This is a genomic window from Paraburkholderia silvatlantica, from assembly GCF_003096715.1.
GTDB classification, from domain to species: domain Bacteria; phylum Pseudomonadota; class Gammaproteobacteria; order Burkholderiales; family Burkholderiaceae; genus Paraburkholderia; species Paraburkholderia silvatlantica.
Genome location: NZ_QEOL01000025.1, coordinates 1 through 113,522, shown reverse-complemented (window position 1 = coordinate 113,522; position 113,522 = coordinate 1). Strand labels below are relative to the sequence as shown.

Below are 113,522 nucleotides of genomic sequence, written 5' to 3'. Positions count from 1 at the left end.
GCCGATGAAACCCACGGTGATGACGACCGGCCCCGGTGTGATCATCGCAACGGCAACCGCGTCGACGAACTGTTTGTCGTTGAGCCAGTGGTGCCCGGTCACGACGCCGCCGTACAGAAACGGCACGATGGCGAGGCCCGAGCCGAACACGAATGCACCCGCCTTCGTGAAGAAGAGACCAATCTGGCCGAGCAGTGGAAGATCCAGTCCGCTGAAGACGCCCGCGTGCGCGGGCGCCTGCGTCACGACCAATGCGTTGAGCCCGCCATGAGTGAGCCACCGGGGCGGCGAGCGGCGCAGCCAGTTGACCACGCCACCCGCGATGAAAAGCCACGCTATTTCGGACTCCGTGGCAATCGTCACGACCGCGAGGGTGAGAAAGACGGCCCAAAGCAGCCGGTCCGTTCCGAGCGTCTTCGTCGTCAGCTTGTACGCGCTCATCGCAATGATGCCGACCACGGCAGCCCCGACGCCGTAGAAGACCGCCTGCATCCACGATAGACCGCCGAAATGCGCGTAGGCCCAGCCCAGCGCGACGACCATGAGGAACGATGGCAGCACGAAGGCGAGTCCTGCGACCGTCGCGCCCAGAAGACGGTAGTGCACGAAGCCGAGATAGATGCCAAGCTGCGCGGCAAGCGGGCCGGGCATCATCTGCGCCAGCGCCAGACCTTCGCGGTAGTCCGCTTCCGTAATCCAGCCGCGCCGCTCGACCAGATCGCGGCGCATGTAGCCGACAAGCGCAACCGGTCCGCCGAACCCGACTGTGCCGAGCTTCAGCATGTAAAGCGCCATCTGGCCAAGCGTGTAGCCGGGCCCGTGCGCGGCTGTTGTGCTCATGGGAGCATCCCCGTAGCACGGCTTCTTTCGCTGGCAGAGAAGTGCGCGTACATCGCATCGAGCACCGGGCTCATGCCGCCGAGCAATTGGTCGTCGTCGTCCGCACGTTCGCGGGTGCCTGCCATGATCGCTTCGAACCCGATGGCTTCCGGCACGCTCGCGCCGCCTACGTCGAGCGCGTGAACCATTGCGCCGAGCCGCAGAAGCGCCGGATCGCTGTCCAGACCGAAGCTTGCCAGCAGCACCTCGAACGTGACGCGCTCGCCGACATGAGTAAAGGCGGCACCGTCGAAATCGAAGCCGAGTGCGTTGGCCGGGCAGGCGTCGGGCGACGTCAACCATATAAAGCTCGCGTCGCGGTCAATGAACCGGCGGATCAGCCACGCACTTGCCACACGGTCAACCCACAGGCGCCTGCGGGTCGCCCAAATCCGCCCTTGATAGTCATCGACGGACAGCGATCGGATTGCGCGGTTTGCCGCGTGCGGCTCGCCAGGCGAGAGCACCGTGTCCACGTGCGCCACAAAATCCTGCCAGGCCGCCTCAGCGCGCGTGGCCGCCTCGCCCGGGAAGAAGTCGACGGCGACGATGGTCTCGTAATCCTTGCGCAGGCGCCTCAATACCTTCGTGACTTCGGCGGCGGACTGACCGGAAACCGTTTTGCGGGCATCGGCGAGCGTGCGGATGAGGCTGTCGTATTCGTCGGCGCGATCGAATAGCGCGCAAAATTCGGCCTCCTGCGACGCGTCCAGGCTGGGCGCGCGCAGCAGGTGCGCGGTACCGCCGCTTTCGCCAATGGCGGCCGAAAGCTCGCGCAGCACGCTCTCGCGCTCTTCCGAGTACGGCAACAGGTAGATGCCGTCGCGCAGAACGGCGCAGCCCCGCGCCTTGAGTGCGCGCCAGAAGCGCATGCGCGCCGTCGCGTTCTCGGTGGGGAGCGTCAAAACAAGCAGTGACCAGCTCAGCAGTATGTTCATGTAGATGATGCTACTTTTATGTAGCGAAATCTACAAGTTAACTTTGGGCGCCTGGCAGACGTCGGTCGGAGCGGGGCACCGGGGCACCACCATCGCTAAGTCGCGACGCGAGGTATTTTTACCGTGAAGACAGTTCCGTTCTCGTCGGCTTCGGATCAGGCATGCGCCTCCGAATCCAGATTCGTCCGCTTACGACCTCGAAGCCGTAATCAGGATCCAGCGAGTGCCTGCCGCCCCGTCTCCAGATATACGCTCATCTCCGCTTCCGGCACCATGCCCCCGCCCGTTGCCCAGATGACGTGCGTCGCATCGGACATGACTTCATCGTCGAGACGCATGCGCGCGCGATAACCTTGCTGCTCCCTCGACACCCGCGCGAAACCCGGTGCCCCGGCAAGCGCCGACGGCTCCAGCCGGATGTCCTGCGTTTGCGCCATCAGCGCGAGCATCGCATAGAGTTCGTTGTCCTCGACGGTGTAGTAGCCATCGATCATCCTTTGCATCGCACGGCCGACAAAACCGGAAGGGCGTCCGACCGCGAGACCATCGGCAGCCGTCACGTTGTCGATGCCGAAGTCCTGCACGGCAAGCTGTTCGTGCAAGCCGGTCAGCACGCCCATCAACATGCACGGCGAATGAGTCGGTTCCGCAAAAACACAATGCACAGCATCGCCGAACGCGAGCTTCAAGCCGAACGCGACGCCCCCGGGCCCGCCGCCCACGCCACACGGCAGATACACGAAGAGCGGATGCGCCGCATCCACGCGCACATTCGCGGCTTCGAGCTGACGCTTCAGGCGCTCACCCGCGACCGCGTAGCCGAGGAAGAGCGTCGTCGAATTTTCGTCGTCAACGAAGTGACACATCGGATCGTTACCGGCAAGACGCCGGCCGCTTTCAATCGCTTCGCCGTAATCGCCCGCGTACTCTACGACCGTCACGCCGTGCGCGCGCAGGCGATCCTTCTTCCATTGGCGCGCGTCGGCGGACATATGCACGGTCGTCGTGAAGCCGAGCGTTGCGCTCGCGATGCCGATCGACATGCCGAGATTGCCGGTCGATCCCACTGCGATGCTGTGCTCGCGAAAGAGCGCGCGGCATGCTTCGCTGGCGAGCACGCGGTAATCGTCGCCCTCCTTGAGCAGGCCATGACGCATTGCGAGTTGCTCCGCATGAAAAAGCACTTCGTAGATGCCGCCGCGCGCCTTGATCGAACCGGAAATCGGCAGATGACTGTCCTGTTTGAGCAGCAATCTCCGCGGTGTTTCGACCTCGTAACGCTGGCTCAACGCCTGCGCGAACGCGGGCACATCCGTCAAGGGCGATTCGATGATGCCGCCTGCCTCGCGCACATCGGCAAAGCAATCCGCGAGAAGCGGCGCGAATCGTTGCAGGCGCTGGCTCGCATCGGCGATATGCGCCGCATCGAGCGCAATGTCGCGGCGGGCTTCGGCCAACGGCGCGACGGCGGGGTTGAACCACTCGACAGGCTCGAGCGCCATGAGCGGACGCAGGAGCGGGTAGTCGCGAAGCCACACGTCGAGCGGCTTGCCGTAAATCGAATCGATCATGTTCAGGTCAGACAGCAGAAGCAGAGATGTTCGGAGATGACACGGCATCGAGCACAGGCGGGTGCGTCACGAGGGATTTCAGGTCGACATCCGATGCGCGCAGCCTCGCGGCATCGGGGATCGGACGTCGCGTTTCGTCGGACGACTCAAAGAACGTCTCGAACGCGCGCGCTGCATCGAGCAGCGCGAGATCGCCACGGAACGCACCGATCATCTGCAAGCCGAATGGCATGCCGCGATGATCGACGCCGCACGGCAGCGATAACGCCGGATTCGTCGCGAGCGTCACGACGTACGTGAGCGACAGCCAGCGATAGTAGTTTTCCAGCGCGACGCCGTTGACCGATTTCAGATACGGCTGCGTCCACGGGAACGGCGAAACGGGCGTCGTCGGCGAGAGAATCACGTCGTAGCGGTGAAACAGCGTCTGGAAACGGCGGAACAAACGCGTCTGGTCGGCATGGGCACGCACGCAATCCGCGAGACCCAAGCCGATACCCATCTCGTAGTTCGCACGAGGATTCGGCCCGAGCAAATCCGGATCGGTCTCGTAGGCCTTTTGCAGGCCCGCGACGAAGGCCTCCGCGCGCAATACGTCGAAGCAGCGATGCGCGCCGTCGAAGTCCACTTCGACCGGTTCGCAAACGGCTACCTCGTGGCGCAGAAAGTCGATCTTGCGGCGGAACACGGCGCGGATGTCGTCATCGACTTCGCAGACGCCGAAATCCTCCGTGTAGCCGACGCGCAGTTTCGACAGTTGCGTGGGCGCGCGGCCCGCCATCGTCGGATTCATCGCGAACGGATAGCCGAGCGGATCGCTGCCCGACTGCCCGGCCGTCGCCGCAAGTTGCAGCCAGGTGTCCTCCACGTTGCGGCCCATCGGCCCCACCACCGCAATCGGAGTCCAGCCGAGCGGCTTGCGGTCGCTCGGCACGAGTCCCGGCGAGGTGCGCAAACCGACCACACCACATTTGGCCGCGGGAATACGCAGCGAGCCGCCGGTGTCGGACCCGCTGGCGAGCGGCACCATGTCGAGCGCTAGCGCGGCAGCCGAGCCGCCCGACGAGCCACCCGCATTCAGGCGCGGATCGAACGGATTGCCCGTCGCGCCCCACACGGGATTGAAACTGTTCGCGCCCGCGCCCATTTCCGGCACATTGGTCTTGCCGACGACGATCGCACCCGCCGCGCGCAGTCGACGCACCAGCGTGTTGTCGTGCGCCGGTACGTTCGCGCGATAGAGCGGCGAGCCATACGTGGTCAGAATGCCTTCGGTCTCTTCGAGGTCCTTGATGCCGATAGGCAAGCCGTGCAACGCGCCGACGGCATCGCCGCGTGCGAGCGCGGCATCGGCGGCACGGGCTTCGATACGCGCGCGTTCGAAGCTCGTCGCCGTGATGGCGTTGACATACGGATTGAAGGTTTCGATTCGCTCGATACAGGCATCGAGCAATTCGACGGCGGAAATTTCACGCGTCTGCAAGAGCGCGCGCAGCGCGACGGCACTATGACGGGTGAGTTCGCGACGATCGTTCATCGGGCCATCCTTTCAGCGGTAGTACGAGAGTGCGCTCAATGTAGACGACGAGAAAAGCGGCCGCTAGTGACGATTATCGAAACGTGAATTCACTTTTGATCAACGCGTGCGCGGCGAAAGTTCGTGGCTCATACGTTCGATGAACGACTGCAGAAGCGGCGGCAGCGCACGCCGCGCCAGCGTCTGGATCTCAATGGTGCGTTCGCTCGCCGTGAGCTCCGGCACGGGCAACGCAACGAGTTCGCCGGACGCGAGATGCGGGCGCGCAAAGAGCTCGCCGCCGAACGTGACGGCATCGCTGGCCAGTGTGAAGCCGAGCAGCGTTTCGAGCGTCGCGCTGCTGAGCACGCTCTTGCACGCGACGCCTTCGCGGCTGCAATAGATATCGATCAGCTTGTGTAGCGTCGAATGAACGCCCGGCAGCGCCAGCGGATATGCCAGCAATTCACGGAACGACACCTGCCCGGACTGCGCGAGAGGATGAGACGAGGCGACGATCGCGAAGATGGGCGATGGCGCGGAAAACGCCACCTGAATATCCTTCTCGGGCCCGAAGCTGAACGTGAGGCCGATGTCACATTCGGCTTCGCGCACGCGCTGCGTGACGTTGGCGGCCGTATCGACGACGACGTCGAACGATGCGGGCGCAACCGTTCGTCGAAAGTCCGCCATCGCGCGCGGCAGGAACGTGGCTGCGAATCCCTCCGTGCACGCGATACGGATCGTGCGCTCGGCCTCGCCGCGAAGCTCATCGATTTCCAGCGAAATCTGTTCGGCGTCGAGTTGCGAGCGGCGCGCATACGCGGCAAGCATTTCGCCCGCTTTGCTCGGCACCATGCCGCGCGATTGCCGCACGAAAAGCGGCGTGCCAAGCTCGCTCTCGAGCCGCGCAATCTGGCGGCTCACGGCGGATGGCACGACGTTCAGGCGATTGGCGGCATCGGCAACGGAGCCGGTGTTGACGACTTCGAGGAAGTAACGGACGGCAGCTTCCTGAAGAATGCGGGCGCTCATGATGGATCGGTGGAAACGGAGTGTTCCATCATAGCGCCTGTTCGGCCGGTGACGCGGTCAAACCTCGCCGGCAGCGCCCAGGCGCGCGTCGGCTTCGGGCGACAGACGGATCGACAGACTAGTGAGGAGAGCGAACGCCGTCGCCGCGATCAGGAAGCCGAACACGGCGTTGTAGTTGCCCGTCACCGACACCAGCAGACCGATGATTGCGGGCGCAACGAATCCCGCGACCTGCCCGCCGAAGTTCACCATGCCCGCGCCCGTGCCGATGAGCTTTTGCGGCAGGAATCTTGCCGGCAGCGCAAAGACGCCTGCAAAGACGAATGACTTGAAGAAATAAACGATCGACTGACAGGCAATCACGCCCGCCACCGTTTCGGCCGTGTACATCTCGTAGAGGAAAAAGCCGGAGATCGCACAGCACGCGGCCATCAGCCATTTCTCACGGCCATCGAACCAGCGCGTAAGAATCCAGCCGCCGAGCGCCGTCGAGATGCTCGCCGCCACGAACGGCAGCGGCGTGAGCATGCCGACTGCCTTGAGATCGAGATGTCGCTCGGTCAGGAGATACGCGGGCATCCACGCATCGAGTCCTTTGTTGACGACGCCCATGCCGAACCAGGTCAGCAGAATCTTCCACATGAGCGGCATCTTGAGGAGCGCGCGCGTTGCCGCGCCGTCGATGCGCGCGGACCGGCCAGCCGCATCGCGGTTCTGGTGCGTGTCCTTTACCGCGAACAGATAAAAGAGTGCGAACGCGAGACCGGCGCAGCCTGCAACGACAAACGCATGTCGCCAGCCGAGATACAGGATGAGGGGCGCAATGGCCAGCGGCGCGATGAAACTGCCGACATAGTTCGACGACATCAGGAATGCGGACATCTTCGGGCGATCGGCGCGCGCACACGACTCTGTCACGCCCTTGACCGCCGCGCCGGGATAACCGCCCTCGCCGAGACCGAAAATAAAGCGGATTGCGATCAGCGAGGCGAGCGACCACGCGAGACCGGTCATCAGCGTGAACACGGACCAGAACGCCACCGAGACCACAATGACCTTCTTGCTGCCCCAGCGGTCGGCGATCCAGCCACCGGGAATCTGCATGGCGGCATAGCTGATATAGAACGTGCTCATGACGACGCCGAGTGCGGCCGAACCGACATGGAACTCCTTGCCGATGGCGACGAGCGAGAGCGCGATCGCCGAGCGATCGATGTACGAGATGCAATAGCCGAGATAAAGCAGTGTGAATACCGCGAGGCTGGCGCGTCTGCTTTTATTGGGGTCGATCATGCTGGGCACTTGCCGATAGAGAAGAGACCGGGCCCGCGTCGGCCATGCCGAGCGCTCCCACCGCGACTAGTCAAATCGATCGTAAGCAGCCACAAATGGGTCGACAAGTGACATATTCCGATGCCTGCGTTCGCGAAAACTCATCTGAGAAGCGCGGCTACGGAGCATATCGACGCGCCTGCGGCGGTCGCCAGCGATGACTTTTCGCGCTACGGCTCGACGTCGATTCGCATAACGCCGACATTGCGGGTGGGAGGCTGACCTGGCGATTCGACGGCCAGACGTGCGCCATTTCTCGTCACATCTTGCACCGTTACTGGACGCATTCGTCCAGCTTGCACGGCGATGCGCAAAGCTGGTGCATTAACAACGATTGCGCCGCTGTTCGACAATCCGGCTCGATATCGCGCCTCGCCCCGACCGATCGGCTTCCCAGACGATATTCGTCCGTTTCGCTAGTTCGTTGGCACGCATAATGCTTTATAGCGGAGCATTGTTGAACAATTTATTTAATATTGTTGAACAATAAATCTTCTGCCCAACACAGACGAGCGAGACCGCTATGCAAGCCTATCTTGATCTGAAATCCGTCCTGTCCTGTCTGCCGCGCATTTCGAAGTGCGCCGCCGTGCTCGCGCTGTGCGGCACGGCCCACGCGTTCGCCGCGAGCGCGCTGCCGACCGTGACGGCCGGCAAGCTGACCATCGGCGCGGATCTGACGTATCCGCCCTACGACTACATGGAGGGCGCGGCGCCCGCTGGTTTCGATCCCGCCTTCATGACGAAGCTCGCCGGGCATCTCAAGCTCCAGCCGGGCTTCGTCGATACGCGCTTCGCCAACTTGATCCTCGGCGTCAACGCGAGCCGCTTCGATGTGATCGCGTCCGCGTTGTACGTGACGCCGGAACGCGCCAGACAGATCGACTTCGTCCCGTACCTGAAGACCGGCGGCTCGCTGCTCGCCCTGAGCCACTCCGGCTTCGCGCCGAAAAAGCCCGAAGACCTGTGCGGCAAACGCGTGAGTTCCATCAAGGGAGCATCGTGGATTCCGAAACTCAACGATGTGTCGAAGCAAGACTGTATCCCCGCCGGCCGCGGCGCGATCGACGTGCGCGAGTTCGAGACCTCGCCGGAAGCGGCTCAGGCCGTGCTGGCGCACGCGGTCGACGCGCAGTTCGAAGACTCGGCGGTCGCCCAGATGACCGTCAACAAACTCGCCGGACGCGTGACGATCACGTCGACCACCCAGCTCTATCCCGTGGTGATCGGTCTTGGCGTGAAGAAGGGCAATGATGCGCTGCTCGGGCAATTGAAGAGCGCGTTCGCATCGATGAAACAGGCGGGCGAATACCAGGCGCTCCTGAAGCAATACAACGTCGGCGAGCCAACCGACGACGACATCGCCCGTGCGCTCGGCGCGGCATCGAACTAACGGCACGTATGGCATGCAGCATGAGGCTGGGCAGGCGCCCATGCCCTCGTGACTGCGCTTCGCGAGAGAGCGCACATGGTATTCGACTGGCACTACACGGCTTCGTTATTGTTCGACGCCGCCTTCTGGAAAGCGGCATGGCTGGTGATCGAACTGAGCGCGGCCACCTGGCTGATCGGCATTGTCGCGGGCTTTGCCCTCGCGCTCGGCAAACAGTCCACGCTCATGCCGCTGCGCGTGGCATGCAGTGGCTATATCTGGCTGTTTCGCAGTCTGCCGCTGTTGGTCCTGCTGATCTTCGTCTATAACCTGCCGCAGGTGCTGCCCTGGACCGGCGGCCTGTTGTCCGATCCGTTCTGGGCCGGTCTCCTCGCGCTCTCGATCAGCGAAGCCGCCTACATCGCGGAGATTCATCGCGGCGGCCTGCTCTCGCTCCACAGGGGTCAGCTCGAGGCAGGCAGGGCGCTGGGGATCCGCTTCGTCGGACTGCAACGGCTGATCGTACTGCCGCAGGCGTTTCGCGTCGCGCTGCCCGCGCTCATCAACGAGTACATTACGATCGTCAAGCTGACGTCGCTGGTATCCGTCATTTCGCTGGCAGAGATCCTGCTGGTCGGTGAGCGTCTGTACACGCAAAACTTCAAGGTGCTTGAAACGATGCTGGCCGTGTCGTTCTACTATGTGCTGATCGTCACCGTGTTCGGCCATGGATTGAAGATGCTGGAGAAGCACCTCGATGTTACGCGGCGCACGGGCGCGACGCTCGACGTTGTGCCAGCACAAGCCTCGCGCGCCGAGCCCGCGGCGAAGCAGGACCGCGCGGCGCGGGGCGGCAGCGCGGCGCGCGCACTGGAAGCCATCGGCATCCGCAAACGCTATGGCAAGCACGAAGTGCTCAAGGGCATCGATCTGACGGTGCGCGCGGGAGAAGTCGTGTCGATCATCGGCCCGTCAGGCTCGGGCAAGACGTCGCTCATCCGCACGCTGAACGGCCTCGAAACGCTCGACGACGGTGAAGTGCGCCTGCATGCCAAGGCGTTCCTGTGGCCGCCGCACGCGAAGCATGGCAAGGTGCCGCATGCCCAGTACATGCGCGGGATTCTCGATATCGGCATGGTGTTTCAGAGCTTCAATCTGTTTCCGCACCAGACCGTGCTTCAGAATGTGACGCTCGCGCCGCGCTATCACGGGCGTCAGAACGGCGCGTCGCTCGACGAGGCGGGCATGCGTCTGCTGGCGAAGGTGGGCATGGCCGCGCATGCGCACAAGTATCCGCATCAATTGTCGGGTGGTCAGCAGCAGCGCGTGGCGATCGCGCGGGCACTGGCGATGCAGCCTTCGATCGTCCTGTTCGACGAACCAACCTCGGCGCTCGATCCGGAACTGGTCAGCGAAGTGCTCAAGGTCATCGAAGAACTCGCGCGCGAAGGCATGACCATGATTATCGTCACCCATGAAATCAACTTTGCGTTCCGCATTTCCGACCGCATCGTGTTCATGGAATCGGGCAAGATCGTCAACGATGCGCCGCCGCACGAACTGGCGATGCTCGACAAGACTTCGTGAATCGCCGGCTTCCTCAAAGACGTTCACCTTGCATGAAAGTCCATATGCCAAATGCTACCCCGGCTGCAACCGCCCCCGCCGACCAGGAGTCCGCGCAATCGGTCACCGACCGCATCCTGTCGACGATCCGCGACGAGATCATCGAGGGCAAATTGCCACCCGGCACCGCGCTCGTCGAGAGCGAACTCACGCAGGCGCACGACGTTTCGCGCAATACGCTGCGTGAGGCGCTGCGGCTCTTGTGCCGCGAAGGGCTTGCGGTGCACTACCGGCATCGCGGCGTGATCGTGCGCACCTTGACGCGCCACGACGTGCGCGACATCTACCGGGTGCGGCGCACGCTCGAACTCCAGGCCCTGATGCGCGAGGCCCCGATCGAGGAAGAAGAAATCGCGACGATGCACGACGCGGTCGTGCGTGCGCAGGCGGCGGCAGAGGCCGGCGACTGGCGCAGCGTCGGCACCTATAGCTTGCTGTTTCACCGCCGCATCGTGCAGTTGCTCGCCAGCGCGCTGTTCGACGCGTTCTTCACGACGATACTCGCGCAACTGCGTCTGGTGTTCGCGTCGGCCCCCGACGAGCGGCGCTTCCAGCGCCCCTGGATCGAAAAGGACCAGCAGATTCTGGAACTGATCGCGAGCGGCCGCATGACGGAAGCCCGCGCCGCGCTCGCGGATTACCTGACGCAATCGGAGCACGCGCTGCTCGATTACCTTTGACTCGCGGATGCGTGGCGGCGTTGCCGAGCGCCATGCCTTCATTCATCGACCTGTTCACCCGCTAACTTGCAAACGGGCGAGGGCGCTTGACGAGCGCATCCCGTTCGCGCACTCAATAAGGAATATTAACCATGTTGAATTACCCTGCCGCCTATCAATCCACGAAGGGTTCCGCGCTCGATCCCGACCGCGCGTTCTATCGGCGCATCGCCTCGGAGCACGAGACGCGCACGCTGGTCGAATCGATCGTGGTGCCCATCCGCTCGGGGCAGGCATGGACGGTTCCGGCCGGTCACGTGTTCCGGATCGTCACGATCGAAGGTCCGCAAGTCGCCGACCTGAACATGTGGAACCTGCACAACCCGCGCGAGCGCATGTGGGCCTCGCGCACGCGCCAGTTGCAGCAGGCGCACGTCAGCACTTTCGATCGCCTGTGGTCGACGCTGCCATTCCTGCGCCCGATGGTGACGATCACCGACGACAGTCTCGCCGACTACGGCGTCGACGAGCACGGTGGCCGCGTTCACGATCTGCTCGGCACGCGCTGCGACCCGTACGTGAACCGCATGCTGACTGGGGAGGATTTTCATTTCCACTGCCACTCGAACCTGACGCGGGCAATCGCGCCCTATGGCTTGACCGAATACGACGTGCAGGACGTGCTGAACGTGTTCCAGTGCACCGGGCTGAATCTCGAAGACAAGTACTTCATGAAAGCCTGCCCGGCGAAGAAGGGCGATTACCTCGAATTTTTCGCGGAAATCGACCTGCTGTGCGCGCTCTCGACCTGCCCGGGCGGCGATCTGTCGCTGCCGATGTGGGGGCCGGACGCGCGCGATCCGCTGGAGGTATGCCGTCCGCTGGGCATCGAGATCTACCGGCTCGCACCGCAGATGCTGGAGGGATGGACGCCGCCCGCGGTTGCCGCGTACAACGGACAGCACGGCATGACATTGTCCCAGCCGCAATGGAAGTGTGGCTGCTGACCACGCATGACTCGCCGCCGGCCGGGCGCCTTGCCCCAGGGTCATTAGCGTCGCGAGGCTGAATGCATTCCTTCGCCGGCCTGTATATTCGTTCATGAAATCCTGTCTGCGCACACGGTCAATGTCAGCCGGCGTGATTCGCAGACAGGGTGCTACGCGGGTTCGGGTGCGCGGCGACCCCACGCCAGGCGCGTACCGGAAGATATCCGCCGCGAGGCGAAGCGCGCCCACAACGAAGATCAGCAAGCCGAGCGTTTGACGCAGTGTGCTATCGCGGCAACCAGATACCGATGGCCAGGCTCACATCGGCGGGACCACGCCATCTTTTTCGACCACGATCACATGGCCGTCGTAACGGTCATTCGCCTCCGGCGTCGCGACGACGAATACCGCCTTGCCAGCCGTCAGATCAGCACGGGTCGCGGGAATCAGCGTCACGACCGGAACGTTGGCCGGCACGGTGACGACGTTATTCCCTCCCTTGTAAGACAGTTTGAGGTCCCGTCCGCTGGTACCCTGCACGACGCTGTCGACATTGGCATTCGTCATTGTGCTGTTGGTACCGAAGTCCCATGCGTAATGCCCTTCGCCCATACCGCGCGCGGCATCCGGGAAGACCAGCACTTCCCTCGCCGTCAGCTTGCCGTCCGCCCCGGTCATTGCCGCGGTGCCGACGTAGGAGCCGGGCTTGATGTCGGCCAACTGGATGGGCTTGACGGCATTGACGCTCACCGAGTTCTTGACCTCTATGGTGACCGTGTCGCCGCTATGACGGTGCACCTTCAGCATATCGCCGGACACGGACACGATCTCGCCACGAATGCGCTCGGGCTTGCCGGCCGGGGATTGCGCGACGGCGGCACCGGCAAAAGCCAGCGTAACCAGGGAAACAGCAAGTTTGAATCGAAGGGCCATGAATGCTCCGTATGGTGTGTTGTGTCAAAAGACTCTGTCGTTAGCGGTATTGGCGGCATTGGCGGCTCAGGAGCCACCGAACCAGTTGTATCCCTGGTTTTCCCAGTAACCGCCGGGAAATTCATTCGTCACCGTGATGGCGACAATATGCTTCGCGTTCTTGTAGCCGAGCTTCGTCGGCATGCGCAGCTTCATCGGGAAACCGTACTTCGGAGGCAGCACGTCGCCGTCGTAGGTCAGCGTGAGCTGCGTCTGCGGATGCAGCGCGGTCGGCATGTCGATGCTGGTCCAGTAGTTGTCCGCACAATGCAGCGCAACATATTTCGCCCGCATATCGGCGCCGGCGCGCGCGAGGAAATCGGAGAAGCGCACGCCGCCCCATCTTCCGATCGCACTCCAGCCTTCGATGCAGATATGCCGGGTAATCTGGTCCTGCTGGGGGAGCGAGCGCAACTCGTCGAGCGTCCAGTTGCGTTTGCCGCCAACCAGCCCGCCAATTTCGAGACGGTAGGTTCGCGCATCGACGTCCGGCACCTGGTCGATGTCGTAGAACGCATTGAACGGGAACGGGCGCGCGATCATCGACTCCGGATAGGTCGGCGCCAGTTTGCGTGGATCGAATAGCAGTGCCTGGGCGTCGTCGTTGAACGCCGACATCTTGCGCAGCATGGCGTCGACCGACTTGTCGCTGGTCAGATCGCATCCCGACAGCAACACCAGACCGCCGAGCGTGAGAATGCGCTTGCCGAGCAGACGCCGCGCCGGCGATTTGAGTTCCCGGTGCGCGTCCTGAATGATCGACGCCGCGTCCGGACGGTACGTCGGGTCGGGTTTTCGCACGGGTTGACGGGAGCGCATGGTTATCGGCCTCGGATCATGGCGAGCAGGGAGCGCGGCACCAGCGCGACCATGGCCAGATGAACGGCGAGGAAAGCGACGATGACAGCCATCGCGACGAAGTGGACGACGCGCGCGTTGTCGAATCCGCCCATCGCACCGGCAAGCACAGGGAATTGCACCGGTTTCCAGATCGCCAGTCCCGACAGCACGAGCAACACGAGATCGGCAAGCGCGAGGAGATAGGCAGACTTCTGCACCGCGTTGTACTGGCTGAGATCTTCGTGACCGAGCTTGCCCTGAAGGGCTGCGAGCATGTCGCGCGCAATGGCGCACACGCCGACAGGCAGCAGCGTGTTGCGCAGCCGGCCCGTGACGAGGCCCATCCCGAGATAGACGATAACGTTCGCCACGAGCACCCACATGAGTGCAAAGTGCCAGAGCAGCGCGCCACCGAGCCAGCCGCCGAGCGTGATCGACGCAGGAAAGCGGATCGCGCGGAAGACCGGCGACGCGTCGTAGACCTGCCAGCCACTCAGACACATGGCAATAACAGTCGCGGCGTTGATCCAGTGAAAGATCCGAACCCAGCCAGGATGGATTGTGGTGTGACTCAAAGCGGCCTCAACTGAGGGAAGTTTTACAATACCTGGCCGGTCGATTGCCCTGCAGGCGGTTCCTCGCGGTTCATGCCCTGCCATGGGCCGGCGTGACAGTTAGAATCGCAGCCCAAGGCGCGCGGCGGTATCGGTCAAATGTCCGATCCTCGCGCTACGCCGCCTGCTGCAATAACGGACGACTTGCATGGATGCAGCGCAGAAGGAACACGGAAACGCCCCCGCCAGGCACGCATTGGTGCCGGCTTACGACGCGGTGAAGGCGCTGGCCTTTGTCGGTGATCTCAGCATGGGGCAGCCGACCGACCATTCACTGCGAACGGCCTGGCTTGCCGCGCAACTGGCCCGCGCAGCCGGCGAACGCGACATGAGTGTCGCGACGGCGGTGGAAGCTGCGTTGCTGCGCTGGTCGGGCTGCACGGCCAATGCACCTGGATTCTCCGACGCACTGGGCGACGACGTGGCCGCGCGCGCAGCCATGCTGGCGCAACGCAAAGACTGGGCGAAATCGCTCGATCCGCTCGGCGTACGAGACGCGTTGATCCCGCTCGCGCAGATTCACTGCGAGGTGTCTGGCGAAGTCGCGCGCATACTGCGGCTGTCTGCCGAAACCGAAGCCGCGCTACGCCATATTTTCGAAACATGGGACGGCAACGGCCTTCCCGACGGACTCTCAGGCACGTCGGTGCCGCGCGCTGTCCTCATGGTGGCGCTGGCCAGCGACCTTGAAATCTTCAGCCGCGTCTATGGCCTGCCTCGCGCCCTCGCGCTGATCGAGGAGCAGTCCGGTATGCGTTATCCGCGCGAACTCGCCCTGCTGGTCACAGATCGCGCCACTGACTGGCTCGACAGGCTTGCGCTGCTCGAACCCGCCACGCTGGCCGACGCAATCGTCACGCCTCACATGCAGGAGACGACGTCCGTCGAACTCATCGCCGATGTGATTGACCTGAAACTGCCGTGGATGACGGGTCATTCGCGGGCAGTCGCATCGGCTGCCGCCGCATGCCTGGCCCGGCTGGGCGGCGATGACCCGGCCCTGGCCCAGGTGTACCAGGCGGGACTGATTCATGGAATCGGACGGGCTGCGGTGCCCAACGCGATCTGGAATTCACCCGGGCGTTTAAGCGCGGCGGAATGGGAGAAAGTGAGGCTCGTGCCGTACTGGACGGCTCGCGCCGGCAAGCAGACCGGCACACTTGCGCAGGCGGCGGAGCTGGCATCTCACGCCTACGAGCGCTCCGACGGGAGCGGCTACTTCCGCGGCGCTGGTGAAGGCGCGCTGTCGCTCAACGCCCGTGTACTCAGTGCGGCAGTCGCGTGGGTCGCGCTGGGACAAAAGCGGCCATGGCGCGATGCGCTAACCGCTACAGAAGCCGCCTCGTTAATGCGCGCTGAGGCCGACACGGGGCGCTTCGACAGAGAGGTTGTCGAAGCGATGCTCTATGCCGGCGAAGCGCCGTCCGGCAGCGCACGGCCGCGGCAGTCGGCAATCCGGCTTACGGCGCGCGAGATCGAAGTATTGCGTTTCATCAGTCACGGCGCGAGCAACAAGGAGGCAGCCCGGGAGCTCGAACTCAGTCCGAGCACGATACGCACGCACATGGAGAGCGTGTTTCGCAAACTCGAATGCTCGACGCGCGCTGCCGCGACCTTGAAGGCGTCGACATTGGGTCTGCTGTGAGGTTTGCGAGATCGGTAAGGTCGTCGTCATGCGTGCACGGATCTCTGCCAATCCAGCGGCGCGTCCTGTCCGAGACGCTTGACGAGTTTGGCGCGTCGAGGCGGAGAATCAGCAGGAGATGCTCCTTCCCGGCCAGGAAGCGACAGTCGACGTCGGCGCGTAGATCGTCAACGATTGCGCGGTGTATATTCGCAGCGGGTGAGCGCGGGTAACCACAGCGTCATGATGTGCAAGACAATCTAGGTATAGGCAATCAACGTTAAATATGACCATCAAAAAATTGTTCTATTACCCCAGCAACGCAAGCATGGCCCCCCACATTGTTCTGGAAGAAATCGGCCAGCCTTTCGGGTTAGTGCTTGTAGATCGCACGCAGGACGAGCACAAGTCAGCGGACTATCTACGACTAAATCCCAACGGATTGATTCCGGTATTGGTTGATGGCGACATGGTGCTGTATGAGACGGCTGCCATTTGCCTGCATTTGGCGGACACACATCCAGAAAGCGGCATGGCGCCCACACTGGGAACGCCGGAACGGGCCGAATTTTACAAATGGCTCATGTGGTTGACGAACACACTGCAAGCGGCGTTGATTGTCTATTTTTATCCCGAGCGTTGGGTGGATGCCGGCAACGCGCTGGGTGCGAACCAAGTGCAGACTCATGCTGAATCGAAGATCGACATCTTGCTTGACCAGTTGGAGTCGCAACTTCAATCGAGCGATGGCCCTTGGTTACTGGGGAACCAATACACGATTCTTGATCCCTACGCATTCATGCTCTGCCGGTGGACAAGGGGCTTCACGAAGCCCGCGCGCGAATGGCCACTGCTCGGTCAGTATTTGCAACGGATGCTAGCGCGACCTGCGATCCAGCGCGTAGTCAAAACGGAAGGGCTCGCAACTCCGTTGGTGTAATACGATGTGGCCTCGCCATAGATGACTGATTGACCGCTTTCGAGAAGCTCGATAGACCGGTCAGGTTCGAAAAGAGCCCTCCCCCGAAGCCGCGAAGAACCGAAAAAAGGCCGCAACAGCGGGCCATGTCTTGACGGGCGCCAGTTTCGAACTGGCTATTCACATCACCGCCGTTGCGTGAGAGCTCGAGGGACACAAGGGTGCCACCCCACGGCCCTCTTCGTCTGCCTGTGCGGCTCGCGGACCGCTGCTTTATATCCACCATCGGCTCAACGGCCCGACCGCCGACCGGACTGCCCTCGCTCGACTCTCGTGAAGAGCCCGTATGCCGGAAGGATCGTCGCACTATCAAAGCAAGGATCAGCGCGACTGCAGCTTGAATCCTTCGCCGCCGATGCCTGCCCGGTCCACCGCCGCGATGCGGTTGCGTCCCTGATCCTTGGCCTGATAGAGCTGCGCATCCGCCAGATTGATGAACGCTGTGACGTCGATGCCTTCGTTCGGCACACCGGTGGCGACTCCGAAGCTCGCCGTGACTCGCTGACCGTGCGGGGAGCGCAAATGCGCGATGCCTTCATCCGCGATCAGCGAGCGGCAACGCTGCGCGACGCGCACGGCGTGATCGGCGTCGGTGTCGGCGAGCACGAGCACGAATTCCTCGCCGCCAAACCGGCCCAGGAACGCGTTCGCTCCGGCTGCCTCGCCGAGCACGCGCGCAATGCGCTTCAGACATTCGTCGCCCTGCAGGTGACCGTAATAATCGTTGTACGACTTGAAGAAGTCGATGTCGACCATCACGAGCGAAAGCGGCTTGCACGATACTGCCGCACTCGCCCATTCGCGCGCAATGACCGTGTCGAACATGCGACGGTTGCCGATGCCCGTCAAACTGTCGGACAGCGAGAGGCGTTCCAGTTCGCGCTGGAGTTCCGCGAGCCGTTCCTCCGTACGCTTGCGTTCGCTGATGTCGAACATGAAGCCGATCAGCGCGTCGACGTCGCCGTCCTCTTTGCGCACGACGTGGACAACGTCGCGAATCCACACGTAGCCGCCGTCCGCCGTAAGCGCGCGATAGTCCGCCTCGTGATCGGTGCCCGCCTGCGACTGCGCGACACAAAAATTCACCACGGCCTCACGGTCGTCCGGATGCATGCGCGCGACCCAGTCATCGACCGTTTTCCACGTGGACGGCGCGTAGCCGAGCAGTGCTTCGATCTGCGGGCCGATATAGGCGAACTGCATCGTCGCCCAGTCGATCTTCCAGGGGATCGCCCGGGTGGATTCGAGCAGTGTGCGATAAACGGCGGGGTTGTCCTCGCCGGGCTGGTGCCCGGGCGGTGCAAGGCTGTCCTCGTGGCGCAGGAATGCGGCCTGAAGCGAACTGCGGGCCAGATCTTCTTCTTCGTGGCTCATCGTGATCGTCCAATAACGCGTAAGTGCGTTATCGGCAGGTAGCGGCAGAACCTTGAAGTGGGGCGCTCAAGCAGGGCTGGCGGCCGGCTTCACGTCCGCATGGACGGCTGCGACAACGCCTTCGCCGAGGCAATCAGATCGTCGAGCATCGCGGCCCGCTTGGCGGGATCGGTGTCGCGCCCCGTCATGAAGCACAGCGCCGCGATGGGCAGGCCGCTACGATCGCATACGGGCGCGGCCATGCAGAGCCGGAACGACATCGAAAGGCCCTCCGTGCAGCAATAGCCCCGTGCAGCCGCGTCGCGAACGTCCCGCATGAAGTCGTCGAACCCGATGCGGCGACCATCATCCAGTACGTAGTCTTCGTCCGGAATCAGCGCAAGGACGTCGTCGTCTGTCAGCTCGCCGAGCAACAGGCGTCCCGTCGCCGTCCACGGAATCGGCACCTTCACGCCGATATCGGAGGTGATGTTGAACGGGCGCGCGCTGTTTTCCGACAGCACCACCGTGTACTTGTTGCCCTCGAGCATGCACAGTTGCGTGGTCTCGTCGTACTTGCGCACGAGACCGAGTATGGTCTGATGCGCGCGGCTGATGAGATCGTTGTGCATCGCGTAATCGGCGCCGTAGTAGTGCATCTCGCGCCCGAAAAACACGCTGCCGTCCGCGGCCGTTTCGAGCCAACCCGCGTCCGTGAGTATCGTGACCAGTTCGTAGACGCTCGAACGCGGCGCACGCGTCGCCTCGATCAGCTCGCGCATCGTCAGTGGACGCCGCGCAACATGCAGTTCCCTGAGAATGCCGATCACGCGGTCCACGCCCCGGGCCCGTGACGATTCTGGTGCAGACATTCCGTAGACTCCGTCGGCGATAGGGATCGCGGTTTGCTCTTGTGTCGTTGTCGTTCGTTCCTGCGCGATGGATGCGATAGACGCGACGCGTCAATGATCGAGCACGCGGTGCAGAAACTGCCTGGTCCGTTCGCTCTGCGGCGAGACGAAGATTTCCTCCGGCACGCCCTGTTCGGCGATCACGCCTTTGTCCATGAACACGACGCGGTCGGCCGTCTTGCGCGCGAAGCCCATTTCGTGCGTGACGACGACCATCGTCATGCCGTCGCGCGCCAGTCCGCGCATGACTTCCGTGACTTCGCCGACCAGTTCCGGGTCCAGCGCGGAGGTCGCTTCGTCGAAGAACATGATGCCGGGCTCGACAGCCAGGGCCCGCGCAATCGCGACACGCTGCTGCTGTCCGCCCGACAACTGGCTCGGATAATGTTCGGCGCGATCGGCAAGGCCCACGCGGTCGAGCACGGCCATTGCGCGTTTGCGCGCGTCGGCGGGACTCATCTTGCGCGCCTTGATCAGCGCGAGCGTCACATTGCCGAGCGCCGTCTTGTGGGGGAACAGATTGAACTGCTGGAATACCATGCCGACGTGACCGCGGATTTCCCTCGCGCGACGCACATCGTGGAGCGGCACTTCGTTGACCCAGACTTCGCCGGAATCAGCCGTTTCGAGACCGGCCATGATGCGCAGCACCGTGCTCTTGCCCGAACCGGATGCGCCGATCAGCACGAGCACTTCGCCGGGGCGCACTTCGAGATTGATTTCCTTCAGCACCTTCGTGGCGCCGAACGATTTGCTGACGCCGTTCAGGTTGATGACTGGCTTGGACCCGATGGATATGGTCATGACGACAGGCTCCTACGATCATGGTGGCGCACCCACTGCGACAGCGGGAAACACACGGCGAAATACAGCACGGCGACGAGTCCATAGATCTCGACCGGCTTGCCGACGCGGTCGACGATGGCCTGGCCGCCATGCATCAGTTCCGACATGCCGATCATGCTGACGATCGACGTATCCTTGATCAGCGACAGGTACTGACCGATCAGCGGCGGCAATACGATCTTGCCCGTCTGCGGCAACACGACCGAGAAGAACGTCTGCGTCTTGCTGAGACCAAGAATCTGCGAGACTTCCCATTGTCCTTTGGGTACGGCTTCGATGCCCGAGCGGAACACTTCGGCGATGTAGGCGCCCTGGTACACGCTCAAGCCGACGACGCCCGCCGCGAACACATCGATCGCATAGCCGAAGTACGACACGCCGAAATAGATGAACATCAGTGTGATGAGCACGGGCGTGCCGCGGAACAGTTCGGTGTAGAGCTTCGCGACGCGCGCGCTGCCCCACGGTCCGAAGGAGCGCAACACGGCGGCGAGGAGGCCCACCAGCGTGCCGCCGACAATCGATGCCGCGGAGAGGAGCAAGGTCGCGACCAGTCCCTGCAGCAGGATCGACAGGCTGGTCGTCAGCAGTTCGGTTGACATGGACGGTTTCCCCTTCGATGGTTCAGGTGCGACTCGCCTGACGCGCAATCAGCAGAAACCGCCGGCGCGTGTGCTGCTTGAGCATGAGGGGCGGATGGAACATGCGTGCGCCGATCTGCTCCGCGATCCATGACAGGCAGTGGCTCAGAATCAGATACGCGATCAGCGTCACCGAGAACGTCTGGATATAGAGCAGGGTTCGCGCATTGATCACGGTCGCCGTGCCCGTCAGTTCAGGCAACGCGATTGCGGAGAGCAGCGACGTGCCGAGCAGCAACTGGATCAGGTTATTGACGATGGCGGGATAGACGGCGCGCGCCGCTTGCGGCAAGACGACTTCGATAAACACCTGCGAGCGGCCGAGGCCGAGAATGCCGGCCGCTTCGATCTGTCCGCGCGGCACCGACTGAATGCCGGCGCGGAAAACTTCCGCCATATACGCGCCCACATTGACGCCGAGCGCAATCACGCCCGCCGTATACGCGCTCAGGTTCAAACCCAGCGACGGCAGTCCGAAGAACACGATGAATATCTGCAGCAGCACAGGCGTATTGCGGATCAGCTCGATATAGCTGCGTGCGACGACGCGCAGCGGCGCGAGATGCGAGGCGCCCGCGATCGCAGTCAGCAGACCGAGAATCAGCGCGACGCAAAATGCGAGCAGCGTGACCTGCAACGTGAGCCACGCGGCCTGAAAGAATTCGGGCACGTAGCCCCACAGGGTCAGCCATTGATAACTCATCGCCATTCCTTCGCAAAGTCGTACCGGCGCTTGCGCCGCGAGTTCGTGTTCAGAACTGCGGGTTGAGCGGATAGCGGGGCGGGGTGCCGAACCACTTCGTGTACAGCTGCGCGTTTTGTTTCGACGCGTTGATGTTGAACAGGAACAGGTTCAGGTAGTTCAGCCAGACCTGATCGCCCGATTTCACACCGAACGCGTTGTATTCGAGCGGCACAAGGGCTTCATTGGTGACGGTCAGTTCGGGGTCCAGCTTCGCTTGATAGGCGAGGAAGTTGTTGTCCTCGATCATTGCGTCGGCCTGGCCTTGCTTGACGGCGAGGATCGCGGCTTCCGAGCTGTCGTATTCCTGGATCTTCACAGGGATGCCCAGCGCGCGGACTTCGTCGCCGTTCGTCGAGCCCTTGACGGTCGCAATCGTATGGCCAGACATGTCCTTGACCGACTGGATGCCGCTGCTCTTCTTGACGAGCAGCGCCTCGCTCGCGACGACATATGGCGTCGTGAACGCGATTTCCTTCGCACGTTCGAGGTTGCGCGTGAAGTTGCAGAAGACCACGTCGACCTTGGCGGTCTGCAGATTCGGAATGCGGTTGGCGCTCGTCGTGTTGACCATTTCGAGCTTCACGCCCATCTGCTTCGCCAGTTCTTTCGCGAGATCGACGTCGTAGCCGTCCGGTTGCCCGTTCTTGTCGTAGAAGCCGAATGGCGCGAAGGTCAGACAGTCGCCGACACGCAGCGTGCCGCGCTGCAGGACCGACTGCAAGGTCGAGCCGGTCGCGGCATCCTGGCCGGGCGTCGCGACTTTGGTGCAACCGGTGAGCGTCAGCAGGCCGACGACGGCGGACAAACAGGCGACCCTTACGCTTTCTTTGAACAGTCTCATTTTCGACCCTGTGAAAGGAATCCCATCCTGGACGGAACTCGCGACCGTGACAGTCATGACTGCACGCAGACGTGCAAGCGACGGATCGCGCACCCCGCTGTGTGTCCGATATATCGGAATCGAATCCGGCACAGCAGATGCGGCTCAGTGTTTCATGGAAAAAAACGGATGACAAGCGGGTATACGCGCGGCTGGAAACGCCCTGAACGGGGAACCAGCAAGGTAGTCAGATCAATGCCTGCTAAGCGCATCATTGCGCGAACCCCCAGCGTTCCCGACTGATTCTGTTGTCGCGCCCGTTTCCGATGGCGGCGGCGGTCCAGCCGCCTCGTCATCGAGCAAGGGGCGCTCGGGGTGCACGAACAGCCACAGCAGCGCACCGCAGGCGGCCGCCACGCCTATCACGATCATGCCGCTTGCCCAGCTATGCGTGACCTTGACGACCAAAGCCAGCGTCATGGGGCCGGCGACGTTCGAGAGTGCCCCCCACACGTTCGTCCAGCCGGACATGACACCGGCAAATGCGCGCCCGAGATCCTGCGTGGCAGACCACACGACTACCTGCACGAATCCCACCGCCGCAAAGGACAGGCACAGCAAGCCGATAACCACCGCAATCGAATCCGCGCGCGAGGCCGCCGTCAATGCGAGCGCGCTCACGACAAATCCGGTCATCGCGACGGGCGTGCGCGCCCGATAGATCGATCCGGTCTTTCGAAGCAGCCAGTCGCTGAACGCCCCCGCGACGAATACCGCCACGAACACGGCGACCCAGGGCAAGGACGCGTACAGACCCATCGCCTTGAGCGAGAGCCCACGCGCGCGCATGAGGTAGGTTGGCAGCCACGTCGTATAGAAGCTCTGGATCAGCACCAGCAGGAAGTACTGGACACCGAAGATCCAGAAGCGCCACTGCCTCAGACAGCGGCTGAGCGGGCCCCTGGCGGCCGCGCGCTCGGGTGGCTGGCCGGCGGCGATGTACTCGACTTCCGCCTTCGTGATGAGCGGATGTGCCGCCGGCGTGTCGCGATAGCCGAACCACCAGATCGCGCCTAGCAGCAGGCCCAATGCGCCGAATCCGAAGAAAACGGCATGCCAGCCGAACCGCGCGATGGTCCACGCCGTAAGGGGTGCCGCAACGATTGGGCCAAGATAGAGTCCTGCGAGCAGCAGGGCGTTGCCTTTCGCGCGCTCGCTGGCCGGAACCCAGCGCTTGAGCGCGACGACACTGCTCGACCAGTCCGCCGACTGCGCCCCGCCCAGCACGAGCCGGCACCCGAAGAGCCAGGCAAATGAGGTGCCAAGGGGCGTGGCGAGCATCATGAGCGACCAGAGCGTACTCGTGCCGAACAGCACCTTGCGCGACCCGAAGCGCTCGGCAGCGCGGCCGGCCGGTATCTGTCCGATTGCATAGGCCCAGAAGTAGATCGTGAGAATCATCGACATCTCGACGATCGACAGGCCCAGTTCGTTCTGGATCGTCGGGGCCGCGACAGCCATGGCCGTGCGGTCGAGCGTCATCACGAACGTGAGCGGCGCCACGAGCAATGCCACGATCTTCCAGCGGAGATGGTTCACGGTGTGCAACATCCCTTGCATGAGAAACCGCGCATTACGCCTCGCGGCCGGCGTGATCGGGGTCGGCGGCGGCAAACCCTTCCGGATCGCGCTGCGCCCACTGACGCGCCCACGCTAGCAGCGGCTGCAGTGCGCTCAGGAGCTTCCGGCCTTCGGCTGTCATCCGGTAACCGCCATCGCCGTGCTCGACGAGACCGGACGCCCGCAATTCCGCGAGCCGCGTATTGAGCAAGCGGGCATTGGTGCCGCACGCTTCCTGGAGCGCGCGAAACGTCATCGCCTCGCCGCGAAGTTCCCACAGTATCCGCAGTGCGGTGCGCCGCCCGAGCAGGTCCAGCACGACCATGATCGGCCGTCCGGTGGTCGAGCCGCGTACGGGTTGTCCTGGCCGTGGAATTTTCATGCTTTACTTTTTAAAGCATCGAAACCAGGCTGTCAACCGGCGAGCGCGTAACGCGGGAGCATTGCAAGGCGACAGGATATGTCATCCTGGCGAGAAACACCCTTGCTCGTGCTCCCCTGGCGATTGGAATTTTTACATTCACCAGAGACGAGCCGTGTGGATCGTTCGCGGTGGATCGAGACGGCGTATGAGATATGGCCGCGCGGCGCGGCTTTGCTCTCCGGCACGGCGCGCCAAAGCCCTAAGTAAAACCTATGGCGGCCAGAGAAATCCGGTATTTGCATTGCCTCGTGGCTTGGCTGTCAAATGGAGTCTGTGGCAAATCCCGGCTCAGCATCTTTACTACGTAAACGTGCAACGGCGGCGCTGCTCGAGCGCTGTGTGTTCCCGTGCCGTTCATCAGGAGACGACGTTGAAAATTCTTGTGCCAGTCAAGAGAGTGGTTGACTATAACGTGAAGGTCCGCGTGAAGTCGGACAACACGGGGGTCGACATTGCGAATGTGAAGATGTCGATGAATCCGTTCGACGAAATCGCCGTCGAGGAAGCTGTGCGTCTGAAGGAGGCGGGTGTTGCGACGGAAGTGATCGCCGTGTCGGCGGGCGTCGCGCAATGTCAGGAAACGCTGCGCACTGCGCTGGCAATCGGCGCGGACCGCGCGATCCTGATCGAATCGAATGAAGACCTGCAGTCGCTGGCTGTCGCCAAGCTGTTGAAGGTGTTGGTCGACAAGGAACAGCCTTCGCTGGTGATCCTCGGAAAGCAGGCCATCGACGACGATTCGAACCAGACGGGTCAGATGCTGGCCGCGCTGGCGAATCTGCCGCAGGCGACTTTCGCTTCGAAGGTCGTCGTGGCTGACGGCAAGGCGACCGTGTCGCGTGAAGTCGATGGCGGCGCGGAAACGCTGTCGCTGACGCTGCCGGCGGTGGTCACGACCGATTTGCGCCTCAACGAGCCGCGTTATGTCACGCTGCCGAACATCATGAAGGCGAAGAAAAAGCCGCTCGAAACCGTGAAGCCGGAAGACCTGGGCGTCGATGTGACGCCACGTCTGAAGACGCTGAGGGTCTGCGAGCCGCCGAAGCGTTCCGCCGGTGTGAAGGTGCCGGACGTGAAGACGCTGCTCGAGAAGCTCAAGACGGAAGCCAAGGTGCTTTGATCTGCTTAGGCATACTGAGACGAAAGAAATGACGATTCTGGTAATTGCTGAACACGACAACGCGGCGCTCAAGGCAGCGACGCTGAATACGGTTGCTGCCGCTCAGAAGATTGGTGGCGATATTCATGTGCTGATCGCTGGGCACAATGCGCAGCCGGCGGCTGAAGCGGCGTCGAAGGTGGCAGGCGTTGCGAAGGTATTGCTCGCCGACGCGCCGCAACTCGAAGCGGGTTTGGCGGAAAACGTCGAGGCGACGGTGCTGAGGCTTGTGCAAGACCCGGCGAAGGACTATTCGCACATCCTCGCGCCCGCTACCGCCTACGGCAGGAACATCGCGCCGCGCATCGCGGCAAAGCTCGACGTCGCGCAGATCAGCGACATCACGGCAGTCGATAGCGACGATACGTTCGAGCGCCCGATCTACGCAGGCAACGCAATCGCGATCGTGCAATCGGCCGATCCGATCAAGGTGATCACGGTCCGCGCAACGGGTTTCGATCCGGTGGCAGCGGAAGGCGGCAGCGCATCGGTCGAGAAGATCGAAGCTGCCGCAAACGCAGGCGTTTCGCAGTTCGTGAGCCGCGAAGTGACGAAGCTGGACCGTCCGGAGCTGACGTCGGCGAACATCATCGTGTCGGGTGGCCGTGGTCTGGGCAGCGGCGAGAACTACACGAAGGTGCTGGAACCTTTGGCCGACAAGCTCGGTGCAGCGATGGGCGCTTCGCGCGCAGCCGTCGATGCGGGCTATGTGCCGAACGACTATCAGGTCGGCCAGACGGGCAAGATCGTCGCGCCGCAGCTGTACATCGCGGTTGGCATCTCGGGCGCGATTCAGCACCTCGCAGGCATGAAGGACTCGAAGGTGATCGTAGCGATCAACAAGGACGAAGAAGCGCCGATTTTCAGCGTCGCGGATTACGGCCTCGTCGGCGACCTGTTCACGCTCGTGCCTGAACTGGCTGGCGCCTTGTAAGCAACTCGCCACCGGTTCCTCAGGAAAAGCCATGTCAGAGATTCAAAGCAGGCCGTATCGTTCGTTTCTGTTCGTACCGGGTTCCCGGCCTGACCGGTTTGAAAAAGCGCTGGGTAGCGGCGGCGATGCAGTCATCCTCGATCTCGAAGATGCCGTCGCGCCCGAAGACAAGGATGTCGCGAGGCACCACGTAGTAGCGTGGCTAGCGCCGGAGCGTCCGGTTCTTGTCCGGGTCAACGCGGCCAGCACGCCGTATTACGAGCGGGATGTGGAGTTGGGGAAACTGCGTGGCGTGGCCGGCATCGTCCTGCCGAAGGCCGAAAGTGCGCATGACGTGATCGACCTGATTTCGCGTATCAGGCGAAAGATTCCGGTGTATCCGCTGATCGAAAGCGCCAGGGGAATGTGGAATGCGCTGGAGATTGCGAAGGCCCCATGCGTGCGTCAACTCATGTTCGGCACACTGGATTTCGGTGCCGATATGAATATGGAGTCGGACGGGGACGGACTGGATACATTTCGTGTTCAGTTGACGATGATCTCCAGGGTTGCTGGCATCCGCGCACCTGTCGACGGTGTCACGCCGTCGATCGACAACGCCGGGCAACTGCGGGCAGAAACGATAAAAGCGAGGCGCTTCGGATTCGCCGGGAAACTGTGCATTCACCCCAGCCAGGTATCGATCGTCAACCGTACCTTTGCCCCCAGCGAGGCGGAGCGGGAATGGGCGCGACGAGTGCTTTGCGCGTTCGAGAACGCCAATGGTGCGGCAGTGGCCGTTGATGGAAAAATGGTCGACCGGCCCGTTTTTCTCAAAGCGCAGAGCATTCTTGATGATGTGCGGTCCTGATGACCAGTCTGCCGTTTCCCAAAATTTTCAATCGTGAGCAATAGCAACCTCGTCGAACAATACCGCCCGCGCGAGTCGATGGACTATGACGTGGTGATCGTCGGCGGCGGCCCTGCGGGCCTGTCGGCGGCCATTCGTCTGAAGCAGCGCGCGGCGGAAAAAGGCGCAGAAATGGGCGTCTGCGTGCTCGAAAAGGGCTCGGAGATCGGCGCGCACATCCTCTCGGGCGCCGTGATGGACCCGCGCGCGCTTTATGAGTTGCTCCCCGACTGGGAAGACAAGGGTGCTCCGCTGGACGTCGAAGTCACGGAAGACCGGTTCCTTTTCCTCACTGAATCGGCCGCGAAAGCCGTGCCGAACTGGGCGCTGCCGGATAATTTCAGGAATCACGGCAATTACGTGATCAGCCTCGCCAATGTCACGCGCTGGCTGGGCCAGCAGGCCGAAGCGCTCGGCGTCGAGATCTTCCCGGGCTTTCCGGCCGCTGAAGTGCTTTACAACGACGACGGCTCGGTCAAAGGTGTGGCGACGGGTAATCTCGGCATCGGCAAGGACGGCGAGCCGACCGGGAACTTTCAGCTCGGCATGGAACTGCACGCGAAGTACACGCTGTTCTGCGAAGGCGCACGCGGGCATCTCGGCCGTCAACTCTCCGATAAGTTCAAGCTGCGCGATGGCGCCGATCCACAGGTCTACGGCATCGGCATCAAGGAGCTGTGGGAAATCGATCCGTTGAAACACAAGCCGGGTCTGGTGATTCACACGGCTGGCTGGCCGCTCGATACGCACACGTATGGCGGCTCGTTCCTGTATCACATCGACCACAACCAGGTGATGGTCGGCTTTGTCGTCGGTCTCGGTTATTCGAACCCGTACCTGTCGCCGTTCGAAGAGTTTCAGCGCTACAAGACGCATCCGGAAATTCGCAAATTTCTCGAAGGCGGCAAGCGGGTGTCGTATGGCGCACGTGCGATCACGGCAGGCGGGCTGTTGTCGCTGCCGAAGCTGGTGTTTCCGGGCGGCGCGCTCGTCGGCGACGATGCGGGTTTCCTCAACGCATCGCGGATCAAGGGCTCGCACGCAGCGATCAAGACGGGCATGCTCGCCGCCGATGCCGCGTTCGACGCAGTACAAGCGGGTCGTCAAAGCGATGCACTGACGGCCTATCCCGAGTCGTTCAAGACTTCGTGGCTGCACACCGAGCTGTACAGGGCGCGCAACTTCAAGCAGTGGATGAGCAAGGGCCTGTACTTCGGCACCTTGATGGTCGGCATCGAACAGAAACTGCTGGGCGGCAACGTGCCGTGGACGCTGCATCACCAGCACTGGGATCACGAAATGCTGAAGCCGGCATCCCAGTGCAAGCCGATCGATTATCCGAAACCCGATGGCAAGCTCACATTCGACCGTCTGTCGTCGGTGTTCATCTCGAACACCAATCACGAAGAAAACCAGCCTGCGCATCTGACGCTGAAAGATGCGTCGGTGCCCCTCAAGGTGAATCTGCAAACATATGCAGGTCCCGAGGGTCGCTACTGCCCCGCCGCCGTGTACGAGTTCGTGAAGAACGACGACGGCAGCGAGCGCCTCGTGATCAACGCGCAGAACTGCGTGCACTGCAAGACCTGCGATATCAAGGACCCGACGCAGAACATCGTATGGGTCACGCCGGAAGGCGGCGGCGGGCCGAACTATCCGAACATGTAGGGAGGCTCGGCAGGTCACAATGGGTAGGATCAGGGATACGGCTGTCGATCTGGCTCGAGCCATTCGCGCGGCGCTCGGCGATTTCGAAAGCTGGCCGACGTCGAAAGCCCGCTTGTTTGATGAGATCGAAGCGGTGCTTTCTGTGCTGCTGGCCATTGCCGCCGCGCATCTGATGGGCCTGCGGAACGTCGGATGGGCGGCATTCAGCGGCTATATGGTGATGCGCTCGCATGTTGCCGAGACCTTCGGGCGCGGTGCGCTGCGGGTAGCCGGAACGGCCGCGGGCGCGCTGCTCGCAGTGATCGCGCTGAACAAGGGTCACGACGTTTCGTGGCTGCAAAGCGCGCTTCTGGTTGCGTTTGGTTTTCTCACGCTGTATGGGGCGCTGATCAGCCAGAAAGGTTACGCGTGGTTGTTTGCGGGCTTGACCTTTGCGATGGTCCTGATCGACGGCATGCAGCATCCGGACGGCATGGTCGTGGACTTTGCCCTGTCGCGGTTCGAAGAAGTGCTGATCGGCACAGCGGCATGCGTGCTTGTCAGTGCGGCGTCAACGGTGACGCTTCGCCGTACTGGCAGAACTGCCCCGTCCCGGCCGGCAAAGCCGCTGGCTTCTCAGGGCGTCGCGTTCTGGAACGGACCCGCGTTCTCGCATGCGATGCAGGGCGCTATCGCGCTGGGTCTGATTCCGGTTGCGTGGCGGCTTCTCGGCATCGAATCGCTTGACCAGTCGAGCATTACCATCATGGCGGTGATGACGGTGCCCATTTCAAGCCTGTCGTTACCGCGGAAGCCGACTTCCACCAAGCTGATTCACCGGTTCGCGGGCTGCCTGGCCGGCGGCTTGCTGGCGGCCGCGATTCTCGTGTCGGCCCATCACAGCCCGCTATTGATGACACTTGGTGTGTGCTTCGGTGTCGTCATAGGCAAGCACATCGAAAACGGAAAGTCGGGCGTCAGCTACCTCGGCACGCAGTTCGCGCTTGCGTTCCTTGTGATCCTGGTGCCGGACGCCTACGCGGCAGCAGACCTCGAGCCCGGCCTTGACCGTCTGTTCGGCATCGTGTTCGGGATGCTCCTGCTTGAGCCGGTCAGGTTGCTTTTTCGGATGCTGCTGGAATATGGTGCGGGTCACCTTACGGCACGATCTGACGAATAACGTGGCGAGAGCCCCTGTACGATTCGCGATACAGGAACTCAAGGGGGATATAATGCTCCGCCGGGCGCACCGAGATTGCGCCAAACTCCAACAGCGCATTGCCAGAAGCCGCCCATGGACGTTCGCCAGCTCCGATACTTTGTCAGCATTGTCGATTTCGGCAGCCTGGGCAAGGCAGCGGAAAAGCTTTTCGTTGCCCAGCCGTCTTTAAGTCAGCAGATGGCGCGACTCGAAGAAGAGCTGGGGGTCTCGCTGCTTCTGCGAAGTAATCACGGCGTCACGCCCACGGCCAAAGGCGACGCGCTATATCGTCATGCGCGAACGGTCCTGCGGCAGATGGAGCAATTGAAGCAGGAAGTCACGAAAGGAGCAGGGGCCGAATCGGGGACCGTAGCGATAGGCCTGCCTACTACGATGGCTTCCGTGCTTGCAGTGCCGCTGCTCGAGCGGATACAGGATCGATATCCCGGCATCCGCGTGCAGTTCTTCGAAACCATGAGCGGGTATCTGAACGAACTGATGGTGAATGGCCGGCTGGATCTGGGGATTCTCTTTCGCGAGTCGGATACGCCCGGCATTACGGCCATGCCGGTTCTCGATGAGACGCTGTATCTGTTCGGAGACCCAGGCGGCGATATCTCGCCACGCTCGACGACGTGCCCGTTGACGAAACTCAGCGGAATTCCCATGGTGGCGCCGGGTGTTTCGAATGGTCTGCGTCTTCTGCTGGAGCGTACGTTTCTGAGCGGCAAAGTCGATCTCAACATCGTGGCCGATATCGACTCGCTGCCGTCATTGCTGCTGATCGCCCATTCGGGCCGCGCATGTACGGTACTTCCGGGCTCTGCCGTTGCGCAGTGGGATCAGTCCCGTCTCCCGAAAATGCGCAAGATCGTTGACCCGATCATCCGGCGTCCAGCCAGTATCTGCTGGCCAAACGGCGTTCCGATTCATTCGGCGACGATTGCCGTACGGGACACGCTGATCGAGCTGATCAAAGAGCAGGTGATGCGCGATACATGGAAAGGCGTGACGCTGCGCGAGCGCAAGGCCGGTACGGGAGGCTGACGCCAGCAGCCAGTCACCGGTTCAGCACATGGCATGTATGACGTCGATGGGTAACTCACCCGCCTCGATTGCGCGAGCCCGGCCTCCGTGGGTCTGGAGAATGGCTTCCTGCAAGACCATGCGCGTCACATGATCGCCATTGCGCAGATGATGATGGAACGACAGCCGGATTGCGCCGCCGCCGGGCGGACAGGCGACATTCGTTTCGCCGTAGTAGGGGCAGAGGTCGCCAAAACCCTCAACACGATCGGGCAGTTCCCGCCCCAACACCTTCCTCGTCGCTATTCTCCGCGAAAATTCACCCGCTTCTGGCTGGTGCGCTTTGCGACGGTCGCGTCGTCGAAGACTCAGGTTGGACCAGAGGTGCCGTGTCGCTTTTGCCAGGTGCGACGTCTTCGAGCGCGTGTCGGCCCGTCTCGACGCGTAGCACGAGAATTGCCGCACACAGGATCGCAAACACGGCGCTAACCATGGCGATGACGCCGGAAACACCGACATGCTGGTAAAGCAGTAGCGCGAGGTAGGGTGTCGCGATCGATGCAGCACGTCCGGAGGTTCCTGCGACGCCAGTGCCGCGCAGACGGACTTCTGTCGGGAAGAGTTCGGGAATGTAGCCGAAAAGACCGAGCGTCGTGATTGTGTAAATCGCCGTGACAAGACAAAAGCCTATAAACACGATGTACGCAGGGTCACGCAACGTGACGTAGATCCAGCCCAGCGCGATACTCACGAGCGCAGACAACACGATACCTTTCGCACGTCCAACGCGGTCTGCGATCAGATAGCCTACGAGCCCGCCAACGGGAGAACCGATCGACATCAGAAGGACGAAGCCCAATGACTTGACGATCGACAGGCCTTCGCTAACGAAGAACGTTGGCAGCCATGCGATGAAGCCATAGAGTCCAACATTGACGCCGATGGCCGTCAATGCTGCGACAAACGTGCGGCCCCTCATGCCCGGTACGAAAAGCGCCCGAAGAGGGACGGTGCCGACGTTCAGGTTCACGACCCGCTGCACCGGGGGCAAGGCACCGACACGAGTTTCAACTTCTCGCTCGATCGCCCCAAGCGTCGCTTCCGCTTCTTCCAGTTTGCCTGTCGATTCAAGCCAACGGGGCGATTCAGGCATGCGATGACGGAGGAACCAGACGATCAGCGCCCCAACGCCGGCAATCGCGAACATGTAACGCCAGCCGAGATTGGGAATGATCCAGTAGCCGGCCGCGAGTGCAGCGAAGAGCCCGCTGTTGATGATGATAGCCAGTAGCGAAACCCATTTGCCGCGCGTTGCAGGTGGTACGAATTCGGCAAGGGTCCCCGCGGCCACCACGAGCTCGGCGCCGAGTCCCACGCCCATGATGAAGCGCAACACGATGAGCCATTCGATGTTCGGTGCAAAGCACGCAGCAATCGAGGCCAGTCCGAAGATACCGAGGTTGAGCTGGTAGGAGTAGCGCCGACCCAGCTTGTCGCCAATGTGTCCCGCGGCATATGCGCCAATCATCATGCCGACGAACGTAGCCGACACGAAGATGGCGCCGTGGCGCAGATCCGTAAAGCCTTCCTTCACCATCGCGGCGACTGATCCGTTCGCCAGATAGATATCGAAAGCGTCGAGAAAAGCGCCTCCTGCAATCAGGCCGAGAATCTTCCAATGAAAGCGGCAGATCGGCAGGCGATCGAGCCGCCCGGCGGCATTGACCGTAACTGACATGTTGTCTCCTGAATTGAAACCTTGCGGTTATGCATCGAGCAGGGGCTGAATTATTGAACTTATGCCCCTGTTCGTTCTTGCGCGTTTTGCGCGCCTAGATGGCGCCCACTGTTCGCATCTCTTCGACGGCGGACGCATTGAAGCCGAGTTCGCGGAGAATGGCGTCGGTGTTTTCACCCAATGCCGGGACTGCGTCCATGCGCGGCTCGTCGGCAGCCGCGTGGCCTGGGGGATATAACGCCGGGACTTCTCCCGCGGGCGTTCGTACTGTCGTCCATCGTTGCCGTGCCTTCAGCTGCTTGTGCTCCCACACATCATGCATGTTGTTCATTCGCGCATTCGCGATACTCGCCTGCTCGAGCCGCTCGATGACCTGTGCGGCTGTCAGCGTTGCAAACGCTTCAACGATGATGCGTGTCAGTTCGTCGCGATTCTTGACACGCCGGCTGTTGGAATTGAATCGTTCGTCTGTTGAGAGCTCGGGTTGGCGTATTACGGCGTCGCAAAAGCTCTTCCATTCGCGTTCGTTCTGCAGACCCAGCATGACCGTCTTGCCGTCACCCGCCAGAAAAGGCCCGTACGGGAAGATGGTTGCGTGTGACGCACCGGCCTGGCGAGGCGCAGTCTGCCCGTCGATCGAGTAATAGAGCGGGTAGCTCATCCACTCGACCATGCTTTCGAGCATCGATACGTCGATGTGTTTGCCACGTCCTGTTTTCCCACGCTCGATGAGCGCCGCAAGAATATTGGTGTAGCCGTACATGCCGGCGGCGATGTCCGCGATCGAACACCCTGCCTTTGCCGGCTTATCTTCAGAGCCGGTGATGCTCAAAAAGCCGGATTCGCTCTGGATCAGCAGGTCATAGGCTTTCTTGTCGCGGAATGGACCGTCGAGTCCATAGCCGGAGATGTCGCAGACAATCAGACGTGGATACTTCTCACAGAGAGATGCATAGTCGAGACCGAGTCGTTGGGTTGCACCGGGCGCCAGGTTCTGCACGAATACATCGGCATCTGCGAGTAACCTGTGCACGACGTCGAGTGCTTGCGCCCGCTTGACGTCGAGTGTGATGCTTTCCTTCGACCGGTTGGTCCAGACGAAGTGGGACGCGAGACCCGAGACACGTTCATCGTAATTGCGTGCAAAATCGCCCGTGCCCGGCCGTTCAATCTTGATCACACGGGCGCCAAGGTCGGCAAGCTGCCGGGTGCAAAACGGAGCGGCGATCGCATGTTCGAACGTGACAACCTTGATACCTTGAAGCGGACGCATGGTCAGACGGCCTCTTAGAAGGAACGGGGCAGACCGAGAATGTGCTCGGCGACGTAGGACAGGATCAGGTTGGTCGAGATAGGCGCCACCTGGTACAGGCGTGTCTCGCGGAACTTGCGCTCGACGTCGTATTCCGCCGCGAATCCAAAGCCGCCGTGAAACTGGAGGCAGGCATTGGCGGCTTCCCACGATGCATCGGCAGCGAGCAGTTTGGCCATATTCGCCTGGGCGCCGCAGTGCCTGTGCGCGTCGAACAGCTCGCAGGCCTTGTAGCGCATCAGGTTGGCTGCCTCGACGTTGACGAAGGCTCTTGCGATCGGGAACTGCACACCCTGGTTCTGGCCGATGGGGCGGCCGAAGACAACCCGGTCCCTGACGTACTGGGAGACCTTGTCGAGGAACCAGTACCCATCGCCGATACATTCCGCTGCAATCAGCGTGCGTTCTGCATTCAGGCCGTCAAGAATGTACCTGAAGCCCATGCCTTCTTCGCCAATCAGGTTTTCAGCCGGAATTTCGAGGTTGTCAAAGAAGAGCTCATTGGTTTCGTGGTTCACCATGTTCAGGATCGGGCGAACCGTCATGCCGTGTCCGATCGCTTCGCGCAGGTCGACGATGAAGATCGACATGCCTTCGCTCTTCTTCTTGACGTCCGGGAGCGGCGTCGTACGCGCAAGCAGAATCATCAGGTCCGAGTGCTGGATGCGGGAAATCCAGACCTTCTGGCCGTTGATCACGTAGCGATCGCCCTTGCGTTCTGCCGTCGTCTTGATCTTCGTCGTGTCGGTGCCCGTGGTCGGTTCCGTGACGCCCATCGACTGCAGGCGCAACTCACCCGTGGCGATCTTCGGCAGATAGCGGCTTTTCTGTTCCGCCGAGCCGTGACGCAGCAGCGTGCCCATGTTGTACATTTGCCCGTGGCAGGCGCCCGAATTGCCGCCGGACCGGTTGATCTCTTCCATAATCACGGACGCTTCAGTCAGCCCAAGGCCGGAGCCGCCGTATTCCTGCGGAATCAACGCGGCAAGCCATCCCGCTTCAGTCAGTGCATTGACGAAGGCCTCGGGATAGCCGCGCTCCTCGTCGACCTTGCGAAAATACTCGCCCGCAAACTGTTGGCACAGGTCGCGAACAGCTTCGCGGATGTCCTGGTGTGAGTCGATTGTCGAATTGAGCATGGTGAATCTTCCGTCAGTGGATTAAGCGAGGACTGCGCGCGCGGACATGGTCTGCCAGCCTTCATGGTCGTGTGACCAGAGCTCGACAGACTTGCCATCGGGCGATGGACTGCCGCAGAGATAAAGCGTGTTCCCCATGAAACTCGGACGCATCGCCTTGAATGAGAAGTCGAGTACCGCGGCATCGGGCCGGTGCCTGCGCACAAGATCCATCAGTAGCGTGGCGATGAGCGGCCCATGTACGACGAGGTTGGGATAGCCTTCCGTCTGCGTGACATACGGCTTGTCATAATGAATGCGATGGGCGTTGAACGTCAGTGCGGAGTAGCGGAACATCAGCACTTCATCGGGTACGACCTCCCGTTTCCACTGCGCGTTATCCGGTGGGGCCGTGGGCGCAGGCGCTGCGGCGCCGGGCACGGGCGGCTCGCGATAGACGATGTCCTGTTCTTCATCGATGGCGAGCGTGCCCGCGCAACGGATCTGATGGCTGACGGTGACGAAGCCGAGCTTGCCGCTTCTCCCGTGCTTTTCGCTGATGTTCAGGATCGTCGATTCACGAGTGATCTCGTTGCCGACGATGAGTGGCGATATAAAGCGCAGACGCCCGCCCGCCCACATGCGCCGCGGTAGTCCGAGGTCGGGGAGAAATCCGCCTTTTTGCGGATGCCCATCTTCGGCGATGAGATGCTGGGGAACGGTCGGCCTGAAAAAGATCCAGTGCCACAGAAGAGGAAGCGCTTCGCCGGTTTGCGGAGCAACTTCGTAGTCCAGGGTCGCGCTCAGGGCGGCCGCAGACGTTCGAGCAACGATATCGCTGGCGTTTTCCGTGTGCTCGCTGTTTTCAGCGATCTGAAGATTCATGCCTGTCTCCGTCATCGGCCAGAGAGCCGATGAATTAGTTTTCGGTACGGAGACTTTATGTGAATGGCCGGATGCGCGGAAATACGAGATTTATGTCGCGGTCATAAGTCGAACCTATTGCGACATTGAAGCTGTCGTTCAACCGGTTGCTCGATCGCTTCCGCTCGGCTGACTGTGGGCGAATGTCGCCGAAGGGTGGCGCCCACTCCGACCGCCTTCACCCCAATCCAACGCTACGCATGATGCGAAAAGCGCTGGCCGAGTTCGCGCAACCACGCCAGAAAGGTGTTGATTGCAGGATCGTCGAGGCGTGCTTCGCGGACATAGCTGCAGTAGCGCCACGCCGGCAAGGCGGGGCCGTCGAACGGAAACACGAGACGGCCTTCTTTGACGTCGAGTGCGACAAGCGCGGTAGGGCCCATCGCGATCCCCAGACCGTCGATGGCGGCTTGCAGGGTCAAATAAAAGTGATCCAGTTGCTGGGAATGGCGAGCGGCAAGCCCTGGGTGGCCGCTCGCCGCAAGCCATTGCGCCCAAAGGCCGGGATAGGTCGCCGTGTGAAGCAGGGTGTGGTGCGTCAGGTCCGGGACAGTGTGTATCGGGTGAGACTCCAGCACCTTGGGTGAGCATACCGGCAGCCGGACTTCCGATAAAAACTCCTTGACCGCATACCCCGCCGACTTCTGCTCGCTGCCGCGAATCGCCACATCGCATTCGTCGGCGAGCTTTTCGATTGGCTCATCCGATGTCGTCAGCCGGACCTCCACCGCCGGGTGGGTCAGCTGGAAGCTGGAAAGCTGCGGCAAGAGCCAGCGCAACGCGAACGTCGTGGGCGCGTTGACCCTCACGATCTGCGCGCGCGAGGCCCGAAGTTGCGCACTGGTCGCCAGCGCGATGCGATCCAGCGCCGCCGATACTTCGGCCAGGTAAGCGCGCCCCGACGCGGTCAGGACGACCCTGCGCCCGCGCCGCTCGAACAAGTCGAGTCCAAGCCAGTCCTCCAGTTGCCGCACTTGTCGGCTAACCGCACCGTGCGTGACGCATAGCTCTTCGGCCGCTACGGAAAAACTCTCCGCGCGGGCGGCGGCCTCGAATACGCGCAGGGCGTTCAACGGCGGCAGACGACGCGACATGAAGGCCATTCCTATGTGACTTTTCCTGACAAGTCCCGTGAGTTTACATCGCTTTTCGTGGCGCGAGCGTAGCCCTATATTGAGCCCCTTTGCAGCAGTTCCGGTTCTGGATCTGTTCGATTAACTCACCAGGGTAATCTCGCATGTCGAATGTCGTCGTAGTCGGTGCGCAGTGGGGCGATGAGGGAAAGGGCCGGATCGTGGATTGGCTCGCGGAGAAGGCGGATGTCGTCGTCCGTTACAACGGCGGGCACAACGCCGGGCACACGCTGGTGGTGGACGGCCGGACCTACAAGCTGGCGCTGCTTCCCAGCGGTGTCGTGCGCGGGAAGCTCGGCCTGATCGGCAACGGCGTTGCGCTCGATCCCGAGGCGCTGCTCGCGGAGATCGACCGCATGGCGGCCATGGGTGTCCGCGTCACGCCGGACGTGCTGCAGATCGCCGAGACGGCCACGCTGGTCCTGCCGGTGCATCGCGCGCTCGACGCTGCCCAGGAGCGGATGCGCGCGAAGCCGCTCGGCACCACCCTGCGCGGCATCGGTCCGGCATACGAGGACAAGGTTGGGCGCCGCGGGCTGCGCGTGTGCGATCTGGCCGAACCGGATCTGCTGGCCCAGAAGCTCGACGTTCTGCTCGAGCACCATAACGCCTGGCTTCGCGGCTCGGGCCAGGAGCCATTTCCGCGCGAGCCGATGCTAAGCGGGCTGCTTGCCATGGCGCCGCGCATCCTGCCGTTCGTGGGCCGCGTCTGGGAGCAGCTCGACCACGCCCATTCGGCAGGCAAGCGCGTGGTATTCGAAGGCTCGCAAGCGGTCATGCTCGACGTGGATTGGGGCAGCTACCCGTACGTGACGTCGTCGAGCACCATTGCCGCCGGCGCGGCGGGCGGCGCCGGCATTGCCCCGTCGCAGCTGGGGCGGGTGCTTGGCGTCAGCAAGGTCTATGCGACGCGTGTTGGCGAAGGCCCGTTCACGTCGGAACTGCACGGCGCGCTCGGCGACGTGCTCCGGCAGCGCGGCGGCGAATACGGGGTCAACACCGGTCGCCCGCGCCGCTGCGGCTGGCTGGACACCGTACAACTGCGTCAGAGCTGCAAGGTCGCGGGCATCAACCAGCTCGCGCTGACCAAGCTCGATGTGCTCGATGGCTTCGAGTCGGTGCAGCTCTGTGTGGGCTACATGCTCGATGGGGTGCGCATCGACTACATGCCGCCCACGAACGCCGGGCAGCAGCGCCTGCAGCCGGTTCTCAGGCGCTTCGACGGCTGGGCGGGTTCGACCCGCGGCATCCGCTCCTATGGCGATCTGCCGCCGCAGGCAGCGGCGCTGATCGAAGCGATTCAGAGCGAAGTCGGCGTTCCCGCGGCGATGGTCACCACCGGCCCTGAACGCGACGATGCGATCGTCCTGCAATCCCCGTTCGCGTAAGCGAACGGCGTGGACATTCGGGCGGCGGAGTGCGAGTGTGGAATCGCCGATCCTGACTTCGGCCGGCAGCCCGTGGCGGAATGCGCCCTGCGCCTGAAACACCGTCGTGATGAAGGCGATCAGGTTTTCCGCGTCGCGTACGACGATTCGGGGCGTCACGGTATGCCATCCGTCGGGCTGGAATTGCGCCATGTCGGGTTGCCTCGCAAGCGCTTCGCACGGGCATTGTCCGCCGGGTGCCGGCCTGGCGCTAGCCGCGTTTGCGCAGCGGCTCGAGCAAGCCCTTCAGGCCGTTATGGTCGAGCTCGTGCATCAGTGCGAGCAGACGGCCGATCTCACCCGGCGGGAACCCTTCGCGGGCGAACCAGTTGAGGTAGTGCCCGGGCAGGTCGGCGATGAGCCGGCCCTTGTATTTGCCGAAGGGCATGGCGAGGGTGACGAGGCGTTCGAGGTCTTGCGCTTGCATGGCGATATTGTGCACGGTCTGGCGTTTGCGCGCGGATGCTACCCGGCGCGAAGCTCCGACGGCTCGAGAAAAAAATTTCGGTTACCGGCCATGCGTTCGACCATGAAGTCGATGAACGTCTTCACGCGCAGGGACTGTTCGGTTCGATGCCTGTAGTAGATATAAATCGTGCCGTATTCGGTGACGTGCTGCATCAGTAACGGAACGAGTCGTCCGCAACGGATATGCGTCGCGGCGTTGAAGCTGCCCAACTGCCCGATGCCGAGACCCGAAAGCACCGCCTGCGTTTCCAGTTCTGTGTCATTCACGCAGATGGCCGCGGGTACGTCGCGGTAGACGATCTCGTCGCCGAGACGGAACTGCCACTGCGCGAGCTTGCCCGTGTTCGCGCGCCGGTACCCGGTGCAGCGATGTTGAGCGAGTTCTTCGATGGTTTGCGGCGCGCCGTTGCGCTCGATATAGTCCGGCGACGCACACACGATCAGCTGGATCGGCACCAGCCGGCGCGCGATCGAGCCGCCCGAAGGCGGCGGTCCACCGCGAAATCCCACGTCGGAGCGGTCGGTCACGAGATCCGTGAACTGATCGTCGAATTGCACTTCGAGCTGCACGTTCGGATAAAGCTTCTGGAATTCCTCGAAGTACGGCCACAGGACCGGGAGCCCGAAGGCGCGCGGCGCACTCACGCGCAGCATGCCGGTCACGTCTTCTTTCGAGCGCCGGGCCTCGTCGAGTGCGGACGACAGCATGGCGAGCGCCGGCGCCACGCTCTCGAGAAGCCGTTGGCCTTCTTCGGTGAGGCTCAGCTTGCGGGTGGTCCGGTGAAAGAGCCGCACGCCCAGTTCCTTCTCCAGTTGCATCACCGCATGGCTCGCGGCCTGCGGCGAGATGCCTTGATCGACCGCGGCGCCACGCAGGCTCCCAAGCGCAGCGGCACGGACGAACGTGGTGATCGCGCGAATTTCGTTCACTTCGGAGCCCCCCCGATTCGCAAATAAAAGTTGATTATCACGCCAGTAATATACGGCTAGTTTATGTCAATCGCCGCGCCTACCATGACATCACCTCATCACACACACGTAGGAGAGACATCATGGCTGACGCTCAACAAGGTGGTTTCAAGCGCGTATGGTTCATCACTGGCGCGTCGCGTGGCATTGGCGCGTTGATTGCCGAAGCGGCGCTTGCGGACGGCAACGCAGTCGTGGCCGCCGGACGTAACCTTCGGGCGATCGTCGAGCGTCTCGGCGACTCGGCTGCGGTGTTGCCGGTCGCGCTGGACGTTACCGACGAGGCGCAGGCAAAGGCGGCAGTGCAGGCGGCGGTCGAGCGATTCGGCCGCGTCGACGTGCTGGTCAACAACGCCGGCTTTGGCCTGCTGGGCGCAGTGGAAGAGTCCGCCGACAAGGACGTGCGCCGCATGTACGACACGAATGTATTCGGTCTGCTGAACGTCACGCGTGCGGTGTTGCCGACGATGCGCGCAAACCGCTCGGGCCACGTGATCAATATTTCGTCGATTGGCGGATATCGCGCCGCGGCCGGATTCGGCGTGTACTCGTCGACGAAGTTCGCCGTCGAAGGCATTACGGAAGCGTTGCATGCCGAATTGAAGCCGCTTGGCATTCACGCGACGGTTGTCGAGCCGGGCTATTTTCGGACCGACTTTCTGGATGGCTCCTCGCTGGTCGTCGCGCAGGACGTCATCGAGGACTACGACGAAACCTCGGGCGCCGCTCGCCGCAAGGCCGTGCAATTGAATCACAACCAGCCCGGCGACCCGACGAAGCTTGCCGCCGCGTTGATCACGCTCGTCGACGCCTCGGACCCGCCGTTGCGCCTTCCGCTCGGCACGGACACGCTCGCTGCCATCGCCGCGAAAAACGCTTACGTGGCGCAGGAAACGCAAACGTGGCAAGCGCTGTCGTCATCGACTGACTTCTCTGCCTGAGCGTCGTGGCAACCTGACGTGCGGCCCGCACACGTGCGGCTGCAGTTCCCGGCAGCGCTTGCAATGCGCCCGCAACCGAGGCATGGTTCAACGACTTGCCGCCGGCTCGAACCAGGAGACTCGAAAGTGTTCTACCGGGAAGCCGGGCGCGTGGGAGCGCCGAAGCTCCTGCTACTGCACGGCTTTCCGAGTGCCGGGCACATGTTCCGCGATCTCATTCCGAAGCTCGCCGACCGCTTTCATCTCGTCGCACCGGATCTGCCGGGCTTCGGTCAATCGGACCTGCCGGACCGGGGCCAATTCGCGTACACGTTCGAGAACATCGCGAACGTGATGGCGCGCTTCACCGAGCGCATCGGCTTCGATCGCTTCGCGGTGTATGTATTCGACTACGCTCTCGCGCGAAACGACGATCTGGCAATACACGCACGGCGTGCCCGGTGGGTCTGCCGTGTCGCCAGACGGCTATTCGCTCGACGACTACTATATGAACCGCCCCGGCGCGCACGAGATCCAGCTCGACCTGTTCCGCGACTACCGGAACAACGTTGCTTTGTACCCCGAGTTTCATGCGTATTTCCGTACGCATCGTCCGCCGTTTCTCGCCGTGTGGGGCAAGAACGATCCGTTCTTCCTGCCTGCGGGCGCGCAGGCATTCAAGCGCGACTTGCCGCAAGCCGTGGTGCGCTTTCTCGACACGGGCCACTTCGCACTGGAAACGCACGCTGAAGAGATCGCTGCGGCGATTACGGAATTTCTCGATTGATGGTTGGTAATACTGATCGAATGAGGGGCGGGAAGATGAGGCGTTCATCGTCTCGCCCGGCGCGCACTGGATGGCCGGCACGACGCTGAGAATGGACGGCGTCGAGGTCAAGTCGATCTGGGCGGCGAGGCGCGCCAAGTGTGTGGACTCCTGATTGTTTATTCGAAACGGACATCGGCGCAGTGAGGCGAGTTCCACGGCATTTGCAAACATGCCGGTCTCAATGCCTTATTTAAGCTGCGGTTACAAGGTGCCGGTCTTCATTCGTGCCGCATTGGGTGTCTTGCGCCGACAACGGAACCAATTTCACGCCGAGGTCGTTCCGAAGCAAGCGACTAACATAGGAATACCGATTACCCGGTGCGTGAAGGAGTTGCAAACATGAAAAAGCTTGCGCTTATGTTGCTTCCTGTTCCGCTCACCGTGCTGGCGCCGGCCGCTCACGCGCAAAGCAGTGTGACCCTGTATGGCGTGATCGACGAGGCCTTTCAGTTCGTCCACAACGCCGACGCTCAGGGCAACAACCTGTATCGGATGCAAGGCGGCAATCTGCAAGGGTCTCGCTGGGGGTTGAAGGGAACCGAGGATCTGGGCGGCGGCCTGAAAGCGATCTTCCAGCTGGAAAGCGGATTCGACATCAATAGCGGGACTTCGCAGCAGGGCAGCCGACTGTTCGGCCGGCAGGCGTTCGTGGGCTTGACGCACCAGCAGTACGGCACGCTCACCCTGGGCCGTCAATACGACCCTGTCGTCGACATGGTTCAGCCGCTTACCGCAGACAATTACTGGGGCAGCACCTTCGCCACGCCGGGCGATGTCGACAACAACGACAACAGCTCTCGTACGAACAATGCGATCAAGTATCTCTCGCCGCAATTCGCGGGCTTCCAGATCGAAGGCATGTATGCGTTCGGAGGCGTCGCGGGCGCGACGGGTTCGCAGCAGACCTGGTCGGCGGCGGCGAGCTATGTGACCGGCCCATTCAGCATCGCGGCGGGCTACGTCCGCATGCACAACGCAAACTCCACGATTCCCCGCACCAACTGGACCAGCAGCTCGGACGGCATGTTCGACGGCGGTTTTCAGAACCTCGCGTACGAAACCGCCAAGTGGGTCGGCATTGGCTCCGTCGCGCTGCAATACGTGGCCGGGCCGTGGACATTCGGCGGCCGGTATAGCAACGCGCAATACAAGGCCGACGCGCAGTCGCTTTTCCCATCCAACCAGCGCTACAACGTCGCCGGCGGTTTCATAAACTATGCGCTCACGCCGGCGTCGCTCATCGGTGTCGGCTATACGTGGACGCACAGCGCGGGCGACACCTCGGCGACCTATAACCAGGTCTCGCTGGGCGGCGACTACAACCTCTCCAAGCGTACCGACGTCTACCTGGTCGGCGCGTGGCAGCACGCCAACGGCACGCAGCGCGTGCCGACCGCAACGGGTTCCATTCTGACCACCGCGGTCGCTTCGGTCGCCGACTATGGGCTGAACGGCAGTTCGAGTTCGCAAATCATGGTGAGTCTCGGCATTCGTCACAAGTTCTGATCGCCCGCTGCCTCTCGTCTGCGCCCGCCGCGCTGCATGGCTGTTCCGGCCGTGCGCCGGCGGGCGCGTCGTTGAGCCTGTCAGCCGCTGCGGCTGACGGTAGGACCATGGTCTGATTGCCTTCGCTGTGCCGCTCCCACATCATTGAAGAGACCACCGCGCCGGTCGCACGGCGCAGTGTTTGCCCCGGATTCGGGTGTCGTGCCGTCAGCACGACTGTCACTTCCCAACCTCCCGCCGATGGCAGCAGGCGTAATCGGCGCGATCTCGCACGCGCTCAAGGAGTTGATATGGATACCTATATAAATAGTCGGACCGGCGCCCTGTGCGCCGCCGTGCTGCTTTTGATGAGTGCCGCGCAGGCAACGCCGATTGCCTATCCCGCGAAGGGGCAGAGCGCGCAGCAACAGCACGCGGACGAATCGGCGTGCTACTCGTGGGCAAAGAGCAACACAGGTATCGATCCGAAACAGGTTGCGTCGACGCCACCGCCGCCTTCGGGCCCGGCCGTGGGCGGAGGCGAGCGTGTTCAGGGCGCAGCGCGTGGTGCCGCGGGCGGCGCGGTGATCGGCGCGATCACGGGCGACGCGGGCAAGGGCGCTGCAGTAGGCGCAGCGGCCGGAACGATGGTGGGCGGATCGCGCGCGCGACAGAACCGGCGTGCCCAGCAGGCCAATGCCCAGCAACAGCAGCAGGGCGCGATCGACACGTTCAACCGGGCTTTTGCCGCGTGCATGCAAGGGCGCGGCTACACGGTGCAGTAGCGCGGTGTGCGCTGCGGCTCGGGCGGCGTAAGACCAAGGTCCGATTTGTCCTGTGTGCCGCGTCTGACACTATGCAATTCAACGATGAGCAACGCTTCGCAACGATGTGCGAGCAACGTCTCATTCCCGCGTGACGTTCGATCCGCATGCGTGAGTGCCGTGTCCGGGCTGTCTAAACTCAATGGAGGAAAACAATGAAGCGACGGATTTTTGTGCTTACGGCGGCGGCCGCGGCTGGGCTGGCCGCAGCGGGTTGCAGCACGACCACGAGCAGTGGGACGAGCGGCGCGACCGACGCGGCGAAACGCCAGGAGATCGATGCGGCCGTGGACGGCACGATGTCCCGGCTGTTCTCGACTGTCCCGGGCTCGCAGGAACTCGTTGCCAAGTCGCAGGGCGTGCTGGTCTTTCCTTCGGTCGGCAAGGCAGCGTTCATTATTGGCGGCTCATACGGCCAGGGTGCGTTGCGCGTAGGCGGCTCGACGGTCGGTTACTACAGCACGGCGGCCGCTTCGTTCGGCTTGCAGGCGGGGGTGCAGTCCACCGCCGTGATCTTTCTCTTCATGACGCAGGACTCGCTCGACAAGTTCCGCAACTCGAAGGGCTGGTCGGTTGGCGGCGACGTTGCCGTCGCGCTCGTCAAGGTCGGTGCGAATGGACAGATCGACACGAGAACCGCGACGGCGCCGGTTCAGGCGATCGTGATGACCAATACGGGCATCATGGCCGATGCTTCGGTCGCGGGTACGAAGGTGACGAAACTCGATCTGTAACAGGAGGTCGCGATGCCGTACCTCAAGTGGGTTGTAACAGCTGTCATCGCCGCCGCGGCGCAGCTTGCCGCGGCCCAGGGCCAGACGACGGCCAACGTGACGCACGAGCCGGGCAAGGCAACCGTCACCGGCATGCACAAGGTGACGGCGACGATTACGAAGATCGACGCCAATACCCGCACCGTCACGCTCAAGCGCCACGACGGCAAGCTGGTCGAAGCCGAGCTGGGACCGGAAGTCAGAAACTTCGACCAACTAAAGGTCGGCGACGTCGTGACCATGACCTATAAGGAATCGCTCACGCTGAGCCTGAAGAAGGGGGGCGGCGGCGAGACCTCGGTACAGGAAACGCCGCAGGTCGAGCGCGCGGCTGCCGGCGAGAAGCCCGGCGGCATGGTGGGGCGTGAGGTGAAGGTCACGGCAAACGTCGTGGCGGTCGACACCCAAACAAAAATGGTCACGCTGATGGGACCCGAAGGGGGGACGATGGACTTGCGGGTCGAAGACCCCCAGCAACTTGCAAGCGTGCAGGTCGGCGATCAGGTCGAGGCAGTGTATACGGAAGCGTTCGCCGTATCCGTCAAGCCTGCACCACACAAGTAGTCGCGCATGGGGGGCCGCGTGCGCTCAGGATGCCGGTCGGCCCGCACGGCGGCGCCGGGCTGGCTGTCCTCACCGGTAACCGAACGCTGAGTCAAATGAACAACGTGACACGATCCGTGGCCGTCGTCGACGACGAGGAGTCGGTCGGGCGAGCGATCCAGCGCCTGTTGAAGTCGGTCGGCATCGACTCCGACGTGTACACCAGCGGCGAGGCCTTTCTCGACGCGCTGGCGGCTGCGGCGCCTCACGCGCCGGCGTGCGTGGTCCTCGATATCCAGATGCCCGGCATCAACGGTATCGAGGTCCAGCGCCGGTTGGGCGGTACCGGCATCCAGTGCATCGTGATTACGGCGCACGACGATGCGCGCGTGCGCGAGCAGGCGCAGGCCGCCGGCGCGGTTGCGTACCTGCGCAAGCCGTTCGACGACTCCGCGCTCATAGGCGCGGTCCATGCGGTGCTTGGCGTGGCGCCGCCAGGCTGACGCCCCGCATGCCGAATCGGTACAGCGACGATGAATCGACCACGCCACGACCGGATCCGGGAGGGCCCCGCGATGAAGCGCGCGGAGCTTCTTGTTTGCCACGACTGCGATCTCATGCAGCGCGGCGCGTCTTGCCCGCCGGGTGGCACGCTGCGCTGCCTGCGCTGCAACGCCGAACTGGAGCGGGATCTTCCGGAAAGCCTTGGCCGTGCGCTCGCGCTCGCGCTGGGCGCGCTCGTGCTGTTTGTCATTTCCAACCTGTATCCGATCGTCGGACTCTCGGTGAACGGCAATCTCGTGCGCACGACGCTGTGGCATGCCGTCGAGATTCTCTATCTCGACGGCATGTGGCCCATCGCCGCGCTGGTGTTCGCCACGACGATCCTCATGCCGGGCATGCAGGTCATGTGTCTGCTCGCGCTGCTCGTGCCGCTCGCTGTCGGCCGCGCGCCCTGGCAGGCGCCGCTCCTGTTTCGCGCGATGTACATCGCGCGGCCCTGGGGCATGACCGAGGTGCTGATACTCGGCCTGCTGGTCGCGCTCGTGAAGCTGTCCCATATCGCAACGGTCGTGACGGGCGTTGCATTGTGGTCGTTCGGCGCGTTGATGCTGGTGCTCGCGGGCGCGAGCGCGGCGTTCGACGCGCGCCAGTTCTGGTCGCGCGTGGCGCGGGCGACGCAGCCCGCCAACGTGCCCAACGTGACAACGGACGTTGCGTCTGGCGAGGCGCCCAGGGCGCGAGGCGAGCGCGCTGCAGTCCCGCTCACGGGCGCTGCGTGCGGCATCGCGCGCTGCCATGCGTGCGGGCTGCTCGCGCGCATGCCGGCGGCCGCGCATGCGGCGGCGTGCCCGCGCTGCGGCAGCGCGCTGCATCTGCGCAAGGTCGCGAGCCTCTCGCGCACGTGGGCGCTTCTGGTCGCGGCGATGGTGCTGTACGTGCCCGCGAACGTGCTGCCCGTGATGGACACGAGTTCGCTGTTCGGCACGCAGAAGGACACGATCATGAGCGGCGTGGTGTATCTGTGGGTGTCGGGTTCCTGGCCGCTTGCGCTGCTCGTGTTTATTGCCAGCATCGCCGTGCCCATGCTGAAGATTCTCGGGCTTTCGTATCTGACGTGGTCCACACAGCGCCGCTGGACCTGGCTGCCCGAACAACGCACGCGCATCTACCGGCTGATCGAGCTGGTCGGCCGCTGGTCGATGCTCGACATCTACGTGATCACGATGCTTGTCGCGCTGGTGCAGTTCAATGCGCTCGCCACGATCAAGGCGGGCCCTGCCGCGATCGCTTTCGGTGCCGTCGTGATCCTCACGATGTTCGCCGCGAACATGTTCGACCCGCGTCTCATCTGGGACGCGATGGAGCGTGAAAATGGCAGCGCCCGGTGACGACCATTCCTTGCCGGACCTGCCCGAGGCGAAGCCGGTGCACGGCTCGCGCTGGCGCATGCAGATCGTATGGCTCGTGCCGATCGTCGCGGTACTCATTGGCGGCTGGCTCGCCGCCAAGGCGATCATCGAGGAGGGGCCGACCATCACGATCAGCTTCAAGACCGGCGACGGTCTCGAAGCCGGCAAAACGAAGATCAAGTACAAGGACGTCGATATCGGCGTGGTGAAGGCGGTCACGCTCTCGCCCGATCACAAGCGTGTGATCGCGACCGGCGAGCTCGTGAAAGACGCGGCGAGCATGCTCGTCGACAACACGCGCTTCTGGGTCGTGCGCCCGCGCATTTCGGGCGGCACGGTTTCGGGCCTGGGCACGCTGCTCTCGGGTTCGTATGTCGGCATGGATGAAGGCAACGCCAGTAAAACGCGCCACGACTTCGTGGGGCTCGAAGTGCCGCCTGTCATCCCGAGCGATGTTCCGGGCCGCGAGTTCGTGTTGCACAGCACAAACATGGGCTCGCTCGATGTCGGCTCGCCGGTGTTTTTCCGCCGTCTTCAGGTCGGGCAGGTCGCTTCCTATGAAATGGACCCGAACGGCAAGGGCGTGACGTTGCGCGTGTTCGTGAACGCACCCTACGACAGGTTCGTGCGCAGCGATACGCGTTTCTGGCATGCGAGCGGACTCGACGTCTCGCTAAGCCCGGACGGCGTGCAGATCAACACGCAGTCGGTGGTGTCGCTGCTCATTGGCGGCGTGGCGTTCGAAACACCCGACGCCAGCAGTGATTCGCCGGAGGCCGACGACAACTCGAAGTTCGAGCTTTACGCCACGCACGCCGACTCGATGAAGGAGCATGACCGCATTATCGACACCTACGTCGTGACCTTCTACGATTCGGTACGCGGGCTGACCGTGGGTGCGCCCATCGATTTCCGCGGCGTCGTGATCGGCGAGGTCACACGCATCTACACGCGTTTCGATCCGGTCAAGAAGCAGTTCAGCATTCCTGTTGAAATCAACCTGTATCCGGAGCGCTTTACGTCGCGCTTCGAGAATGGCCGTCCGGCCGGACGCCTCACTGCGCAACCGCGCCAGCTCGCCGAGTTCCTGGTCTCCAGCGGCTTTCGCTTCCAGCTGCGCTCGGGTAATCCGCTCACGGGGCAGCTCTACGTTGCCTTCGACGTCTTCCCGGACGCGCCGAAGGCGAAGATCGACTGGTCGAGAACGCCGCCCGAGCTGCCGACGGTGCCGCGCACGTTGCAATCGCTGCAGGATTCGCTCACGCGGCTGCTCGCGAAGCTCAACAGCATTCCTTTCGAGGCGATCGGCGCGAATGCGCAGCGCACGCTGCAAAGCGCGAACGACGTGATGGCGAAGCTGGGCACCGATGTCGTGCCGCAGGCGCACGACACGCTCTCGGCGGCGCAATCGACGCTCAACTCGGCCACCGACGCCTTGCAGCCCGACTCGCAGCTTCAGCAGAACACGAGCGACGCCATGCGTGAACTGGCCCGCACCGCGGCTTCCGTGCGCATGCTCACGGACTATCTCGAGCGCCATCCCGAGGCCGTGGTGCAGGGCAAACCCGGAGGCAAGCAGTGAACCGCCGCAACCTGACCGTGCCTCGCGCTCTCGCCGCCGCGCTGGCGTGCCTTGCCGCCTGCTCCTCGCCGTCGCCCACGTTTTATGCGCTGCGCGCCGACGAAGCGAGCGCGGCGGCGTCGAACACATCGCCCGCCGTGCCAACGGGCGCTTCTGCGCTCGATGTCATCGTCGGGCCCGTAACTGTGCCCGACATGGTGGACCGCCCGCAAATCGTGACGCGCAATCCGGACAACACGATCCAGATGAACGAGTTCGCGCGCTGGGCCACGCCGCTCAAACTGGACGTCGGACGCGTCGTTGCCGCGGACCTTGCGCAGCGGCTCGGTACGGCGCACGTCTCGACGTTCGATGGCGCGGCCATCCCGCCTGTCTGGCGCGTTCGCGTGGATATCACGCGCATTGACAGCGTATTGGGAGACTCGGTGACGATCGATGCGCAATGGGTCGTGCGCCCGCCGGGTCACCAGGCGCTGACGCTCGGGCACACGGTGGCGCACGAGCAGGTGACGAGCCAGGACTACGGCGCGCTCGTCGACGCGCACGATCGCGCACTCGCCACCATCAGCGCGGACATCGCCGCCGCGATTCGCGCGGACCACGCAACAGTTGGCAGTGCGACGGAGTGAGTACGCCACGCGGGGTCTCATGAAGACGTTGCATTGTGCGTCGTTCGCACTGTTGGCCACTGCGCTGGCGCTGGCGGGCCACGATGCGTCGGGCAGCGTGCCGCGCAGCGAGGACACGCCGGCGGGACTCTTCGCGGTGCTCGATTACGTTGTCGCGCCCGCCGAGCCGACGTCCGCGCAAAGCGCGGCGGCGTTGCGCGAGGCCGGCGTGGAGCAGGAGACGATCAAGGCGCGCATCGTCGAAGCCTGGTTCTACCGGCTGCGCGCGGACCCGGCCGTAGCGGTCGCCGTGCCCGGCGGCGCGGCGGGCCTCGAGGCGCGGCTGCGCGACGACGCGGCGCGCGAGCGCCTGATCCGCGGCGGCATTGCGCGTCTGACGCCGCAAGACCGGTTGGCGTACTTCACGCTGCTCGCGAAATACATGGGCCGCGCGGCGCGCGGCGATTGTCAGGGCGTGGCGAGCGTGCAGGACATTGGCCAAAGCATTTCGATCGGCAGCATGAGCGATGCCGACACGGCCGAATACTTCTCGTTGCTTTATCGCGTGGTGATCCGTTCCGTGCTCGCCGCGCCGGTCAGGTTGCCCACGCCCGTGGCGTACGAGCAGGCATTGCGGCATCTGGACGATGCGGTCAACGCCACGCTCGCTGGCGATCCGCAATCCGTGGCGCGGCTCGAGCGCGTCACGAACGGCGGGCCGGGCGCCACGATGGCTGACATCTGCTGGGCGAGCGCGGTGCTCATGCGCTCGACGGCGGCGATGAGCGGACCCGATCGCGACGCGCTACTGCTCTACATGCTCGGCGAAGATGCGCCGGCGCGCGCGAGCGCCCCCGAACCCGCGCACGCGCCTTGACACGCGGCGCTGCGTCGACGTCGCGCCAGTGCCGAGCGTCACGGCGAAGCCTTCGACCATCCCGGGCCCGGATCGAAGGACGTCATCGCTTCGGCCTTAGCGGCGCCATCCGGGCCGAGATCGCGCTCGTAGACCTGGCCGTCGTGGCTCACCATGAATGTCTTGATACCCGTGTCGCCGTACCGCACCGGCCACGCAACGACGCCAAAGCCGCCGAACAGCTTGTTGTCGACCATGTAGTTATACGCGCCGCCCGGCGCGTGCGGACCCTGGGAGGTCAGCAGCTTGTAGTGGTAGCCGTAGTAACCGGCGTTTTCGGCATTGCGCGCGCCGGCCTTGAGGAATGCGACGCCTAGCGGGCTCGGCGTGGCGTCGGGGCCGGTCGGCCAGTACAGGCCGTCCTGCTTGCCCGGCGAACTCGCGAGCTTGCTGGCGTAGACCAGCATGTTGCTGCCGTCGTGATAGGTCTGCGCATATTCGCGTTGCGCGTCGTAGACCGCGAGCATCGTCTGCATCACGGCAAGCTCGTTTCGGCCAATGCGGCGCACGCGCATCTCCTCGACACCGGCGTGCGTGTCGAAGTGCCAGCCCTGGGCGGTTTTGACGAGCGGGACCGGAAAGGTCCAGCCGTCGTCGCCAACGGCGATCATCGCGTGATTTGCATCGGTATCCTGAATGGTGTGCGAAGTCTGCCATTCACTCAGGAACTTGTCGCGGATCTCCGCGCCAACCGGCGGTATGAGCTGGCGGAAATCTGCCCCAAAGAGCGTGCGCAGTTCCGCCTCGTCGTTGCCGGCCACGGCGTCGCCGAACGCGGCCATCGCCGCGTCGGGTGTAGCGAAGGTGTTTTGGCCGGCGGCCGCGCAAGGCCGCGGCGCGTACGCGAGGAGTGCGATGGCGATCGCCGCTGCGAGCGCTGCCGATGCAGCCGGACGGAGAAACTCATGTCTGTTCATGGCCGCTCTCCAAACTAAACATTGGCACGCCAGGGGCTGGCCGCCAGAAGGGCCCGTTATTCATGTGAGCAGGCCCTACCGTCTGCCGCCGCCACGGCCGCCGCCACCGCCACGCATCCCGCCGCCGCCGCTCGGACGGCTGAACCCTGAAGACTGCATGCTGGAGCGGCCGCGGCTCGCGTCGCGCTGGGTGGCGCCGCCGCTGCCCACACCCTGGAAGGCGCCATCACGGCCGCCTCCGCCACTGTAGCTCCCGCCGCCGCCACCGCCAAACCCGCCGCCTGCCCCGGTGCTCACGCGATTGCTCACGCCGGCATTATTGCCCACGCCACCGCGATTGCCTCCGGCGCCGTTATTGCCGATGTTCCCGCGATTGCCGCCGGCGCCGTTATCGCCGGGATTCCCGCGATTGCCGCCGGCGCCGTTATTGCCGATGTTCCCGCGATTGCCGCCGGCGCCATTATCGCCAAGGTTCCCGCGATTTCCACCGGCCCCGTTGTCGGCGAAGTTTGCGCGATTGCCGGCACTCGCGTTATTGCCTGCGCCCCCGCGATTGCCAGGATTGCCCTGATTCCCGCGGTTGCCATTGCCCAGGCCCTCGCCGCCTGCGCCGCCGCGGTTGCCGGCGCGGTCGGCCACGCTGGCGCCGTTCTGGCCGTTCTGACCATTGCGGCCGCGATAGTCGCGGCGGCCGTCGGCGCCTGCCACGTTGTTGCCGAACTTCTCGCGCGTAGCATTGTCACGGTACGCAACGCCCTGGCGGTGGCTCGAGTCGTGCTGCCACTTGCCTCCCTGGACTTTCGTGCTGTCGAAGTTGCGATTGACGTTGCGCGCCTTGTCCACGTTGATGTTGACGTCGCCGCCGCCCCAGTTGCAGTTGCCGAAGATCGCGCCCGCGGCGGCGAGCCCGACGCCCCACGCGAAGCCGGTCATCAGCGCGCCGCCAGGATAGTAAGCGGGATAGGGCGGCCAGGCGTACGGCGGATAGGCCGGGTAGCTCCATGCGCCATATACGACCGTAGGGTTGTACGCGGGCACGTAGATCACCTCGGGGTTGGCCGGCTCGATCTTCACGATGGTCTGGCCGCCTTGCGCGGGCGGCTGTTCGACCACGACCTTCTGCTGCTCGTTGCTCTTCAGGTTGCCCGAATCCTGTGCGCGCGCACGCAGGCGCTGCACGGCGGCGAGCACATCCTTTTCCTGCGCGAGGAATGCGTCACCGAGCTTCTGGGTCCAGTCGAGCTTGTCGTTCATCGGTTCGAGCGCCTGCGGGAACGCGACGAGCGATTTCACGCTCGTGTCCCACGGCTGATCCTGCACGGCCTTGACGGCTTCGTCGCCCTTCAGCTTCGGGTGCTCCTTGACCCAGCGCGCCGCGTGCACGATTTCGAGCGGGTAAGTCGATGCCATCAGGACTTGCGCCAGCACCGAATCGGGATAGAGCGCAATGGGTGCGACGAGCGCCTCCAGTTCCTCGGGTTTGTACGGAGCGGGCTGCGGCGCGTCTTGCGCGCGCACCGCTTGAGCGCCTGCCAGGAGCAACGCGAGCACGAGCAGGCAGAGCGTGTACGTGCGTTGTTTGATCCATAAGGTCATGGCCGATCCTTCCATTCGTTTGCTCAACCGGACTGCGGGACGGATAGCGACAACGTGAAGGGGCGAGCGCGTGCACGCATTCCTGTTCGAGTATGGCGAGGCGCAGAGCCCCACGGGTATAGTCCGGTAGGCCGCTCTGTGCTGGCAATCGGACCAGAGTCCTATTGACACCGCAATGGCGGCGCAATGATGCTGTTCACTCGTCGAGGCCGGCAGCGCCGATACCTGGAGGTCCAAAATGAAAATGCGTTTTGCTGCGCCGTGTGCATTGGCGCTCCTCGTTTGCGCGCCCGTTTTCATGTCTGAAGTATTTGCGCAAGCGGGAACGATGGGTACGAGGCAGATGCGGGACGTGCAGCGCAAAGCGGAGCAAAAGGCCCGCTCGAACCAGTCCCGGCAGCAAGGTCAGCAAAATGCGACGCAGCAGCATGCGGCGAGTGCGGCCATGCCGGCTTCGGCGCCTTGATCGACAACGGCGCCGAACGAGCCGTCAGGCGCTGAAGCTGTGACGGATCCTGCACGGCCATTCAACGCGGTTCCAATTCGAAATAATGGCTGTGGCTATTTCATGAAAACCAGAATAGATAATTAACACGACAAATAACAGAATCGCTATTCGTGTTGAATGGAAGTGATTTCGCGAGCCATTTATCGAAATTAGATAAAACGTTCGCAAATGTTCCCGCAAAATAGTCAGCGTATATAGGCCGTGCAAGCGCATTCATGACCGGGAGCGCTTGCGTGGCGCTGTATGCGGAAAAACTTGTCGAAAATCGTTGCACGCGGGACGAATCATCGGCAATTTCTTTCATATAATAAACGCGCGGTGAAAGCACACAGTAACATGGTTCCGCAATCATGATCCCATCCGTTCTTTTCTTCAATGACTGATTCATTCTCCGCAACAGCCGGAGCGTTCTTCGAAAATCAAAAGTAGGCGGTAGTCGGTATTGGGGGCGCAGCCTGCCCCAAAAACGGCCGGAATTCGGGTGCTCGTCAAATCCGTCCCGCTTAGGCGTCGAAGCGCTTGAAACGTTTCGCAGACCGGAGCAGGACAGCGTAGTCGGAGGACACCGTGATCAGGGCAGACATGGGGAACGAAAAACTAAAACTGGGCAGATCGAGAGCCGAACACGCAGCGGCCGGTCTGCTGGCGTGGCTCGACAGGATCAAGCCACGCAGTCTCCCGAACGGGAAGGCATGGGCCGCGCGCAAATCCGGCCACGTATCGGCGCAGGCTACGCAAGCCATTGCGCAAAGCCTGCACAGCGTCCTCGAAGTCGTGCCCGCGGCGGCGCTGGTGATCGACGAAGCAGGCAGCGTCGCATGGGCCAATGGCATGGCCACCCGCGTGCTCGGCTACGCCTTGGGCGAATTGATCGGCATGCGCATTGAAGACGTGCTCGTCGCCTGGCGAAGAGACGCGCGTCCCGTGTCGTTTGGCGCACTGAAGTCCGCGCAAGGACTGCCGCATAGCGTGACGCGCGTGGCCATCGCCCGCGCGAAGAACGGCGCCGATATCGACGTGCGTGTGAGCGCTTCGGCGTCGCTCGCGGCCGGACCCGCGGCGCGCATGGTGGTCGTCATCGAACCGGAAAGCCGCGACACAATGCCCGCGGAACTCAGCAGCGAACCACGCCGGCTGCGTCGGGAACGGGCATCCGAAGTGGGCGACATGGCCGCCGCGCTCGCGCACGAAGTCGATCAGCCGCTCACGGCCATTCTCAGCAACGCGCAGGCGGCGCAGCGGTTTCTCGCGCAGAGTCCGCCGGCCATGAGCGACCTGCGGGAACTGCTTGGCGAGGTCGTGTCCGATAGCGCGCGCGCACACGCGATCATCCGCAAGATGCGTCAGTCGGCGCGCTGCGAGCCGCCCGAGCTGTGTCCGGTCGACGTAGGCAGCCTCGTGCGCGACGTGGTTCGCCTGCTGCACCGCGAGACGGAAACCTGCGGCGCGGCGGTGGGCGCGCAAATCGAAGACGGCCTGCCGCAAGTGCGCGGCGATGCGGTTCAACTGCAGCAGGTGCTCGTCAATCTGCTGTTGAACGCGCTCGATGCGGTGCACGACTGCCGTGCGGAAGACCGCAGGGTGTCCATCGTCGTCACGGCGAGCGAGGATCGCGCCAGGGTGCGCCTCGCCATCCGCGATCACGGTCCGGGTGTCGATGCCGACCGGCTCGTCACGCTGTTCAAGCCGTTCATGACGTCCAAGCCGCAAGGTCTGGGTCTTGGCCTCTCTATCAGCCGCACCATCGTCATGGCGCACGGCGGCCAGCTCTGGGCCGAGCGCAACGCCGATAGCGGACTCACGTTCCATATCGAACTTCCCGCTCAGGGCGCGTGCGTGCAAACGACTACGCGTTTTTCACCATGAACTCGCCAACTCCCATCGTGTTCGTCGTGGACGACGACGAGCACGTTCGCAACGCACTATGCCGCTTGCTGCGATCCGGCGGCTACGCGGCAGAGGCCTACGGCAGCGCCAGCGCCTTCCTGCACGGCGCGGATCTGACTGGCGCGCCGGCGTGCCTGCTGCTCGACCTCCAGTTGCCCGACTTGAGCGGCATTGAACTGCAGCAGCGGCTCGAGGGCAGGGTGCCGATCGTGTTCGTTTCGGGCCATGGCGACATGAATACGGCGGTGCGGGCAATGAAGGCTGGCGCATCGGATTTCCTGACGAAGCCGATCGACGCGCAGGTGCTGTTCGAAGCCACGTCGCGCGCGCTCGAACGCGCCTGCCACCTGTACGAACAACGCGAGCAGCGTGCGGAGATCCAGCGCCGGGTGGAAAAGCTCACGCCGCGCGAGCGCGAGGTCATGGCGCTCGTGGTGACGGGGCGGCCGAACAAGCTCGTGGCCGACGAGCTGGGCGCGGCGGAGAAAACGATCAAGATTCACCGGGCGCGCGTCATGGAGAAGATGAAAGCGGACTCGCTTGCCGATCTGGTGCGGCTCATGACCACGTTCGATGCCGACGCGCGCGAGCCGCACCCGCTTGCGCATACGGGTTGAGGGACCAAGGGGCTAAGAGACCAGGGGGCAGGGCACGCGCGCCGTCGTCCCGTCACTTCAAATGGCTATTGCGCCAGTCGCGCGGCGTCATGCCGAAGCGCGCGCTGAACCAGTTCGTGAACGAGCCCTGCTGGGCGTAGCCGAGCAGGTCGGAGACGCGTCCGATGGGATAGCGCGGGTTGCTCATGTAGCGCACGGCAAGTTCGCCCCGCACTTCCTCCACGAGCCGCGTGAAGCTCGTATCGGCGACCCCGAGCTGGCGCTGCATGGTGCGCACGCTCAGCCGCAGATGCGCGGCCACCCCTTCGACGCTGGCCTGGTCGAGCGGCAGCAGCAGGTAGATCGCCTTGCGCACCTCGAGTGCCGTGGAATCGACGCCCGTCGCGTTGAGCGATTCGGCGAGGCTCTCGGCGTAGCGCACCAGTTCCGGGTCGGCGGCGGGGTTCGCGTAGTCGAGATCGGCGGCCGTGCACACGATGCCGTTGAAGTCGCTGCCGAATTCCAGCGGACAGCCGAAAAATCGCCGATGGAACGTGAGGCTGGGCGGCGCCCGGTGAACGAAGTGCACCGCGCGGGGTTTCCAGTGCTCGCCCAGCAGCGCGCTGGAGTGGCGCGCGAGCACGCCCACCGCGAGTTCGATGGCCTGGTTCGTGGGCGTGCCCGGCTCGACCACCAGTTCCTCGCGGATGGTGACCGTCGCGCCCGCGTCCTCGACATACACCGCAAGCGCCTCGTTGAGCAGGTGCCGGTATTCGGCGGTAGCGAGCAGCACTTCACGCAGCGTGCGCTTATGCGCGAGCAGAATGTTGACCACGCCGGTGCCGAACTTGTGCCGGACCTCGGCCATTTGCAGCGCGAAGGTCGGGCACGCGGACTTTTCCGCCGAGCGCTCCAGCAACCGGCACGCGGCCGCCGCGGGAATGCGGTGGTCGGGGTTCGCGAGCGCCGCGGCGTCTACGCCCGCCTCGTGGGCAAGCTCGACCGGGTTCAGTCCCACGCGCTTCGCCACGTCGAAATAGCCGCTCAGCGAGACCGAGCTCAGCGTGGTTTCCATTTCGTGTCTCCTCCTTGCTGCGGCCGCGTCACGCTTTGTCAGCCCGTAGAACATGGGTTCGCGCTTATGTCGGTGTTAACGCCTGGTGGCGCGAAAGGCTAAAACGATGGCGCGCGATCAGAAAAGTGTAGCGCAGGATTGCCGTATCGTGCATCTCAACGGATCAGCCAGGTTCCGAGCGGTATTTCAGGCGCTGGGTCACGTTGCCAAACGTTGAAATACGGTCCCTCATATTGGAGAACACGATGCAATTCCTCGACGATTCGCTGCACCCCGAGAACCAGGACAAGGTTGTGATTACCACCGCGCCGTATGGCCCGGAATGGATGCCCGAAGACTTCCCGGAAGACATTCCGGTGACGATGGAAGAACAGATCCAGAAGGCCGTGGACTGCTACAACGCGGGCGCGACAGTGTTGCACCTGCACGTGCGCGAACTCGACGGCAAGGGCTCCAAGCGCCTCTCGAAGTTCAACGAATTGATCGCAGGCGTGCGCGCGGCGGTGCCCGACATGATCATCCAGGTGGGCGGCTCGATCTCGTTCGCGCCGGAAGACGATGGCCAGGCCGCCAAGTGGCTCTCCGACGACACGCGCCACATGCTGGCCGACCTCGAGCCGAAGCCGGACCAGGTGACCGTGGCGATCAACACCACGCAGATGAACATCATGGAGCTGCTTTATCCGGAATACCTGGAGGGCACGTCGCTGTCGCACCCGGCGCTCATGGCCGCGTACAGCGAAATGACGGTGCCGGCCGGCCCGGCATGGGTGGAGGAGCATCTGCGCCGCCTGCAGGCTTCGGGCATTCAGCCGCACTTCCAGCTCACGGGCATCCACGCGCTCGAAACGCTCGAGCGCCTCGTGCGCAAGGGCGCGTACAAGGGCCCGCTGAACCTCACGTGGATCGGCATTGGCGGCGGCTTCGACGGCCCGAACCCGTTCAACTTCTTCAACTTCGTGCATCGCGCGCCGGATGGCTGCACGGTCACGGCGGAATCGCTGCTCAAGAACGTGCTGCCATTCAACATGATGGCGATGTCCATGGGCCTGCACCCGCGCTGCGGCATCGAAGATACGATCATCGACCAGCACGGCAAGCGCTTCACGTCCGTGCAGCAGATCGAGCAGTGCGTGCGCGTGGCGCGCGAGCTGGGCCGCGAAATTGCCACGGGCAAGCAAGCGCGCGAGATCTACCGGATTGGCGTGCAGTACGAGACGGTCGACGAAACGCTCGCGGCCAACGGCATGGCGCCGAACCGCGTGGCCGGCGTGAAGAACCTGCCGCTGCGCGCGGCGTAATCGCAGTGGGGCCCGGCGCCGCGAGCGCGGGCCTGCAAACGGGTGTCCGGCGCTTGCCTTGTGGCCGCCGGCAGACCTGAGAGAACAACGGAACCCGACGAAGAGCGGGACACCACGGAGATAACCATGCTCACGCATGCCGAGCCCACCGCGGGCGAATTGACGACGACCGGGACGAACGTGCGCGTGTATGCGTGGGTTGTGTTCGCCTTGACGGTCGGGCTGCTGCTTTCGGACTACATGTCGCGGCAGGTCCTGAATGCGGTTTTCCCGCTGCTCAAGACCACATGGAACCTGACGGACACACAGCTCGGCTCGCTGAGCAGCGTGGTCGCGCTGATGGTGGGCGTGCTCACGTTTCCGCTTTCGGTGCTCGCCGACCGCTGGGGCCGCGTGAAGAGCATCGTCCTGATGGCGGCGCTGTGGAGCATCGCCACGCTTGGCTGCGCGCTCTCGACGAACTACGGCCAAATGCTGCTTGCACGCGCCTTCGTCGGCATCGGCGAAGCCGCTTATGGCAGCGTGGGGATTGCCGTTGTCCTGAGTATTTTTCCGGTGCGGCTGCGCTCCACGATTACGGGCGCGTTCATGGCGGGCGGCGCGTTCGGCTCGGTGCTGGGTATGGCGCTGGGCGGCGCGGTGGCGGCGCAGCTTGGCTGGCGCGCCGCGTTTGGCGCGATGGCGGCCATGGGGATCGTGCTGGTCGTGATCTATCGCATCGTCGTCACCGAAAAGCGCCTTGCCCCGCTGCAGCCGGCAGGCGTGAGCCGCGAGGCGAATGGTCTCGGGATGCGCATGAGCCTGCGCGCGCTGCTCAAGGGCCTGTTTTCCACGCGCTCCGTGGTGTGCGCGTATGTGGGCAGCGGCGTGCATCTGCTCGTGCCGGCGGCCGTGTGGAGCTGGCTGCCGAGCTTTCTGAACCGCTACTACGGCATGGCGACGGGCAAGGCGGCTGCGACCGCCGCGCTGTTCGTGCTGGTGACGGGCGTTGGCATGGTGGTGTGCGGCAACCTCGCGGACCGCATCAGCAAGGATAACGGCGCGCGCAAATGGAGCATCGCCATTGCGTACTGCCTGATCTGTTTCGCGCTGCTCACGGTGGGCTTGCGCATACCGGCGGGCCCGGCGCAACTGGTTCTGATCGGCGCGGCCATGTTCTTCTGCGCAGGCGCAGCCGGTCCCTCGGGTGCGATGGTGGCGAACCTCACGCCGCCCTCGATCCACGCTTCGGCGTTCGCCACGCTCACGCTGGCGAACAACCTGCTCGGCCTTGCGCCCGCCGCAGTGCTCACGGGCATGGCCGCCGACCACATCGGCCTGCTGGGCGCGCTGCAGCTCGTACCGTTTGCGCCGCTCGTCGCGGCAGCGGTTTTCCTGATCGGCAAGCGCAACTATGCCGTCGATCTGGATCGTGTGAACGCACTGCGCGAAGAAGCCGGCGGCCACGCACAGCGATGAAATTGAACAGGCAGTTCGAGTCAGCTTGACTGAGTTCGAGTCAATGCGTTCGAGTAAAGGATAGGAGATTGAACATGGCGAAAGCAGTACGCTTCCACGAAACCGGCGGTCCCGAAGTCTTGCGCTACGAGAGCGTCGAAGTGGGCGACCCCGGCCCCGGACAGGTCCGCCTGCGCCATGAGGCAGTCGGCCTGAATTTCGCGGATACCTACTTCCGCTCAGGCCTCTACCCCGTGCCGCTGCCTGCCGGCATGGGCGTGGAAGCCGCGGGCGTGGTCGAGGCCGTGGGCCCCGAAGTGGGCAATGTGGCGGTGGGCGACCGCGTGACTTACACCGGCTTCATCAACACGCTCGGCGCGTACAGCACCGAACGCCTGATTCCGGCGGCTGCGCTCATCAAGCTGCCCGACGCGATTGCGTGCGAAACGGCGGCCGGCATGACCATGCGAGGCCTCACGTCGTCGTACCTGATGCGCCGCATCCACGAGTTCAAGGCCGGCGACACGATCCTGCTGCACGCAGCGGCAGGCGGTGTCGGTCTGATCGTCTCGCAGTGGGCGAAGCTGCTGGGCCTCACGGTGATCGGCACGGTGTCGAACGAGGCAAAAGGCGAAGTGGCGCGCGCGCATGGCTGCGATCACATCGTCTACTACGGCCGCGAAGATGTCGCGAAGCGCGTGCGCGAACTGACCGGCGGCGTGGGCGTGAACGTGGTGTTCGACAGCGTGGGCAAGGATACCTTCGAGGCGTCGCTCGACTCGCTCAAGCGCCGCGGCCTGATGGTTTGCGTCGGCACGGCTTCCGGTCCGGTTCCGCCGTTCAATCCGCAGGTCCTCGCGATGAAGGGCTCGCTCTATCTCACGCGCCCGGCGCTGGCGGACTATATCGCCGACCCCGCGGAGAAGAACGAGCTGGCCGGCGAACTGTTCGGCCACGTTGCGGCGGGCCGCATCAGGATCGAACTGAACCAGCGTTACGCGCTGGAAGACGCGGTGCAGGCGCATCGCGACCTCGAAGCACGCAAGACGACGGGCTCGTCGGTCTTCGTCATCTGAGGAGCGCAGCATGAAAGTCGAGCAACTGACCTATGCCATCGGCGCGGAACTGAGCGGCGTGAATCTCGCCGATGCCGTTCACGACGACGGGCTCTTTGCCGGGATTCGCGCGGCGCTGCTCAAGCACCGCGTCCTGTTCCTGCGCGATCAGAACATCACGCGCACCGAACACGTGGCGTTTGCGCGCCGCTTCGGCGAACTGGAGGACCATCCGGTTGCGGGCAGCGACCCCGACCATCCGGGCCTCGTGCGCATCTACAAGAACCCGGAGCAGCCCAACGACCGCTACGAGAACGCGTGGCACGCGGACGCCACGTGGCGCGAAGCGCCGCAGTTCGGCGCGGTGCTGCGCTGCGTGGAATGCCCGCCCGTGGGCGGCGACACGATGTGGGCGAACATGGTGCTCGCCTACGAGAAGCTGCCGGAACACGTGAAGGCGCAGATCGCCGGCCTGTATGCGCGCCACAGCATCGAGGCGAGCTTCGGCGCGGCCATGCCGATCGAGAAACGCCATGCCTTGAAGGCGCAGTTTCCCGACGCGGAACACCCGGTGGTGCGCACGCACCCGGAGACCGGCGAGAAAGTGCTGTTCGTGAGCGCGTTCACGACGCACTTCACGAACTATCACACGCCCGAGCGCGTGCGCTTCGGGCAGGACGCCAACCCGGGCGCGGGCGACCTGCTGCGTTATCTCGTGAGCCAGGCCTATATTCCGGAGTACCAGGTGCGCTGGCGATGGAAGCCGAACAGCATCGCGATCTGGGACAACCGAAGCACCCAGCACTATGCGGTGATGGACTACCCGCCGTGCCACCGCAAGATGGAACGCGCCGGCATTATCGGCGACAAGCCGTACTGAAACGCGCAGGAGACCGTAGAAAATGACGCTGAAGACCACACCGGCCATCCTGATGGTCCCGGGGTTGCGCGACCATGTGGCGGAGCACTGGCAAACGCTGCTGCAGCAAAAGCTGCCCAACGCGGCTTCGGTGCCGCCGCTCGAGCACGACAAGCTCAGCTGCGCGGCGCGCGTGGCCGCGCTCGACGCGGCGCTCGCGAAGATCGACGGTCCCGTCATTCTCGTCGCGCACAGCGCGGGCGTGATGATCACGGTGCATTGGGCGCAGCAGCACCGCCGCAAGATTCATGGCGCGCTGCTCGCCGCGCCGGCGGACCTCGAAACGCCGCTGCCGCCCGGTTACCCGGCATTCGAAGCCTTGGCCGGGAACGGCTGGCACCCGATTCCGCGCACGCCGCTGCCGTTCCCGAGCATGGTGGGCGCAAGCCGCAACGATCCGCTCGCGCGCTTCGAGCGCGTGGAGGCCATGGCGAAGGACTGGGGCAGCAGCCTCGTCGACCTGGGCGAAGTCGGTCACCTGAATCCCGCAGCGGGTTTTGGCGAATGGCCCATGGCGCAGAGGTTGATTCATGAACTTGTCTGATCAAAAGTGGGCGGCGCAGGCGAGTCGCGACGCGGGCGAGCCGCCCGTCCTGACGGTCGATGCCTTCTTCGATTTCATCTGCCCGTGGTGCCTGATCGGCAAGCGCAATCTGGACGCAGCACTCGCGCGTTTCGCGCGTTCGCGGCCCGACGTGCGCGTGCGTGTGCAGTGGCGTTCGCACCAGCTGCTGCCATGGACGCCGCTCGAAGGCATGCCGTATCAGGCGTTCTATCGCGACCGTCTGGGCAGCGCCGAAGCGGTGGCCGCACGGCGTGCGCAGGTGCAGCGCGCGGGGCGCGACGCGGGTGTGGAGTTCGCGTTCGAGCGCATCGCGGTGCTGCCGAACACCGCGGCCGCGCACGACCTCGTCACGTTTGCCGTCAGCTGCGGCGCGCGCGAACAGAGCGCGGCGCTGATCGACCGCGTGCTCAACGCGTACTTCATGGAAGGCCAGAACATCGGCGACTATGCGGTGCTCGAGCGCCTGGGTCTCGAATGCGGCCTCGAGCGCGAGCCGCTGGCGGCGCACATTGCCGCATCGAAGCGCCTCGCGGAACCGACTGGTCGGCGCACGGCCTACGCCGACCCGCAGGTGAGCGGCGTGCCGTACTTCGTGTTCAACACGGATTATTCGCTCTCGGGCGTCTATTCGCCGGTGGCGATGGCCGGCACGATGGCATTGGCGCTCGAACACTGAGGCGAGCTGAAGGAAGTCGAGGGGAACGGGAATGACACGTGAAGTTCTGGCCGGCATGGCCGACGAACTTGCGCCGGGGCAGCGCAAGCTGGTTTTCGTCGATGGCCGCAGCATCGTTCTGTTCAATATCGAAGGACAGCTGCACGCGATCGACAATGCGTGCCCCCACAACGGCGCCTCGCTCGCGAGCGGCCCGCTCGAAGGATGCATGGTGCGCTGCCCGGCGCATGGACTGCGCTTCGACGTGCGCAGCGGCTGTATGCCCGGCGCGGCCGGACTGAAGCTCACGACGTTTCCTGTGCGGGCCGTGGAAGGAAAGCTGCTGGTGAGCGTGACGCAGACGCCGGCCTCCCGCCAGGTATAGCCGTGCGGCACCCCGTTCACGAACGTACACGTAAAAGAGTCACTTAGGATAGCAAACCATGCAAGGTCTGATGATGGAGCAGCCGCTCCTGGTTGCTTCGCTGCTCAAGCACGCAGAACGCCATCATGGCGCGCGGGAAATCGTCTCGCGCCGCGTGGAAGGCGACATTCACCGCTACCGCTATCAGGATCTCGCGCAGCGCGCGCGCCGCATGGCGAATGCGCTGTCGAGCCTCGTCATTGCGCCGGGCGAGCGCGTGGCGACGCTGGCATGGAACGGCTACCGCCACATGGAGCTGTACTTTGCGGTATCGGGTTCGGGCGCCGTGCTCCATACGCTGAATCCGCGCCTGCATGCCGACCAGCTCGTGTACATCGTCGAGCATGCGCAGGACCGCGCGATCTTCTTCGATCTCACGTTCCTGCCGCTCATCGAAAGCGTCGCGTCACGCGTGACGACCCCGAAGTTCTTCATCGCCATGACCGATTGCGTGCATATGCCGCACGATCATGGCCTGGGATCGAGACTCCTCTGCTATGAGGACCTGATCGACAGTCACGAGGACGATTTCGAATGGCCGCTGCTCGATGAACGCAGCGCCTCGTCGCTCTGCTATACGTCGGGTACGACCGGCAATCCGAAGGGCGTGCTCTATAGCCACCGCTCGACGCTGCTGCACACTTATGCGGCGGCACTGCCCGATGCGCTGAACTGCTCGGCGCGCGACGCGATCCTGCCAGTGGTGCCGATGTTCCATGTGAATGCGTGGGGCCTGCCGTACATCGCCTGCATGGTGGGTGCGAAGCTCGTGTTTCCGGGTCCGGCACTGGATGGCAAGTCGCTGTTCGAACTGGTCGAGGAAGAGCAGGTCACGGTTTCGGCAGGCGTTCCGACGGTCTGGCAAGGGCTGCTTTCGCACGTCGAATCGGTCGCGGGTTCGTTCTCCTCCATGCGCCGCACGATCATCGGCGGCGCTCCGTGCCCGACCGCGATGACCCAGGCGTTCCAGCAGCGTCATCGCGTCGACGTGCTGCACGCATGGGGCATGACGGAGCTGAGCCCGGTCGGCACGGTTTGCAGTTTCAAGGCGCACCAGACCGGGCTGGCTGAAGACCAGCGCTATGCGCTGCAGGCGAAACAGGGCCGGCCGGTGTTCGGCATCGACATGAAGATCGTCGACGCCGCGGGCAAGGAACTGCCCTGGGACGGCAACGCCGCGGGCGACTTGCAGGTGCGCGGTCACTGGGTCGCGAGCGAATACTTTGGCGGCGACTACGCTTCACCGCTGCAGGATGGCTGGTTCCCGACCGGCGACGTGGCGAAGATCGATGCCGACGGCTTCATGCAGATCGTGGATCGCAGCAAGGACGTGATCAAGTCGGGCGGCGAGTGGATCAGCTCCGCCGACATTGAAAACGTTGCGAGCCTGCATCCCGAAGTCGCGACGGCAGTGTGCATTGCAGCGCGTCACCCCAAGTGGGACGAGCGGCCGCTGCTGCTGATCGTGAAGAAGGCGGGCAGCGCGCTCGAAGCGGACGACCTGCTGACGTTCTTCGACTCCCGCGTGGCGAAGTGGTGGAAGCCCGATGCCGTCCTGTTCGTCGAAACCGTGCCGATCGGCGCGACGGGCAAGGTGCTCAAGAACCAGTTGCGCGATCAATACGGCGACCACTATTTGCGGGCCGGTTAAGTCCCCTGGTCACAGAGTTTCGTTCAGGACATACCCTTTCAGATCACACCAAAAGGCGCCGGGACCACCGGGGAGCCACACACACGGAGAGAGACAATGAAATTGAAGTTCGGCAGCCTGGCAGCGCTGGCCCTGTTCGCCAGCGCGGCTCATGCGCAATCGTCGGTCACGCTTTATGGCGTCGTTGACAGCGGCGTACTGTATCAGAGCACCTCGGCCGCAAATTTTTCTGGCACTGCGAAGAATCTCGGGAGCACCTGGCAGCTCAAGGACGGCGGCATCTACTCCAGCATCTGGGGCTTGCGGGGTACCGAGGACATTGGCGGCGGGTACAAGATCAACTTCAAGCTGCAAGGGTCGTTCACGTCCAATAACGGCAAGACGGGTCTGTCCGACACGCCGGGCGTGACCGCGGTTTTCAACCAGTTTGCGACCATCGGCGGATCGGGCTGGTTCGGCTCGATCGACGCGGGCCGGCAGATCATCCCGATGATCTATGCGATGGCGGACACGGACGTTCGCGGCGCGCAGTATTTCGGCAGTATCCTGACCGCGTGGCTGGGCCTCAATCAGGCGGCCGGCTGGCCCGGCACCAGCACGAACGCGCCGATCGGCGCGCTCTATGACAGCAACGCGATTGTCTATAACTCGCCCAAATTCTATGGTGCGTCGCTCGCGCTGGAGTACGCGCCGGGCGGCACGCCGGGGCAGTTCCAGGGCGGCACGCGCGAGTCGGCCGTGCTCAAGTACTCGAATTACGGCCTGAACCTGGCTGGCGTGTACTACGCCGGGCACGACACCAACCCGTTCCCGGGCAACTATCCGACGGCACCGGCCGCGCCGGCGACGGGCCGCAACAACAACAACTTCTATTACGTCGGCGCGATGTACACGATCAGCGGCTTCTCGATATCCGGCTCGTTCAGCTCGGCGAACTCATCCAGCTTGCTGAGCAAAGCCACGTACAACTTCGAAATGATTTCGGCTGGTCTGGGCTACCAGTTCAGTCCGGCATTCAAGGTAACTTCCGGCTACTACTATTTGAAGGACCGCAACAACACGGCGAATCATTCGAGCGAAGTCGCCGTGGGCGCCGAATACAACCTTTCAAAGGCGACCAGGACCTACGCTCAGGTTGGCTACGTCAGCAACAAGGGGACCATGAACCAGACGATCGTCTACGGTGCGCCGGTCGCGCCGGGCCGGTCGACGACGGCGGCCATGGTCGGTATTCGTCACACGTTCTGATCCTCACACTCTCGAGAAGAAACGGAGCACATTTCATGAAGAGAACCACGGTAGTTGGCCTGGCGATCGCGATGCTGGCGGCGGCTTCCATGAGCGCATGGGCGCAGCCCCAGAGCGACGCGGGCGCGTCTGCGGGCGCTCAGGCGGCCTCGGGTGCCGCGGCGCCGACGGGCAGGCAGACGGATCGCGCGCTGCGTCGCAAGGTGTATTCGGCCATCGGCAAGGATAAGTCGATCAACGCGGGCAACATCAGCGTGCGCGCGAAGTCCGGCGCGGTGACGCTCACCGGTACGGTTTCCGACCCAGCACAGGTCGGTAAAGTCGAAGAGATTGCGAAGGGCGTGCCCGGTGTGACGTCGGTGACGAACAAGCTGACGGTGCAGAAGTCTTTGGGCGGCATGTAAGCCGCCACAAGAGGCGTGGAGCGCGGTGCTGCCGGGCGTTTCCCCGGGTTGCGCCAGGTTGCGCCGGGCTTCGCCCAGCAGCACGGAGGTGGAATCCAGTCGACCTCTTGCTGTTACTCCGGATGACTTACCATCCGGAGCGTCGATCGGGCTCGTGTGCAGGCGCGAGTCCGGAGGCGTGAGTTCGACGTTAGAGTCGGAGCGTTTTATCGCCGTTTCGCGGGTGCGCAACGGCGATCTTTTTATGCAGCCACTGCCCGCACCACCATCACCACACCCACCGCAATCGCCGCCGCTCCAATCCCGCGTGCGACTCTTGCGCCAGCTGGCACCCACCGTTCCGCAGCAATCGCCACGGCGACCAAAGCCATCGCAGGCCGATCCATCACACCGGCGGCCAGCAGTGCCGCCATCAAATTCGCGCAGCAGCACAGGCAATGCTGGCCGAGCTTCAAGCCGTGACGCAGCGCCGCTTGCACATTGAGCCGCGCATGCCCGCAAGACGGCACGTTCCCGCAGCATGCCAGCCACCGCGCTTTCCACGCGGAGAACTGCAGCACGCCCGCGATCACGACGACAACACCCGCCACGGCTGGCGCGGTATGGGCCAGCTCAGGTGCCTCGACCGCTAGCGCGGCAAGTTGCGCTCCCGCCGCGAACACGACCACCCCAACCACGAGCCACACGAAGAAATAGCCCGCCCCAGCCATCGCGGTCATTCCACCCGCGCGCGCCGCGCGCTCATCCCCAACGGCCTCGAAATACCGCCACAAAGCCGGCGCGACCGCAGGCAACATCATCGCGACCATCATCACGTTCCACATGCCGGCAAACGATACGGCGGCGTCGAACCAGGTGCGTCCACACATGGGCGCCCAGAGCGCGGACATCGTCCAGCCGCCGGCCATGGGCGTGCCGCCCATCGCGTCCATCGAAGCGCACCATACGAACGTTGCCGCCGCGCTCGCCGCAAAGACCAGCGACGAAGCGCCGAAGAAAATCGCACGCGGCGCACCGCTATGCCGCCGTACCGTCATGCCGACGTTATCCATGATGCGCCTCAGTTTTCCGCGTATTCATCGTGCCGGTGCCACCAGATGCCGGCCTCGTTGCGTCCCTTGGGTGCGCGGTCGAGCCACTGGTACATGCCCCACACGCCATCCAGGCCGCGCGCATAGGTCGAGTACGTGTGATAGACCACGCCATCCTCGAGCACGAATGCACTCAGGCCCGGACGGTCGCGCGTATAGGTCGCCGCGTCGGTGCCGCAGCTCGCCGCGAACTCCGCAACGGGCGCGGGCGGCGGATTCATGTCCATGGCGTGGCCGCTGCGCGCGTAGTTGTATTCGATGTCGCCCGCGCGCTGCTGCGCAGTGGTGAACGAGACGTTGAAATCGAAGTTGAAGTCGTTGCCGCTCGACGAGGCCCACGGAAAATGCCATCCCATGCGCTTGCGGTAGCCCAGCAGCTTCGCGAGCGGGGCGCGCGACACGGCCATGAGCCGCACGTCGTGATTCGCGAGATGCACGGCGATGCCGTCGAAGCCATCTGCAATCGAGGAACACGACGGACAGCCCGCCGCGTAATCCGGCCCGAACATGAAGTGATAAACCAGCAGTTGCGAGCGCCCCTTGAAAAGATCGGCGAGTGTGGCGCCGCCGTCCTCGGTCTCGAAGCGATAGGTTTTGTCGACACGCACCCACGGCAACGCCTGGCGTTGCTGCGCCAGTGCGTCGCCGCGGCGTGTGTGCTCCTTTTCGGCCGCGAGCAGTTCGATGCGTGCCGCAAGCCAGTCTTCCCGTGTTCCTGTGGTATGAGTTGCCATTGCCTGGTCCTCCTATGGTTTCGCCATCGTGGCGGCATGCTGTGGGCACCGCCGCGCCGTTCGATCGATGCTTCGTTTGATCGCCGTGTTAGATTAGGTCCGGACCCAGAAGGAGGGGGAGTGACAAGTGTGGCGGGATTCCCATGACCATGGATTCGCTGTTCACGGCGGCGGCGCGCTCGCTCGCCGCCGGTGATCCGCTCGGCGCGCTGAACCGGGTCGCGTTGCGCGACGACGCGCCCGCGCTCGCGCTGCGCGGCATCGCCATGGCGCAGCTCGGCGACTTCGCGCGCGCCAAAGCGCTGCTGCGCGGCGCGGCACGCGGCTTCGGCTCGCGCGAGGCCGTAGCGCGCGCGCGCTGTGTCGTCGCCGAGGCCGAAATCGCGCTCGCCTCACGCGATCTCGGCTGGCCGACCGATACGCTCGCTGCGGCGCGGCAAACGCTCGAAGCCCATGGCGACCGCCTCAATGCCGCGCATGCGCGTTACCTGGAAATTCGCCGCTTGCTGCTCATCGGGCGGCTCGACGAGGCCGGGGGCATGCTTGCCGAAGCCGATCCCGCGCCACTGCCGCCCGCATTGCGCGCGGCCCATGAGCTGATCGCCGCCGGCATCGCCATGCGGCGCATTCAGACGCAGGCGGCGCGCCGGGCGCTCTCCGAGGCGGCGCGCGCCGCACGCGAGGCGGGCATCGCAGCGCTGAGCGCCGAAATCGAGAGCGCCGCGCTGCTGTTGACCTCGCCGGCGGCGCGCCTCATCGCGGGCGGTGAAGAGCGGGTGCTGCTACTGGAAGACGTCGAGGCGCTGCTCGCCTCGAAGGCGCTCATCGTGGACGCGTGCCGCTACGTCGCGCGCGAGGGCGCGACCGTCATCGAACTTGCACGGCGCCCCGTGCTGTTCGTGCTCGCCCGCGCGCTCGCGCAGGCGTGGCCCGCCGACATGCCGCGCGACGCGCTCATCGCCCGCGCCTTTCGCACGAAACACGCCGACGAAACGCATCGCGCCCGCCTGCGCGTGGAAATCGGCCGCTTGCGTACGCTGTTGCGCGACGTCGCCGATATCGGCGCGACCCAGCAGGGCTTTGCGCTGGCGCCGCGCAACGCGAGCGAAGTGGTGGTGCTGGCGCGCCCTGTGGAGGAAAAGCACGCTGCCGTGCTGGCCTTTCTCGCCGATGGCGAATCGTGGTCGAGTTCGGCGCTGGCGCTCGCGCTCGGCGCGAGCCAGCGCACCGTGCAGCGTGCGCTCGATTCGCTCGCCGCAGCGGACAAGGTGCAGTCGTTCGGCTACGGCCGCGCGCGCCGCTGGACCACGCCGCCCGTCCCCGGATTCGCGACGACCTTGTTACTCCCCGCGCCGCTGCCGGGCGATTAGGATGAACGCCTGTCCCTTCATCGAAGGAGGAAATCATGAAACGAACGACTGCCGAAATCGTCCGCGAGTACGGCCCTTATCCCGGCATCGACAAGGTGGGTGGCGTCACGTACGACGGCAAGCGGGTGTGGTTCGCCGTGGGCGAGCGCATCGCGTCGCTCGATCCCGAGAGCGGCCAGACGCAGCGTTCGATCGACATCGCGGCGCACGCGGGCACGGCCTTCGACGGCCGGCATCTGTTTCAGATCGCCGAGGACCGCATCCACAAGATCGATCCCGAAACGGGCCGCGTGCTCGCCACGATTCCCGCGCCGGGAGGCGGCGGAGACTCGGGACTCGCGTGGGCGGACGGCACGCTCTGGGTCGGGGTGTATCGCGAGCGCAAGATCCATCAGGTCGATCCGCAGACGGGCGCGATTTTGCGCACGCTCGAATCGAGCCGCTTCGTCACGGGCGTGACGTGGGTGGACGGCGAACTGTGGCACGGCACCTGGGAAGGCGACGAGAGCGACTTGCGGCGTATCGATCCGGGCACGGGCGAAGTGCTGGAACAACTCGACATGCCGCCCGGAACCGCCGTTTCGGGGCTGGAGTCCGATGGCGGCGAGCAGTTTTTCTGCGGCGGCGGCAACAGCGGGAAGATTCGCGCAGTGCGGCGGCCCAGGCGCGAGGATTAGGCGAGCGGGCGCGCAAATCGCCCGGGCGCACCCGCTCGCACGCAACGCTCAGAACGCTCAGAACGCTCAGAACGCTCAGAACGCTCAGAACGTATAGGTAGCCTTGCCGAACGCGGTGCGCCCCAGCGTGTTGTACCCGTAGGCGCTCGCGTATTGCCGGTTGAACACGTTCGCAAGCGTGGCCGAAAGCGCGAGATGCGCATTGACCTTGTACGACGCGCGCAGGCTCACGGTCGTCCACGAAGGCAGGTAGATCGTGTTGAGCTGGTCGTCGAACGTCGAGCCGTTATACAGCAGCGAAACGCCGGTACTGAGCGCGTGGAGCTGGAACTCGTCCCACGTGTGATCCACGCTCAGACTCACTGTCTGGCGCGGGCGGCGATTGAGCCAGGTCTGGTCGGTCACGTCCTGCGGATTCAGAATCCCCACCGTGAGGCTCACCGGCGTGGACTTGCCGAGCGTGCCTTTGTACGAGAGGTCGAGCCCCTGTATGTGCGCGCGGCCCACGTTTACCGGCAGGAAGGTCTGCGAGTTGTAAGTGATGAGGTCGTGCACGCGCGTGTCGTACACGGCTGCCGTGAACGTGCCGTACGACGTGCTCGCATCGAGCGCGGCTTCGACCGAGTCGCTGCGCTCGGGCCGCAAGTCGGGGTTCGAATAGCCCGGATAGTACAAATCGTTGAACGTCGGCAGGCGGAACGCGTTGCCGTACGAAACGCGCGCCGTGTAGTCCGGCGTGATTGCCCACGAGAGCGCGACGTTGCCCGTATTCACCGATTGCCCCTGCACGATCTCGTGCCGCCCCGCCAGAAACAGCGTGACGGGTCCGAGCGTGGTGGACTGATGCATCGACACGGCCGAATCGTTGCGCGCGGGCAGGCCGCCCGGCACATCCACAGGCAGGAACGCCATCTCGCGCGTGTAGTCGTAGGCGAGCTTGGTCTCGCCGTCGAGCGGCATGCCGAAGAGCGTGTGGCCCCTTTCCTGATGCGTGATCGACGTGGACGTGGAAAAACGTGTCGAGTCGATCTCGTCGGTCGGGATCGCCGGGTCGTTCGAATAGAGGAACTGACGGTCCGTCGCGTAGCCCACCGACTGGTCGAACTGCGTGGTCGGCGTGATGTCGAGGTGGAACGCGAGGCCGGTCGTGAGCTGGGTGTCGCGCTGGCGGTCGTTGCCTCCCGCGTTGTCGTAGGAGAGATCGGAGCGGTGGTAGAGCGCGAAGGTCGAGATCGACCAGTTGTCGTGCGCGTAGCCGAGGCGTGCGTCCAGGTTCTGCGCGTGGTACGGGTTGCGGCCGTCTTCGTGGCCGTAGGCCCAGGGCTGCGTCGCGTCGATGCCCGCCGTGTTGTAGTCGTGCAGGCCCAGCGAGTAGGTGAGGCCGCTCAGTGCGCAAAGCGGTCCGGTCGATGGGATCGTGCCCGAGGTGCGCACCTGCGTGTCGAAGGTCTTGTTCGAGCCGCCGCCGAAGGAGACGGTGGTCTGGTTCGGCTGGTTCGACGCATGGCGCGTGAAGAGCTGCACGACGCCGCCCATGGCATCTGCGCCGAACGAGGCCGCCGCGGGGCCCGAGATCACCTCGACGCGGTCGAACGAGGCGGTCGCAAGATCGGCCCATTCTGCCGTGCCCGTGGTGACGGAGCCCACGCGTATGCCGTCGATGAAAACGGCCACCTGGTCAGCCGACGACCCGCGGATACTCACGCCTGTGTACGACCCCGGGCCGCCGGTCTGCGAGACGGTGACGCCCGGCAGCGTGGCAAGCGCCTGCGCGATGCTGGGGTCGGCGGGGGAGACGCGGTCGAGATCCTGGCGCGTGAGCACCTGGGTGGTCGCGTAGCGCTGGTCGAACGATTGCGGCAGATGCTGCGCGTCGCCCACGACGAGGATATTGGGCAGCGCGGCGTCGTCGCCGGCTTGCTGTTGCGCCTGGGTGGGCGATGCGTTCGTGGCATCGGCGGTAGCGCCAGCGGTGGCGGCGGCATGCGCGGTTTGCCACGCACAGGCGAGCGCGGCGGATGTCAATACGAATTGGCGAAACTTCATCATGTGGTGGCTGGAAACAGCTCCTGAAATACGGGCTGTCCGTGCAACGGGCGATCGCCGCGCGGGCGGTGCTTGCGCATTGGGGATCCCCGCCCGCTGCGGCTGCTGGACTCGGCTGATGGCAGGTCTCCTGGCTCGCGGGTCGACATCCGCTGCCGGCCTTCCCGGTTTCCCAGTGGCCTTCTCTGGCATGGACTCGCCGCTGACAGTTGCGGGGGCAGCCGCAGTCTTGCACTGCGTTCCCTTTTGATCCCGTCGCCGGGAACCATCAGCGCGCAAGGGTAATGGCCGCGCATTCGGCGCGTCAACCTTTGCGGGTGGGGTGTGGCGAAATCTCCCTTTCCGCGCCGCTTTACGGCTGCGCCTCGAGATAGCCGACCCGCACGGGCGGCACGAACCACGCGAGACACAGGCCGGCCAGCGCGGCCACGGCAGCGACGATGAGTCCCATGTGGATCGAATCGACGAGCGCGCCGCGCGCCGAGTTCATCATCGCGTCGCCGGCATGGCCGGCGCTCACGAGGCGATTGATCAGCGCGGCCTGGTCGGCGCGGTCCACGAGCAGTTCGGGACTCGCAAACGACTTGAACCACTGCGTGGCCTGATACGAGTCGAGCGAGCGATTCACGCCCATGGTGTAAAGGTGCCCGAGCAGCGCGCCCGTCATTGCCGTGCCCAGCATGCCGCCGAATGTGCGCAGCGATTGCAGCATCGCCGTGGCGGCGCCGAGATGGTCGCGCGAGACGATCTGCTGCGAGCAGACCGTGAGGCTCGTGCCCACGAGGCCCAGCCCCAGGCCGCTCGCGCCCATGCACGCCATCCACACGAGATGTGGCTCGTTGCCGCGCAGGACGACCACCGCGAGGCTCGCGAAAGCGGACAACGCAAAGCCGACGTAGAGGATCGCGTTGGCGCGCCGGATGCGCGTGACCACGCGATTGTTCACGAAACTGCCGACTGTCGTGCCGAGCAGCAGGGGCGTGATCAGCATGCCCGAGGCGCGCGGCGACATCGCATAGCCGCCCTGGAACAGCAGCGGCACATAGAACACGAGCGAGAACAGCGCAAACCCGCCGAGCACCGACATCGCGAAAAGCGGGCCGAGCTTGCGGTCGAGCAGCATGTCCACGGGGATGATCGGATAGCCCATGCGCTTTTCCCAGAAGAAAAGCGTCAACGAACAGACCACCACGATCACGGCCAGCACGATCGTCGAAGTCGTCCAGCCCTGCCTCGGCAATAGCTCGATGGCGAGCTGCAGTGCGCCGAACGTGACGGCGACGACGCAAGCGCCGAGCCAGTCGAGACGCAGCCGCGCGCCATCGTGGGCGCGGTGCAGGTGCGGCAGGAAAGCATGCACGAAGAAGAGCGCCGCCACGCCTACCGGCACGTTGACGAAGAACACGAGGCGCCAGCTTCCGTGCTGCGTCAGCATGCCCCCGAGCGTGGGCCCGACCACGTTCGCAAGGCCGAACGCCGAGGTGACGAACACCAGCCAACGCAGGCGTAGCCGCGGATCGGGGAACAGGTCGGCGACGGTCGCGAACACCGTCCCCATCATGATGCCGCCGCCGATGCCCTGCAGGCCGCGCGCGAGCACGAGGAACAGCATGTTGGTCGCGATTCCGCAGAGCACCGAGGCAAGGGTGAAGAGGAGGATCGCTGCCAGCATGAAGGGCTTGCGGCCGAACAGATCGCCCAGACGGCCGAAGATCGGAATTGTGATGACCGACGCGAGCATGTAGGCGGTCGCGACCCATGCATAAAGCTCGAAGCCCTTGAGCTCCGCGACGATGCGCGGCAGTGCGGTGCCGACGATGGTCTGGTCGAGCGCGATCAGCATCGAAACCGACGCGACGCCGAGCATCGCCAATACCGACTCGCGAAACGGCAACAGTTGCCGTCCTTGATCGTGAAGCCCAATGCTCGTGGCCATGAAGCGCTCCTTGCCGCTGCGGCGCGGCTGATCTGCCATGCGGCGCCCGGCAAAAGATGAACCGGCCGGGTCCGCGCGTGCGACTTTCATGCGTTGTGCAATGATGGTACGCCCGCATATGCGAATGTCACGGGACGAACACGCAACCGACGAAGTTATTCCAACCGGCCCGCGCGAAGCCCGGGGAGTTGGCAAGTGTTTTGCCAACAAGCGTTTGCCAACGTTTTGCGGCGCGTCGATCCACGATTCGAATCTGGTCTGCATGGAGTAAATCGGCGAGTCCGTTGTTTGCCTCTACGTCGAAGGGGATTCGACCCACACGGAGGGGACGTCATGAACGCTGCAATTCGACTCGTTTTGCGGGCAACGGTGAGCGGTGCGGCCGTGCTTTCCATGGCCGGTCTGTGCGCCGCGTCGTCGGGTGACGCGGGATCGTCTCGCGACAGTGAAGAAGCCTCGTTTCTCTCTGAAAACGACGCGGCCATGACGAAGATGATGGCCGGGATGGCGGCGAGGCCCACGGGCGATATCGACCGCGATTTCGTCGCAACGATGATTCCGCACCACCAGGGCGCGATCGACATGGCCAAGGCGGAACTGCGCCATGGACACAACGAACAGCTACGCCGGATCGCCCAGGAGATCGTCGTCGAGCAACAGCAGGAGATCGTTGCCATGCGCCTCGCCGTGCATGACTCGAACACTGCGCCGGCGCCGATGTCCCGCTGACCCACTCGCATCAGGACGCAGGAGACAAAGTCATGAAATCCATCGCCATGCTTGGCGCGGCCTTGAGCGCCGCTGCGCTTGCCGCCGCAACGCTCGCCGAGGCGGGGCAGGTCCCCGGCTCGCTGGCGGCCGCCGATATTCCGGTGAGCCATCGGGACCGCGTTTATTCGTCTGATCAGTTTTCGAACACCGTGTCGATCATCGATCCCGCAGCCAATCGTCTGGTCGGTGTCATCCGTCTCGGCGAACCGGCCCCGGCCAACTTCAGCCCGCTCTATCACGGCCAGTTGCTTGTGCACGGGATGGGCTTTTCGCCCGATCACCGCACATTGGCCATTGTCTCCATCGGCTCGAACTCGGTGACCTTCATCGATACGCAAACCAATGCGGTCAAGCACGTGACCTATGTGGGCCGCTCCCCGCACGAGGCCTTCTTCACGCCCGACGGCAACGAAGTGTGGGTGACCGTGCGCGGCGAGAATTACGTCGATGTGCTCGACGGCAAGACTTTCGAAGAGAAGACGCGCATTGTCGTGCCAGCCGGGCCCGGCATGCAGATCTTCTCGCCCGATGGAAAGTACGGGTATATCTGTTCGTCGTTCAACCCGGAGACCGATGTCGTTTCGATAGCCGATCACAAGATCGTGGCCCGCGTCGCGCAGGCGAGCCCGTTCTGCCCGAACATCGCGGCGACACCGGATGGCCGGCAGGTCTGGTTCACGCTGAAGGACGTGGGCAAGACGCAGGTGTTCGACGCCCGAGCGCCGTTTGCGCTGCTGAAAACGCTCGACACGGGGCCGATCACCAATCATGTGAACATCGTGCAGAACGCCCACGGCATGTTTGCGTACGTGACGGTGGGCGGCCTGAACCAGATCAAGGTGTTCCGGACCGACGACTTTTCGCAGGTGGCGACCATTGCGGTTGGCAGCCTGCCGCACGGCATCTGGCCATCCGGCGACGGCACGCGTGTCTACGTGGGCCTCGAAAACGGCGACGCGATGACGGCAATCGACACGCTGACCAACAAGGTCATCGCCACGGTGCCGGTCGGCCAGGCGCCGCAAGCCGTGGCCTACGTGCCCGACGCCGTGCCGGACGGCGACGGGACGGCCAACACGCAGCCGCTCGGCGCGGCGGGCGAGGCAACGCACGTCATGCTGGTTCCGGTGGGTGGCGCCGAAGCCGGTCATGGCGCTGCGCCCACTTCAGTGGCGTTGTTCGATCAGGGATTGCTGCAGGTGCTGCAGGCTGCAGTAACGGGATTGCAGGCGGGCCAGCCGTACTTCCTCGGCCTTTCGGATCACGCCGACGGCAGCGGCCGCATCGACGTCCTTGCGAGCTTCAGGACCAACCCGGCGGGTTCGGCGATCGTCAACACGCTGGGCCAGATTCGACAGGTCGTCGCGCCCGGCACGCCGGGCGTGACCGACCACCGCAGATATCTCGTGATCGCTCCGAGCGTGGGCGGCTCGCCCGGACCCGCAGTGCAGGTGCAAGCCTTGTGAGAGGCCAGTCATTTCGAATTCCTTAGTAAAAGGCCGGGGGTTCGTGGGCGATACTGTCTGTTTGCCCACGCAATACAGCGCCTGACGCTTGACGCCTGCTTCTGCGGGAAGCTAACTGACGGTGATCGGCAGCCGAAAGCGAGGTGAAGAAATGACAGCTTCCCGCAACCTGGCTAACAGCCAACTTGCAGTCCTTCTCGTGATCTTTCTTGCGCATGTCACGGCCAGCGCTGCGGGCGATCGCGCGGCGCCTACGGCCTCGGCGCGCTTCGAGCCGAGCGAGCTTTCGACAGACTGCGTCGACCGGGAATATCGCGGGAAGAACGCCAAGCTGGGCGTCGACTACACCGACTTGATCAACAACTGCGGTGCGCCGGTCATCATCACGTGGCAGTCGTTCAACAACGGCGCGCCGCAAATGGAGGGCGGGGGAATGGGGCAATCGGAATGCATACCGCCTGGCGGTTCCATTACCACCGCATCGCGCGAGCGGCTCGGCACGGCGAGTGAGAACTTGCCCGTTAGCGTCGTGACCTGCCAGTGATTGCAGGCGGCGCTGGGTCAATCGGAAATGGCTTTCACCTTTCGCGAGGCCAGGTCTATTCGCTGGCACTTTTCTCTTTCTAACCATTGCAGCGACTTCTCGACGACGTCGGCAGGAACCTCGTCGAAACTCGTGTTGCGGATCAGGGTCTCGCTCGCGGCAATGTCGTTGAACTCCCCCAGCGTCTTTTGCACGGCCGTCAGCTCCTTGATGGTTCGCTCGTGCTCGCCTTTGATAACGGGTTGAAAAAACTCGAGCAGATAGCGCAGTTTTTTTCCGGCCTTGCGCACGTCATGGAGATTTTCCTCGTGTCCGGCCTCGCTTCGCGCCGCGCGTCTGCTGCGCTTTCGAAGCGTGCGCTGCGCCATACGGACTCGCCGCCTGGCAAACGCGCGGATCGGAAGATCATTGCAACACGACTGCAGTGTGGTTTGCGCGCGCATCATGGCGTCGTTCAGAAATGCCTCGACGGCGTCGCTCTTGATCATGGTCTGGCTATGCGCCACCGCTTGCGCGCGCTTCTCGCGCGCGGCGCTCACGAGCCGTTCGATGGACGCGTCCGACTTCTGCGCGGTTTTGAGGAGATCGCCGGCGATGTCCCAGTCGCGCGTTCCGCCCGCCACGGCGGCCAGGCGCTTGAATTCTTCGCTGGCGTGCGCGGTGGCTTCCTCGCCGAGCCAGGGCGAGTATGCCCAATACAAGGCACGAAGTTTCCTGAAGGCCACGCGAAGCTGATGAAACGCTTCGGGGTCGACTTCCGTCGCGAGAGATTGTGTTCTTTGCACCACCTCGATGACCACTGGCATGGCCAATGATGAGAAGGTGCTGGCGATGGAGGTCTTGCTGGTAAGTGAGGCACCGCAGCGGTGCCGGTCGATTCTGAAGCGAGTGCGCGGCCGTGGCAGCGGCCAGTCACCGTCCATATCCATTTCAGCCTCGAGTCTGACAAAAAACGGGTTGGCCCAAACCATACCATAGGGGCGCCCGGCAACCCGATCTTTGTGACGATTTGATGAATTGCGCAAATTCTGACAAGTTGACAGCCTTTGCGTTGCCAGCAGGTTGACCTTCTGCTTTTCTGTATTACGATGCTTACCTACGTCAGGCGTTGCTATGCGGATGCATCGAGAAGCGCCCTCCGGGAACGAAGTGGGAGTTCGAGTTGAAGAAACGGGCCACCGTGATCTGTCGTAGAGGCAAGCGAATTCTCCTGGTAGCACGCAGTCAGTCGAAGTGGGCACTGCCGGGCGGCATGTTGAAGCGCGGTGAGCAACTTACGGAGACCGCGCTTCGAGAGCTCAAGGAGGAGACCCGCCTCCTCGGCAAGTCGGCCAGGTACCTGTTCGACATTCGCGGCAAGCAGAAGCACCACCACGTCTTTTCCTGCGAAATACCGAGGCAGGCCAAAGCGCGGCCGAGCAGCGAGATCGCCAGGTGTCGATGGGTCCACCTCGACGACATCCCGCGCCTGATCACGAGCGGCCCCACGAGCGATATCGTGCGGCTGATCAATCAGCGGCGCAGGAAGTAACACCACGGCCCACGCGGCGAGCGATCGAACGCCTACGGCGTTCAATCCGGATGCATCGCCTTCCACTGGCAGACGCCCCAAGCCCATCATCATCAGCGCCTCGCGCGCATCACCCGTTTTCGTCGCCTTTGGCCGGACGGCCCGTCTTGACGGTTTCAAGCGCTTCGATCGCAGCCAGCAGCCGCTTCTGCGGGGCCGCTTCCAGCATTTGAAGACCGGCGCGCAGCAGCTCGCTCTTTCTCACCTCAACGCCGGCTTCCAGGCACTTGCGTTTGAGGAGTGCGATGCGCTGGTAATCCGTCTTGGGCATCGTGAAGCTGTCACGCACGACCTTGTCTTTCTTGACGCGCCTGGCCTTGACCTTTTCGGCGGGGGCGGCTGCAGGAGCCGGCGCCTCTGCAGCGCCGCCAGTGGGTATCGCCGCCGCTTTGGGTACGGCCTTTTTGCGTTTGGCCTTGACCGCCGCTTGCGCTTGCGCGGCGGGCTTTGCTGCTTCGCTTTGCTCTTCCGCGGGGGCCGCGGACTTCGGGAAGTGGAACGCCTTCTTTGTGGCTTTGCGTGTGGTCGCTACAGTCATGTCGATCTCCGGTCTGAAAACGGTATAAATAGTATATACCGTTTATACCGACATTCCGCACGTGCCGCGATCCGCCTTCGAATGTATTCAGGGAGTCCTTGCTAACACGCCCCCTGAATGGTGACGTCGGCATCCATAAGCTCTCTTTTGCGATCGATTGCAGCGTCACCCAATCGTCACATTGCGAACGTAACGTCCAGCGCATCAAGAACGATTTTAAGGAGTACGGGATGAGACTCAGTCTATTTGCGATTGTCATTCTCGCGTTGGGCACGGGCATCGCCCAGGCTGCGGATATCACCGGCGCGGGCAGCACCTTCGCAGCACCGATCTACACGAAATGGGCGGATGCCTATCAAAAGTCGGGCGGCGGCAAGGTGAATTACCAGGGCATTGGTTCGTCGGGCGGCATCAAGCAGATCCAGGCCAGGACTGTCGACTTCGCGGGCTCCGATGCTCCGCTGAAGGACGACCAACTGGCCAAGGACGGCCTGTTCCAGTTCCCGACGGTGGTCGGCGGCGTGGTGCCGGCGATCAACGTGCCGGGTATCAGGGCCGGCGAAATCACGCTGTCGGGCCCGGTGCTCGGCGACATCTACCTCGGCAAGATCAAGAAGTGGAACGATCCGGCCATCGCCGCACTGAACCCGAAGGTCAAACTGCCTGACCTCGACATCGCCGTGGTGCGCCGCGCCGACGGTTCGGGCACCAGCTTCATCTGGACGAACTACCTCTCGAAGGTCAACCCCGAGTGGAAGAGCAAGGTCGGCGAAGGCACGACCGTGAACTGGCCGACGGGCACGGGCGGCAAGGGCAACGACGGCGTCGCCGCCTTCGTGCAGCGTCTGCCGGGCGCGATCGGCTACGTCGAGTGGGCGTACGCCAAGCAGAACCACATGGTCTACGCCGCGATGAAGAACGAAGCGGGCGCAGTTGTTCAGCCGGACACCGAAACGTTCAAGGCAGCCGCCGCCGGCGCGGACTGGAAGAAGTCGTTCTACCAGATCCTCACGAACGAGCCGGGCAAGGACGCATGGCCGGTGGTCGGCGCGACCTTCGTGCTGCTGCACACCGCGCAGGACAAGCCGGACCAGGGCAAGGAAACGCTCAAGTTCTTCGACTGGGCCTTCAAGAACGGCTCGTCCGCCGCCGATAGCCTCGACTACATCTCGCTGCCGGAGTCAGTGGTCAGCGAAATCAAGTCGCAATGGAAGGAGAAGGTCAAGGACGCGAGCGGCAAACCGATCGCGCCGTAACCCGAAATGCCATGCAGGCGCGTGGGTTTCGCGCGCGCCTGCATTCAGCCGCGCTTTTAGTCTTACGTAATGACCCGGCCTCATTCGCCGGCAGGCGTTGCGCCGCTTCGACGCCGGGTCTGGGCGCAGCCTTCAATCTGCGCTCACATGGACCGCCACGTCCACCCGGTGCGCGCCCCCGCCAAGAATGACGCCGCGCAGCAGCGACACGTCGGTGTAATCGCGGCCGATGGCGAGTGTCACGTGGCCCTGGTCGGCGAGCACGTCGTTGGTCGGATCGAGATCGATCCAGCCAGCACACGGGGCAGGCGGCGCCGAAGGCACGTAGAGCGACACCCACGCATGCGAGGCGTCCGCGCCGATCATCGGTTGAGCGCCTTCGGGCGGATCGTTGCGCAGATAGCCGCTCACGTAGCGCGCGGCGAGCCCGATCGAGCGCAGGCAGCCGATCATCACCTGGGCGAAATCCTGACACACGCCATGGCGCAGTTCGAATGCGCGCGCGGCGGGCGTGTCGAACGACGTGGCCGAGGGGCGGTACGCGAAATCGGCGTGGATGCGATGCATCAGATCGATCGCGCCGGCCAGAACGGGGGCGCCGGGCGCGAAACTCTCCAGCGCGTAGGCGCGCAGTTCGGGCAGCAAGGCGATATTCGGCGAGGCGAAGCAGAACTCCGACTCCGCATGGAAAGCGCCGCCCGCCGTGTAACGCAGCGTATGCGCGACGTCTTCCCAGGCTGGCGTGCCGTGAGCGTCGAGCGTCGCGTAGCGCGGCGTGAGCAGCACGTTCGTTTCACTCGTCATCCGCAGGTAGTCGTGCGGCGCGTCGAACGAGAAATAGAGGACCTCGTTGCCGAAGGCGTCGCGGCGGCTCGTCTGATACGACGGCGCGGGTTCGATACGCTCGCGGTGTGCGAGCACGCGCTGCCAGGGAAGGTCGAGCGGGCGGATGGTCGCGAGATGCTGCGCGGTCTCGACGAGCGTCGAATAGCGGTAGGTCGTGCGGTGCGTGACCGCGAGGCGCGTGCCGTTCATGACCAGACCTGCGCGGCGAGCGGCGCGGCGTGGCTGAACCAGCGCGCGCTGATCTCGTTCGACATCGCGGCCATCCGCTCGGCGAGACTGTCGCACAGTGCGGTGAGCGCAGGGTAGCGGCCGTCGCCGCCGGGCTCGCAAATCGCCTCCAGCGTCGGCAGCGCCTCGACGGGCGCGAGTTGCGAAGCGAACGGCTCGCGCTTTGGACCGCGCGCCGCCTCGGCGATTTCGTCGAGCCGCGCGCGCAGCCGCGCATAGACGCCGTACAGGCCGCGAGGATTGGTCGGGTCGGTCACGATCACGTCGAGCAGGGCGGGCACCTCGAGGCGCCCCGGATACAGCGAGCGATACGTGAGCGTGCTGTCGAACAGTTGCAGCAGCACGTCGAAGCCCGCGGGCGTGGCGAGCGTGCGTTCGTGCGCGGCGATGCGGAGGATGGTGGCCATCGCGGCCACGCGTTCGATATGGCGCCCCGCGAACAGCAGGCGCCAGGCTTCGTCGCGGGTCATGCGGTCGCCCTGGCAGCCGCTGATGGCGCTCAATTGCGTGGCGAGCGCATCGAGCGCGCCCATCAGCGCCATGCGGTCGTACGGCGTGGGGCGCCTGAATTCGATCGCCGCTCCTTGACGCGCAGCCGCCGGCACGAGCGAAAGCGCATGAAGCGCATCGCGGAAGTCGTTGCGCGAGGCAAGCACGGTGCGCCAATGGTCGTTCGACAGCCGGCCGCGAATTTCGCCGCATGCGTACGCCTGGCTCGCGAGCGTGCGGCCGATTCCCGTTGCGCCCGCATTTTCGTGCAGATTGGCCACGAGCACGCGCTCGAAGTCGTCGAGGCTGCGCCGGGCTTCGCTGACCGCTGAGGGCACGAGCCCGTTGGCGGCGGCCAGTTCGATGAAGGTGTCGAACAACTCTTCTGCGTCGCTGCCTTCGAGCGAACCGAGAATCAGCCGGCACAGGCGCACGCCATTTTCGGCGCGCTCGCCATAACGCCCCGCCCAGAACAGGTTTTCCGCCGCGCGGCTCGGCACGCGGCGGCGCTCGCGGCGCAGCTCGCCGGGCTTGATCGGGCTCGGCAAGAGCGTGAAGGTCGAACCGGGCTGGCTCGACAGCACCCAGGTATCCACGCTGCTGCCGCCCATCTGCATCGATACGGATTCCTGATGTTCGGCGGCAAGGCGCGTGAAGCCGCCAGGCAGCACACGCCAGCCGCATTCCTGGTCGGCGATTGCGTAGACGCGCAGCACGGCAGGCCGCGCGCCGAGCATGCCCGCACCGGTCTCGTAGCGCGGCGTATAGCTGTAGCGCAGCGGCTGCTGGACCGTGAAGGCGTCGGGCAACTGCTCGATGCGCTCGCGCCAGTCGGCGAGCGTTTGCAGGCCGGCGGCCAGTCCCGGCACCGCGGGCGGCTCGGACGACGCATTCGCCGCGCCCGGCCACGTCGGCACGAGCAGCGCCTCGGGCACCTGCGCGAGCGCATCGCGCCAGGCCGCGTCTTCGCCGCACCACCATGTCGCGATGCCCGGCAGCGCAAGCTCCTCGCCGAGCAGCGCCTGCGCGATGCCGGGCATGAAGCCGTGCAGCGCAGGCGATTCGACGAAGCCCGCGCCGGGCACGTTCGAGACCATCACGTTGCCCGCGCGCATGACCTGCAGCAGGCCCGGCACGCCGATGGTCGAGGCGGCGCGAAGCTCGACCGGGTCGCAGAAGGTATCGTCGAGGCGCCGCAGCACGGCGTGCACGCGCTCCAGGCCGTCGAGCGTTTTCAGGTACAGCATGTCGTCGCGCACTGTGAGGTCCTTACCCTCGACGAGCGTGAGGCCGAGGTAGCGCGCGAGGAACACGTGCTCGAAGTAGGTCTCGCTAAAGGGCCCCGGCGTGAGCAGCACGATATGCGCAGACGCGCCGCTCACGCTGCGCTCGTCGGCGCTCATGATCGCGCGCGCGGCCGCGGCGAGCGTGGCGACGAGCTGCGAATAGGACGGCGCGAGACGGTGCACCCGCAGGGTGCGAAACGGCTCGGCGAAGAGGCTCGAGACGATCAGGCGGTTTTCCAGCAGATAGCCGAGTCCCGAGGGCGCTTCCGCGCGGTGCGAGACGACGGTCCACTGGCCTTCAGGCGCGCGCGCGAGGTCGAGCGCGACGATCTGCAGATACTGGCGGCCGGGCGGCACGAAGCCTTTCACGGCGCGCAGGTAGCCCGGGTGGCCGAACACCAGCGCGGGCGGCAGCAGGCCGCGCGCGAGCAGCGTTTGCGGCCCGTAGATGTCGGCGACGATCTCGTTGAGCAGGCGCGCGCGCTGCGCGGCGCCGCGCTCGATCTGCGCCCATTCGGCCTCGTCGATGATGAACGGCAGCACGTCGAGCGCCCACGGCCGCGGTCCGCCCGGGTCCGCGTAGACGTTATAGGTGATGTCGTTTTCCCGCACCTGGCGCGCGACCGACGCCGCGGCGCCGTCGAATCCCGCCACGCCCGGCTTGCCGAGCAGCCCGAAAAACTGCCGCCACGGCTCGCGCAGCTCGCCTTCTGCCGTTTGCAGTTCGTCCCAGTGCCCGGCGCGCACTGGCAGCGTGCGCAGCGGCGCGTACGCCTCGTCGTCGCCGGCGGAGGAATCGAACGGAAGGGTGGATTGGGTCGGCAAGATCGTGGGTCGTGGCAGCGCGCCTCGTTCGTGAGGCGCGCCTTCGGTTAGGGCTCTTGTCGGGTTATCGGCCGCAATTAGCCGCGGCGTAGATCCAGTGTGAACGGAAATTCGAGGCTGCGCTCGGGCGGCGCCGCTTCCACGGGCCCCGGCGTGTGGCCGGTCGTGAAGAAGCGTGCGCGCCGCCGGCTCTCGGCCTCGTAGGCGTTGACCGGAAACGTCTGATAATTGCGGCCGCCCGGATGCGCAACATGATACTGGCATCCGCCGATCGCGCGCGCGCTCCAGGTGTCGACGATATCGATCGTGAGCGGCGCGTGCACACCGATGGTGGGATGCAGCGACGCCGCCTGCTGCCACGCGCGAAAGCGCACGCCCGCCACGCTCTCGCTCACGCGCCCGGTGGGCTGCAGCGGCAGCGCGCGGCCGTTCACGGTCACGACGTGGCGGCTTTCGTTGATGCCGAGCACGCGCACTTCGAGCCGCTCCACCGACGAATCGACGTAACGCACCGTGGTGCCCGCCCCGCCTTCTTCGCCCATCACGTGCCATGGTTCGAGCGCATGGCGCACCGAAAGCGCGATGCCGCTCGTCTGCAGCTCGCCCACCAGCGGGAAGCGGAATTCGAAGTGCGGCGCGAACCAGGCGGGGTCGAGCGCGAATCCTGCAGCCGACGTTTCGGCGAGCACGTCGTCGAAGTCCATCTGCACGAAGGTCGAGAGCATGAAGCGGTCGTGCAGCTCGGTGCCCCAGCGCGTGAGGCGCTGCGTGTACGGCGTCTTCCAGAAGCGCGCGACGAGCGCGCGCAGCAGCAGTTGCTGCGCGAGGCTCATGCGCGCGTGCGGCGGCATTTCGAAGCCGCGCAGCTCGAGCAGGCCCAGGCGCCCGGTCGGGCCGTCGGGCGAGTAGAGCTTGTCGATGCAGAACTCGGCGCGATGCGTGTTGCCGGTCACGTCGATGAGGATGTTGCGCAGCGTGCGGTCGATGAGCCACGGCGGCACGCGCGGGCCGCCGTCGAACGGGCTTCCGAAGCCACGCAGCAGATCGACCTGACGCTGGATCTCGGCGAACGCGACTTCCAGTTCGTAGACCTGATCGTTGCGCGCTTCGTCCACGCGCGGCGCCTGGCTCGTCGGTCCGATGAAGAGGCCCGAGAACAGATACGACAGCGACGGATGGTTGTGCCAGTAGGCCACGAGGCTCGCGAGCAGGTCGGGGCGGCGCAGGAACGGGCTGTCCGCCGGCGTGGCGCCGCCGAGCACGAGGTGATTGCCGCCGCCTGTGCCCGTGTGGCGGCCGTCGAGCATGAACTTCTCGGTGGAGAGCAGGGTTTCGTGCGCGGCCTGATAGAGGAATTCGGTGCGCTCGACCAGTTCGTCCCAGTTCGACGACGGGTGAATGTTCACCTCGATCACGCCGGGGTCGGGCGTGACCTGGAGCATTTTCAGGCGCGCGTCGCGCGGCGGCGGATAGCCTTCGATCACGACGGGCAGCGCGAGGTCGGCGGCGGTGGCTTCGACGGCGGCCAGCAGGTCGAGATAGTCGTCGAGTTCGGCGAGCGGCGGCATGAAGACGTGCAACTGGCCCTGCGCGCGGCCGAACGATGCGGCTTCGGCTTTCGGCCCTGCGGCGCGCGCCGGGTCGCGTACTTCGACGCACAGTGCCGTGCGGTGGACCCAGGCGGCGGATTCGCCGCGCTCGGGGTAGCGGTTTGCATGGAGTTCGCCGGTGCTGCCCGCGCCTTCCGCGTAGGCGGCGCTTCCCGCGCTTTCCCCAGTCGCCGCCTTCGCAGCTTCGTCGAAGCCCGCCGCGTACTGCATGCGCAACTCGGCCGCGCTGCGCAGCGGCGCCGGCGCAGCGAACGGATCGCGCGCGTGCTGCCACGGGTAGTCGCCCGCCGCGACCCACGGCAGCGAATCGAGCGGCAAGCGATAGCCCATCGGCGAGTCGCCGGGAATCAGGTACATGCGCTCGTCGCGGAAGAACCACGGGCCGCTCATCCAGCGCGGACCCCGCAACCCGGGTTGGCCCGCCGGGGCCCCGCCGCGCTCGCATGCGAGCGGCAGCACGTAGCCGGTCACGGCATCGAGGCCCGCGTCGAACACGCGGCGCAGCCGCGTGCGTTCGAGCTCGTCGTCGAGGCGCGAGTCGAACGGATCGACGTTCACGGGCAGGCGGCGCTCGCGCCACAGGTAATACCAGGTGTCCTCGTAGCCCGCCTGCACGTGCTGGGGATCGACCGCGAGCTTCGCGGCGAGGTGGGCGATGAAGCGCTGCGCATCCTGCGCCGTGTGATGGGTCGGCGAGCGCTCGTCGGCGAAGAGCGCGGGATCGCGCCAGCAGGGCTCGCCGTCCGCGCGCCAAAAGAGCGAAAGCGCCCAGCGCGGCAACTGCTCGCCCGGATACCACTTGCCCTGGCCGATATGCAGAAAGCCCAGCGCGCCATAGTGCGCCCGCAGCTTGTCCATCAGCGCGATGGCGTAGCGGCGCTTGGTCGGGCCGAGCGCGTCGGTGTTCCATTCGGGCGCGTCGCGGTCGCCCGCCGCCACGAAGGTCGGCTCGCCGCCCATCGTGAGGCGCACGTCCTGGCCGGCGAGCGCGGCGTCCACCTGGACACCCATGGCGTGCATATCGGCCCATTGCGCTTCGGTGTAGGGCTTCGTCACGCGCGGCGTTTCGAGTACGCGCGAAATCGACATCGAGTGCGAAAACTCGACTTCGCATTCGTCGAGCGCGCCCGCGATCGGCGCGGCGCTGCCGGGCTCCGGGGTGCATGCCACCGGAATATGGCCTTCGCCCGCGAGCAGGCCCGAGGTCGGATCGAGCCCGATCCAGCCCGCGCCAGGCAGATAGACCTCGCACCAGGCGTGCAGGTCGGTGAAGTCGGCTTCGGCGCCGCGCGGGCCGTCGATTGCCTTGACGTCGGGCGTGAGCTGCAGCAGGTAGCCCGACACGAAGCGCGCCGCCAGGCCGAGCTGACGCAGCGTCTGCACGAGCAGCCAGCCCGTGTCGCGGCACGAGCCGGAGCCTTTTTCCAGCGTCTCCTCGGGCGTCTGCACGCCCGGCTCCATGCGGATCAGGTAGCCGATCTCGCGTTGCAGGCGCTGGTTCAGATCGACGAGGAAGTCGATGGTCACGCGCGGCGTGCGATCGATCGACTCGACGAACGCCGCGAAGCGCGGCGTCGGCTCGCTGTGCGCCAGATACGGCGCAAGCTCCGCGGCCAGCTCCGGCGCGTACACGAACGGAAAGCGCTCGGCGCTCGGTTCCAGAAAAAAGTCGAACGGGTTGTAGACCGCCATTTCCGCGACCAGATCGATGGTGACGCGGAATTCGCGCGTCGGCTCGGGAAACGCGAGCCGCGCCTGATAGTTGGCGAACGGGTCCTGCTGCCAGTTGACGAAATGACCGGCGGGCTCCACGCGCATCGAGTACGAGAGGATGGGCGTGCGGCAGTGCGGCACGGGGCGCAGGCGCACCACGTGAGGCGCGAGGCGCACGAGCCGGTCATAGCGATACTGCGTGACATGGTTTAACGCGACACGGATGGACACACCCGACTCCTCGATCGACGTGGATGGAACGGCGGAAAAGGCGCAAGCGGCGCACGGCGCAGCGCGCCTATGATGCGCATGGCGCGAGTGCAGGATGTGACAGCCGCGGTGACGACAGCGCTCATGCGCGAGCGCGGCACGCCGCGTGCTGCGCGAAGCGCTGCGTCCCGCGCGGCCATCACAGGAATGCGGCCATGAAGACCTTTCATTGCGACCACTGCAATCAGCTGGTGTTTTTCGAGAACGAGCGCTGCGAGCGTTGCGAGGCGCGCCTCGGCTACGTGCCGCACGCAGGCGAGATGCACGCGTTCGAGGATGCGGGCGAGGGCCGCTGGCGCAGCCTGAATCCGCGGGCTCAGGGTGCGCTCTTTCGCCAATGCCACAACTACGCGGTCGAGAACGTCTGCAACGGCATGATCCCGGCCGATTCCGAAGACACGCTGTGCCGCGCCTGCCAGTTCACGCGCACGATCCCCAACCTCTCGCGGCCCGAGAACCGCCTTTACTGGTATCGCCTCGAGACGGCCAAGCGACGCCTGCTCTACACGCTGGGGGCGCTCGGCCTGCCGCTCGTCACGCGCACCGAAGACCCGGAACAGGGCCTGCAATTCGAGTTTCTCGAAGAAACGGGCGATGGCCGGCCGATCATGACGGGCCACGATCACGGCCTCATCACCATGAACATCGCCGAGGCCGACGACGCGCATCGCGAGCGCACGCGCGTGTCGCTGCACGAGCCGTATCGCACCATGCTGGGGCATTTCCGCCACGAGGTCGGCCACTACTATTTCGACCGTCTCATCGCGCAGGAACCGTCGGGGCGCTGGCTCGAACCGTTTCGCCGCCGTTTCGGCGACGAGCGCGCCGACTATGCCCAAGCGCTCGCCGCGCATTACGCCGACGGCCCCGCGCCCGACTGGGCCGCGCGCCACGTGAGCGCGTATGCGTCGGTGCATCCGTTGGAGGACTGGGCCGAGACATGGGCGCATTACCTGCATATCGTCGATACGCTCGACACGGCGACGGCCTGCGGCCTCGCGCTCTTGCCCGACAGCCCCGACGAGCCCACGCTCATCGACCAGACGCCGGTGGACGAGGCGAGCTTCGACAGCCTCATGGCTCGGTGGTTTCCGCTCACTTACGCGCTCAACAGCCTGAACCGCAGCCTCGGCATGCCCGACGGCTATCCGTTCGCGCTGGCGACGCCTGTCATCGACAAGTTGCGCTTCGTTCATCGCGTGATCTCGGCTTCGTCTTTGCGGCCGTGAACGTCCACGCGCCGCTTGCGTTCGTCGATGCGCCGGCTCAGCGCTCGAGCACCCAGGTGTCCTTCGTGCCGCCGCCCTGCGAGGAATTGACCACGAGCGAGCCCTCGCGCAGCGCGACCCGCGTGAGCCCGCCCGGCACCATGCGGACTTCCTTGCCCGAGAGCACGAATGGGCGCAGGTCGATGTGGCGCGGCGCGACGCCTGTCTCGACCCACGTCGGGCAGGTGGAAAGCGAGAGCGTGGGCTGCGCGATGTACTTGTCCGGGTTGGCGACGAGCGCCGCGCGAAACGCCTCGATCTCGGCGCGCGTGGCAGCGGGGCCGATCAGCATGCCGTAGCCGCCCGCGCCGTGCGTTTCCTTCACGACCAGCTCGGGCAGATGGTCGAGCACGTAGTGCAGGTCGTCGGCCTTGCGGCACATCCACGTGGGCACGTTCTTGAGCAGCGGCTCCTCGCCCAGATAGAAGCGCACCATGTCGGGCACGTAGGGGTAGATCGACTTGTCGTCGGCCACGCCCGTGCCCACCGCGTTGCACAGCGTCACGTTGCCCTTGCGGTAGACGTTCATGAGGCCCGCCGCGCCGAGCGCCGAGTCGGAGCGGAACACGAGCGGATCGAGAAAGTCGTCGTCCACGCGCCGGTAGATCACGTCCACGCGCTGCGGACCCTGCGTGGTGCGCATATAGAGGTGGTCGTTCTCGACGAACAGGTCCTGGCCTTCCACGAGTTCGATGCCCATTTGCTGCGCGAGGAACGCGTGCTCGAAGTACGCCGAGTTGTACATGCCCGGCGTGAGCAGCACGACCGTGGGATTGTCCGAGCCCGAAGGCGCGGCGGCGCGCAGCGTGTCGAGCAGCAGGTCGGGGTAATGCGCGACGGGCGCCACGCGGTTGCGCACGAACAGATCGGGAAAGAGCCGCATCATCATCTTGCGGTTTTCCAGCATGTACGAGACGCCGGAGGGCACGCGCAGGTTGTCCTCCAGCACGTAGAACTCGCCTTCGCCGGCGCGCACGATATCGATGCCCGCGATATGCGCATAGATGTCGTGCGCGACGTTTACGCCCTGCATCTCGGGGCGATACTGCGCGTTGCGGAAGATCTGGTCGGCGGGCACGATGCCGCGCTTCACGATCTCCTGCTCGTGATAGATGTCGTGGAGGAAGCGGTTGAGCGCGTTCACGCGCTGGCGCAAGCCTCGCTCGAGCGTGTTCCACTCCTGGCGCTGGAAGATACGCGGGATCACGTCGAAGGGGATCGTGCGCTCGGTGCCCGCGCCCGTTTCGTCCTTTTCGCCATACACGGCGAAGGTGATGCCCACGCGCCGGAAGATGGCATCGGCTTCGGTGCGCTTCTTGAGCATCTGGTGCTCGCTCTGGCCGCGCATCCAGGCGAAGAATTCGCGGTAGTGGGCGCGCGGCTCGCCGGCCTGCGCGAACGTCGCGGCGGCCAGGCCTCGAACGTCGAACTCCCCGTACTCGAACATCTCGTTGAAGACTGTTTGCGTCATGCTCGTTTTTTCCGTTCGCTGTTCTTTGCGCGCGATGGTTCGTGTTGCTTCGCGCTTCTTCATACTGTTCGGTGATCGGGCTGCATGGGGTCAATGCAACTTCCATGCCGGTGCCGGACCTGCGAGCGCAAGCCCTCATGCCCGATGCTGGTGCGCGGCGACGCTCAGAATTCCATATCCAGTTCGTCGATGTCCTCGGTCTCCGACTGGGCTGCCGCGATCCATTCCGCAACATAAGGCTGCTTGAGCACGCGCATGCAGTAGTCGCCGATGTCGGGGTCGATCGGCACGTCATAGGTGAGCAGGCGCGTGACGACGGGCGCATACATCGCGTCCGCCGCGCCGATCTCGCCAAAGAGCCAGGGGCCGCCATACTTCTGCAGGCATTCGCGCCAGATCGTCACGATGCGCCCGATATCGTCCTGCGCGCGCGACCAGACGCGAAAGTTCGGGAAATGGCCGCGCAGGTTCATCGGCAGGGCGGAGCGCAATGCGCTGAAGCCCGAATGCATTTCCCCGCACACGGAGCGGCAGTGCGCGCGCGCCGTGCGGTCCGCGGGCAGCAGCTGCGCCTGCGGCTGGATCTCGTTGAGGTATTCGCAGATCGCGAGCGTGTCCCAGACCGTGATGCCGTCGTGGCGCAGGCAGGGAACGAGGATGGAAGGCGAGAGCAGCAGCAGCTCGGCGCGCGTGGCCGCGTCGTCGAGCGGCACCGTCACCGTGTCGAATTCGAGCCCCGCGAGCCTGGCAAGCAGCCAGCCGCGCATGGACCACGACGAATAGTTCCGGCTGCTGATCGTCAGGGTCGTATTCGTCTGACTCATGGAAAGCTCCTGAACGGTGAGGACATGACGGCAAACAGGGCGACGCTCGGCAAGCCGCATGCACCGAATGCGCGCATCGCCGCTGCATGCACCGCTCACGCCAACTGGCCGCACTACATTGCGGCATGCAGGGGAACCATCCCGCCGCTTGCCGCGCAGCGCCCGCGCCGTGCCGCCATGGCGTGACGCGCCGGCCAGGGCACGAGGGCTCGCGCACCCTGCCGGGCAGGTGCAAGCACTGTGCCAATGCACGCTTCTGGCATATGTATTGCCTGCTTCACTTCGCGTTCAAGACAATCGGGATCTTTGCCAATGAACCTGCTCGCCTATCTGGCCTACCAGACGTTCGCGGACTTGACGAGGTTCGGGCGTACTACCGCGTCGTTCTCCCGCGCGGCGCTCGCGGCGTGGCCCGCGCTCGCCTGCGGCTTCGATACGCGCTATCTCGATGCGTGGTGCGAGCAGATCGAGCTTGCCGGGCTCTCGCACACGCGTCCGCCGTTCGAAATCGATGGGGTGGAGGTGGATGGCGTGCGCACGCCGGTGACCGAAGCGGTCGTCAAGCGCACGCCGTTCGCCTCGCTGCTGCACTTTCGCAAGGACGTCGCCACGCCGCAGCCGCGCGTGCTGCTCGTCGCTCCCATGTCGGGGCACTTCGCGACGCTGCTGCGCGGCACCGTGCGCACCATGCTCGCCGACCACGACGTCTATATCACCGACTGGCACAACCCGCGCGACGTGCCTTTGTCGGCGGGGCGCTTCGGCTTCGACGAATACGTCGAGCACATCATGTCCTTCATTCGGCGCATCGGCCCCGATGCGCATCTGGTGGCGATCTGCCAGCCAACGGTCGCGGCGCTCGCCGCCGTCTCGCTGATGGCCGCCGACAACGATCCCGCGCAGCCCGCGAGCATGACGCTGATGGCGGGACCGATCGATTGCCGGGTGAATCCCACCAAGGTCAACGAACTCGCCAACAGCAAGCCGATCACGTGGTTCGAGCGCAATCTGATCAGCGTGGTGCCGGGCGGTTTTCCCGGCGCGCAACGTCGCGTGTATCCGGGCTTCGTGCAGCTCAGTGCGTTCATGTCGATGAACCTGGAGCGTCATCTCGCTTCGTTCGAGGAGATGCGCCACGAGCGGGCGAAGGGCGACCCCGCGAGGGCGGATGCGCTCAACGTGTTCTACCGTGAGTACTTCGCCACGTCCGATCTCACCGCGGAGTTCTACCTGGAAACCGTCAGATCGGTGTTTCAGGAATACGCCCTGCCGTTAGGCAAGCTCAAGGTGGGCGAGCGCCTCGTGGAACCGCACGCGATCCGCCGCACCGCGCTGCTCACGATCGAAGGCGAGAAGGACGATATCTGCGCAGTCGGCCAGACCGTTGCCGCCCATGATCTGTGCCGGGGGCTGCGCCCTTATATGAAGACGCATCATGTGCAGACGGGCGTGGGCCACTACGGCGTATTCAACGGCCGCCGCTGGGACACGCAGATTTACCCGCTCGTGCGCTCGACTATTCACGACCACGAACCGCGCGCACGGCGCATCGCGGCGCCGGAGGCGATGGGCGACGATCAGGTGACCCTGCGCGCACTGCTCGACGCCGAGGCGCATGCCGCAACGGCGATCAGCCGCGCCGCTGAAGCGCAACCCAAATAGGGCGTGCGTTACGTAGCGGGACTCGTTTGCCAGGGCGTCGGCGCGGGCACGGCGCAGGGCGCTTGCACATCGATCGACTTGAAGTCGGCGGGGCTCACGATTTCGAGGTACTCCATGTCGGGCGAGTAATCGAAGAGGTAATGGGCGATGCCCGGCGCCTGATGCACGCAGTCGCCCGCTTCGACGAGCGTTTCCTTGTCGCCGTACATGAAGCGCGCCCAGCCCTTGAGCATGATGACGATATGAAAGTCTGCCTCATGCCGGTGCCAGCCCGTGCCCAGTTCCGGCGCAAGATTTGCCCTGACGAGTTGCGCGACCACCTTGCCGTGCGTGGCTTCGGCGATGCCCAGGTCACGATAGACAAGAAGTCGCGCAGGCCGCCGCCCGTGAATGAGGTGTCCTGCGGCTTGACGTGCGAAAAATCCGTGGCGAATGCGGTTTGCATGGCAGGTCTCCCGAGCGCAAAGGTTGAAAGGGCAACGGGATTGGCAAGCACGAGGCGTTCCAGCGCGAGGCGGTGGACGCTTGCGTGCTTCGACGACGCATTGAGCGTTATATCGATTCCGTTATTCGTCACATAATGAATCGAAATTTCGGCCTCAATTTTGACTGACCACTATTCGACCTTCTCATTCCCTGTTTTGGAGACCTCATGGCAACAAGATTCGGTGGCGCGGCAGTGCGCTCACTACGCCTCATGGCTGCGCTTTTCGCCACGCTCGGCGCCTGGGTCGCGTTGAGCCCCACTGCCGCCGCTGCGGCCCCGATGGGCGTTGCGTTCGTCTATCTCGGCAACCCCGGTGACGCAGGCTGGACTTACGCGCACGAACAGGGCGTCAAGGCGATCGAAGCGAAGTTCGGCGACAAGATCAAGGTCACGCGCGTCGAGAACGTGCCCGAATCCGCCGACTCGGAGCGCGTGTTTCGCGACCTCGCGAGCAAGGGCAACAAGATTATCGTGGGCTCCAGCTTCGGCTTTCAGGATTTCGAACTGAAGACTGCGAAGGATTATCCCGACGTCGTCTTCGAGCATGCGACGGGATACAAGAAGGCCGCGAACTTCGCGACCTACGACGTGCGCACGTACCAGAGCGCGTATCTGGCCGGTCTCGTTGGCGGCTATACGACGAAGACGAATACGCTCGGCTTTGTCGCCTCGGTGCCGGTGCCCGAAGTGGTGCGCAACATCAACGCCTTCACCATGGGCGCGCGATCGGTCAATCCGAATGCGAAGGTCAAGGTCATCTGGATCAATAGCTGGTTCGATCCGGGTAAGGAGAAACAGGCGGCCGAAACGCTGATCGGCCAGGGCGCGGACGTGCTGATCCAGAACACCGACTCGACGGCGACGATGCAGACGGCCGAGCAGAAGAAAGTGCATGCGTTCGGTTGGGACTCCGACATGAAGAAGTTCGGCCCGAATGCCCAGCTGGGTGCTTGCGTGAGTTACTGGGGCGTCTATTACTCTCACCTGATCGAACAGGTGCAGGCCGGCACGTGGACCAACACGCCGACGTGGTGGGGCCTCAAGGAAAAAGCCATCGACCTCGCCGACATCAATACCGCAGCCGTATCGCCTGCCGCGCAGAAGGCGCTCGCGCAAAAGCGCGACGACATCATCGCCGGCAAATTCGATCCGTTCGCGGGACCGATCAAGGATCAGAGCGGCGCGATCAAGGTGGCGGCGGGCACGTCGCTGCCCGACGCCGAGCTGCTGCGGCTGAACTGGTTCGTGCAGGGCGTGGACGGCGCGTTGCCGAAATAACATCGGCAACAAGGAGGAGACGCGCTTTGAGCCTGACCATTTCCCCGCAACAGAGCGCATCGGCATTCCCTGAGCAAGGGCTCGCGCCGACGCGCGAACAGATCGTCCGCCATTTGCGGCACGCGAGCGTGGTTGCGCAACGTGCGACGCAGTTGGGCCATCACCCGTTTGGCGCCATTCTCGTCGGGCCCGATCAGGAATCGGTTCTCATCGAACAGGGTAATGTCGATACCGTTAATCATGCGGAAGCCGTGCTCGCGCGCATCGCCGCGCTCAACTTCACGCCGCAATACTTGTGGAGTTGCACGCTCTATACGACGGTCGAGCCGTGCTGCATGTGCGCGGGCACGGCCTATTGGGCGAACATCGGGCGCGTGGTGTTCGGCATGACCGAAGAGCGGTTGCTGCAGGCTACGGGCAATCACGCGGAGAACCCGACAATGAGTGTGTCGTCGCGTTATGTTTTCGATCATTGCCAGAAGCGCGTCGACCTGATCGGGCCCGTAGCCGAGATCGAGGAGGAAGTGATGCGGGTGCAGCGCAAATTCTGGGGACACTCGTGAGCCGTCACTTCATGTCGTAATCACACGAAATTGCGCTGTAAGTCACCTGACCTATGCTTGATGTACCGGCGTACATTTGAAAAGGAGAAAAGCAAATGAAAGCTCGGCGCATCTTTGCAGCCCTGTTGGCTGTATCGTTTGTCCTGGCGCTGCCAGCAACCGCCAGTTACGCATGCGACGGTACGGGTTATAACCAGTCAGGCGGCGCGGGAAAATGAAGCGGTGATATAACCGGGCCCTGTTATTAGCGTGAACAGGCCCTGGCCATCTACCAGGAAAACCCAGGAAAACCCAGGAAAACCCAGGAAAACCCAGGAAAACCCAGGAAAACCCAGGAAAACCCAGGAAAACCCAGGAAAACAGGAAAACCGCCACCAGGAATCTTTTTGCACCGCCGCATCGGGTATGCTCATCCTCATCCATCTCATCGAATGAGAGAGAAACAGGGGCGCGAAGACATGCGGCGTGTGGTGTTCAATCAGAAGGGTGGCGTAGGCAAGTCAACGATCGTTTGCAATCTCGCTGCAATCAGCGCGAATGAGGGACGGCGTACGCTCGTCATCGACCTCGACGCGCAGGCAAATTCGAGCCAGTACCTGCTCGGCGCGGCTTCCACCGGCGCGAAGCCCAACGTCGCCGACTTCTTCGAAACCGCGCTGACGTTCAGCTTCCGACCGGTCGAGGTCACGTCGTTCATTCATTCGACACCCTTCGAGAATCTGGACGTGATGCCCGCGCATCCCGATCTCGACACGCTGCACGGGAAGCTCGAGTCGCGCTACAAGATCTACAAGCTGCGCGATGCGCTCAAGGAACTCGACATGTACGATGCGATTTACATCGACACGCCGCCTGCGTTGAACTTCTACACGCGCTCGGCGCTGATCGCGGTCGAGCGCTGTCTCATTCCATTCGACTGCGACGACTTCTCGCGCCGCGCACTCTACACGCTGCTCGAGAACGTGAAGGAAATTCAGCAGGATCACAATGCCGGGCTCACGGTCGAAGGCATCGTCATCAACCAGTTCCAGCCGCGCGCGAGCCTGCCGCAAAAACTCGTCGACGAACTCGTCGACGAAGGGTTGCCGGTGCTGTCGTCGCGGCTGTCTTCGTCGGTGAAGATTCGCGAATCGCATCAGCAGGCCAGGCCCGTCGTTCACCTCGATCCGGCCCATAAGCTCACACGCGAATTCGTCGCGCTCCATCGGGAATTGAGCGGGGCTTGAAGGGCAAGCGCGGACATCACCGGTTTACGCCCTCGGCGGAGTGTGCAAGTATCCCTCGCAGCGAGTCGCACCGAGACTCTTGCTCTCTTGCGAGGTGCAGAATGGACTGGAGGTTCTGGAAGACAGAGAAGCGCCAGGAAGAGGCGCGCAACTGGCCCGGCGATACGCATGAATCGATACGCCAGCTCCTGAGCATGTACCAGGGCGTCGGCACGCCGCCGTTCACGAACTGGGCCGCGCCCGGCATCGCATTCACTCCCGCAGTCGAATCGATCGCCCAAAATGGGGTCAAGGGCTATCAGCTTGCCCTCTGGTTCTGGCTCTTTGCTGAGAAGCACGGCACCATCGCGGCGAGAATGGCCCGCGAAACGTTCTGCCTGCTAGCCGATGCGGCGCAGCCGTCGTCGGGAGACGCGATCGACGCGCTCCTCGATCAGGAAAACCGCCTCGCGCACGCTGTCGAGGCGATTTCCGCCGGGCAGCGGGCGTTCAGCCTGGAAGGCCTGAGCATCGAACTGCCGATGGAATTCTTTCTGGCCACCGGCACGCTCAGGCTCAGGCCCGATTCGCCTTATGCGGGCGATGCGGCGGCCTCCCTGCAAGGCAACGACTACAAGCTGGCGGACTGCTTTCGCCATGCGACTGACGAAGCGCTGGCCGTTTTCCGGCCGATGATCCAGGCGGTCGAGTTCGACGCGAAATCGTTGCCCAACTGGAAATGGAGCGCCCGTCCGGGCGCGGCTGAGCGGCATCTGCAGCGGCGCTACGGCAATCCGCTCTTTCCGCTGCACCGGCAGATGGTGACGGCGCACGACGTGCATGAGGCGCGTCTTGCCGACAACCAGGCGCTGCAGGATATTCGCAACGAACTCAATGAAGTGAGGCGCGCTTTCTTCGAAAAGCCGGAGTTGCCGTTGAACTGGCTGGCGTACCTCGAAGGTTACCGGGACGAGGTGGACAGGCTGGATGAACGCCGGCTCGTCGCGGGTGGGCAGAACGCTGCGCTCGGCGAAGCGATAGCGGCGCTGCGTGCCGACATTCTGGCGCCGTGGCGCGCCGAGATTCAGAAGAATCGCCACAGCCTCGCCACGCTCGAACAGGACGAAGCGCGCAGGGCCGAGAGGCGCGCACTGCTGTACGGCTGCGACTGGACCGCGCAACTGCTGAGTCACGGCTCGCTGATCCCGCCGGACGAAGTCGTTCCCGCTTTGCTGAGCGAATCTCCCCCGGACCTGGAGCGGGCGGTGACCGGTCTGCAGTCGGAGCCGCGCCTGCATGAGACGCTGGCTCACTGCCGGGCCGTTGCGCATCGGCTCGTGAACGAGCTGCGCGCGGCAGGCCACAACTTCCCCGATATGACCGACAAGCTGCGTATTCTGGACGGCTCGTTCGACGCGCCCCTGAACGGCCCGCAGGCCCGGCCGCTCGACGGCGCGCCGGGACAGCTGCCAGCCTGAAGTTCGAGGCGGGCGCCCTGGCGTCAGGTTTTCAGCCGGTAGCCCGTCTTGAAGATCCACGCGGTGATCGCGAGGAACAAGGCGAGAAAGGCGGCTGTCATGCCGAGACTCACGCCGACGTCGACATCCGCGAGCCCGTAGAAGCTCCAGCGAAAACCGCTGATGAGATAGACGATCGGGTTGAATAGCGTGATCACCTTCCACGCCGTCGGCAGCATGTCGACCGAGTAGAAGGCGCCGCCGAGGAAGGTCAGCGGCGTGATGACGAGAAGCGGCACGATCTGCAGCTTCTCGAAGTTGTCCGCCCAGATGCCGATGATGAAACCGAGCAGGCTGAACGTGACCGCGGTGAGCAGCAGGAACAGCGCCATCCACAGGGGATGCTGGATCTGGATCGGCACGAAGAGCGCCGCGGTCGCGAGGATGATGAGCCCGAGCACGACCGACTTGGTCGCCGCCGCGCCGACATAGCTGACCACGATTTCGAGGTAGGACACGGGCGCGGAGAGCAGTTCGTAGATCGTGCCCGTGAAGCGCGGGAAGTAGATGCCGAACGACGCGTTCGAGATGCTCTGCGAAAGCAGCGACAGCATGATCAGGCCCGGCACGATGAACGCGCCGTAGCTGACGCCGTTCACTTCCTTGATGCGCGAGCCGATAGCGGAGCCGAATACGATGAAGTAGAGCGAGGTCGAAATGACCGGCGCGACAATGCTCTGCATCAGCGTGCGCCGCGTGCGCGCCATTTCGAACCGGTAGATGGCGCGAATTGCGTAGTGGTTCATCGGGAGGTTACCTGTCTTTTGCCGTCTTCTGCGACCGAAGCTGGGGCGGGCCGTGAAGGGGCCGCCGGGTCCTGGTGGACGAGACTCACGAAGATGTCCTCCAGCGAACTCTGGCTCGTTTTCAGGTCCGTGAAGCCGATGCCCGCCTCGTTCAGGTTCTTCAGCAGCGCGATGATGTCGTTGCGTTCGCTCTCGCTGTCGTAGGTATAGGTGAGTTCGGCGCCGCCGTCGGCCAGCTCCAGCCCCCAGGCGGCGAGGCCGTCCGGAATGGCGCCCAGCGGGGCGTCGAGCTGCAACGTCAGCTGTTTGCGGCCGAGCTTGCGCATGAGCACGTCCTTGTGCTCGACGAGCATGATCTTGCCCGCGTTGATGACGCCGATGCGGTCGGCCATCTCCTCCGCCTCGTCGATGTAGTGCGTCGTCAGGATGATCGTCACGCCATTCGCCTTGAGGCCGCGCACGAGTTCCCACATGTCGCGGCGCAGCTCGACGTCCACCCCCGCCGTCGGCTCGTCCAGAAACAGGACTTGCGGCTCGTGCGCGAGCGCCTTCGCGATCAGCACGCGGCGTTTCATGCCGCCCGAGAGCGTCATGATCTTGTTGTTGCGCTTCTCCCACAGCGAGAGGTCGCGCAGCACGCGCTCGACATACGCGGGGTTGGGCGCCTTGCCGAACAGGCCGCGGCTGAACGATACGGTGGCCCAGACCGTTTCGAACGCGTCGGTCGTCAGCTCCTGAGGCACGAGGCCGATCAGCGAGCGCGCGGCGCGGTAGTCGGCGACGATATCGTGACCGGCCACGCGCACACTGCCTTCGCTCGCATTGACGATGCCGCAGACGATGCTGATCAGTGTCGTCTTGCCCGCGCCGTTCGGTCCCAGCAGCGCGAAGATCTCGCCTCGCGCAATGTCCAGATTGATGTTCGTGAGTGCCCGGAGTCCCGATGCATAGACTTTCGAGAGATTCTCGATGGAGAGGATCGTTTGCATGTGCGTGACATTACCAGAAGCGGGCAAAAGACATCGGGCGGACCCACGCGGGGACATCGGACATCCCAGGGAAAACCCTCCCATTTCATTCCCATTCGCTGGGAATCGTATTTTTGATTTCCGGGAGTGACGTGGCATGCTGAGTGCATCGATTCAGCCTTCGACGTCCAGGTGAAACAGGAACCCGGTGTTACCGGCGCAGAGCGCCTGCTACTCGTGCTTTCGGCACTCGCGAGCCGCGGCAAGGCGATGTCCGCGAAGGACATGCTCGCGGCTACGGGGCTCGCGCAAAGCACCCTTTATCGCCAGGTCGCGGTGCTCAAGCGCTGGGGCTTCGTGACCGAAGACGCCGGCTACTACGCGCCGGGCCCCATCAGTCTGCAGCTTGCGCTCGGCTTCGACGTCAATTCGCTGCTCGTCGAATCGAGCCGCGAAGGCATGCTGCAACTCGCGCGGACTTCGCAGGAGAGCGTTGGGCTCGTCGTTGCCGTGAACGACCAGGTGGTCTGCCTCGAAATGGTCGAAAGCACGCATTCGCTGCGCTGTTCGTTCGAGAAGGGGCGCGCGGTGCCGCTCAAGGCCGGGGCGTCGGCCAGGTCATTGCTCGCGTTCATGCATGAAAAGGCGCGCGGCGAGACGCTCGAGCGCATCTTCGCCGGCGACCCTCAAGGCCGCGCCGCCATGGAGGCGGAACTGGAGCAGATTCGCGCGCGCGGCTACGCGGTAAGCGAAAGCGAAGTCGACCCCGGCGTGTGGGGCGTGAGTGCGCCTGTGTTCCGGCGCGTTGCGCGCGGCGTGCTTGCCAACGCATCGATTACCTTGATGGCGCCGACCTCGCGCGTGGCGGGCCGCGAGCCGCAGCTCGCCGACTGGACCTTGCGCACCGCACACGGCATCTCCGCCCGCCTGCAGACCGATTGACCGCAACGAACGAAGCCAACGCACGAAGACAAAGAACGAAGCCCAAATCCGCAGCGCCTCGACAAACCACACAGGAGTCCAACATGAAACTGCACAAACTGCTGTCCGCCACGTGCGTCGCCCTCGCGATGTTCGCCGCCGCCGCTCCCGGCACCGCGAGCGCGCAGGCGCAGAACGTCCTCCAGGTTGCGACCGATGCGACCTTCCCGCCGATGGAGTTCACGGAAAACGGTCAGCGCACCGGGTTCGACGTCGACCTGATGAACGCGCTCGCCAAGGCAATGGGCAAGCAGGTTCAGTGGACCGACATCGACTTCAAGGGGCTGATTCCGGGCCTCATCGCGCACCGCTTCGACGTCGCGATCTCCGGCATCTACATCACGCCTGAACGCAGCCAGGTGGTGGACTTCACGCAGCCGTATTTCGCGGGCGGCCTCGTCGCGCTCGTGAAGGCCGACTCGCCCATCAAGACGCTCGCCGATCTCGACGGAAAGAAGGTCTCGGTGCAGGTCGGCACGAAGTCGGTGAACTTCCTGCGCGACAACTACCCGAAGGTGACGCGCGTCGAGGTCGAGAAGAACCAGGAAATGTTCGACCTCGTCGGCATTGGCCGCGCCGACGCCGCCGTGACCGGCAAGCCCGCCGCGTACCAGTTCGCCCGCACGCGCGCGGGATTTCGCGTGCTCGACACGGAACTGACGAAGGAAGCCTATGGCATTGCCGTGCGGAAGGACGAGCCGCAACTGCGCGATGCGCTGAATGCCGCGCTTGCGAAGATCAAGGCGGACGGCACCTACGCCCAGATCGTGAACAAGTGGTTCGGCACGAGTTCGAAGTGACCCGGCGGATCTGATCGATGCAACTCGACTTCTCTCCGGCTATCGCCGGCTGGGCCGACATCGCACACGGCGCGCTGGTGACGGTGGAAGTGACCGCCGCCGCGCTCGTGCTCAGCTGCATGCTTGGCCTCCTGATCGGCATCGGCCGGCTCGCGCCGCAAAGGCGGCTCATTTACGGCTTCTGCACGGGCTACCTCGTGTTCTTTCGCGGCACGCCGCTGCTCGTGCAGCTGTTCCTGCTCTTTTTCGGACTGCCGCAGTTCAACATCCTGCTGCCGGCGTTCGTCTGCGGCATGCTGGGGCTGGGGCTCTATTCGGCGGCCTATGTCTCGGAGATCGTGCGCGGCGCGATCCAGTCCGTCGATCGCGGGCAGATGGAAGCCGCGCGTTCGATCGGCATGTCGGCGGCGCAGGCCATGCGCGCGATCATCCTGCCGCAGGCCGTGGTTCGCATGATTCCGCCGCTCGGCAACGAATTCATCGCGCTCATCAAGAATTCCGCGCTGGTCTCGCTGCTGACGATCGACGACCTGATGCATGAAGGCCAGAAGATCATCAGCGTTTCGTATCGCTCGCTGGAGGTGTACCTCGTGATTGCGCTCGTCTATCTCGTGCTCACGCAGACGACAAATTATGCGCTGCATCGAGTCGAGCGCCGCTTGCGCGCGGGAGGGATGGTGCAATGAGCGCGAAACAGGAACCGATCGTCAGCATTCGCGGGCTCAAGAAGTCGTTTGGCTCGCACCTCGTGCTCAACGGCATCGACTTCGACATTCAGCCGCAACAGGTGGTCGTGGTGATCGGCCCGAGCGGTTCGGGCAAGAGCACGTTCCTGCGCTGCTGCAACGGGCTCGAGCAGCCCGAGGGCGGCACCATCGATATCTGCGGTCATCGCCTCGTGGAAAACGGCGCGATGCTCAAGGACCGCGCGCTCAATGCGCTGCGTACCGAAGTCGGCATGGTGTTCCAGTCGTTCAACCTGTTTCCGCACCTCTCGGTGCTGCACAACATCACGGTCGGGCCGCGCATGCTGCGCGGGGCATCGAAGGCGCAAGCCGAGTCCGCCGCGCTTGCGTTGCTCGAGAAAGTCGGGCTCGCGCACAAGGCGCATGGTATGCCGGCGAGCCTTTCGGGCGGGCAGAAGCAGCGTGTGGCCATTGCGCGCGCGCTGGCCATGCAGCCGCGCGTGATGCTGTTCGACGAGCCGACTTCTGCGCTCGACCCGGAGCTGGTCGGCGAAGTCTTGCAGGTCATGAAGCTGCTGGCTTCCGAGGGCATGACCATGGTGGTCGTCACGCACGAGATGGGCTTCGCGAAGGAAGTGGCCGATGTCGTGGTCGTGATGGATGGCGGCGAGATCGTCGAGGCGGGACCGCCTTCGACGATCTTCACCGCGCCGGCACAACCGCGCACGCGCAGTTTCCTGCAAGCGGTGTTGTCGCGCGTATGAGCCGCTCGTCCGTACCGTCACAATCGATATCGCGCGCGCCTGATTCGAGGGGCGCCCCGATTTCCCCGCTTTCCATGACGAATGCGCTCTTCGCGGACCATGCGTACCTGCCCGGCGGCTGGCGCCGCAACGTGCTGCTCGAATGGGACGCCACGGGCACGCTGCGCGGCGTGACGCCCGACCTCGCGAATGCGCCGAGCGGCGTTGCGCGCGCGCCGGGGCCGATCGTGCCTGGCATGCCTAATCTTCATTCGCATGCTTTCCAGCGAGCGATGGCAGGCCTCACCGAATATCGCGCGAATCCCACCGACAGCTTCTGGAGCTGGCGTGACCTGATGTACCGGTTCGCCGCGCGCCTCACGCCCGACGATCTTGCCGCGGTCGCGAGCTGGCTTTACGTGGAAATGCTCAAGGCCGGCTACACGTCCGTCTGCGAGTTTCACTACGTGCATCACGCGCAAGACGGCCAGCGCTATGCGAGCCCCGCCGAACTGGCGCAGCGTGTGGTCGACGCAGCGAGCGCGACCGGCATCGGCATGACCATGCTGCCCGTGCTCTACCAGTACAGCGGCTTCGGCGCGCAAACGCCGCGTGACGATCAGCGCCGCTTCATCAACACGCCGGAACAGTTGCTCGGCATCGTCGAGGCGCTGCGTGCGTGGCGGCCCGAGCACGGCGCGTTGCGCTACGGCGTTGCACCACATTCGCTGCGCGCGGTTTCACACGACTCGTTGCGCGCGCTGCTGGAAGGCCTGGACCACGCGCTTCCTGGCGCGCCCGTGCATATCCACATCGCCGAACAGACGGCCGAAGTCGAGGCTTGCCTCGCGACAGAAGGTGCGCGGCCGGTGCAATGGCTCCTCGACCGGTTCGACGTGAACGCGCGCTGGTGCCTCGTCCATGCCACGCATATCGATGCGCGGGAGACCGCCGCGCTCGCCCAGAGCGGTGCGATTGCGGGCTTGTGCCTCACGACCGAAGCGAATCTCGGTGACGGCATTTTCCCCACGCGCGAGTATCTCGATGCGGGCGGCGCGTTCGGCATCGGCTCGGACAGCCATATCGGCGTGGACTGGCGCGCCGAATTGCGCTTGCTCGAATACGGGCAGCGGCTCGCGCAGCGCGAACGCAACGTGCTCGCGTCGGCGGGGAACGCGCAGGTTGCCGACCGTCTTTTCGACGCGGCGCTCGCAGGCGGCGCGCGCGCGACGGGGCGCGCGGTGGGCGCGTTGCGCCAGGGCGCCCGCGCGGATTGGCTCGTGCTCGACGCGCAGCATCCGAATCTCGCGCAGCAGACGCCGCAAAGCTGGCTATCCTCAGTGGTGTTCTGCGAGCACGGCGAGACGCCGGTGCGCGACGTCTATGTGGGCGGCGAGCAAGTCGTCGCGCAGCGCCGCCACCGCGACGAAACGCGGCTGTACGCCGGCTATCGCAAGGCGTTGAACCATCTCCTCGCTGGCGCTTGAGTGCGCGGCCAACCGGACGGAACCCCATGACCGACCTCTTTACGCTCGAACGCGGCACGGCGCCGCTGCTGATCTCGATTCCCCACCTCGGCACGCAGATTCCCGAGGCGCTGCGCGACGCTTATACGGACATTGCGCTCACGGTTGCCGATACCGACTGGCATCTCGACCGGCTCTATGCGTTTGCAAAGACGTTGGGCGCGACGATACTCGGTGCGCGCGTGTCGCGCTATGTGATCGACCTGAACCGGCCGCCCAACGACGAAAGCCTGTACCCGGGGCAGACGACGACTTCGCTGTGCCCGACTGAAACGTTCCGCGGCGAGGCGCTCTATCGCGAGGGCCGCGCGCCCGCTGCGCACGAGCGCCAACGCCGCGTCGCCGCGTACTGGCAGCCATATCACGACGCGCTGCGCGCCGAGCTGCAGCGTCTGCGCGCGCAGCACGCCAACGTGCTGCTGTGGGAAGCGCATTCGATTGCAAGCGTGCTGCCGCGGCTATTCGACGGCAAGCTGCCCGATTTGAACATCGGCACGCAGGACGGGCGCACGGCAGCGGCGGCGGTGCAGGCGGCGGTCGAGCGCGCGGCGGCTGCGAGCGGCTTCACGTGGATCGCGAATGGCCGGTTCAAGGGCGGCTACAACACGCGTCGTTACGGCGCGCCGCAGGATGGCGTGCATGCCGTGCAACTCGAAATGTGCCAGTCGACGTACATGAGCGAGGCAGCGCCGTTCGACTACGCGCCGTCGCTCGCCCAGAAAGTCGGGCCGGTGGTGAGCAGGATGGTGGGCGCAGCGTTGGAGGCCGTGACGGCGATGAACGCCTGCGCCGGCTGATTGCGCCGCGCGCAAACGCGCTGTTAAGCGAATCCCTGCATTTCAGGCGGCGGCCGGAATCGAAGGCGATTTGCCCCGTTTCGCGCGCCGCACAGCGCGGGAAAGTCCTCAGTTGTGCAGGCTACGATCGCGTTGCCGATCGTAGTATCCTCTAGCGACGCGGCCTCGGGGGGCGCTGATGTGCCGTCGCGAAGCAGTGCAGACATCCACATAAAGAGGAGAGGTTGAATGAAGTTGACGAAGCTCCTGTTCACAAGCGCGCTTGCCGTATCGGCACTTGGATTTACCGCCATTTCCGCCCATGCGGAAGATCTGCTGGATTCGGTCAAACAGGCCGGGGTGCTCAAAATCGGTCTGGAGGGCACCTATCCCCCGTTCGATTCCCGTGACAGCAAGGGCGAACTCGTTGGCTTCGACGTGGATGTGGCGAAGGCCGTGGCGGCCAAACTTGGGGTCAAGCCCGAGTTCATTCCCACCGAGTGGAGCGGCATTATTGCGGCGCTGCAGGCCGGCAAGTTCGACGTGATCGTCAATCAGGTGACCGTCACGCCGCAACGCCAGCAGGCGCTCGACTTCAGCCAGCCGTACACGTACTCGGCCGCGCAATTGATCCAGCGCTCCGACGACAAACGCGAATTCAAGACGCTCGACGCATTCAAGGGCGACAAGAAGCTCGGCGTGACGCTCGGCACCAACTATGACCAGATGGCGCGCGCCGTGCCCGGCATCAACGTGCAGACGTATCCCGGCGCGCCCGAGAAGCTGCGCGACCTGGCCGCGAAGCGCATCGACGCGACGATGGACGACCGCCTGATGCTGCCGTACATCATCAAGACGTCGAATCTGCCCCTGCGTCCAGGCGCCGTGTTGCCGGGCGCCGATCAGCAAATGGCCATTCCGTTCCGCAAGGGCAATCCGAAGTTCGAGAAGGCGATCAACGACGCGCTCACCTCGCTCAAGCAGGACGGCACGCTCAAGAAGATCTCCATGCAGTGGTTCGGCCAGGACGTGACGCAACCGCTCGCTCACTAACGTTGCGGGCGTTTTGCGACACTCGCGCCGGCCGCCTTCATGGCCGGCGCGATCGCTTCGACACTTCTTCCTACCGCGGCGCCTGCGTCCTCGTGCGCATCTTCGCGACCTCCGCCGCGCCCACCCCGCCTGCCTGGTTGTTCCACCCCGCGCGCACGAACGTGAGTACGTCGGCGATCTGCTTGTCGCTCAGGACATCTGCATAAGCGGGCATGGGGTATGGCGCGGGCATGCCCTGGATCACGAGAGCGCCGGTGCCGTTGAGCGTGACGTTGATGAGTGACGACGCGTCCTTCGCGAGCACGTTCGGATTGCCGGCGAGCGGCGCGAACATCGGCGCGAAGCCACGGCCGTCGGCGCCGTGGCAATGCATGCAGTACGCCGTGTAGACGCGCGCACCCGCATCGTTCGCCGGACGCGAGAGCGACACCTTCGTCGCCTGCGCGTCATAGGCATACGCCGGTCCGCCGTCGTCGCCCTTCGCCGGCAGCGACTTCAGGTAGACCGCGATCGCGTTGACGTCCGCGTCGTTCATGGCCTGGGTGCTCTTGTTGATCACATCGGTCATCGCGCCGAACGCGGAGGCGTGCTGGTTCGCGCCCGTCTTCAGGAACTGCGCGAGGTCCGCTTCGCTCCAGCGGCCGAGGCCCGTGTTGTGCGCGCCGGTCAGGTTCGAGGCGAACCAGCCGTCGAGCACGGCGCCCGTGAGCCAGGCGTCGCCGCTTTCGTCGAGCGCCTTCTCGTTGAAGCCGACGCCGCGCGGCGTGTGGCACGAGCCGCAATGGCCGAGACCCTGCACGAGGTACGCGCCGCGGTTCCACGCGACGTCCTTGCCCGCTTTGTCCTGATAAGCGCCCTTGTCGAGAAAGACAGCGTTCCAGATCTTGAGCGGCCAGCGCATGTTCATCGGCCACTTGATGTCGGCGTCGCGGTTGCTCTGCTTGACCGGCTGCACGCCCTGCATGAAGTACGCGTAGAGCGCGGCAATGTCTTCGTCGCGCACCTTCGCGTACGAGGGGTAGGGCATCGCCGGATAGAGGTTGTGGCCGTCTCTCGCGACGCCCTCGCGCAGGGCGCGCGCGAAGTCCGCTTGCGTATAGCCGCCAATGCCGGTGTCCGGGTCGGGCGTGATATTGGTCGAGTAGATGCGTCCAAGCGGCGTGTTCATCGGCAGGCCGCCGGCAAACGGCTTGCCGTGCGGCGCCGTGTGGCACGCCGCGCAGTCGCCCACGGCGGCGAGGTAGGCGCCGTGCTGGACCGTGGCGGCGTCCGCTGCGCTCGCGGCGAGGGCGGGGCGCGCGCTCACGCACGCGAATGCCGCTAGCGCGAGCGTGGCACCGGCAAAGCGGCGCAGGCCGCGGGCGCGTTGGGATGCGTCGATTGTCCTGGTCATGGTTCGCTCCCTCAAGCCGACTGCGCGGACGCGCCCGCGTTCATGAGCTGGCGGCCCACGGGCAAGTGCCGCAGACGTTTTCCGGTCGCCGCGTAGATCGCGTTCATCACGGCCGGTATGACCGCCGCGGTGCCGGGCTCGCCGATCCCGCCGGGCGCTTCGGCGCTCTTCACCAGATGGACTTCGATCAGCGGCATCTGGTCGATGCGCATCACTCGATAGTCGGTGAAGTTGGTTTGCGTGACGCGTCCGCGCTCGATCGTAATCTCGCCCCACAGCGCGGCCGTGATGCCGAACACGATGCCGCCCTGGATCTGCGCCTCGATGGTCTCGGGATTCACGGCCATGCCGCAATCCACGGCGCACACCACGCGGTTCACGCGCACCTCGCCGTCGTCGACGGTAACGTCTGCGACCATGCTCATGAAGCTGCCGAACGCGTGCATGACCGAAACGCCGCGCCCCTGCCCCTTCGGCATGGGCGGTCCCCAGTTTGCAGCGCGCGTGGCCGCGTCGAGCACACCCAGCGCGCGCGGCGACTTGCCGAGCAGATTGCGGCGGTAAGTGACCGGATCGGTTTTCGCGGCCACGGCCAGTTCGTCGACGAAGCTCTCCACCACGAACGTGCTGCGCGTGGGCCCCACGCCGCGCCAGAACGCTGTGGGCACCGCGCGCGGCTCCTGGCGCACGTATTCGATCAACTGGTTCGGCAGGTCGTAGGGCAGATCGGCGGCGACTTCCACCGCGTCGGGGTCGACGCCGTGCTGGAACGCGGGGGGAGCAAAGCGCGCCATGATCGAGGAGCCCGCGATGCGGTGCTGCCAGGCGACGGGCTTGCCGTTCGCGTCGAGCCCGGCCGAGATGCTGTCGTAGTAATACGGCCGGTACATGTCGTGCTGAATGTCCTCTTCGCGCGTGTAGAACACCTTCACCGGCACCTTGAGTTGTTTGCCGATCTTGAGCGCCTGGGTGATGGCATCGACTTCGAGCCGCCTCCCGAAGCCGCCGCCAAGCAGATGATTGTGCAGCGTGACCTGTTCGGGCTTCAGACCCGTGACGGCAACGGCCGCATCCACGGCGCGCGTGGGCACCTGGGTGCCCACCCAGATTTCGCAGCCATCGGGCTGCACGTTGACCGTGCAGTTGATCGGCTCCATCGTTGCGTGTGCAAGGAATGGCTGCTGATAAACGGCATCGATGCGCGTTTTTGCGGTGCCGAACCCCTGCTGCACGTCGCCGTCCTTGCGTGCGACGGCGCCCTCGCGTTGCGAGGCGCTCGCGAGATCGGCGACGATCTGCTGCATCGAAACGTTCGCGCCCGCGCCCTCGTTCCACTCGACGACGAGCGCCGCAGCGCCCCGTTTGGCGGCCCACGTGTGTGCGCCGATCACGGCCACCGCATTGTCGATCTTCACGACCTGCGTGACGCCGGGGACCTGCAACGCGTGCGTGTCGTCGACCTTCGCGGGCGTACCGCCGAACACGGGGCAGTTCACGATGGCCGCGTAGACCATCCCCGGCAGGCGCACGTCGAGGCCGAAAAGCGCCGAGCCGTCCACCTTCTCGGGCGAGTCGAGGCGCTTTGTGGGCTTGCCGATCAGCGTGAAGGCTTTCGGGTCCTTGAGCGCCACTTTCTGCGGCACGGGCAGACGGGCGGCCGCGTCGACGAGCTGGCCATAGGCGATGCGCCGGCCGCTTGCGTCGTGCAGCACCTCGCCCGCCTTGGCGTGGCAAGTGGCGGGATCGACCTGCCATTGTTGCGCCGCCGCCTGGATCAGAACGGTGCGCGCGGCGGCGCCCGCTTCGCGCATGGGTTGCCAGGCAAAGCGAATCGACGTCGAGCCGCCCGTGAGTTGACCGCCCAGCAGCGGGTCGGTGAAGAGCTTCGCATTGGGCGGCGCGTGATCGATCGTGACGCTATCGAGCGGCACTTCGAGCTCTTCCGCGATCAGCATCGGAATCGAGGTGTAGACGCCTTGCCCCATCTCCACCTTCGGGACGATCAGCGTGACCTTGCCCGAGCGGTCGATCTGCACGAATGCGTTCGGCTCGAACACGCCGTCTTGCGGGGCTTCGTTGCCGTCGCCGCCCACGACCGATTGACGCCTCTGGCTGTCGCCCTGCGCGCCGGCAGAAAAGCTGATGCCGAGCAGCAGGCCGCCGCCCGCTGCCGCGCCGAGCTTGAGAAACGCGCGGCGCGAGAATGGGCCGCTCACGGCGACATGCTGCCTGCGTTGCGGCGCGCCGTTTTGCGCGTCGAGGAGACCCTGTGACATGTCAGGCCTCCTTCGCGGCTTGTTTGATGGCGGCGCGAATGCGCGCATAGGTACCACAGCGGCAGATGTTGCCCGCCATGGCGGCGTCGATATCCGCGTCGCTCGGGTTCGGATTCGTGGCGATGAGTGCCGTCGCCGACATCACCTGCCCCGATTGACAGTAGCCGCACTGCACGACGTCGATTTCGCGCCAGGCCTTCTGCACTTTCTGTCCAGCGGGCGTTGCGCCAATGGCCTCGATGGTGGTGATCTTGCGGCCCGCAACGGCGGCGACGGGCAGCACGCACGAACGCGCGGCCTCGCCGTCGAGATGCACCGTGCATGCGCCGCACTGTGCAATGCCGCAGCCGAACTTCGTGCCGGTGAGGCCGACGATGTCGCGCAGGACCCAGAGCAGCGGCATGTCGGGCGGCGCGTCGACGGTATGCGTTTCTCCGTTGATTGTTAATGTCGTCATGGAGCGGCTCTCCGAAAGTGGGGATTTGTCGTTCTCGATAATGCAATCGAAGCGTCCGCGCGCCGGCTGTTCCGCGTGGCCCGCCTAATGGGCGGGCCAAAGCGCAGGCCCGTGGGCACGGCCCTTCGACAACCGCACGAGTGTAGCGCCGCCGTTAAATGTGTGCAGAAAACGGGCCGCCTGGGAGATGCGGACAAAAAACCTGGCAACCTGGAGGTAGTTCATGGACTCGCACGAAGAGGGCATTCGAGCGGTTCGGCGGCTGCGGCTTCGGCATCGCGCGCCGTAGAGAGTTCGCAAAGCTCAGGATTGCCTCGCGGTGGTCCCAGCCAGCCGTACCGGTTATGCGCGTGCCGTATCGGCGCAGCCAGGGCGGCGCTGCGGTCACGCCCGTCGTTCACCTACTGTTGCGCGTATTGCGCTCGATCGCGGTCAGCAGCAACAACAGGACGAGGAAGCCTGCCAGTGCGAGGAGCGTTCCCAGCGATGCCCCGAGCTGTTCGCTTCTGCCGCGCGCGGCCTGCATGGCGCTTTGGGCGTCTCCAATGCGCTCGATCTTGACCCGGGCGTACTGGTTCATGGCCGCCGCGACATACCGCTCGCGATTGTCCCATTCCCAGCTTGCCGCATGCTGCGTTGCCCGCACGACGATGTCGGAGAGCTCGTCCAGAAACTGCTGCCGGTCGGCCAGGGGGACGCTGGCCAGCCATGCCTCGAGCAGCGGCTGACTCGCATTGTCCTGACTCAATACGGTACGCAATGGAGCGGGAATCAGGAATCCCGCCGCGCCAGGCACGTTTACTGTGGGGTAGCTGCCGTTCGCGCTGTCATTTGACAGGGCATCGTTCGCCGCTTCCGAACCCGGTATCGAGGAGAGAACTTCGCTGGCACTCAGTGGAGGATCTGCGGTGACAGCAGTCTTTCCCGGAAGCGCGAGTGCGAACATCAGTGCAATCATGGCCAGCACGGCCCCCACGAGGGCGATGAGACACAGCACGTGTGCCATGCCCAGCAGGCGCCTCTCCAGCTTGTCCGCAATTTTCATGTCGTTCCCGTTGAAATCAGCTCCGGCGCGGTGCCGGCATTGACTTTACGGCTCCCGCAGGTAACGCTGCGCGAGCGCTTCGTACAGGGGCGGCGCGAACAGGCGCGAGACGCGGCTCGCGATGAGCGCCGTGGCCATCAATGAAATGACGAGCGCGTGCCCGTTGATCATCTCGATGACAATCACGAACGCCGTAATCGGACTCTGCGTGACCGCCGCGAGATAGCCGACCATGCCGAGCGCGATGAGCATCGGGAGTTGCATCTGCGAGAACACCATGTGCACCGTGTTGCCGATGCCCGACCCGATCGCGAGCGAAGGGGCGAAGAGACCGCCCGGCGCGCCAGGCAGGTACGATCCCACCATCGATACCATCTTCAGGACCGGGTATGCCGCGCTGACGTGCGCAGTACCCTCGAGCATGCTGCGTGCTTCGGCATAGCCGCTGCCGAAAGTGTGGCCGTGCGTCAGCACGCCAACGACCGCGATGACGAGGCCGCTGAAGGCGCCAAACAGCACCGGCCGCTTCCCGCGCAGTTCGAGCAGCGGTCCCGGCATCCAGCGCTTCGTATTGAGCAGCAGCCAGCAAAAGCAGCCGCCAAGCAAGCCTGCAATCACACCGATCAGCAGGACGGCGAGGCTGAGCCATTGGGGCAGTCCCGAGCCGATATCGATCGTGCCGAAGTACACGTAGTTACCCTGGATTCCCAGCGAGACGACGCCGGCAAAAATGATGGCCGTAATCAGCACGCCGCTCGTGCGCTGCTCGAAGCTGCGCATGAGTTCCTCGATGGCGAACACCACGCCCGCGAGCGGCGCGTTGAATGCTGCGGACAGGCCTGCGGCTGCACCCGCGAGAGCGAGCCTGCGTTCCAGCACGCCCGGGCGGATTGCAAGGAAACGCCGGGGGTAGAAACGCCTCAGGCTGAACATCAGGGCGGCGCCGACGTGAATGGTGGGTCCTTCGCGGCCGATCGTAAATCCACCGAGAATGGCCAGAAAGGAGATGAAGATCTTGCCGACGAGGATCCGCAGCGTGAGTAGTCGGGGGCCGAGTTCGTCCGGCCCGTGAAGCATGGCGATGACCTGCGGGATGCCGCTGCCTTCCGAGCCGTCAAAGAAGCGCCGCGTGAGCCAGACCGTGACGGCACCTGTGGCGGGCGCTACAAGTAGAGGCAACCAGAAGTGCTCGGCGGCGTAACGCAGGAACAGGCCGTAGCCGAAATCGATCAGCTTCGCGTAGAGCACGGCGATGAGGCCGACAGAGATCGCCCCGAGCCAGAATACCCCGTAATGGAGCCATAGCCGGTTGGCTCGCTGCAGCGCTCGCCGGTCAATCAGCCCGAACATGCGCACGATCTGTATCCCCTGCTTTTCCATGCTGATTTTCCGGACAATTCCATCGCCGGCCTCATGTCGCTCAGGAGGAGGAGGGCAACTCAGGCCCTGCGCAGCGGCGGCGCCTTCATGTTGAGTGCGATGACGAGCCAGCACAAGACGAGCCCAGAGCACGTGTAAAAGACGGCGCTCGCGCCTTCGTGCTTGAGGATCCATCCGCCCGCCACGCCGCCGAGCGCGAGCCCGATCGACTGCGTGGTGTTGTACACGCCCGTGGCCGCGCCCTTGCGGTTGCCCGGCGCGAGCTTCGA

At 64.3% G+C, this 113,522-nt stretch carries 105 protein-coding genes, 2 pseudogenes and 1 riboswitch (1 of these 108 running past the window's edge); of the genes and pseudogenes, 58 read left to right on the top strand and 49 right to left on the bottom strand.

Features of this window, described 5'->3' with window-relative positions:
* The 6 genes from C7411_RS28305 to C7411_RS28280 all read right to left on the bottom strand — a co-directional run.
* Positions 1–840, bottom strand: partial view of a chromate transporter gene (locus tag C7411_RS28305; RefSeq protein ID WP_110387854.1) — the 5' portion only. The gene continues 345 nt to the left of window position 1, outside the view; only the first 840 of its 1,185 coding nucleotides appear in the window; the start codon lies at positions 838–840; its stop codon lies beyond the left edge, outside the window.
* Positions 837–1,817: a chromate resistance protein ChrB domain-containing protein gene (locus C7411_RS28300; RefSeq protein ID WP_110387853.1), complete on the bottom strand. Its 981-nt coding sequence runs from the start codon at positions 1,815–1,817 to the stop codon at positions 837–839. Before C7411_RS28300 ends, C7411_RS28305 begins: the two co-directional genes overlap by 4 nt.
* Positions 1,818–2,026: 209 nt before the next feature.
* Complete coding sequence (gene dsdA, locus C7411_RS28295) at positions 2,027–3,388, bottom strand: D-serine ammonia-lyase (RefSeq protein ID WP_110387852.1); 1,362 nt, start codon at positions 3,386–3,388, stop codon at positions 2,027–2,029.
* Positions 3,389–3,395: 7 nt separating this feature from the next.
* The gene (locus C7411_RS28290; protein ID WP_110387851.1) at positions 3,396–4,925 is read right to left on the bottom strand and encodes an amidase; all 1,530 of its coding nucleotides are present in this window, start codon (positions 4,923–4,925) and stop codon (positions 3,396–3,398) included.
* Positions 4,926–5,024: 99 nt separating this feature from the next.
* Positions 5,025–5,939, bottom strand: coding sequence for a LysR family transcriptional regulator (locus C7411_RS28285; protein ID WP_110387850.1), 915 nt, complete (start codon positions 5,937–5,939; stop codon positions 5,025–5,027).
* A 57-nt stretch (positions 5,940–5,996) separates the two neighbouring features.
* A complete protein-coding gene (locus C7411_RS28280; protein WP_110387849.1) occupies positions 5,997–7,232 on the bottom strand; it encodes an MFS transporter in 1,236 nt (411 codons plus the stop codon).
* 562 nt (positions 7,233–7,794) lie between these two features.
* Between C7411_RS28280 and C7411_RS28275 the strand changes: the two genes are divergently transcribed.
* From C7411_RS28275 to C7411_RS28260, 4 genes are all read left to right on the top strand, one after another.
* Entirely contained in the window at positions 7,795–8,664 is an 870-nt protein-coding gene (locus C7411_RS28275; RefSeq protein ID WP_110387848.1) for an ABC transporter substrate-binding protein, read from the top strand.
* A gap of 75 nt (positions 8,665–8,739) precedes the next feature.
* Positions 8,740–10,230, top strand: coding sequence for an amino acid ABC transporter permease/ATP-binding protein (locus tag C7411_RS28270; RefSeq protein WP_110387847.1), 1,491 nt, complete (start codon positions 8,740–8,742; stop codon positions 10,228–10,230).
* 44 nt (positions 10,231–10,274) lie between these two features.
* A complete protein-coding gene (locus C7411_RS28265) occupies positions 10,275–10,949 on the top strand; it encodes a GntR family transcriptional regulator (RefSeq protein ID WP_110387846.1) in 675 nt (224 codons plus the stop codon).
* 131 nt (positions 10,950–11,080) lie between these two features.
* Positions 11,081–11,935, top strand: coding sequence for an urea carboxylase-associated family protein (locus C7411_RS28260; RefSeq protein ID WP_110387845.1), 855 nt, complete (start codon positions 11,081–11,083; stop codon positions 11,933–11,935).
* A 300-nt stretch (positions 11,936–12,235) separates the two neighbouring features.
* Here the strand turns inward: C7411_RS28260 and C7411_RS28255 are convergent, their stop codons facing one another.
* The 3 genes from C7411_RS28255 to C7411_RS28245 form a co-directional block, all read right to left on the bottom strand.
* Complete coding sequence (locus C7411_RS28255; protein ID WP_110387844.1) at positions 12,236–12,850, bottom strand: hypothetical protein; 615 nt, start codon at positions 12,848–12,850, stop codon at positions 12,236–12,238.
* A gap of 66 nt (positions 12,851–12,916) precedes the next feature.
* Positions 12,917–13,708 (bottom strand): molybdopterin-dependent oxidoreductase, encoded by a 792-nt coding sequence (locus C7411_RS28250; protein ID WP_110387843.1) that lies wholly within the window; start codon positions 13,706–13,708, stop codon positions 12,917–12,919.
* A 2-nt stretch (positions 13,709–13,710) separates the two neighbouring features.
* Entirely contained in the window at positions 13,711–14,304 is a 594-nt protein-coding gene (locus tag C7411_RS28245) for a cytochrome b/b6 domain-containing protein (RefSeq protein WP_110387842.1), read from the bottom strand.
* Positions 14,305–14,491: 187 nt separating this feature from the next.
* Here C7411_RS28245 and C7411_RS28240 point away from each other — a divergent pair, with 187 nt between their 5' ends.
* Together C7411_RS28240 and C7411_RS28235 are read left to right on the top strand one after the other, a co-directional pair.
* Positions 14,492–15,988: an HD domain-containing phosphohydrolase gene (locus C7411_RS28240; protein WP_110387841.1), complete on the top strand. Its 1,497-nt coding sequence runs from the start codon at positions 14,492–14,494 to the stop codon at positions 15,986–15,988.
* Between the two features lie 265 nt (positions 15,989–16,253).
* Positions 16,254–16,907 carry a glutathione S-transferase family protein gene (locus tag C7411_RS28235; RefSeq protein ID WP_110387840.1) on the top strand — a complete coding sequence of 218 codons (654 nt, stop codon included), beginning with the start codon at positions 16,254–16,256 and terminating at the stop codon, positions 16,905–16,907.
* Between the two features lie 360 nt (positions 16,908–17,267).
* Here C7411_RS28235 and C7411_RS28230 read toward each other — a convergent pair whose 3' ends face one another.
* From C7411_RS28230 to C7411_RS28195, 8 genes are all read right to left on the bottom strand, one after another.
* Positions 17,268–18,320 carry a GGDEF domain-containing protein gene (locus tag C7411_RS28230; RefSeq protein WP_110387839.1) on the bottom strand — a complete coding sequence of 351 codons (1,053 nt, stop codon included), beginning with the start codon at positions 18,318–18,320 and terminating at the stop codon, positions 17,268–17,270.
* Positions 18,321–18,409: 89 nt separating this feature from the next.
* Entirely contained in the window at positions 18,410–19,171 is a 762-nt protein-coding gene (locus C7411_RS28225; protein ID WP_110387838.1) for an IclR family transcriptional regulator, read from the bottom strand.
* 90 nt (positions 19,172–19,261) lie between these two features.
* Positions 19,262–20,014 (bottom strand): amino acid ABC transporter ATP-binding protein, encoded by a 753-nt coding sequence (locus C7411_RS28220; protein WP_110387837.1) that lies wholly within the window; start codon positions 20,012–20,014, stop codon positions 19,262–19,264.
* A complete protein-coding gene (locus tag C7411_RS28215) occupies positions 20,011–20,658 on the bottom strand; it encodes an amino acid ABC transporter permease (RefSeq protein WP_110387836.1) in 648 nt (215 codons plus the stop codon). The genes C7411_RS28220 and C7411_RS28215 overlap by 4 nt, the downstream gene beginning before the upstream one ends.
* Before the next feature lie 22 nt (positions 20,659–20,680).
* Positions 20,681–21,400, bottom strand: a complete 720-nt coding sequence (locus C7411_RS28210; protein ID WP_110387835.1) for an amino acid ABC transporter permease — start codon at positions 21,398–21,400, stop codon at positions 20,681–20,683.
* A gap of 49 nt (positions 21,401–21,449) precedes the next feature.
* Positions 21,450–22,283, bottom strand: a complete 834-nt coding sequence (locus tag C7411_RS28205; RefSeq protein ID WP_110387834.1) for an ABC transporter substrate-binding protein — start codon at positions 22,281–22,283, stop codon at positions 21,450–21,452.
* Between the two features lie 231 nt (positions 22,284–22,514).
* Complete coding sequence (locus tag C7411_RS28200; RefSeq protein WP_165822906.1) at positions 22,515–23,861, bottom strand: MFS transporter; 1,347 nt, start codon at positions 23,859–23,861, stop codon at positions 22,515–22,517.
* A 34-nt stretch (positions 23,862–23,895) separates the two neighbouring features.
* Positions 23,896–24,264: a winged helix-turn-helix transcriptional regulator gene (locus tag C7411_RS28195; protein WP_110387832.1), complete on the bottom strand. Its 369-nt coding sequence runs from the start codon at positions 24,262–24,264 to the stop codon at positions 23,896–23,898.
* Positions 24,265–24,676: 412 nt separating this feature from the next.
* Here C7411_RS28195 and C7411_RS28190 point away from each other — a divergent pair, with 412 nt between their 5' ends.
* The 6 genes from C7411_RS28190 to C7411_RS28165 all read left to right on the top strand — a co-directional run bounded on the left by C7411_RS28190 (position 24,677) and on the right by C7411_RS28165 (position 31,183).
* Positions 24,677–25,426 (top strand): electron transfer flavoprotein subunit beta/FixA family protein, encoded by a 750-nt coding sequence (locus C7411_RS28190; RefSeq protein WP_110387831.1) that lies wholly within the window; start codon positions 24,677–24,679, stop codon positions 25,424–25,426.
* 28 nt (positions 25,427–25,454) lie between these two features.
* On the top strand, positions 25,455–26,399 hold the full coding sequence (locus C7411_RS28185; protein WP_110387830.1) for an electron transfer flavoprotein subunit alpha/FixB family protein: 945 nt from the start codon (positions 25,455–25,457) through the stop codon (positions 26,397–26,399).
* Positions 26,400–26,430: 31 nt separating this feature from the next.
* Positions 26,431–27,249: an HpcH/HpaI aldolase/citrate lyase family protein gene (locus C7411_RS28180; RefSeq protein WP_110387829.1), complete on the top strand. Its 819-nt coding sequence runs from the start codon at positions 26,431–26,433 to the stop codon at positions 27,247–27,249.
* Between the two features lie 78 nt (positions 27,250–27,327).
* Entirely contained in the window at positions 27,328–28,956 is a 1,629-nt protein-coding gene (locus tag C7411_RS28175) for an electron transfer flavoprotein-ubiquinone oxidoreductase (RefSeq protein ID WP_221206484.1), read from the top strand.
* 19 nt (positions 28,957–28,975) lie between these two features.
* Positions 28,976–30,115, top strand: coding sequence for an FUSC family protein (locus tag C7411_RS28170; RefSeq protein WP_110387827.1), 1,140 nt, complete (start codon positions 28,976–28,978; stop codon positions 30,113–30,115).
* A gap of 114 nt (positions 30,116–30,229) precedes the next feature.
* Complete coding sequence (locus C7411_RS28165) at positions 30,230–31,183, top strand: LysR substrate-binding domain-containing protein (protein WP_110387826.1); 954 nt, start codon at positions 30,230–30,232, stop codon at positions 31,181–31,183.
* 21 nt (positions 31,184–31,204) lie between these two features.
* Here C7411_RS28165 and C7411_RS28160 read toward each other — a convergent pair whose 3' ends face one another.
* The 6 genes from C7411_RS28160 to gcvA form a co-directional block, all read right to left on the bottom strand.
* The gene (locus tag C7411_RS28160) at positions 31,205–31,450 is read right to left on the bottom strand and encodes a hypothetical protein (protein WP_110387825.1); all 246 of its coding nucleotides are present in this window, start codon (positions 31,448–31,450) and stop codon (positions 31,205–31,207) included.
* Between the two features lie 31 nt (positions 31,451–31,481).
* The gene (locus C7411_RS28155; protein ID WP_243413377.1) at positions 31,482–32,900 is read right to left on the bottom strand and encodes an MFS transporter; all 1,419 of its coding nucleotides are present in this window, start codon (positions 32,898–32,900) and stop codon (positions 31,482–31,484) included.
* A gap of 94 nt (positions 32,901–32,994) precedes the next feature.
* Complete coding sequence (locus C7411_RS28150; RefSeq protein WP_110387824.1) at positions 32,995–34,173, bottom strand: CaiB/BaiF CoA transferase family protein; 1,179 nt, start codon at positions 34,171–34,173, stop codon at positions 32,995–32,997.
* Positions 34,174–34,187: 14 nt separating this feature from the next.
* Positions 34,188–35,351, bottom strand: coding sequence for an acyl-CoA dehydrogenase family protein (locus C7411_RS28145; RefSeq protein ID WP_110387823.1), 1,164 nt, complete (start codon positions 35,349–35,351; stop codon positions 34,188–34,190).
* Positions 35,352–35,372: 21 nt separating this feature from the next.
* Positions 35,373–36,215 (bottom strand): HTD2 family dehydratase, encoded by an 843-nt coding sequence (locus tag C7411_RS28140; RefSeq protein ID WP_110387822.1) that lies wholly within the window; start codon positions 36,213–36,215, stop codon positions 35,373–35,375.
* Between the two features lie 233 nt (positions 36,216–36,448).
* A complete protein-coding gene (gene gcvA, locus C7411_RS28135; protein WP_110387886.1) occupies positions 36,449–37,348 on the bottom strand; it encodes a transcriptional regulator GcvA in 900 nt (299 codons plus the stop codon).
* 143 nt (positions 37,349–37,491) lie between these two features.
* Here gcvA and C7411_RS28130 point away from each other — a divergent pair, with 143 nt between their 5' ends.
* Entirely contained in the window at positions 37,492–38,775 is a 1,284-nt protein-coding gene (locus C7411_RS28130; protein WP_110387821.1) for an adenylosuccinate synthase, read from the top strand.
* A gap of 250 nt (positions 38,776–39,025) precedes the next feature.
* On the opposite strand, the gene C7411_RS28120 is transcribed toward C7411_RS28130, so the two are convergent.
* Together C7411_RS28120 and C7411_RS28115 are read right to left on the bottom strand one after the other, a co-directional pair.
* Complete coding sequence (locus C7411_RS28120; RefSeq protein ID WP_110387885.1) at positions 39,026–39,241, bottom strand: DUF3820 family protein; 216 nt, start codon at positions 39,239–39,241, stop codon at positions 39,026–39,028.
* Between the two features lie 38 nt (positions 39,242–39,279).
* Positions 39,280–40,212, bottom strand: a complete 933-nt coding sequence (locus C7411_RS28115; RefSeq protein ID WP_110387820.1) for a LysR family transcriptional regulator — start codon at positions 40,210–40,212, stop codon at positions 39,280–39,282.
* Positions 40,213–40,334: 122 nt separating this feature from the next.
* On the opposite strand from C7411_RS28115, the gene C7411_RS28110 reads away from it, so the two are divergent.
* From C7411_RS28110 to C7411_RS28060, 12 genes and pseudogenes are all read left to right on the top strand, one after another.
* Positions 40,335–41,192 (top strand): oxidoreductase, encoded by an 858-nt coding sequence (locus C7411_RS28110; RefSeq protein ID WP_110387819.1) that lies wholly within the window; start codon positions 40,335–40,337, stop codon positions 41,190–41,192.
* A gap of 63 nt (positions 41,193–41,255) precedes the next feature.
* Positions 41,256–41,669 (top strand): annotated as a pseudogene (locus C7411_RS39035) (alpha/beta fold hydrolase); the annotation flags it as partial.
* Positions 41,572–41,958, top strand: a complete 387-nt coding sequence (locus tag C7411_RS39030) for an alpha/beta fold hydrolase (protein WP_373682707.1) — start codon at positions 41,572–41,574, stop codon at positions 41,956–41,958. The pseudogene C7411_RS39035 and the gene C7411_RS39030, both read left to right, overlap by 98 nt.
* 381 nt (positions 41,959–42,339) lie before the next feature.
* Complete coding sequence (locus C7411_RS28100) at positions 42,340–43,506, top strand: porin (protein WP_110387818.1); 1,167 nt, start codon at positions 42,340–42,342, stop codon at positions 43,504–43,506.
* 347 nt (positions 43,507–43,853) lie between these two features.
* Positions 43,854–44,270, top strand: coding sequence for a glycine zipper family protein (locus C7411_RS28095; RefSeq protein WP_373682711.1), 417 nt, complete (start codon positions 43,854–43,856; stop codon positions 44,268–44,270).
* 194 nt (positions 44,271–44,464) lie between these two features.
* Positions 44,465–45,043, top strand: coding sequence for a BPSL1445 family SYLF domain-containing lipoprotein (locus C7411_RS28090; RefSeq protein WP_110387816.1), 579 nt, complete (start codon positions 44,465–44,467; stop codon positions 45,041–45,043).
* A 12-nt stretch (positions 45,044–45,055) separates the two neighbouring features.
* On the top strand, positions 45,056–45,646 hold the full coding sequence (locus tag C7411_RS28085) for a DUF1344 domain-containing protein (RefSeq protein WP_110387815.1): 591 nt from the start codon (positions 45,056–45,058) through the stop codon (positions 45,644–45,646).
* A gap of 95 nt (positions 45,647–45,741) precedes the next feature.
* Positions 45,742–46,128 carry a response regulator transcription factor gene (locus C7411_RS28080; RefSeq protein ID WP_110387814.1) on the top strand — a complete coding sequence of 129 codons (387 nt, stop codon included), beginning with the start codon at positions 45,742–45,744 and terminating at the stop codon, positions 46,126–46,128.
* A gap of 72 nt (positions 46,129–46,200) precedes the next feature.
* Complete coding sequence (locus C7411_RS28075) at positions 46,201–47,517, top strand: paraquat-inducible protein A (protein ID WP_110387813.1); 1,317 nt, start codon at positions 46,201–46,203, stop codon at positions 47,515–47,517.
* Complete coding sequence (locus tag C7411_RS28070) at positions 47,501–49,120, top strand: PqiB family protein (protein WP_110387812.1); 1,620 nt, start codon at positions 47,501–47,503, stop codon at positions 49,118–49,120. The genes C7411_RS28075 and C7411_RS28070 overlap by 17 nt, the downstream gene beginning before the upstream one ends.
* A complete protein-coding gene (locus tag C7411_RS28065; RefSeq protein ID WP_110387811.1) occupies positions 49,117–49,749 on the top strand; it encodes a PqiC family protein in 633 nt (210 codons plus the stop codon). Before C7411_RS28070 ends, C7411_RS28065 begins: the two co-directional genes overlap by 4 nt.
* Before the next feature lie 19 nt (positions 49,750–49,768).
* Positions 49,769–50,605 (top strand): hypothetical protein, encoded by an 837-nt coding sequence (locus C7411_RS28060; protein ID WP_110387810.1) that lies wholly within the window; start codon positions 49,769–49,771, stop codon positions 50,603–50,605.
* 38 nt (positions 50,606–50,643) lie between these two features.
* Here the strand turns inward: C7411_RS28060 and C7411_RS28055 are convergent, their stop codons facing one another.
* Both C7411_RS28055 and C7411_RS28050 read right to left on the bottom strand, forming a co-directional pair.
* On the bottom strand, positions 50,644–51,561 hold the full coding sequence (locus C7411_RS28055; RefSeq protein WP_110387809.1) for a DUF2950 domain-containing protein: 918 nt from the start codon (positions 51,559–51,561) through the stop codon (positions 50,644–50,646).
* Positions 51,562–51,636: 75 nt separating this feature from the next.
* Positions 51,637–53,157 carry a DUF3300 domain-containing protein gene (locus C7411_RS28050; protein WP_110387808.1) on the bottom strand — a complete coding sequence of 507 codons (1,521 nt, stop codon included), beginning with the start codon at positions 53,155–53,157 and terminating at the stop codon, positions 51,637–51,639.
* 1,090 nt (positions 53,158–54,247) lie between these two features.
* Between C7411_RS28050 and C7411_RS28040 the strand changes: the two genes are divergently transcribed.
* Positions 54,248–55,531, top strand: coding sequence for a sensor histidine kinase (locus tag C7411_RS28040; RefSeq protein ID WP_110387806.1), 1,284 nt, complete (start codon positions 54,248–54,250; stop codon positions 55,529–55,531).
* On the top strand, positions 55,528–56,169 hold the full coding sequence (locus C7411_RS28035; RefSeq protein WP_110387884.1) for a response regulator transcription factor: 642 nt from the start codon (positions 55,528–55,530) through the stop codon (positions 56,167–56,169). Before C7411_RS28040 ends, C7411_RS28035 begins: the two co-directional genes overlap by 4 nt.
* Before the next feature lie 52 nt (positions 56,170–56,221).
* On the opposite strand, the gene C7411_RS28030 is transcribed toward C7411_RS28035, so the two are convergent.
* On the bottom strand, positions 56,222–57,223 hold the full coding sequence (locus C7411_RS28030) for an AraC family transcriptional regulator (RefSeq protein ID WP_110387805.1): 1,002 nt from the start codon (positions 57,221–57,223) through the stop codon (positions 56,222–56,224).
* A gap of 245 nt (positions 57,224–57,468) precedes the next feature.
* Between C7411_RS28030 and C7411_RS28025 the strand changes: the two genes are divergently transcribed.
* The 10 genes from C7411_RS28025 to C7411_RS27980 all read left to right on the top strand — a co-directional run bounded on the left by C7411_RS28025 (position 57,469) and on the right by C7411_RS27980 (position 66,882).
* Positions 57,469–58,524 carry a beta-keto acid cleavage family enzyme gene (locus tag C7411_RS28025; protein ID WP_110387804.1) on the top strand — a complete coding sequence of 352 codons (1,056 nt, stop codon included), beginning with the start codon at positions 57,469–57,471 and terminating at the stop codon, positions 58,522–58,524.
* A gap of 126 nt (positions 58,525–58,650) precedes the next feature.
* Positions 58,651–59,982, top strand: a complete 1,332-nt coding sequence (locus C7411_RS28020; protein ID WP_110387803.1) for an MFS transporter — start codon at positions 58,651–58,653, stop codon at positions 59,980–59,982.
* A 74-nt stretch (positions 59,983–60,056) separates the two neighbouring features.
* Entirely contained in the window at positions 60,057–61,037 is a 981-nt protein-coding gene (locus tag C7411_RS28015) for a quinone oxidoreductase family protein (RefSeq protein ID WP_110387802.1), read from the top strand.
* A gap of 10 nt (positions 61,038–61,047) precedes the next feature.
* A complete protein-coding gene (locus tag C7411_RS28010) occupies positions 61,048–61,896 on the top strand; it encodes a TauD/TfdA dioxygenase family protein (protein ID WP_110387801.1) in 849 nt (282 codons plus the stop codon).
* 22 nt (positions 61,897–61,918) lie between these two features.
* Positions 61,919–62,479 (top strand): RBBP9/YdeN family alpha/beta hydrolase, encoded by a 561-nt coding sequence (locus tag C7411_RS28005; RefSeq protein WP_110387800.1) that lies wholly within the window; start codon positions 61,919–61,921, stop codon positions 62,477–62,479.
* Positions 62,466–63,176, top strand: a complete 711-nt coding sequence (locus tag C7411_RS28000; protein WP_110387799.1) for a DsbA family oxidoreductase — start codon at positions 62,466–62,468, stop codon at positions 63,174–63,176. The genes C7411_RS28005 and C7411_RS28000 overlap by 14 nt, the downstream gene beginning before the upstream one ends.
* Before the next feature lie 31 nt (positions 63,177–63,207).
* Positions 63,208–63,540 (top strand): Rieske (2Fe-2S) protein, encoded by a 333-nt coding sequence (locus C7411_RS27995; RefSeq protein WP_110387798.1) that lies wholly within the window; start codon positions 63,208–63,210, stop codon positions 63,538–63,540.
* A 58-nt stretch (positions 63,541–63,598) separates the two neighbouring features.
* On the top strand, positions 63,599–65,230 hold the full coding sequence (locus tag C7411_RS27990) for a 3-(methylthio)propionyl-CoA ligase (protein WP_110387797.1): 1,632 nt from the start codon (positions 63,599–63,601) through the stop codon (positions 65,228–65,230).
* A gap of 96 nt (positions 65,231–65,326) precedes the next feature.
* Positions 65,327–66,478, top strand: a complete 1,152-nt coding sequence (locus C7411_RS27985) for a porin (RefSeq protein ID WP_110387796.1) — start codon at positions 65,327–65,329, stop codon at positions 66,476–66,478.
* Between the two features lie 35 nt (positions 66,479–66,513).
* Positions 66,514–66,882 carry a BON domain-containing protein gene (locus C7411_RS27980; protein WP_110387795.1) on the top strand — a complete coding sequence of 123 codons (369 nt, stop codon included), beginning with the start codon at positions 66,514–66,516 and terminating at the stop codon, positions 66,880–66,882.
* Positions 66,883–67,124: 242 nt separating this feature from the next.
* Here the strand turns inward: C7411_RS27980 and C7411_RS27975 are convergent, their stop codons facing one another.
* Together C7411_RS27975 and C7411_RS27970 are read right to left on the bottom strand one after the other, a co-directional pair.
* Entirely contained in the window at positions 67,125–67,934 is an 810-nt protein-coding gene (locus C7411_RS27975) for a copper chaperone (protein ID WP_110387794.1), read from the bottom strand.
* A gap of 8 nt (positions 67,935–67,942) precedes the next feature.
* Positions 67,943–68,707, bottom strand: a complete 765-nt coding sequence (locus C7411_RS27970) for a DUF899 domain-containing protein (protein ID WP_110387793.1) — start codon at positions 68,705–68,707, stop codon at positions 67,943–67,945.
* 149 nt (positions 68,708–68,856) lie between these two features.
* Between C7411_RS27970 and C7411_RS27965 the strand changes: the two genes are divergently transcribed.
* Together C7411_RS27965 and C7411_RS27960 are read left to right on the top strand one after the other, a co-directional pair.
* The gene (locus C7411_RS27965) at positions 68,857–70,077 is read left to right on the top strand and encodes a helix-turn-helix domain-containing protein (protein WP_110387792.1); all 1,221 of its coding nucleotides are present in this window, start codon (positions 68,857–68,859) and stop codon (positions 70,075–70,077) included.
* 35 nt (positions 70,078–70,112) lie between these two features.
* On the top strand, positions 70,113–70,754 hold the full coding sequence (locus C7411_RS27960) for a Vgb family protein (protein WP_110387791.1): 642 nt from the start codon (positions 70,113–70,115) through the stop codon (positions 70,752–70,754).
* Positions 70,755–70,838: 84 nt separating this feature from the next.
* Here C7411_RS27960 and C7411_RS27955 read toward each other — a convergent pair whose 3' ends face one another.
* Both C7411_RS27955 and C7411_RS27950 read right to left on the bottom strand, forming a co-directional pair.
* Entirely contained in the window at positions 70,839–72,800 is a 1,962-nt protein-coding gene (locus C7411_RS27955; protein WP_110387883.1) for a TonB-dependent receptor domain-containing protein, read from the bottom strand.
* A gap of 103 nt (positions 72,801–72,903) precedes the next feature.
* Positions 72,904–73,085, bottom strand: a riboswitch (cobalamin riboswitch).
* A gap of 67 nt (positions 73,086–73,152) precedes the next feature.
* Positions 73,153–74,736, bottom strand: a complete 1,584-nt coding sequence (locus C7411_RS27950) for an MFS transporter (RefSeq protein WP_110387882.1) — start codon at positions 74,734–74,736, stop codon at positions 73,153–73,155.
* Positions 74,737–75,069: 333 nt separating this feature from the next.
* On the opposite strand from C7411_RS27950, the gene C7411_RS27945 reads away from it, so the two are divergent.
* The 3 genes from C7411_RS27945 (at position 75,070) to C7411_RS27935 (ending at position 77,517) form a co-directional block, all read left to right on the top strand.
* Entirely contained in the window at positions 75,070–75,465 is a 396-nt protein-coding gene (locus tag C7411_RS27945; RefSeq protein ID WP_110387790.1) for a DUF305 domain-containing protein, read from the top strand.
* Between the two features lie 32 nt (positions 75,466–75,497).
* Complete coding sequence (locus C7411_RS27940) at positions 75,498–76,973, top strand: YncE family protein (protein ID WP_110387789.1); 1,476 nt, start codon at positions 75,498–75,500, stop codon at positions 76,971–76,973.
* Positions 76,974–77,124: 151 nt separating this feature from the next.
* Positions 77,125–77,517, top strand: coding sequence for a hypothetical protein (locus C7411_RS27935; RefSeq protein ID WP_110856916.1), 393 nt, complete (start codon positions 77,125–77,127; stop codon positions 77,515–77,517).
* A gap of 17 nt (positions 77,518–77,534) precedes the next feature.
* On the opposite strand, the gene C7411_RS27930 is transcribed toward C7411_RS27935, so the two are convergent.
* Positions 77,535–78,446 carry a CHAD domain-containing protein gene (locus C7411_RS27930; protein WP_110387787.1) on the bottom strand — a complete coding sequence of 304 codons (912 nt, stop codon included), beginning with the start codon at positions 78,444–78,446 and terminating at the stop codon, positions 77,535–77,537.
* A gap of 233 nt (positions 78,447–78,679) precedes the next feature.
* Here C7411_RS27930 and C7411_RS27925 point away from each other — a divergent pair, with 233 nt between their 5' ends.
* Positions 78,680–79,048 (top strand): NUDIX hydrolase, encoded by a 369-nt coding sequence (locus C7411_RS27925; protein WP_110387786.1) that lies wholly within the window; start codon positions 78,680–78,682, stop codon positions 79,046–79,048.
* Between the two features lie 109 nt (positions 79,049–79,157).
* On the opposite strand, the gene C7411_RS27920 is transcribed toward C7411_RS27925, so the two are convergent.
* Positions 79,158–79,625 (bottom strand): hypothetical protein, encoded by a 468-nt coding sequence (locus C7411_RS27920; protein WP_110387785.1) that lies wholly within the window; start codon positions 79,623–79,625, stop codon positions 79,158–79,160.
* 230 nt (positions 79,626–79,855) lie between these two features.
* On the opposite strand from C7411_RS27920, the gene pstS reads away from it, so the two are divergent.
* A complete protein-coding gene (gene pstS, locus C7411_RS27915; protein WP_116603296.1) occupies positions 79,856–80,881 on the top strand; it encodes a phosphate ABC transporter substrate-binding protein PstS in 1,026 nt (341 codons plus the stop codon).
* A gap of 132 nt (positions 80,882–81,013) precedes the next feature.
* On the opposite strand, the gene C7411_RS27910 is transcribed toward pstS, so the two are convergent.
* The 3 genes from C7411_RS27910 to C7411_RS27900 form a co-directional block, all read right to left on the bottom strand.
* Positions 81,014–81,916: a transglutaminase family protein gene (locus C7411_RS27910; RefSeq protein ID WP_110388868.1), complete on the bottom strand. Its 903-nt coding sequence runs from the start codon at positions 81,914–81,916 to the stop codon at positions 81,014–81,016.
* Positions 81,913–84,555: a circularly permuted type 2 ATP-grasp protein gene (locus C7411_RS27905; protein WP_110388867.1), complete on the bottom strand. Its 2,643-nt coding sequence runs from the start codon at positions 84,553–84,555 to the stop codon at positions 81,913–81,915. The genes C7411_RS27910 and C7411_RS27905 overlap by 4 nt, the downstream gene beginning before the upstream one ends.
* A 77-nt stretch (positions 84,556–84,632) precedes the next feature.
* Positions 84,633–88,109, bottom strand: coding sequence for a transglutaminase family protein (locus tag C7411_RS27900; RefSeq protein ID WP_110388866.1), 3,477 nt, complete (start codon positions 88,107–88,109; stop codon positions 84,633–84,635).
* A gap of 194 nt (positions 88,110–88,303) precedes the next feature.
* On the opposite strand from C7411_RS27900, the gene C7411_RS27895 reads away from it, so the two are divergent.
* Positions 88,304–89,377 (top strand): zinc-binding metallopeptidase family protein, encoded by a 1,074-nt coding sequence (locus tag C7411_RS27895; protein WP_110388865.1) that lies wholly within the window; start codon positions 88,304–88,306, stop codon positions 89,375–89,377.
* A 37-nt stretch (positions 89,378–89,414) separates the two neighbouring features.
* Here the strand turns inward: C7411_RS27895 and C7411_RS27890 are convergent, their stop codons facing one another.
* Together C7411_RS27890 and C7411_RS27885 are read right to left on the bottom strand one after the other, a co-directional pair.
* Positions 89,415–90,863, bottom strand: coding sequence for a circularly permuted type 2 ATP-grasp protein (locus tag C7411_RS27890; RefSeq protein WP_373682776.1), 1,449 nt, complete (start codon positions 90,861–90,863; stop codon positions 89,415–89,417).
* Positions 90,864–91,051: 188 nt separating this feature from the next.
* Positions 91,052–91,711, bottom strand: a complete 660-nt coding sequence (locus tag C7411_RS27885) for a glutathione S-transferase family protein (protein WP_110388864.1) — start codon at positions 91,709–91,711, stop codon at positions 91,052–91,054.
* 24 nt (positions 91,712–91,735) lie between these two features.
* Here C7411_RS27885 and C7411_RS37660 point away from each other — a divergent pair, with 24 nt between their 5' ends.
* Together C7411_RS37660 and C7411_RS27880 are read left to right on the top strand one after the other, a co-directional pair.
* Entirely contained in the window at positions 91,736–91,897 is a 162-nt protein-coding gene (locus C7411_RS37660; protein WP_165822905.1) for a hypothetical protein, read from the top strand.
* Positions 91,898–92,023: 126 nt separating this feature from the next.
* Positions 92,024–93,373, top strand: a complete 1,350-nt coding sequence (locus tag C7411_RS27880; RefSeq protein WP_110388863.1) for a polyhydroxyalkanoate depolymerase — start codon at positions 92,024–92,026, stop codon at positions 93,371–93,373.
* Positions 93,374–93,381: 8 nt separating this feature from the next.
* Here the strand turns inward: C7411_RS27880 and C7411_RS27875 are convergent.
* Positions 93,382–93,818, bottom strand: a pseudogene (locus C7411_RS27875) (cupin domain-containing protein).
* A gap of 207 nt (positions 93,819–94,025) precedes the next feature.
* Between C7411_RS27875 and C7411_RS27870 the strand changes: the two are divergent.
* Both C7411_RS27870 and C7411_RS27865 read left to right on the top strand, forming a co-directional pair.
* Positions 94,026–95,138, top strand: coding sequence for a BMP family ABC transporter substrate-binding protein (locus C7411_RS27870; protein ID WP_181431417.1), 1,113 nt, complete (start codon positions 94,026–94,028; stop codon positions 95,136–95,138).
* A gap of 26 nt (positions 95,139–95,164) precedes the next feature.
* A complete protein-coding gene (locus C7411_RS27865) occupies positions 95,165–95,701 on the top strand; it encodes a nucleoside deaminase (protein WP_110388862.1) in 537 nt (178 codons plus the stop codon).
* Positions 95,702–95,898: 197 nt separating this feature from the next.
* On the opposite strand, the gene C7411_RS27860 is transcribed toward C7411_RS27865, so the two are convergent.
* Positions 95,899–96,114: a hypothetical protein gene (locus C7411_RS27860; protein WP_133253711.1), complete on the bottom strand. Its 216-nt coding sequence runs from the start codon at positions 96,112–96,114 to the stop codon at positions 95,899–95,901.
* 45 nt (positions 96,115–96,159) lie between these two features.
* Between C7411_RS27860 and C7411_RS27855 the strand changes: the two genes are divergently transcribed.
* Together C7411_RS27855 and C7411_RS27850 are read left to right on the top strand one after the other, a co-directional pair.
* Positions 96,160–96,927 carry a ParA family protein gene (locus C7411_RS27855; protein WP_110388860.1) on the top strand — a complete coding sequence of 256 codons (768 nt, stop codon included), beginning with the start codon at positions 96,160–96,162 and terminating at the stop codon, positions 96,925–96,927.
* A 101-nt stretch (positions 96,928–97,028) separates the two neighbouring features.
* A complete protein-coding gene (locus C7411_RS27850) occupies positions 97,029–98,384 on the top strand; it encodes a tryptophan leader peptide (protein WP_243413376.1) in 1,356 nt (451 codons plus the stop codon).
* A gap of 23 nt (positions 98,385–98,407) precedes the next feature.
* On the opposite strand, the gene C7411_RS27845 is transcribed toward C7411_RS27850, so the two are convergent.
* Together C7411_RS27845 and C7411_RS27840 are read right to left on the bottom strand one after the other, a co-directional pair.
* A complete protein-coding gene (locus tag C7411_RS27845) occupies positions 98,408–99,169 on the bottom strand; it encodes an ABC transporter permease (RefSeq protein WP_110388859.1) in 762 nt (253 codons plus the stop codon).
* Entirely contained in the window at positions 99,166–100,158 is a 993-nt protein-coding gene (locus tag C7411_RS27840) for an ABC transporter ATP-binding protein (RefSeq protein WP_110388858.1), read from the bottom strand. The genes C7411_RS27845 and C7411_RS27840 overlap by 4 nt, the downstream gene beginning before the upstream one ends.
* Before the next feature lie 171 nt (positions 100,159–100,329).
* On the opposite strand from C7411_RS27840, the gene C7411_RS27835 reads away from it, so the two are divergent.
* From C7411_RS27835 to C7411_RS27805, 7 genes are all read left to right on the top strand, one after another.
* Positions 100,330–101,079, top strand: a complete 750-nt coding sequence (locus C7411_RS27835; RefSeq protein ID WP_110388870.1) for an IclR family transcriptional regulator — start codon at positions 100,330–100,332, stop codon at positions 101,077–101,079.
* Positions 101,080–101,162: 83 nt separating this feature from the next.
* Entirely contained in the window at positions 101,163–101,918 is a 756-nt protein-coding gene (locus tag C7411_RS27830) for a transporter substrate-binding domain-containing protein (protein WP_110388857.1), read from the top strand.
* Positions 101,919–101,935: 17 nt separating this feature from the next.
* The gene (locus tag C7411_RS27825) at positions 101,936–102,604 is read left to right on the top strand and encodes an amino acid ABC transporter permease (RefSeq protein WP_042270114.1); all 669 of its coding nucleotides are present in this window, start codon (positions 101,936–101,938) and stop codon (positions 102,602–102,604) included.
* A complete protein-coding gene (locus tag C7411_RS27820; protein WP_110388856.1) occupies positions 102,601–103,368 on the top strand; it encodes an amino acid ABC transporter ATP-binding protein in 768 nt (255 codons plus the stop codon). Before C7411_RS27825 ends, C7411_RS27820 begins: the two co-directional genes overlap by 4 nt.
* A 74-nt stretch (positions 103,369–103,442) precedes the next feature.
* Complete coding sequence (locus C7411_RS27815) at positions 103,443–104,834, top strand: formimidoylglutamate deiminase (RefSeq protein ID WP_110388855.1); 1,392 nt, start codon at positions 103,443–103,445, stop codon at positions 104,832–104,834.
* Between the two features lie 26 nt (positions 104,835–104,860).
* On the top strand, positions 104,861–105,670 hold the full coding sequence (gene hutG / locus C7411_RS27810) for an N-formylglutamate deformylase (RefSeq protein WP_110388854.1): 810 nt from the start codon (positions 104,861–104,863) through the stop codon (positions 105,668–105,670).
* Between the two features lie 228 nt (positions 105,671–105,898).
* Positions 105,899–106,702 carry a transporter substrate-binding domain-containing protein gene (locus C7411_RS27805; RefSeq protein ID WP_110388853.1) on the top strand — a complete coding sequence of 268 codons (804 nt, stop codon included), beginning with the start codon at positions 105,899–105,901 and terminating at the stop codon, positions 106,700–106,702.
* A gap of 70 nt (positions 106,703–106,772) precedes the next feature.
* On the opposite strand, the gene C7411_RS27800 is transcribed toward C7411_RS27805, so the two are convergent.
* From C7411_RS27800 to C7411_RS27775, 6 genes are all read right to left on the bottom strand, one after another.
* Positions 106,773–108,095 (bottom strand): c-type cytochrome, encoded by a 1,323-nt coding sequence (locus tag C7411_RS27800; RefSeq protein ID WP_110388852.1) that lies wholly within the window; start codon positions 108,093–108,095, stop codon positions 106,773–106,775.
* Between the two features lie 11 nt (positions 108,096–108,106).
* The gene (locus C7411_RS27795; protein ID WP_110388851.1) at positions 108,107–110,371 is read right to left on the bottom strand and encodes a xanthine dehydrogenase family protein molybdopterin-binding subunit; all 2,265 of its coding nucleotides are present in this window, start codon (positions 110,369–110,371) and stop codon (positions 108,107–108,109) included.
* A gap of 1 nt (position 110,372) precedes the next feature.
* Entirely contained in the window at positions 110,373–110,828 is a 456-nt protein-coding gene (locus C7411_RS27790; protein WP_110388850.1) for a (2Fe-2S)-binding protein, read from the bottom strand.
* A 397-nt stretch (positions 110,829–111,225) separates the two neighbouring features.
* Entirely contained in the window at positions 111,226–111,873 is a 648-nt protein-coding gene (locus C7411_RS27785; RefSeq protein WP_110388849.1) for a hypothetical protein, read from the bottom strand.
* A 45-nt stretch (positions 111,874–111,918) separates the two neighbouring features.
* Entirely contained in the window at positions 111,919–113,253 is a 1,335-nt protein-coding gene (locus tag C7411_RS27780; RefSeq protein WP_221206456.1) for a chloride channel protein, read from the bottom strand.
* A 59-nt stretch (positions 113,254–113,312) separates the two neighbouring features.
* Positions 113,313–113,522 (bottom strand): MFS transporter (locus C7411_RS27775; RefSeq protein ID WP_116603295.1); only part of this gene is annotated, 210 nt, incomplete at its 5' end.

What these genes read in the sequence shown, in the direction of transcription:
- C7411_RS28300 (WP_110387853.1), bottom strand. Translation starts at nt 1,817, where the DNA reads ATGAACATACTGCTGAGCTGGTCACTGCTTGTTTTGACGCTCCCCACC.
- dsdA (WP_110387852.1), bottom strand. Translation starts at nt 3,388, where the DNA reads ATGATCGATTCGATTTACGGCAAGCCGCTCGACGTGTGGCTTCGCGAC.
- C7411_RS28290 (WP_110387851.1), bottom strand. Translation starts at nt 4,925, where the DNA reads ATGAACGATCGTCGCGAACTCACCCGTCATAGTGCCGTCGCGCTGCGC.
- C7411_RS28285 (WP_110387850.1), bottom strand. Translation starts at nt 5,939, where the DNA reads ATGAGCGCCCGCATTCTTCAGGAAGCTGCCGTCCGTTACTTCCTCGAA.
- C7411_RS28280 (WP_110387849.1), bottom strand. Translation starts at nt 7,232, where the DNA reads ATGATCGACCCCAATAAAAGCAGACGCGCCAGCCTCGCGGTATTCACA.
- C7411_RS28275 (WP_110387848.1), top strand. Translation starts at nt 7,795, where the DNA reads ATGCAAGCCTATCTTGATCTGAAATCCGTCCTGTCCTGTCTGCCGCGC.
- C7411_RS28270 (WP_110387847.1), top strand. Translation starts at nt 8,740, where the DNA reads ATGGTATTCGACTGGCACTACACGGCTTCGTTATTGTTCGACGCCGCC.
- C7411_RS28265 (WP_110387846.1), top strand. Translation starts at nt 10,275, where the DNA reads ATGCCAAATGCTACCCCGGCTGCAACCGCCCCCGCCGACCAGGAGTCC.
- C7411_RS28260 (WP_110387845.1), top strand. Translation starts at nt 11,081, where the DNA reads ATGTTGAATTACCCTGCCGCCTATCAATCCACGAAGGGTTCCGCGCTC.
- C7411_RS28255 (WP_110387844.1), bottom strand. Translation starts at nt 12,850, where the DNA reads ATGGCCCTTCGATTCAAACTTGCTGTTTCCCTGGTTACGCTGGCTTTT.
- C7411_RS28250 (WP_110387843.1), bottom strand. Translation starts at nt 13,708, where the DNA reads ATGCGCTCCCGTCAACCCGTGCGAAAACCCGACCCGACGTACCGTCCG.
- C7411_RS28240 (WP_110387841.1), top strand. Translation starts at nt 14,492, where the DNA reads ATGGATGCAGCGCAGAAGGAACACGGAAACGCCCCCGCCAGGCACGCA.
- C7411_RS28235 (WP_110387840.1), top strand. Translation starts at nt 16,254, where the DNA reads ATGACCATCAAAAAATTGTTCTATTACCCCAGCAACGCAAGCATGGCC.
- C7411_RS28230 (WP_110387839.1), bottom strand. Translation starts at nt 18,320, where the DNA reads ATGAGCCACGAAGAAGAAGATCTGGCCCGCAGTTCGCTTCAGGCCGCA.
- C7411_RS28225 (WP_110387838.1), bottom strand. Translation starts at nt 19,171, where the DNA reads ATGTCTGCACCAGAATCGTCACGGGCCCGGGGCGTGGACCGCGTGATC.
- C7411_RS28220 (WP_110387837.1), bottom strand. Translation starts at nt 20,014, where the DNA reads ATGACCATATCCATCGGGTCCAAGCCAGTCATCAACCTGAACGGCGTC.
- C7411_RS28215 (WP_110387836.1), bottom strand. Translation starts at nt 20,658, where the DNA reads ATGTCAACCGAACTGCTGACGACCAGCCTGTCGATCCTGCTGCAGGGA.
- C7411_RS28210 (WP_110387835.1), bottom strand. Translation starts at nt 21,400, where the DNA reads ATGAGTTATCAATGGCTGACCCTGTGGGGCTACGTGCCCGAATTCTTT.
- C7411_RS28205 (WP_110387834.1), bottom strand. Translation starts at nt 22,283, where the DNA reads ATGAGACTGTTCAAAGAAAGCGTAAGGGTCGCCTGTTTGTCCGCCGTC.
- C7411_RS28195 (WP_110387832.1), bottom strand. Translation starts at nt 24,264, where the DNA reads ATGAAAATTCCACGGCCAGGACAACCCGTACGCGGCTCGACCACCGGA.
- C7411_RS28185 (WP_110387830.1), top strand. Translation starts at nt 25,455, where the DNA reads ATGACGATTCTGGTAATTGCTGAACACGACAACGCGGCGCTCAAGGCA.
- C7411_RS28180 (WP_110387829.1), top strand. Translation starts at nt 26,431, where the DNA reads ATGTCAGAGATTCAAAGCAGGCCGTATCGTTCGTTTCTGTTCGTACCG.
- C7411_RS28175 (WP_221206484.1), top strand. Translation starts at nt 27,328, where the DNA reads ATGGACTATGACGTGGTGATCGTCGGCGGCGGCCCTGCGGGCCTGTCG.
- C7411_RS28170 (WP_110387827.1), top strand. Translation starts at nt 28,976, where the DNA reads ATGGGTAGGATCAGGGATACGGCTGTCGATCTGGCTCGAGCCATTCGC.
- C7411_RS28165 (WP_110387826.1), top strand. Translation starts at nt 30,230, where the DNA reads ATGGACGTTCGCCAGCTCCGATACTTTGTCAGCATTGTCGATTTCGGC.
- C7411_RS28155 (WP_243413377.1), bottom strand. Translation starts at nt 32,900, where the DNA reads ATGTCAGTTACGGTCAATGCCGCCGGGCGGCTCGATCGCCTGCCGATC.
- C7411_RS28150 (WP_110387824.1), bottom strand. Translation starts at nt 34,173, where the DNA reads ATGCGTCCGCTTCAAGGTATCAAGGTTGTCACGTTCGAACATGCGATC.
- C7411_RS28145 (WP_110387823.1), bottom strand. Translation starts at nt 35,351, where the DNA reads ATGCTCAATTCGACAATCGACTCACACCAGGACATCCGCGAAGCTGTT.
- C7411_RS28140 (WP_110387822.1), bottom strand. Translation starts at nt 36,215, where the DNA reads ATGAATCTTCAGATCGCTGAAAACAGCGAGCACACGGAAAACGCCAGC.
- gcvA (WP_110387886.1), bottom strand. Translation starts at nt 37,348, where the DNA reads ATGTCGCGTCGTCTGCCGCCGTTGAACGCCCTGCGCGTATTCGAGGCC.
- C7411_RS28130 (WP_110387821.1), top strand. Translation starts at nt 37,492, where the DNA reads ATGTCGAATGTCGTCGTAGTCGGTGCGCAGTGGGGCGATGAGGGAAAG.
- C7411_RS28120 (WP_110387885.1), bottom strand. Translation starts at nt 39,241, where the DNA reads ATGCAAGCGCAAGACCTCGAACGCCTCGTCACCCTCGCCATGCCCTTC.
- C7411_RS28110 (WP_110387819.1), top strand. Translation starts at nt 40,335, where the DNA reads ATGGCTGACGCTCAACAAGGTGGTTTCAAGCGCGTATGGTTCATCACT.
- C7411_RS39030 (WP_373682707.1), top strand. Translation starts at nt 41,572, where the DNA reads ATGTATTCGACTACGCTCTCGCGCGAAACGACGATCTGGCAATACACG.
- C7411_RS28100 (WP_110387818.1), top strand. Translation starts at nt 42,340, where the DNA reads ATGAAAAAGCTTGCGCTTATGTTGCTTCCTGTTCCGCTCACCGTGCTG.
- C7411_RS28095 (WP_373682711.1), top strand. Translation starts at nt 43,854, where the DNA reads ATGAGTGCCGCGCAGGCAACGCCGATTGCCTATCCCGCGAAGGGGCAG.
- C7411_RS28090 (WP_110387816.1), top strand. Translation starts at nt 44,465, where the DNA reads ATGAAGCGACGGATTTTTGTGCTTACGGCGGCGGCCGCGGCTGGGCTG.
- C7411_RS28085 (WP_110387815.1), top strand. Translation starts at nt 45,056, where the DNA reads ATGCCGTACCTCAAGTGGGTTGTAACAGCTGTCATCGCCGCCGCGGCG.
- C7411_RS28080 (WP_110387814.1), top strand. Translation starts at nt 45,742, where the DNA reads ATGAACAACGTGACACGATCCGTGGCCGTCGTCGACGACGAGGAGTCG.
- C7411_RS28075 (WP_110387813.1), top strand. Translation starts at nt 46,201, where the DNA reads ATGAAGCGCGCGGAGCTTCTTGTTTGCCACGACTGCGATCTCATGCAG.
- C7411_RS28070 (WP_110387812.1), top strand. Translation starts at nt 47,501, where the DNA reads ATGGCAGCGCCCGGTGACGACCATTCCTTGCCGGACCTGCCCGAGGCG.
- C7411_RS28060 (WP_110387810.1), top strand. Translation starts at nt 49,769, where the DNA reads ATGAAGACGTTGCATTGTGCGTCGTTCGCACTGTTGGCCACTGCGCTG.
- C7411_RS28055 (WP_110387809.1), bottom strand. Translation starts at nt 51,561, where the DNA reads ATGAACAGACATGAGTTTCTCCGTCCGGCTGCATCGGCAGCGCTCGCA.
- C7411_RS28050 (WP_110387808.1), bottom strand. Translation starts at nt 53,157, where the DNA reads ATGACCTTATGGATCAAACAACGCACGTACACGCTCTGCCTGCTCGTG.
- C7411_RS28040 (WP_110387806.1), top strand. Translation starts at nt 54,248, where the DNA reads ATGGGGAACGAAAAACTAAAACTGGGCAGATCGAGAGCCGAACACGCA.
- C7411_RS28035 (WP_110387884.1), top strand. Translation starts at nt 55,528, where the DNA reads ATGAACTCGCCAACTCCCATCGTGTTCGTCGTGGACGACGACGAGCAC.
- C7411_RS28030 (WP_110387805.1), bottom strand. Translation starts at nt 57,223, where the DNA reads ATGGAAACCACGCTGAGCTCGGTCTCGCTGAGCGGCTATTTCGACGTG.
- C7411_RS28025 (WP_110387804.1), top strand. Translation starts at nt 57,469, where the DNA reads ATGCAATTCCTCGACGATTCGCTGCACCCCGAGAACCAGGACAAGGTT.
- C7411_RS28020 (WP_110387803.1), top strand. Translation starts at nt 58,651, where the DNA reads ATGCTCACGCATGCCGAGCCCACCGCGGGCGAATTGACGACGACCGGG.
- C7411_RS28015 (WP_110387802.1), top strand. Translation starts at nt 60,057, where the DNA reads ATGGCGAAAGCAGTACGCTTCCACGAAACCGGCGGTCCCGAAGTCTTG.
- C7411_RS28010 (WP_110387801.1), top strand. Translation starts at nt 61,048, where the DNA reads ATGAAAGTCGAGCAACTGACCTATGCCATCGGCGCGGAACTGAGCGGC.
- C7411_RS28005 (WP_110387800.1), top strand. Translation starts at nt 61,919, where the DNA reads ATGACGCTGAAGACCACACCGGCCATCCTGATGGTCCCGGGGTTGCGC.
- C7411_RS28000 (WP_110387799.1), top strand. Translation starts at nt 62,466, where the DNA reads ATGAACTTGTCTGATCAAAAGTGGGCGGCGCAGGCGAGTCGCGACGCG.
- C7411_RS27995 (WP_110387798.1), top strand. Translation starts at nt 63,208, where the DNA reads ATGACACGTGAAGTTCTGGCCGGCATGGCCGACGAACTTGCGCCGGGG.
- C7411_RS27990 (WP_110387797.1), top strand. Translation starts at nt 63,599, where the DNA reads ATGCAAGGTCTGATGATGGAGCAGCCGCTCCTGGTTGCTTCGCTGCTC.
- C7411_RS27985 (WP_110387796.1), top strand. Translation starts at nt 65,327, where the DNA reads ATGAAATTGAAGTTCGGCAGCCTGGCAGCGCTGGCCCTGTTCGCCAGC.
- C7411_RS27980 (WP_110387795.1), top strand. Translation starts at nt 66,514, where the DNA reads ATGAAGAGAACCACGGTAGTTGGCCTGGCGATCGCGATGCTGGCGGCG.
- C7411_RS27975 (WP_110387794.1), bottom strand. Translation starts at nt 67,934, where the DNA reads ATGGATAACGTCGGCATGACGGTACGGCGGCATAGCGGTGCGCCGCGT.
- C7411_RS27970 (WP_110387793.1), bottom strand. Translation starts at nt 68,707, where the DNA reads ATGGCAACTCATACCACAGGAACACGGGAAGACTGGCTTGCGGCACGC.
- C7411_RS27965 (WP_110387792.1), top strand. Translation starts at nt 68,857, where the DNA reads ATGGATTCGCTGTTCACGGCGGCGGCGCGCTCGCTCGCCGCCGGTGAT.
- C7411_RS27960 (WP_110387791.1), top strand. Translation starts at nt 70,113, where the DNA reads ATGAAACGAACGACTGCCGAAATCGTCCGCGAGTACGGCCCTTATCCC.
- C7411_RS27955 (WP_110387883.1), bottom strand. Translation starts at nt 72,800, where the DNA reads ATGAAGTTTCGCCAATTCGTATTGACATCCGCCGCGCTCGCCTGTGCG.
- C7411_RS27950 (WP_110387882.1), bottom strand. Translation starts at nt 74,736, where the DNA reads ATGGCCACGAGCATTGGGCTTCACGATCAAGGACGGCAACTGTTGCCG.
- C7411_RS27945 (WP_110387790.1), top strand. Translation starts at nt 75,070, where the DNA reads ATGAACGCTGCAATTCGACTCGTTTTGCGGGCAACGGTGAGCGGTGCG.
- C7411_RS27940 (WP_110387789.1), top strand. Translation starts at nt 75,498, where the DNA reads ATGAAATCCATCGCCATGCTTGGCGCGGCCTTGAGCGCCGCTGCGCTT.
- C7411_RS27935 (WP_110856916.1), top strand. Translation starts at nt 77,125, where the DNA reads ATGACAGCTTCCCGCAACCTGGCTAACAGCCAACTTGCAGTCCTTCTC.
- C7411_RS27930 (WP_110387787.1), bottom strand. Translation starts at nt 78,446, where the DNA reads ATGGATATGGACGGTGACTGGCCGCTGCCACGGCCGCGCACTCGCTTC.
- C7411_RS27920 (WP_110387785.1), bottom strand. Translation starts at nt 79,625, where the DNA reads ATGACTGTAGCGACCACACGCAAAGCCACAAAGAAGGCGTTCCACTTC.
- pstS (WP_116603296.1), top strand. Translation starts at nt 79,856, where the DNA reads ATGAGACTCAGTCTATTTGCGATTGTCATTCTCGCGTTGGGCACGGGC.
- C7411_RS27910 (WP_110388868.1), bottom strand. Translation starts at nt 81,916, where the DNA reads ATGAACGGCACGCGCCTCGCGGTCACGCACCGCACGACCTACCGCTAT.
- C7411_RS27895 (WP_110388865.1), top strand. Translation starts at nt 88,304, where the DNA reads ATGAAGACCTTTCATTGCGACCACTGCAATCAGCTGGTGTTTTTCGAG.
- C7411_RS27890 (WP_373682776.1), bottom strand. Translation starts at nt 90,863, where the DNA reads ATGTTCGAGTACGGGGAGTTCGACGTTCGAGGCCTGGCCGCCGCGACG.
- C7411_RS27885 (WP_110388864.1), bottom strand. Translation starts at nt 91,711, where the DNA reads ATGAGTCAGACGAATACGACCCTGACGATCAGCAGCCGGAACTATTCG.
- C7411_RS37660 (WP_165822905.1), top strand. Translation starts at nt 91,736, where the DNA reads ATGACGGCAAACAGGGCGACGCTCGGCAAGCCGCATGCACCGAATGCG.
- C7411_RS27880 (WP_110388863.1), top strand. Translation starts at nt 92,024, where the DNA reads ATGAACCTGCTCGCCTATCTGGCCTACCAGACGTTCGCGGACTTGACG.
- C7411_RS27870 (WP_181431417.1), top strand. Translation starts at nt 94,026, where the DNA reads ATGGCAACAAGATTCGGTGGCGCGGCAGTGCGCTCACTACGCCTCATG.
- C7411_RS27860 (WP_133253711.1), bottom strand. Translation starts at nt 96,114, where the DNA reads ATGAGCATACCCGATGCGGCGGTGCAAAAAGATTCCTGGTGGCGGTTT.
- C7411_RS27855 (WP_110388860.1), top strand. Translation starts at nt 96,160, where the DNA reads ATGCGGCGTGTGGTGTTCAATCAGAAGGGTGGCGTAGGCAAGTCAACG.
- C7411_RS27850 (WP_243413376.1), top strand. Translation starts at nt 97,029, where the DNA reads ATGGACTGGAGGTTCTGGAAGACAGAGAAGCGCCAGGAAGAGGCGCGC.
- C7411_RS27845 (WP_110388859.1), bottom strand. Translation starts at nt 99,169, where the DNA reads ATGAACCACTACGCAATTCGCGCCATCTACCGGTTCGAAATGGCGCGC.
- C7411_RS27840 (WP_110388858.1), bottom strand. Translation starts at nt 100,158, where the DNA reads ATGCAAACGATCCTCTCCATCGAGAATCTCTCGAAAGTCTATGCATCG.
- C7411_RS27830 (WP_110388857.1), top strand. Translation starts at nt 101,163, where the DNA reads ATGAAACTGCACAAACTGCTGTCCGCCACGTGCGTCGCCCTCGCGATG.
- C7411_RS27825 (WP_042270114.1), top strand. Translation starts at nt 101,936, where the DNA reads ATGCAACTCGACTTCTCTCCGGCTATCGCCGGCTGGGCCGACATCGCA.
- C7411_RS27820 (WP_110388856.1), top strand. Translation starts at nt 102,601, where the DNA reads ATGAGCGCGAAACAGGAACCGATCGTCAGCATTCGCGGGCTCAAGAAG.
- C7411_RS27815 (WP_110388855.1), top strand. Translation starts at nt 103,443, where the DNA reads ATGACGAATGCGCTCTTCGCGGACCATGCGTACCTGCCCGGCGGCTGG.
- hutG (WP_110388854.1), top strand. Translation starts at nt 104,861, where the DNA reads ATGACCGACCTCTTTACGCTCGAACGCGGCACGGCGCCGCTGCTGATC.
- C7411_RS27805 (WP_110388853.1), top strand. Translation starts at nt 105,899, where the DNA reads ATGAAGTTGACGAAGCTCCTGTTCACAAGCGCGCTTGCCGTATCGGCA.
- C7411_RS27800 (WP_110388852.1), bottom strand. Translation starts at nt 108,095, where the DNA reads ATGACCAGGACAATCGACGCATCCCAACGCGCCCGCGGCCTGCGCCGC.
- C7411_RS27795 (WP_110388851.1), bottom strand. Translation starts at nt 110,371, where the DNA reads ATGTCACAGGGTCTCCTCGACGCGCAAAACGGCGCGCCGCAACGCAGG.
- C7411_RS27790 (WP_110388850.1), bottom strand. Translation starts at nt 110,828, where the DNA reads ATGACGACATTAACAATCAACGGAGAAACGCATACCGTCGACGCGCCG.
- C7411_RS27785 (WP_110388849.1), bottom strand. Translation starts at nt 111,873, where the DNA reads ATGAAAATTGCGGACAAGCTGGAGAGGCGCCTGCTGGGCATGGCACAC.
- C7411_RS27780 (WP_221206456.1), bottom strand. Translation starts at nt 113,253, where the DNA reads ATGGAAAAGCAGGGGATACAGATCGTGCGCATGTTCGGGCTGATTGAC.